At 40.5% G+C, this 115,343-nt stretch carries 116 protein-coding genes and 4 tRNA genes (2 of these 120 running past the window's edge); 46 read left to right on the plus strand and 74 right to left on the minus strand.

Features of this window, described 5'->3' with window-relative positions; translation table 11 throughout:
- From ccoO to Q4574_RS04755, 11 genes are all read left to right on the plus strand, one after another.
- Positions 1-582: the 3' portion of a cytochrome-c oxidase, cbb3-type subunit II gene (ccoO, locus tag Q4574_RS04705; RefSeq protein ID WP_303472105.1), read on the plus strand. The gene continues 24 nt to the left of window position 1, outside the view; 582 of the gene's 606 nt are visible here — the last part of the coding sequence; its start codon lies off the left edge, out of view; its stop codon occupies positions 580-582.
- Position 583: 1 nt separating this feature from the next.
- Positions 584-769: a cbb3-type cytochrome c oxidase subunit 3 gene (locus Q4574_RS04710; RefSeq protein ID WP_303472107.1), complete on the plus strand. Its 186-nt coding sequence runs from the start codon at positions 584-586 to the stop codon at positions 767-769.
- Positions 762-1,742: a cytochrome-c oxidase, cbb3-type subunit III gene (gene ccoP / locus Q4574_RS04715; RefSeq protein WP_303472109.1), complete on the plus strand. Its 981-nt coding sequence runs from the start codon at positions 762-764 to the stop codon at positions 1,740-1,742. The genes Q4574_RS04710 and ccoP overlap by 8 nt, the downstream gene beginning before the upstream one ends.
- Before the next feature lie 70 nt (positions 1,743-1,812).
- Complete coding sequence (locus Q4574_RS04720; RefSeq protein WP_303472111.1) at positions 1,813-2,304, plus strand: FixH family protein; 492 nt, start codon at positions 1,813-1,815, stop codon at positions 2,302-2,304.
- A complete protein-coding gene (locus Q4574_RS04725) occupies positions 2,304-4,691 on the plus strand; it encodes a heavy metal translocating P-type ATPase (protein ID WP_303472112.1) in 2,388 nt (795 codons plus the stop codon). The genes Q4574_RS04720 and Q4574_RS04725 overlap by 1 nt, the downstream gene beginning before the upstream one ends.
- Positions 4,692-4,703: 12 nt before the next feature.
- On the plus strand, positions 4,704-4,889 hold the full coding sequence (gene ccoS, locus Q4574_RS04730) for a cbb3-type cytochrome oxidase assembly protein CcoS (protein ID WP_303472114.1): 186 nt from the start codon (positions 4,704-4,706) through the stop codon (positions 4,887-4,889).
- A complete protein-coding gene (locus tag Q4574_RS04735) occupies positions 4,886-5,551 on the plus strand; it encodes a sulfite exporter TauE/SafE family protein (protein ID WP_303472116.1) in 666 nt (221 codons plus the stop codon). Before ccoS ends, Q4574_RS04735 begins: the two co-directional genes overlap by 4 nt.
- A gap of 25 nt (positions 5,552-5,576) precedes the next feature.
- Complete coding sequence (gene fnr / locus Q4574_RS04740; protein ID WP_303472117.1) at positions 5,577-6,314, plus strand: fumarate/nitrate reduction transcriptional regulator Fnr; 738 nt, start codon at positions 5,577-5,579, stop codon at positions 6,312-6,314.
- A 113-nt stretch (positions 6,315-6,427) separates the two neighbouring features.
- On the plus strand, positions 6,428-7,360 hold the full coding sequence (uspE, locus tag Q4574_RS04745; RefSeq protein ID WP_303472118.1) for a universal stress protein UspE: 933 nt from the start codon (positions 6,428-6,430) through the stop codon (positions 7,358-7,360).
- Positions 7,361-7,477: 117 nt separating this feature from the next.
- Complete coding sequence (gene ttcA / locus Q4574_RS04750) at positions 7,478-8,383, plus strand: tRNA 2-thiocytidine(32) synthetase TtcA (protein ID WP_303472120.1); 906 nt, start codon at positions 7,478-7,480, stop codon at positions 8,381-8,383.
- 15 nt (positions 8,384-8,398) lie between these two features.
- On the plus strand, positions 8,399-9,463 hold the full coding sequence (locus Q4574_RS04755; RefSeq protein WP_303472122.1) for a patatin-like phospholipase family protein: 1,065 nt from the start codon (positions 8,399-8,401) through the stop codon (positions 9,461-9,463).
- Between the two features lie 16 nt (positions 9,464-9,479).
- Here the strand turns inward: Q4574_RS04755 and Q4574_RS04760 are convergent, their stop codons facing one another.
- From Q4574_RS04760 to cobB, 5 genes are read right to left on the minus strand one after another with little or no spacing between them, the layout of a single operon-like run.
- Entirely contained in the window at positions 9,480-10,109 is a 630-nt protein-coding gene (locus Q4574_RS04760) for a DUF2987 domain-containing protein (RefSeq protein WP_303472124.1), read from the minus strand.
- Positions 10,106-10,912, minus strand: a complete 807-nt coding sequence (locus tag Q4574_RS04765) for a glucosaminidase domain-containing protein (RefSeq protein ID WP_303472126.1) — start codon at positions 10,910-10,912, stop codon at positions 10,106-10,108. Before Q4574_RS04765 ends, Q4574_RS04760 begins: the two co-directional genes overlap by 4 nt.
- Entirely contained in the window at positions 10,905-11,663 is a 759-nt protein-coding gene (locus Q4574_RS04770) for a hypothetical protein (RefSeq protein ID WP_303472128.1), read from the minus strand. Before Q4574_RS04770 ends, Q4574_RS04765 begins: the two co-directional genes overlap by 8 nt.
- Positions 11,664-11,680: 17 nt before the next feature.
- Positions 11,681-12,337, minus strand: a complete 657-nt coding sequence (locus tag Q4574_RS04775; protein WP_303472130.1) for a LysE family translocator — start codon at positions 12,335-12,337, stop codon at positions 11,681-11,683.
- On the minus strand, positions 12,337-13,056 hold the full coding sequence (gene cobB / locus Q4574_RS04780; protein WP_303472132.1) for a Sir2 family NAD+-dependent deacetylase: 720 nt from the start codon (positions 13,054-13,056) through the stop codon (positions 12,337-12,339). Before cobB ends, Q4574_RS04775 begins: the two co-directional genes overlap by 1 nt.
- Before the next feature lie 23 nt (positions 13,057-13,079).
- On the opposite strand from cobB, the gene Q4574_RS04785 reads away from it, so the two are divergent.
- The 6 genes from Q4574_RS04785 (at position 13,080) to Q4574_RS04810 (ending at position 20,163) form a co-directional block, all read left to right on the plus strand.
- A complete protein-coding gene (locus Q4574_RS04785) occupies positions 13,080-13,970 on the plus strand; it encodes a MurR/RpiR family transcriptional regulator (protein WP_303472134.1) in 891 nt (296 codons plus the stop codon).
- An 84-nt stretch (positions 13,971-14,054) separates the two neighbouring features.
- Positions 14,055-15,242 carry an amidase gene (locus tag Q4574_RS04790; protein ID WP_303472136.1) on the plus strand — a complete coding sequence of 396 codons (1,188 nt, stop codon included), beginning with the start codon at positions 14,055-14,057 and terminating at the stop codon, positions 15,240-15,242.
- Positions 15,239-16,834, plus strand: coding sequence for a gamma-glutamyltransferase family protein (locus Q4574_RS04795; RefSeq protein ID WP_303472139.1), 1,596 nt, complete (start codon positions 15,239-15,241; stop codon positions 16,832-16,834). Before Q4574_RS04790 ends, Q4574_RS04795 begins: the two co-directional genes overlap by 4 nt.
- Before the next feature lie 19 nt (positions 16,835-16,853).
- Positions 16,854-17,675, plus strand: a complete 822-nt coding sequence (locus Q4574_RS04800; RefSeq protein ID WP_303472140.1) for a sulfite exporter TauE/SafE family protein — start codon at positions 16,854-16,856, stop codon at positions 17,673-17,675.
- An 8-nt stretch (positions 17,676-17,683) separates the two neighbouring features.
- Positions 17,684-18,907, plus strand: a complete 1,224-nt coding sequence (locus Q4574_RS04805; RefSeq protein WP_303472142.1) for an alanine--glyoxylate aminotransferase family protein — start codon at positions 17,684-17,686, stop codon at positions 18,905-18,907.
- A gap of 2 nt (positions 18,908-18,909) precedes the next feature.
- The gene (locus Q4574_RS04810) at positions 18,910-20,163 is read left to right on the plus strand and encodes an allantoate amidohydrolase (RefSeq protein WP_303472143.1); all 1,254 of its coding nucleotides are present in this window, start codon (positions 18,910-18,912) and stop codon (positions 20,161-20,163) included.
- 32 nt (positions 20,164-20,195) lie between these two features.
- On the opposite strand, the gene Q4574_RS04815 is transcribed toward Q4574_RS04810, so the two are convergent.
- Positions 20,196-21,047, minus strand: a complete 852-nt coding sequence (locus tag Q4574_RS04815) for a sulfurtransferase (RefSeq protein WP_303472145.1) — start codon at positions 21,045-21,047, stop codon at positions 20,196-20,198.
- Positions 21,037-21,354: an antibiotic biosynthesis monooxygenase gene (locus tag Q4574_RS04820; protein WP_303472148.1), complete on the minus strand. Its 318-nt coding sequence runs from the start codon at positions 21,352-21,354 to the stop codon at positions 21,037-21,039. The genes Q4574_RS04815 and Q4574_RS04820 overlap by 11 nt, the downstream gene beginning before the upstream one ends.
- 55 nt (positions 21,355-21,409) lie before the next feature.
- On the opposite strand from Q4574_RS04820, the gene Q4574_RS04825 reads away from it, so the two are divergent.
- On the plus strand, positions 21,410-22,006 hold the full coding sequence (locus tag Q4574_RS04825; protein ID WP_303472150.1) for a cupin domain-containing protein: 597 nt from the start codon (positions 21,410-21,412) through the stop codon (positions 22,004-22,006).
- Positions 22,007-22,064: 58 nt separating this feature from the next.
- Here Q4574_RS04825 and Q4574_RS04830 read toward each other — a convergent pair whose 3' ends face one another.
- The 3 genes from Q4574_RS04830 to Q4574_RS04840 are packed head-to-tail and all read right to left on the minus strand — an operon-like array spanning position 22,065 to position 24,645.
- Entirely contained in the window at positions 22,065-23,060 is a 996-nt protein-coding gene (locus Q4574_RS04830) for an adenosine deaminase (protein WP_303472152.1), read from the minus strand.
- A 19-nt stretch (positions 23,061-23,079) separates the two neighbouring features.
- Positions 23,080-23,985 (minus strand): allantoinase PuuE, encoded by a 906-nt coding sequence (gene puuE / locus Q4574_RS04835; RefSeq protein WP_303472154.1) that lies wholly within the window; start codon positions 23,983-23,985, stop codon positions 23,080-23,082.
- Between the two features lie 15 nt (positions 23,986-24,000).
- Positions 24,001-24,645, minus strand: a complete 645-nt coding sequence (locus Q4574_RS04840; RefSeq protein ID WP_303472155.1) for a TetR family transcriptional regulator C-terminal domain-containing protein — start codon at positions 24,643-24,645, stop codon at positions 24,001-24,003.
- A 283-nt stretch (positions 24,646-24,928) separates the two neighbouring features.
- On the opposite strand from Q4574_RS04840, the gene xdhA reads away from it, so the two are divergent.
- The 7 genes from xdhA to Q4574_RS04875 are packed head-to-tail and all read left to right on the plus strand — an operon-like array spanning position 24,929 to position 32,979.
- Positions 24,929-26,368, plus strand: a complete 1,440-nt coding sequence (gene xdhA, locus Q4574_RS04845) for a xanthine dehydrogenase small subunit (RefSeq protein ID WP_303472156.1) — start codon at positions 24,929-24,931, stop codon at positions 26,366-26,368.
- Positions 26,361-28,739 carry a xanthine dehydrogenase molybdopterin binding subunit gene (xdhB, locus tag Q4574_RS04850; RefSeq protein WP_303472158.1) on the plus strand — a complete coding sequence of 793 codons (2,379 nt, stop codon included), beginning with the start codon at positions 26,361-26,363 and terminating at the stop codon, positions 28,737-28,739. Before xdhA ends, xdhB begins: the two co-directional genes overlap by 8 nt.
- The gene (xdhC, locus tag Q4574_RS04855) at positions 28,739-29,593 is read left to right on the plus strand and encodes a xanthine dehydrogenase accessory protein XdhC (protein ID WP_303472322.1); all 855 of its coding nucleotides are present in this window, start codon (positions 28,739-28,741) and stop codon (positions 29,591-29,593) included. The genes xdhB and xdhC overlap by 1 nt, the downstream gene beginning before the upstream one ends.
- On the plus strand, positions 29,590-30,096 hold the full coding sequence (uraD, locus tag Q4574_RS04860) for a 2-oxo-4-hydroxy-4-carboxy-5-ureidoimidazoline decarboxylase (RefSeq protein ID WP_303472160.1): 507 nt from the start codon (positions 29,590-29,592) through the stop codon (positions 30,094-30,096). The genes xdhC and uraD overlap by 4 nt, the downstream gene beginning before the upstream one ends.
- 15 nt (positions 30,097-30,111) lie before the next feature.
- Entirely contained in the window at positions 30,112-30,435 is a 324-nt protein-coding gene (uraH, locus tag Q4574_RS04865) for a hydroxyisourate hydrolase (protein ID WP_303472162.1), read from the plus strand.
- A 6-nt stretch (positions 30,436-30,441) separates the two neighbouring features.
- Complete coding sequence (gene guaD / locus Q4574_RS04870) at positions 30,442-31,770, plus strand: guanine deaminase (protein ID WP_303472164.1); 1,329 nt, start codon at positions 30,442-30,444, stop codon at positions 31,768-31,770.
- The gene (locus Q4574_RS04875) at positions 31,771-32,979 is read left to right on the plus strand and encodes a urate hydroxylase PuuD (protein WP_303472166.1); all 1,209 of its coding nucleotides are present in this window, start codon (positions 31,771-31,773) and stop codon (positions 32,977-32,979) included.
- A gap of 12 nt (positions 32,980-32,991) precedes the next feature.
- Here the strand turns inward: Q4574_RS04875 and hutG are convergent, their stop codons facing one another.
- Entirely contained in the window at positions 32,992-33,969 is a 978-nt protein-coding gene (gene hutG, locus Q4574_RS04880) for a formimidoylglutamase (protein ID WP_303472168.1), read from the minus strand.
- Positions 33,962-35,173, minus strand: a complete 1,212-nt coding sequence (gene hutI / locus Q4574_RS04885) for an imidazolonepropionase (RefSeq protein ID WP_303472170.1) — start codon at positions 35,171-35,173, stop codon at positions 33,962-33,964. Before hutI ends, hutG begins: the two co-directional genes overlap by 8 nt.
- A gap of 98 nt (positions 35,174-35,271) precedes the next feature.
- On the opposite strand from hutI, the gene hutC reads away from it, so the two are divergent.
- The 3 genes from hutC to hutH are packed head-to-tail and all read left to right on the plus strand — an operon-like array spanning position 35,272 to position 39,201.
- Positions 35,272-35,991 carry a histidine utilization repressor gene (gene hutC, locus Q4574_RS04890; protein ID WP_303472172.1) on the plus strand — a complete coding sequence of 240 codons (720 nt, stop codon included), beginning with the start codon at positions 35,272-35,274 and terminating at the stop codon, positions 35,989-35,991.
- 17 nt (positions 35,992-36,008) lie between these two features.
- Positions 36,009-37,688: a urocanate hydratase gene (gene hutU / locus Q4574_RS04895; protein ID WP_303472173.1), complete on the plus strand. Its 1,680-nt coding sequence runs from the start codon at positions 36,009-36,011 to the stop codon at positions 37,686-37,688.
- Positions 37,681-39,201, plus strand: coding sequence for a histidine ammonia-lyase (gene hutH, locus Q4574_RS04900; protein WP_303472174.1), 1,521 nt, complete (start codon positions 37,681-37,683; stop codon positions 39,199-39,201). The genes hutU and hutH overlap by 8 nt, the downstream gene beginning before the upstream one ends.
- 138 nt (positions 39,202-39,339) lie before the next feature.
- Here the strand turns inward: hutH and Q4574_RS04905 are convergent, their stop codons facing one another.
- The 11 genes from Q4574_RS04905 to Q4574_RS04955 all read right to left on the minus strand — a co-directional run bounded on the left by Q4574_RS04905 (position 39,340) and on the right by Q4574_RS04955 (position 50,544).
- On the minus strand, positions 39,340-40,254 hold the full coding sequence (locus tag Q4574_RS04905) for a choice-of-anchor L domain-containing protein (RefSeq protein WP_303472176.1): 915 nt from the start codon (positions 40,252-40,254) through the stop codon (positions 39,340-39,342).
- Positions 40,255-40,557: 303 nt separating this feature from the next.
- Positions 40,558-40,938, minus strand: coding sequence for a VOC family protein (locus Q4574_RS04910; protein WP_303472178.1), 381 nt, complete (start codon positions 40,936-40,938; stop codon positions 40,558-40,560).
- Between the two features lie 157 nt (positions 40,939-41,095).
- Positions 41,096-44,314, minus strand: a complete 3,219-nt coding sequence (locus tag Q4574_RS04915; RefSeq protein WP_303472180.1) for a glycoside hydrolase family 15 protein — start codon at positions 44,312-44,314, stop codon at positions 41,096-41,098.
- 460 nt (positions 44,315-44,774) lie between these two features.
- The gene (locus Q4574_RS04920) at positions 44,775-45,671 is read right to left on the minus strand and encodes a YihY/virulence factor BrkB family protein (RefSeq protein WP_303472182.1); all 897 of its coding nucleotides are present in this window, start codon (positions 45,669-45,671) and stop codon (positions 44,775-44,777) included.
- Positions 45,672-46,082: 411 nt separating this feature from the next.
- Positions 46,083-46,169: transfer RNA gene (locus Q4574_RS04925), tRNA-Leu, on the minus strand.
- Between the two features lie 66 nt (positions 46,170-46,235).
- Positions 46,236-46,309 (minus strand) — tRNA-Cys (locus Q4574_RS04930).
- Positions 46,310-46,313: 4 nt separating this feature from the next.
- Positions 46,314-46,389 (minus strand) — tRNA-Gly (locus tag Q4574_RS04935).
- A 164-nt stretch (positions 46,390-46,553) separates the two neighbouring features.
- Positions 46,554-47,135 carry a CDP-diacylglycerol--glycerol-3-phosphate 3-phosphatidyltransferase gene (pgsA, locus tag Q4574_RS04940; protein WP_303472184.1) on the minus strand — a complete coding sequence of 194 codons (582 nt, stop codon included), beginning with the start codon at positions 47,133-47,135 and terminating at the stop codon, positions 46,554-46,556.
- 78 nt (positions 47,136-47,213) lie between these two features.
- A complete protein-coding gene (gene uvrC, locus Q4574_RS04945; RefSeq protein ID WP_303472185.1) occupies positions 47,214-49,043 on the minus strand; it encodes an excinuclease ABC subunit UvrC in 1,830 nt (609 codons plus the stop codon).
- Between the two features lie 8 nt (positions 49,044-49,051).
- Entirely contained in the window at positions 49,052-49,696 is a 645-nt protein-coding gene (gene uvrY / locus Q4574_RS04950; RefSeq protein ID WP_303472187.1) for a UvrY/SirA/GacA family response regulator transcription factor, read from the minus strand.
- A gap of 756 nt (positions 49,697-50,452) precedes the next feature.
- A tRNA-Ser gene (locus Q4574_RS04955) sits at positions 50,453-50,544 on the minus strand.
- A 305-nt stretch (positions 50,545-50,849) separates the two neighbouring features.
- Between Q4574_RS04955 and Q4574_RS04960 the strand changes: the two genes are divergently transcribed.
- From Q4574_RS04960 to Q4574_RS04980, 5 genes are all read left to right on the plus strand, one after another.
- Positions 50,850-51,527, plus strand: a complete 678-nt coding sequence (locus Q4574_RS04960) for a Bax inhibitor-1/YccA family protein (protein WP_303472189.1) — start codon at positions 50,850-50,852, stop codon at positions 51,525-51,527.
- An 87-nt stretch (positions 51,528-51,614) separates the two neighbouring features.
- Positions 51,615-52,007, plus strand: a complete 393-nt coding sequence (gene tusD / locus Q4574_RS04965; RefSeq protein ID WP_303472191.1) for a sulfurtransferase complex subunit TusD — start codon at positions 51,615-51,617, stop codon at positions 52,005-52,007.
- The gene (gene tusC / locus Q4574_RS04970) at positions 52,004-52,363 is read left to right on the plus strand and encodes a sulfurtransferase complex subunit TusC (protein ID WP_303472192.1); all 360 of its coding nucleotides are present in this window, start codon (positions 52,004-52,006) and stop codon (positions 52,361-52,363) included. The genes tusD and tusC overlap by 4 nt, the downstream gene beginning before the upstream one ends.
- Positions 52,360-52,647, plus strand: coding sequence for a sulfurtransferase complex subunit TusB (tusB, locus tag Q4574_RS04975; RefSeq protein WP_303472193.1), 288 nt, complete (start codon positions 52,360-52,362; stop codon positions 52,645-52,647). The genes tusC and tusB overlap by 4 nt, the downstream gene beginning before the upstream one ends.
- Positions 52,648-52,657: 10 nt before the next feature.
- Positions 52,658-52,996, plus strand: a complete 339-nt coding sequence (locus tag Q4574_RS04980) for a TusE/DsrC/DsvC family sulfur relay protein (RefSeq protein WP_303472194.1) — start codon at positions 52,658-52,660, stop codon at positions 52,994-52,996.
- Between the two features lie 82 nt (positions 52,997-53,078).
- On the opposite strand, the gene serS is transcribed toward Q4574_RS04980, so the two are convergent.
- From serS to lrp, 6 genes are all read right to left on the minus strand, one after another.
- Positions 53,079-54,374, minus strand: coding sequence for a serine--tRNA ligase (serS, locus tag Q4574_RS04985; RefSeq protein WP_303472196.1), 1,296 nt, complete (start codon positions 54,372-54,374; stop codon positions 53,079-53,081).
- Between the two features lie 10 nt (positions 54,375-54,384).
- Positions 54,385-54,768 carry a fluoride efflux transporter CrcB gene (gene crcB / locus Q4574_RS04990; protein WP_303472198.1) on the minus strand — a complete coding sequence of 128 codons (384 nt, stop codon included), beginning with the start codon at positions 54,766-54,768 and terminating at the stop codon, positions 54,385-54,387.
- Positions 54,769-54,780: 12 nt separating this feature from the next.
- The gene (locus tag Q4574_RS04995) at positions 54,781-56,088 is read right to left on the minus strand and encodes a replication-associated recombination protein A (protein WP_303472200.1); all 1,308 of its coding nucleotides are present in this window, start codon (positions 56,086-56,088) and stop codon (positions 54,781-54,783) included.
- A 2-nt stretch (positions 56,089-56,090) separates the two neighbouring features.
- Positions 56,091-56,738 carry an outer membrane lipoprotein chaperone LolA gene (lolA, locus tag Q4574_RS05000; RefSeq protein WP_303472201.1) on the minus strand — a complete coding sequence of 216 codons (648 nt, stop codon included), beginning with the start codon at positions 56,736-56,738 and terminating at the stop codon, positions 56,091-56,093.
- 5 nt (positions 56,739-56,743) lie between these two features.
- Positions 56,744-59,206, minus strand: a complete 2,463-nt coding sequence (locus Q4574_RS05005) for a DNA translocase FtsK (protein ID WP_303472202.1) — start codon at positions 59,204-59,206, stop codon at positions 56,744-56,746.
- A 95-nt stretch (positions 59,207-59,301) separates the two neighbouring features.
- Positions 59,302-59,787 carry a leucine-responsive transcriptional regulator Lrp gene (lrp, locus tag Q4574_RS05010; protein WP_303472204.1) on the minus strand — a complete coding sequence of 162 codons (486 nt, stop codon included), beginning with the start codon at positions 59,785-59,787 and terminating at the stop codon, positions 59,302-59,304.
- 129 nt (positions 59,788-59,916) lie between these two features.
- Between lrp and ald the strand changes: the two genes are divergently transcribed.
- Positions 59,917-61,047, plus strand: coding sequence for an alanine dehydrogenase (ald, locus tag Q4574_RS05015; RefSeq protein WP_303472206.1), 1,131 nt, complete (start codon positions 59,917-59,919; stop codon positions 61,045-61,047).
- 83 nt (positions 61,048-61,130) lie between these two features.
- Here the strand turns inward: ald and pyrF are convergent, their stop codons facing one another.
- The 9 genes from pyrF to gyrA form a co-directional block, all read right to left on the minus strand.
- The gene (gene pyrF, locus Q4574_RS05020; protein WP_303472207.1) at positions 61,131-61,826 is read right to left on the minus strand and encodes an orotidine-5'-phosphate decarboxylase; all 696 of its coding nucleotides are present in this window, start codon (positions 61,824-61,826) and stop codon (positions 61,131-61,133) included.
- A gap of 7 nt (positions 61,827-61,833) precedes the next feature.
- Positions 61,834-63,003, minus strand: a complete 1,170-nt coding sequence (gene lapB / locus Q4574_RS05025; protein ID WP_303472209.1) for a lipopolysaccharide assembly protein LapB — start codon at positions 63,001-63,003, stop codon at positions 61,834-61,836.
- A gap of 5 nt (positions 63,004-63,008) precedes the next feature.
- Positions 63,009-63,269: a LapA family protein gene (locus Q4574_RS05030; protein ID WP_303472211.1), complete on the minus strand. Its 261-nt coding sequence runs from the start codon at positions 63,267-63,269 to the stop codon at positions 63,009-63,011.
- 134 nt (positions 63,270-63,403) lie between these two features.
- Positions 63,404-63,694: an integration host factor subunit beta gene (gene ihfB, locus Q4574_RS05035; protein WP_303472213.1), complete on the minus strand. Its 291-nt coding sequence runs from the start codon at positions 63,692-63,694 to the stop codon at positions 63,404-63,406.
- An 82-nt stretch (positions 63,695-63,776) separates the two neighbouring features.
- Positions 63,777-65,453 carry a 30S ribosomal protein S1 gene (gene rpsA, locus Q4574_RS05040; protein ID WP_303472214.1) on the minus strand — a complete coding sequence of 559 codons (1,677 nt, stop codon included), beginning with the start codon at positions 65,451-65,453 and terminating at the stop codon, positions 63,777-63,779.
- A gap of 103 nt (positions 65,454-65,556) precedes the next feature.
- The gene (gene cmk, locus Q4574_RS05045) at positions 65,557-66,246 is read right to left on the minus strand and encodes a (d)CMP kinase (RefSeq protein WP_303472216.1); all 690 of its coding nucleotides are present in this window, start codon (positions 66,244-66,246) and stop codon (positions 65,557-65,559) included.
- Positions 66,247-66,431: 185 nt separating this feature from the next.
- A complete protein-coding gene (gene aroA, locus Q4574_RS05050) occupies positions 66,432-67,712 on the minus strand; it encodes a 3-phosphoshikimate 1-carboxyvinyltransferase (RefSeq protein WP_303472217.1) in 1,281 nt (426 codons plus the stop codon).
- A gap of 3 nt (positions 67,713-67,715) precedes the next feature.
- On the minus strand, positions 67,716-68,801 hold the full coding sequence (serC, locus tag Q4574_RS05055; protein ID WP_303472219.1) for a 3-phosphoserine/phosphohydroxythreonine transaminase: 1,086 nt from the start codon (positions 68,799-68,801) through the stop codon (positions 67,716-67,718).
- 78 nt (positions 68,802-68,879) lie between these two features.
- Positions 68,880-71,570: a DNA topoisomerase (ATP-hydrolyzing) subunit A gene (gyrA, locus tag Q4574_RS05060; protein WP_303472220.1), complete on the minus strand. Its 2,691-nt coding sequence runs from the start codon at positions 71,568-71,570 to the stop codon at positions 68,880-68,882.
- Between the two features lie 261 nt (positions 71,571-71,831).
- On the opposite strand from gyrA, the gene ubiG reads away from it, so the two are divergent.
- The 5 genes from ubiG to yfaE all read left to right on the plus strand — a co-directional run bounded on the left by ubiG (position 71,832) and on the right by yfaE (position 77,527).
- Positions 71,832-72,545 carry a bifunctional 2-polyprenyl-6-hydroxyphenol methylase/3-demethylubiquinol 3-O-methyltransferase UbiG gene (gene ubiG / locus Q4574_RS05065; protein ID WP_303472222.1) on the plus strand — a complete coding sequence of 238 codons (714 nt, stop codon included), beginning with the start codon at positions 71,832-71,834 and terminating at the stop codon, positions 72,543-72,545.
- An 8-nt stretch (positions 72,546-72,553) separates the two neighbouring features.
- Positions 72,554-73,234 carry an HAD-IA family hydrolase gene (locus tag Q4574_RS05070; RefSeq protein WP_303472224.1) on the plus strand — a complete coding sequence of 227 codons (681 nt, stop codon included), beginning with the start codon at positions 72,554-72,556 and terminating at the stop codon, positions 73,232-73,234.
- Positions 73,235-73,736: 502 nt separating this feature from the next.
- Positions 73,737-76,058: a class 1a ribonucleoside-diphosphate reductase subunit alpha gene (gene nrdA / locus Q4574_RS05075; protein WP_303472226.1), complete on the plus strand. Its 2,322-nt coding sequence runs from the start codon at positions 73,737-73,739 to the stop codon at positions 76,056-76,058.
- 69 nt (positions 76,059-76,127) lie between these two features.
- On the plus strand, positions 76,128-77,258 hold the full coding sequence (gene nrdB / locus Q4574_RS05080; RefSeq protein WP_303472228.1) for a class Ia ribonucleoside-diphosphate reductase subunit beta: 1,131 nt from the start codon (positions 76,128-76,130) through the stop codon (positions 77,256-77,258).
- Positions 77,258-77,527, plus strand: a complete 270-nt coding sequence (gene yfaE, locus Q4574_RS05085; protein ID WP_303472230.1) for a class I ribonucleotide reductase maintenance protein YfaE — start codon at positions 77,258-77,260, stop codon at positions 77,525-77,527. Before nrdB ends, yfaE begins: the two co-directional genes overlap by 1 nt.
- A 7-nt stretch (positions 77,528-77,534) precedes the next feature.
- Here yfaE and Q4574_RS05090 read toward each other — a convergent pair whose 3' ends face one another.
- The 4 genes from Q4574_RS05090 to Q4574_RS05105 form a co-directional block, all read right to left on the minus strand.
- A complete protein-coding gene (locus Q4574_RS05090; protein WP_303472231.1) occupies positions 77,535-78,068 on the minus strand; it encodes a hypothetical protein in 534 nt (177 codons plus the stop codon).
- Positions 78,069-78,078: 10 nt separating this feature from the next.
- Positions 78,079-79,023: an AEC family transporter gene (locus Q4574_RS05095; RefSeq protein WP_303472233.1), complete on the minus strand. Its 945-nt coding sequence runs from the start codon at positions 79,021-79,023 to the stop codon at positions 78,079-78,081.
- Between the two features lie 831 nt (positions 79,024-79,854).
- A complete protein-coding gene (locus Q4574_RS05100; protein ID WP_303472324.1) occupies positions 79,855-80,757 on the minus strand; it encodes an NAD(P)-dependent oxidoreductase in 903 nt (300 codons plus the stop codon).
- 536 nt (positions 80,758-81,293) lie between these two features.
- A complete protein-coding gene (locus Q4574_RS05105; RefSeq protein ID WP_303472236.1) occupies positions 81,294-82,310 on the minus strand; it encodes an alpha/beta fold hydrolase in 1,017 nt (338 codons plus the stop codon).
- A 235-nt stretch (positions 82,311-82,545) separates the two neighbouring features.
- Between Q4574_RS05105 and Q4574_RS05110 the strand changes: the two genes are divergently transcribed.
- A complete protein-coding gene (locus Q4574_RS05110) occupies positions 82,546-87,579 on the plus strand; it encodes an EAL domain-containing protein (RefSeq protein ID WP_303472238.1) in 5,034 nt (1,677 codons plus the stop codon).
- A 32-nt stretch (positions 87,580-87,611) separates the two neighbouring features.
- On the opposite strand, the gene Q4574_RS05115 is transcribed toward Q4574_RS05110, so the two are convergent.
- The 11 genes from Q4574_RS05115 to Q4574_RS05165 all read right to left on the minus strand — a co-directional run bounded on the left by Q4574_RS05115 (position 87,612) and on the right by Q4574_RS05165 (position 96,137).
- Positions 87,612-88,454 carry a DUF6544 family protein gene (locus Q4574_RS05115; RefSeq protein ID WP_303472240.1) on the minus strand — a complete coding sequence of 281 codons (843 nt, stop codon included), beginning with the start codon at positions 88,452-88,454 and terminating at the stop codon, positions 87,612-87,614.
- A 182-nt stretch (positions 88,455-88,636) separates the two neighbouring features.
- The gene (locus Q4574_RS05120) at positions 88,637-89,131 is read right to left on the minus strand and encodes a GNAT family N-acetyltransferase (protein WP_303472242.1); all 495 of its coding nucleotides are present in this window, start codon (positions 89,129-89,131) and stop codon (positions 88,637-88,639) included.
- Positions 89,132-89,250: 119 nt separating this feature from the next.
- Positions 89,251-90,561, minus strand: coding sequence for an aminotransferase class V-fold PLP-dependent enzyme (locus Q4574_RS05125; RefSeq protein WP_303472245.1), 1,311 nt, complete (start codon positions 90,559-90,561; stop codon positions 89,251-89,253).
- A 166-nt stretch (positions 90,562-90,727) separates the two neighbouring features.
- A complete protein-coding gene (locus Q4574_RS05130; RefSeq protein WP_303472246.1) occupies positions 90,728-91,711 on the minus strand; it encodes a hypothetical protein in 984 nt (327 codons plus the stop codon).
- Between the two features lie 184 nt (positions 91,712-91,895).
- Complete coding sequence (locus Q4574_RS05135) at positions 91,896-92,297, minus strand: GFA family protein (protein WP_303472247.1); 402 nt, start codon at positions 92,295-92,297, stop codon at positions 91,896-91,898.
- 111 nt (positions 92,298-92,408) lie between these two features.
- Complete coding sequence (locus tag Q4574_RS05140; protein ID WP_303472249.1) at positions 92,409-92,855, minus strand: GNAT family N-acetyltransferase; 447 nt, start codon at positions 92,853-92,855, stop codon at positions 92,409-92,411.
- An 80-nt stretch (positions 92,856-92,935) separates the two neighbouring features.
- Positions 92,936-93,772 carry an AraC family transcriptional regulator gene (locus Q4574_RS05145; protein WP_303472251.1) on the minus strand — a complete coding sequence of 279 codons (837 nt, stop codon included), beginning with the start codon at positions 93,770-93,772 and terminating at the stop codon, positions 92,936-92,938.
- 207 nt (positions 93,773-93,979) lie between these two features.
- Entirely contained in the window at positions 93,980-94,390 is a 411-nt protein-coding gene (locus Q4574_RS05150; RefSeq protein ID WP_303472253.1) for a hypothetical protein, read from the minus strand.
- Between the two features lie 212 nt (positions 94,391-94,602).
- Positions 94,603-95,052: a GNAT family N-acetyltransferase gene (locus Q4574_RS05155; RefSeq protein WP_303472255.1), complete on the minus strand. Its 450-nt coding sequence runs from the start codon at positions 95,050-95,052 to the stop codon at positions 94,603-94,605.
- 121 nt (positions 95,053-95,173) lie between these two features.
- Positions 95,174-95,626, minus strand: coding sequence for a hypothetical protein (locus tag Q4574_RS05160; protein WP_303472257.1), 453 nt, complete (start codon positions 95,624-95,626; stop codon positions 95,174-95,176).
- A 157-nt stretch (positions 95,627-95,783) separates the two neighbouring features.
- A complete protein-coding gene (locus Q4574_RS05165; RefSeq protein WP_303472259.1) occupies positions 95,784-96,137 on the minus strand; it encodes a DUF1428 domain-containing protein in 354 nt (117 codons plus the stop codon).
- A gap of 74 nt (positions 96,138-96,211) precedes the next feature.
- On the opposite strand from Q4574_RS05165, the gene Q4574_RS05170 reads away from it, so the two are divergent.
- The 3 genes from Q4574_RS05170 to Q4574_RS05180 all read left to right on the plus strand — a co-directional run bounded on the left by Q4574_RS05170 (position 96,212) and on the right by Q4574_RS05180 (position 99,457).
- Positions 96,212-96,472 carry a hypothetical protein gene (locus tag Q4574_RS05170; protein ID WP_303472261.1) on the plus strand — a complete coding sequence of 87 codons (261 nt, stop codon included), beginning with the start codon at positions 96,212-96,214 and terminating at the stop codon, positions 96,470-96,472.
- 248 nt (positions 96,473-96,720) lie between these two features.
- Positions 96,721-98,865 carry a methyl-accepting chemotaxis protein gene (locus Q4574_RS05175; protein WP_303472262.1) on the plus strand — a complete coding sequence of 715 codons (2,145 nt, stop codon included), beginning with the start codon at positions 96,721-96,723 and terminating at the stop codon, positions 98,863-98,865.
- Between the two features lie 268 nt (positions 98,866-99,133).
- Positions 99,134-99,457, plus strand: a complete 324-nt coding sequence (locus Q4574_RS05180; protein ID WP_303472263.1) for a hypothetical protein — start codon at positions 99,134-99,136, stop codon at positions 99,455-99,457.
- 109 nt (positions 99,458-99,566) lie between these two features.
- On the opposite strand, the gene Q4574_RS05185 is transcribed toward Q4574_RS05180, so the two are convergent.
- The 5 genes from Q4574_RS05185 to Q4574_RS05205 form a co-directional block, all read right to left on the minus strand.
- Positions 99,567-100,013, minus strand: a complete 447-nt coding sequence (locus tag Q4574_RS05185) for a GyrI-like domain-containing protein (RefSeq protein WP_303472264.1) — start codon at positions 100,011-100,013, stop codon at positions 99,567-99,569.
- Between the two features lie 482 nt (positions 100,014-100,495).
- On the minus strand, positions 100,496-100,948 hold the full coding sequence (locus Q4574_RS05190; RefSeq protein WP_303472266.1) for a DUF302 domain-containing protein: 453 nt from the start codon (positions 100,946-100,948) through the stop codon (positions 100,496-100,498).
- A gap of 212 nt (positions 100,949-101,160) precedes the next feature.
- On the minus strand, positions 101,161-101,502 hold the full coding sequence (locus Q4574_RS05195) for a hypothetical protein (RefSeq protein WP_303472268.1): 342 nt from the start codon (positions 101,500-101,502) through the stop codon (positions 101,161-101,163).
- A 117-nt stretch (positions 101,503-101,619) separates the two neighbouring features.
- Positions 101,620-102,033 (minus strand): hypothetical protein, encoded by a 414-nt coding sequence (locus tag Q4574_RS05200; protein ID WP_303472270.1) that lies wholly within the window; start codon positions 102,031-102,033, stop codon positions 101,620-101,622.
- A gap of 510 nt (positions 102,034-102,543) precedes the next feature.
- Positions 102,544-103,146 (minus strand): trans-aconitate 2-methyltransferase, encoded by a 603-nt coding sequence (locus Q4574_RS05205; RefSeq protein WP_303472272.1) that lies wholly within the window; start codon positions 103,144-103,146, stop codon positions 102,544-102,546.
- Positions 103,147-103,399: 253 nt separating this feature from the next.
- Between Q4574_RS05205 and Q4574_RS05210 the strand changes: the two genes are divergently transcribed.
- The gene (locus Q4574_RS05210) at positions 103,400-103,876 is read left to right on the plus strand and encodes a hypothetical protein (RefSeq protein WP_303472274.1); all 477 of its coding nucleotides are present in this window, start codon (positions 103,400-103,402) and stop codon (positions 103,874-103,876) included.
- A gap of 150 nt (positions 103,877-104,026) precedes the next feature.
- On the opposite strand, the gene Q4574_RS05215 is transcribed toward Q4574_RS05210, so the two are convergent.
- From Q4574_RS05215 to Q4574_RS05235, 5 genes are all read right to left on the minus strand, one after another.
- The gene (locus Q4574_RS05215; RefSeq protein ID WP_303472276.1) at positions 104,027-104,509 is read right to left on the minus strand and encodes a cupin domain-containing protein; all 483 of its coding nucleotides are present in this window, start codon (positions 104,507-104,509) and stop codon (positions 104,027-104,029) included.
- Positions 104,510-105,183: 674 nt separating this feature from the next.
- Entirely contained in the window at positions 105,184-105,573 is a 390-nt protein-coding gene (locus Q4574_RS05220; RefSeq protein ID WP_303472278.1) for a RidA family protein, read from the minus strand.
- A gap of 413 nt (positions 105,574-105,986) precedes the next feature.
- Positions 105,987-106,202 carry an addiction module protein gene (locus Q4574_RS05225; RefSeq protein WP_303472279.1) on the minus strand — a complete coding sequence of 72 codons (216 nt, stop codon included), beginning with the start codon at positions 106,200-106,202 and terminating at the stop codon, positions 105,987-105,989.
- Between the two features lie 157 nt (positions 106,203-106,359).
- Positions 106,360-107,208: a CPBP family intramembrane glutamic endopeptidase gene (locus tag Q4574_RS05230; RefSeq protein ID WP_303472281.1), complete on the minus strand. Its 849-nt coding sequence runs from the start codon at positions 107,206-107,208 to the stop codon at positions 106,360-106,362.
- Between the two features lie 114 nt (positions 107,209-107,322).
- A complete protein-coding gene (locus Q4574_RS05235) occupies positions 107,323-107,691 on the minus strand; it encodes a molecular chaperone DnaJ (RefSeq protein ID WP_303472282.1) in 369 nt (122 codons plus the stop codon).
- A gap of 523 nt (positions 107,692-108,214) precedes the next feature.
- On the opposite strand from Q4574_RS05235, the gene Q4574_RS05240 reads away from it, so the two are divergent.
- Together Q4574_RS05240 and Q4574_RS05245 are read left to right on the plus strand one after the other, a co-directional pair.
- The gene (locus Q4574_RS05240) at positions 108,215-108,625 is read left to right on the plus strand and encodes an SRPBCC family protein (RefSeq protein WP_303472283.1); all 411 of its coding nucleotides are present in this window, start codon (positions 108,215-108,217) and stop codon (positions 108,623-108,625) included.
- Positions 108,626-108,940: a helix-turn-helix transcriptional regulator gene (locus Q4574_RS05245; RefSeq protein ID WP_303472286.1), complete on the plus strand. Its 315-nt coding sequence runs from the start codon at positions 108,626-108,628 to the stop codon at positions 108,938-108,940.
- A gap of 120 nt (positions 108,941-109,060) precedes the next feature.
- Here Q4574_RS05245 and Q4574_RS05250 read toward each other — a convergent pair whose 3' ends face one another.
- The 11 genes from Q4574_RS05250 to Q4574_RS05300 form a co-directional block, all read right to left on the minus strand.
- Entirely contained in the window at positions 109,061-109,198 is a 138-nt protein-coding gene (locus Q4574_RS05250; RefSeq protein WP_303472287.1) for a hypothetical protein, read from the minus strand.
- 67 nt (positions 109,199-109,265) lie between these two features.
- Positions 109,266-110,033: an EAL domain-containing protein gene (locus Q4574_RS05255; RefSeq protein WP_303472288.1), complete on the minus strand. Its 768-nt coding sequence runs from the start codon at positions 110,031-110,033 to the stop codon at positions 109,266-109,268.
- Positions 110,034-110,188: 155 nt separating this feature from the next.
- Positions 110,189-110,743: a GNAT family N-acetyltransferase gene (locus Q4574_RS05260; RefSeq protein WP_303472290.1), complete on the minus strand. Its 555-nt coding sequence runs from the start codon at positions 110,741-110,743 to the stop codon at positions 110,189-110,191.
- Positions 110,740-110,961 carry a hypothetical protein gene (locus tag Q4574_RS05265; protein WP_303472292.1) on the minus strand — a complete coding sequence of 74 codons (222 nt, stop codon included), beginning with the start codon at positions 110,959-110,961 and terminating at the stop codon, positions 110,740-110,742. Before Q4574_RS05265 ends, Q4574_RS05260 begins: the two co-directional genes overlap by 4 nt.
- Before the next feature lie 94 nt (positions 110,962-111,055).
- The gene (locus Q4574_RS05270; protein WP_303472294.1) at positions 111,056-111,250 is read right to left on the minus strand and encodes a hypothetical protein; all 195 of its coding nucleotides are present in this window, start codon (positions 111,248-111,250) and stop codon (positions 111,056-111,058) included.
- A 309-nt stretch (positions 111,251-111,559) separates the two neighbouring features.
- Positions 111,560-112,033 carry an energy transducer TonB gene (locus Q4574_RS05275; RefSeq protein WP_303472295.1) on the minus strand — a complete coding sequence of 158 codons (474 nt, stop codon included), beginning with the start codon at positions 112,031-112,033 and terminating at the stop codon, positions 111,560-111,562.
- Between the two features lie 135 nt (positions 112,034-112,168).
- Positions 112,169-112,432, minus strand: coding sequence for a hypothetical protein (locus tag Q4574_RS05280; protein WP_303472297.1), 264 nt, complete (start codon positions 112,430-112,432; stop codon positions 112,169-112,171).
- Positions 112,433-112,938: 506 nt separating this feature from the next.
- Complete coding sequence (locus tag Q4574_RS05285) at positions 112,939-113,340, minus strand: hypothetical protein (RefSeq protein WP_303472298.1); 402 nt, start codon at positions 113,338-113,340, stop codon at positions 112,939-112,941.
- A gap of 99 nt (positions 113,341-113,439) precedes the next feature.
- Positions 113,440-114,288: an SDR family oxidoreductase gene (locus Q4574_RS05290; RefSeq protein WP_303472300.1), complete on the minus strand. Its 849-nt coding sequence runs from the start codon at positions 114,286-114,288 to the stop codon at positions 113,440-113,442.
- Positions 114,289-114,841: 553 nt separating this feature from the next.
- Complete coding sequence (locus Q4574_RS05295) at positions 114,842-115,303, minus strand: hypothetical protein (protein ID WP_303472302.1); 462 nt, start codon at positions 115,301-115,303, stop codon at positions 114,842-114,844.
- 30 nt (positions 115,304-115,333) lie between these two features.
- Positions 115,334-115,343: the final stretch of a hypothetical protein gene (locus Q4574_RS05300; protein ID WP_303472304.1), read on the minus strand. The gene runs 644 nt beyond the window's last position; only the last 10 of its 654 coding nucleotides appear in the window; the start codon falls outside the window, past its right edge — the gene reads right to left on this strand; it ends in the stop codon at positions 115,334-115,336.

Here is a 115,343-nt window from a genome sequence, read left to right on the forward strand (position 1 = left end):
GAGAAGAATATTGGTTTGATGGCGATATTTATACTAATCGCCATTAGTTTCGGTGCCATGGTAGAAATCACACCGCTAATGTTCCAACAACAAACAATGGAAAAAGTAGAAGGTCTTAAACCTTACACCGCTTTACAGATGGAAGGCCGAGATATTTACATTCGCGAAGGTTGTGTTGGTTGTCATAGCCAAATGATCCGTCCTTTTAGAGCAGAAACTGAGCGCTATGGTCACTACTCTGTGGCAGGTGAATCCGTTTGGGAACATCCATTTTTATGGGGTTCAAAACGAACAGGGCCTGACCTGGCACGTGTTGGTGGTCGTTACAGCGATGATTGGCACCGCGTTCATTTGCTAAACCCGAGAAACGTAGTACCTGAGTCAAATATGCCAGGTTTCCCTTGGTTAGCTGAAAACACCCTTGACGGTGAGTTGATTGAGAAAAAGCTACGCGTATTTAAAGACTTTGGCGTACCTTACACTGAAGAAGAGATTGCTGGTGCGAAAGAAGCAGTACAAGGTAAAACTGAGATGGAGGCATTAATCGCCTATTTACAATCTCTAGGAACGGCACTGAAATAGTATGGATTACGGTGCAGCGGGTAGCATATTTACAGTTGTGGTCTTTATTTGCTTTATCGGCATAGTGATTTGGGCTTTCAGTAGCCGCGCTAAAAAAAGGTTCGATGAAGCAGAAAATTTGGTTTTTGATGATGAACCAACACAACAAACAGAAAAAAAAGAGCGGGAGTCTTCGATAAATGAGTAGCTTTTGGAGTATTTGGGTCTCAGTAATCTCATTGGGAACAATTCTAGGGTGTTACCTGATTTTACGTTGGTGTCTGTTAAACAAAACAGGCGTTGCTGAAGGTGACGATATGCATCATTCGTTTGATGGCATTATCGAAATTAATAACCCTCTACCTAAATGGTGGACAATCATGTTCTATATGACCATGATTTGGGGTATTTTATATTTATTACTTTATCCTGGATTAGGTAATTGGAAAGGTTTGTTAGGTTGGAAAAGTTCTAACCAAGATATTCAGACCCTGCAGGAATCTAAAGATGCCGTATTAGCTTCTCGAGAAGAGGCTAAAACTGCCCTCTTTGGCTTAGGTGGCGTGGGTGTTGAATATGACCGGGAACTTGAAAAAGCAGAAGAAAAATTTGCGCCTATTTTCAACCAATATGCTGAACAGCCAATTGAAGTTTTGGTGAATAACGAAGAAGCATTAAAAATTGGTCAGCGCTTGTTTATGCAAAACTGTTCTCAGTGCCATGGTTCTGATGCTAGAGGTCAAAGAGGCTTCCCTAACCTAACCGACCATGATTGGTTATACGGTGGAACCCCTGAAAAGATAGTGGAAACCTTAACCAACGGTCGTCAAGCCAATATGGCTGCATGGTTGCCTTCGTTCGGAGAGAAAGGTGTTGAAGAAGTTGTAGCTTATGCTCTTAGCTTAAGTGGCAGACAAGTAGACCCTGACTTAAAAGAAGCCGGTAAAGCCCGCTTTGCAGTTTGTTCAGCGTGTCATGGTCCTGACGGCAAAGGTAATCAAGCACTGGGTGCACCTAACTTAACCGATAATATATGGCTATATGGTGGAAGCAAAGACGTAGTTACTGAAACAGTAAATTATGGACGTGCAGGTGTAATGCCTTCTTTCAAAAATACTTTGGGAGAAAAGAAAATACACCTAGTCGCTACCTATGTTTATAGTTTATCTAAAAACAAATAAACAATAAGCTACTACTAAACAAAGCCTCGTTTATCGAGGCTTTGTTTTCTTAAATAAGAAGTAAATATTCATGAATCGCTCAGATAAAACACCTTGGTATAAACAATTTTGGCCTTGGTTTTTAATCACCATACCCGTTGTATCTATTTGCTTAAGTGTCACTATGTTAAATCTCGCATTGAACACTGATGATAGTCTAGTGATAGACGATTATTACAAAGAAGGCAAAGGAATTAACTTAGAGTTAACCAAGATACAAGAAGCGAAAGCAAAAGGAATCACCACGGTTTTAAGCATTAATGGAAGTCGTGTTCAACTAGAGTTTTTGTCGGGCAAACCTGATTCTGGAGAAGCCCTAAAACTGCACTTTTACCATGCAACTCTGCAAGATAAAGACTTTTCACTATTGCTCACACAAGATGCCAGTGGCAATTATAAAGCCACGGCAGAAAGTCCAATTACGGGTAAATGGAAACTCACTCTTTCACCTTTAGATGAGCAATGGAAAATAATGCAGGATAAAGGCTTACCTCAGAAAGAACCCTTCAATTTTAACCCTTAATGGAAAATAGTAATCCAAATAGCTGTTATCATTGTGGCCTTCCAATACAAAAAGGTGAGGTTTTCTGGGCGGAGATATTAGGCGAACCCCGAAAGATGTGCTGTCCCGGTTGCCAAGCCGTAGCTGAAGCAATTGTTGACAATGGATTAGAAGATTATTATCGATTTAGAACGGAGTTTGCTGATAAAGGTGATGAACAGCTAACCGAAACCCTTGATAGGTTAAAAGCATATGATCACGAAGAAATTCAACAAGAGTTTGTAGTCGATGACGGTAGTCAGAAACAAATACAATTGACTATTGAAGGCATAAGCTGTGCAGCCTGTGGATGGCTTATCGAAAAACAACTGTTAAAAACCCCAGGAATTAAGCGCATCGCCGTGAATGTTTCCGCCCGCAGAGCAACGATTAACTGGATAGATTCCCAATTAAAACTTAGTGAAATCATCGCACAACTTGAATCTGTAGGTTACCACGCCCTTCCCTTTCAAGCCGACGAACATGAAGCTTCTTACCAAAAAGAATCCAAAAACTATTTAAAACGCATTGGCTTAGCTGGCCTGATGAGCATGCAAGTTATGATGTTAGCCATAGGTCTGTATTTTGGGATCTTTGGTTCCATTGAAGATTCCACTAAAACCTTTTTGCATTGGGTAAGCTTTTTACTAACTACACCTGTTGTGCTTTATTCAGGGTTCACGTTTTATAAAAGTGCATTTAGTTCATTGCGAATGAAATCTGTGAACATGGACTTTTCTGTTTCAATTGCAATTATTGGTACTTTTGTAGCGAGTGCTTGGGCAACCGTAACCAATACGGGAGAAATCTATTTCGAATCTGTCTGTATGTTCATATTTTTATTATTAATAAGCCGATATTTAGAACATCGTTCACGTCACCAAGCCAGTCTAATATCAGCCAATATGTTTAAATACATTCCTTTGACCGCGATCCGAATAGATAGTGAGAATAAACAGAGCTCAGTATTAGCGAAACATCTTAAAAAAGGGCAACAAATTTTAGTTCGCCCTGGAGAAACCTTTCCTGTTGATGGCGTGATCACATCGGGTGAGGGTAGCGTTGATGAATCCATGCTCACTGGTGAGTCAGAAAAAATCAAAAAGAGCGCAGGTGATCATGTTTATGGCGGTACCATAAATCTATCAGGTGCCTTTGAAATAATCGTCGAAAATGAACTTAAATTATCCCTGGTGAATAAAATTCTACGTCTTCAGGAGTTAGCCCTGGCAGACAAGCCCAAAGCAGCCGTGTATGCAGATGTAGCCTCAAAGTATTTTATTATTATAGTCTTAGGTATCACCCTTATCAGCTATTTAGGCTGGTTAGCCTATCAACCAGAGCGTGCGTTTTGGGTCGCCATATCGATTTTAGTTGCCACTTGCCCTTGTGCTCTTAGCCTTGCCACACCAACAGCTTTAACCAGTGCGATTGCAAAGTTAAATCAATATGGATTGTTAGTGAAAAGAGCCAATATTATTGATGTAATGCCTGATGTTGATACGGTTATTTTTGATAAAACAGGTACCCTCACCAATGGTCATTTTAGTGTCAGCGAAGTTGAATTGTTTAACCAAAGTGAAGAAAGTTTTGTTCTCAATTTAGCCGCAGGAATCGAACAATTTTCTAGACATCCTATATCTCGAGCCTTCCAGTCTGAGACGCCTTTAGAAGTCAGCCAAGTCGTTTCTATTGCTGGTAAAGGATTGCAGGGTATCTATCAGTCTCAGAACGTCAAGATAGGCAACCTAAGCATTTTAGATAGCGCTTCAGATTTGCCCTTGGATGCGGATGACACCAAAGTATATTTACAACTCGGTGAACAGTTACTGGCTGCTTTTAAAATCAAAGATGTAGTCAAAAAAGACGCGAAGCAACTAGTGCATGATTTAAACAGCAAGCAACTGGTTATGTTAAGCGGTGACGCACAAGAAAATGCATTATCCGTTGCCGAGTCATTAGGCATATCCACTGTGTATTTTAGACAAACGCCTCAACAAAAGCTCACCTATATCCAAAGTTTGCAGGCCAAAGGGCATAAAGTATTGATGATCGGTGATGGTATCAATGACGCGCCAGTATTAGCTGCAGCAGATGTGTCTATTGCTGTTGGAGACGCCAGTGATATGGCAAAACGTTCAGCTGATATCATTTTATTGAATACTAAATTAAGCAATGTGAAATTTGCTGTTAGTATGGCAATTAAAGTGCGCCATAAGATTAAGCAAAATATGCTTTGGGCTATCGGTTATAATACACTTATTCTGCCCCTGGCAGTGGCTGGGTATTTAAGCCCTTGGATGGCGGTAATTGGTATGTCTTTAAGTTCAATCATTGTGGTAGCAAACTCCATTCGCTTGTTACGTTAATAGGAAACTAAATTGAGTATTATTTATGTGCTGATACCCATTGCTATTTTATTAGTTTTGTTAGCCATTGGGATCTTTTTTTGGGCGGTAAAGTCAAATCAATTTGAAGACCTTGAGCGTCAAGGTTATAACATTTTATTTGATGACGACGTCGATAAGAACGCACAAAGTAAAGTCTCTAAAACTGAAAAGAAATGAACGAAATCAGCTGGTTTTCTGCCATTTTAATCGGCCTTGCAGGGAGTGTACATTGTGCAGGAATGTGCGGTGGAATTGTTACCTCATTTACTTTTGCCTTACCAAAAAACCAATCTCAATGGCCTTTCTTAATCGCCTATAATACGGGGCGTATTTTATCTTATAGTCTTGCAGGAGCCATCGCAGGCCTATTAGGCCAAATTGTCACCACTAAGTCTTTTATCAATCCACAAGCGTTGACTCTTTTTGGCGGCGTATTTATGGTATTACTGGGTTTGTATGTTGGTCAATGGTCGAAATTACTGACTAAGGTAGAACGCGTTGGCGCAATTTTTTGGCGTAAAATCAGCCCGTTATCAAAACGATTTATCCCATTTAAACATCCAATGTATGCTGTCCCTTATGGGTTGATTTGGGGTTGGCTGCCCTGTGGACTCGTTTATTCAACATTAACCTGGAGTGTTTCAACTGGCGGTGTCGTACAAGGTGCACTAACTATGTTGTGCTTCGGTTTAGGCACCCTACCTATCATGTTAGCAATGGGTGCGAGCGCAACTCAAATAAGACATTGGTTAACTCATGCTATGGTGAAACGCAGCGTAGCAGTTTTATTATGTTTATTTGGCTTGATTTTATGTTATCAAGGGATTCATAATTGGTAACTGATGAATTACATGGAACTAACTAATGTCTGATTCGAACAAGTTTAGTATTCGCTGCCAAAATTGCAGTTTTAACCATCTGTGTATTCCCGTAGCGTTAAATCAAACAGAAATGGAAAGTTTGGACGAAATAATTGAACGCAAACGTCCTTTACATAAAAATGATCAACTCACTATACCAGGGCAGAAATTCACCTCTTTGTTTGCCGTAAGAACAGGTTCGTTTAAGTCCTACATTACCTCGCCAGATGGTGAACAACAAATCACTGGATTCCATTTCCCCGGTGATATAGTTGGATTTGACGGACTTTTTTCAGAAAAATACCAAAGTTATAATCAGGCCATGGAAACCTCGATGGTCTGTGAATTACCCTACGATAAACTTGATACCATGAGTGAGCAGCTACCTTCTTTACGCAAAGAAATGCTTAAAATCATGAGCACCGAAATAAATCAAGATCATAGTTTAATGATGCTGTTAAATAAACGCACAGCGGAAGAGCGTCTTGCACACTTTTTAGTTAATTTGTCTGATCGCTTTCACTCCCGTGGTTTTTCAGAAACAGAATTTAATTTAACCATGACGCGCAATGAAATAGGTAATCACCTCGGACTCACCGTTGAAACAGTAAGTCGTTTATTAACGCGCTTTCAAAAAGAAAATATCATAAAAGTAGATGGTAAGTTTATTCAGATATTGAATTTACCTGGCCTCAGAGAAAAACTAGGTGAGCATGTTGTGCAAAACAAAGCGTGCGGATAAGTCTTTCCAGTTACGTTGATATAGGTCAAAACAATTACTCTGTTAGTTGGCAAAATAGCTAAAGTACCCATACACTTAAGTTGTGAGTGTAAATCTATGAAGGGAGTTAACTTATGTCTGTTTTTAACAAAATTTTAGCTGTTGTCGATCCATCCAAAGAAGATCAGAAAGCTTTTAAGCGCGCCCTTTTGTTGGCTCAAAAGACCGGCGCGAGCATCACCGCCTTTCTATCTATATACGATTTTTCATATGAAATGACGACTATGCTGACGGTAGATGAACGCGAAACAATGCGGCAGGCTGTGGTAGATGACAAGACCGAATGGCTTGCTAATATTGTCGAACCCTTAGCCACCAATTCATCGACTTCAGTAGATATCAAAGTCGTTTGGCATAATCGTCCTTATGAAAGTATTTTATTCGAGGTGATTGATCACAGTTATGATTTAATCGTCAAAGGAACTCATGAGCACGACACCTTAAAGTCAGTCATATTCACCCCAACTGATTGGCATATTCTCCGTAAATCTCCGGTTCCAGTTTTACTTGTCAAAGAGCATGACTGGCCTGTCAATGGTAATATTTTAGCGGCTGTTGATGTGGGAAGCGAAGATGAAGAACACCGCAGTTTAAATAACCTCATCACCAAAAAAGCTGCGATAATGGCGGATTTATTAGAAGGTAAGATTAACTTAGTCAATTCTTATCCCGGAACGCCTGTAAACATCGCCATCGAAATTCCAGAGTTCGACCCTGTTGGTTATACTGAATCAGTGAAACAATTTCATGCAAAAGCGATGCTTGAACATGCAGAAAAATTTAATATCCCCCAAGAAAACCAGCATTTAAGCGAAGGGCTTCCAGAAGATGTGATACCTTCAGTGGCGAAAACCATTGACGCTGAACTCGTTGTTATTGGCACCGTAGGTCGCACAGGTATAACCGCAGCACTTATCGGTAATACCGCTGAGCACACCATTGACTCACTCAATTGCGATGTATTAGCAATTAAACCCGAAGGATTTGAGTGTCCACTTAAGCACTAGCAAGACAAAAACGCTATCAGACTCAGTATTGATTAAAAACATTTGAAATTAGAGTATTTATGTCCGTTAGGAGGACAGGTATAATCTGGGCTGATAGCAATGTTTTCTAGGAATAAGATGAGTAAGCTCGAGTCTCTGTCTGAGAGTAAAAAATACAGTTTCAATAAACTCCAAAAACGCTTAAGACGCAATGTAGGTAAAGCGATTGCCGATTTCAATATGATTGAAGATGGCGATAAAGTAATGGTCTGCTTGTCTGGTGGAAAAGACAGTTACACCATGCTCGATATATTAATGTTTCTTAAAAAAATTGCCCCCATTAACTTTGAGATTATCGCGGTAAATTTAGATCAGAAACAACCTGGCTTTCCAGCTGAGATACTGCCTAATTACTTAGACAATTTGCAGGTCCCCTTTGAAATAGTAACCGAAGATACCTACTCCATTGTCAAAGATAAAATTCCTGAAGGAAAAACCACTTGTTCTCTTTGTTCTAGGTTAAGAAGAGGAATATTGTATAAAACAGCGACCCGTTTAGGCGCAACCAAAATTGCCTTGGGGCACCACAGAGATGACATGTTGGAAACGTTATTTTTAAACATGTTCTATGGTGGACGCTTAAAATCCATGCCGCCAAAATTAGTCAGCGATGATGGTAAACAAATGGTAATACGGCCGTTAGCCTATTGCTCAGAAAAAGAAATCAGCCAGTATTCAGATCTCGTCGAATTTCCTATTATTCCCTGTAATTTGTGTGGTTCACAAGAAAACCTGCAACGCAAAGTGATAAAAAATATGCTGAATGATTGGAACCAGCGTTTTCCTGGTAGAATAGAAAGTATGTTCAAGGCAATGCAAAATGTGGTTCCATCTCACCTTGCCGATAAAGAACTCTTCGACTTTAAAACCCTAGAGACACAACAAACGCCGTTCGCTAACGGTGACATTGGATTTGATCAAGATGACTTCTCCCCTTCATCTATAAATACAGATGAAACAGTCAATATTATTAATATAAGTTAAGGATCATTTCAATAAATGAAAATTGGATTAGCATTAGGAAGCGGTGCCGCTAGGGGCTGGGCGCATATCGGCATTATTCAAGCTTTAGAAGAACTTGGCATCGAGGTAGATGTGGTAGCAGGTTGTTCAATAGGCGCATACGTGGGTGCGGCTTATGCGAGTAATAAGTTAGAGCCCCTAGCAGACTGGGCCAGCTCTTTATCAGAATGGCAAGTATTAGGGCTTATGGGAGTTGGTTTTCGCAAAGGCGGGCTTGCCAGCGGAATAAAAGTGTTTAAAGCGCTAGAGGAAAACTTCTGTGAACGAGAATTTGAGCAATTATCCAAACCACTAGGTGTAGTGGCAACCGACCTTTATAGCGGTAAAGAGGTTTCATTTACCCAAGGGCCTATAGGCGAAGCTGTCAGAGCTTCTTGTGCGATACCAGCACTATTTCCGCCTATTGCGTATAAAGGGCGATGGTTAGTGGACGGAGCGGTGGTGAACCCTGTGCCGGTAAATTTGTGTCGCCAGCTCGGTGCAGATTTTGTTTTTGCGGTAAATTTGAGTGCTGACTTTCGACCTGAAATACAGGCGCAGTATCAGATGGAACATGAAAACAACCAGAAGCGAACCAACGATTTTTTCAATAAAAGTCACTCATTTATGCAACGCATTTTCAGCGGTAGATTTAAAAAAGATATTGATGACGAGGAGCTCGAATCTTTAGAAGAGATCGAAGATATAGACGATTTGGCGTTGGAATCAAGCATAGAATCAGAAAATGAGGCACCAGCAGAATCCCAAGAATCAACCTTGGATAACCTAGATAAAACAGCCACACCGCATACGACTAGTAAGATGAAATTAACAGACAATACACCGAGTATGCTGGGGGTAATGTCAAACTCCTTAGACATTCTTCAAGCTAGAGTGACACGTTCACGCTTAGCTGGCGATCCTCCTGACATTCTGATTGAGCCTCAACTTAGAGATTTTGGCATCATGGAGTTCCACCGCGCTGCTGAGTTAATTGAAGAGGGGCGTCAAAGTGTGAATCGTGTTGCAGCACAAATTAAGTATCAATTGCGTCTCGATTAACCCCTCACAATTTCATTTACTTGGTTATTGCTGTAATTCTGTATGGGGCATCAGAAAAATGAACTTGCGTGCCCTGCTCTAGCCAATCTTTACTCACGACTGCGTGATGCTCGTCCACGTAAAGGGCTTCGGGAACCGAGTCTTTATCAACACTATCGAAATAAAACTGCAATCCACTAACCGAGGGCATTAAGAACGAAAGAAAACTGCCCATATCGTCGAAAAATGTCACATATTGCTGATATAAATCTTGTAATTCTTGATGGCTATATTGGGCTTTGAGATAACTTGGCTTAGTTTCAAGTTGCACCGACATATCACACTGATTACTATTTTCTAACAGTTCTAATTCAACTATGGCTTTTGCTTGCTTTAACGCTTTTTCAGTTGGCAGTAAAAAACGATATTCTGGTGTTATAGTAACGGGAAGGGTTACTTTCTGGGTCACAATATTCGCCGACTGAATTTGGCACAAATCACCGTTCCTAACATTCTTGAACCCAAAGGCAAACTGCAAAGCAGGAGTTTCTTCATTATCAATTTTTCTAAGGTGGCTATAAAAACTTGCGTATTCAACAGACAGAGAATCAGCTAAAGCAGAGCAACTTAAACTCAACAACAAAAATGTAAAACTCAAAAATTTCATGTGGGTAAAAACTTCCTATTAAAACGTATCATTTGTATTAGCTCATGAATATACTCATCACCTCGTTCAGAGTAATTTTTTAAGCCTTTAGCTAACTTCTCAGCGGTTATTTGTTGATCATTATTACGTAAATTTGCCCGAATCTCCCTTAACTGAGCATAGGCCTGGTGACGATTAATGTTTCTAAAATAAGTGCGAACTGCATGCTCTAAGTTGTTAAATTTAGCGACTTCGTGGGCGGCATCTTGATTACGGCGTTTAGGCACAAAACCACAGCCTTTTCGAAAACACCAAAGTCCAAAGAAATTGAAACCTTTGCGGGCAAATCTAGAAGTGCCCCAAGCCGACTCATTAGCAGCTTGCATCAGAACCAATTCAGCGGGGATAACATCAATTTTACCCAATAAACGACTCACAATGACTTCTTGGTCATCTTCAGGATTAACTCGATACTCTGCAATCAGGGAATCTAGCCTAGTTTGTTGTATATCACTTAAAGGTTGCTTTCCTATTACATCTTTTAATTCTTTGAGAAACGACCGCTTTTCAAGAATGACTTTATTATGGTGACGAATTGCAGGAAGTAAATAGTCAAAAAATGCTTTTTTCCGCAACAATACGGGCGTGATCTCAGCAAAGTTAGGCATTTCTTGCTCAGTATAAGGTGCAATATTTTGTTCATTAAAAGGATCTAACTTCTTCGGTGGGAACAAAAAAGGGTAACTTAACACTACGGCACCAAACACCCAGATGACGCTTAAATAAAGGATACGTCGTGGAGTTGGAAAATCGAGGTCACGCATCAAATGTACAATCTCCGTCAGCCCCTTTTTGTTGGGCCTCATCACTAAAGTTATTGCTACTGCTACCGTATCCAAAAAGTTCACAATACAACAAACCATTTATATTATAATAGAAGGGTAAGAACAGTAGCAAACCAATCCCAAATGAAAGGATTGATAGCACCAACAATATTAAGAATACGCCGTATAAAATAGTAAATGGGAATAAATAACGATTTACCATTTTAATTGACAGAATGAGTGCAGCAATGGGTGTCATTCTTTTGTCTGCCACTAATAAAACCGCAAAGCTCGTGGCAATCATTAAATATAAACCAGGCAAGATAAATAGCGTCATGCCTGCTTTAGTAATCACTAAAATAAAAGCCGTGACTAAACAGATAGGCAGAGCTTGGGGCAACTTTGAAAATAAAAATTTTATAGTAGCCAATTTTTTTAAGTGAGATCTGGCTCCTTGCAACATTAACGCTGCTGTCACTGGGGCTAAAACCAACTGAATGATCAAATCCAATGTCATCAAATGTCCTTGGCTAAATTGCTCCATGGTCTGAATTCCATTGAACTTGATGTAAAAAAGCGCAATTACCATGCTTAAACCAAAAACGACAAGCAGCATTTGTAGAAACACTAAGATACTACTCATCGTATTGTCGAAGCCTTTGGCCAATATGTCTTTTAAATTAAAGTTATATTCGCCATTAAGGTTCTGCTGAATCAGATCTGAATGACTTTTATCTGTACGTTTAAACATCAATATTTCTTTTTAAATTAAGTGGAAAAAACCAGATTTACCGCCAGTACAATTAATATCACCCCCATAAAACGATCAAATATATAACCATTTTTTTGTAAGGATGATCGAATTTTCGTGCCACTCATCAGGTAAGACAAAAAACAAAACCAAACTCCTGTGGCAAAGGCTAAATAAAGACCATAGCTTAATTTTATGAGTACTGGTGTGTGTGGAGAGACGGCCACAGCAAATACTGTCAAAAAAAACAACGTTGCTTTGGGGTTCAAACCGTTTGTCATTAAACCAATTAAAAATGACTTTTTATCAGAGGTAAGCCGCTTTTCTGTGGATTCTGTTGTGAATGATACACTATTTTCTAGTGGCGTGGCTTTACTCCGAATAGCCCCCCACCCTAAATACAATAAATATGCCGCCGCTATATAAGCAAATGCTTGAAATAACCAAGGGGTCGTTTTAATTAAGATCCCTATTCCCAGTAATGAATAGGCGACATGGATCAAGATACCCACGCCCACTCCCACACTTGTAAACATTGCCGAACGTCGTCCACTGCTAATACTTTGTTTCAAAACCACGGCAAAGTCAGGGCCGGGGCTAGCCACAGCAAAAAAATGTAAGGTTGCTATAGCCGCAAATTCGATCCAATAAGGGGAAAAATCAGGAAAGCTCATTACTTTATTAACGACGCTATGTAATTTGGAATGACATTTGTGGCTGGCCCATAATGGCTTTCACTAAATGCAGTAAAACCGTTGCTCGGTTCTAAGTTTAGCTCAACACAATGGGCCCCATGAAAACTCGCTTGCTCGACAAACCCCGCTGCTGGGTAAACGTTTCCTGAGGTTCCTACTGATATAAATATATCTGCTTTGCTTAGGGCGTCAGATATTTCATCCATATACAGAGGCATTTCCCCAAACCAAACAATATTAGGACGGATCATACTTGGTTGTTGACAACATTCGCACTGACTATTTTGATCGTACTGCTCTTTGGTTTGACTCACTTTTTGACTTCCCATACAGCGGTAGCTGAGCAACTCACCATGCATGTGTAACACTCGTTTTGAACCCGCTCTTTCATGTAAGTCATCCACATTTTGAGTGATCAAAAGAAAGTTGTCGGCCAAATATTTTTCCAGTTCAACTAAGGCTAAATGCCCCTTGTTAGGTGCGATGTCTGGGGATTGCAGTTGCGCTCTGCGCTGATTATAAAAACGATAAACTAAATCAGGGTTGCGCACAAAGGCTTCAGGTGTCGCCACATCTTCAACGCGATGTTTTTCCCATAAGCCATCATTATCCCTAAAGGTTTTTAAACCTGACTCAGCAGAGATGCCGGCACCGGTTAACACAACTACTTTGCTCGATTTTGAGAAGCCTTCAAACATGATTTGTATTTTATTCCTTAATAATGAATTGTTTAAACTTTGTAGATGGCGCGCTTTTAGTTACACTAGCTCTGGATTTACTCATTGACGTGGAAAATGGTTTGCCAAAATCTAAATTTGTAAAGCTAATCTCACAATCTTACCAGCAGCTGTCTCCTAATGGGCGGAAAATTGCCAATTACTTGCAACAAAACCCCACTGATGTGCTAACCCTATCGGTGGCAGAGATAGCACAAATCACATTGACTTCAAAAGCTACTGTTAGTCGATTTTTCCGGCAACTCGGTTACGACAACCTACAACAAGTCAAAGAGCAAATGCGCAACGCGCGCAATGCAGGTGTCCCTCTGGGCACTGCCCATAAAAATAATGATTATATTACTCAGGAATTAGATCGAATAAAACAAACTTGGGATAACGTTAAGTCTGAAGATATCAATCAGTTAGTCGAGTCAATTACCTTGGCTTCTCGAATTACATTAATTGGCTTTAGAAATAGTTACCCCGTCGCCATGCATTTTCGCCAACAACTCCTCCAAATACGCGGTAAAGTGAGACTTTTACCCTTGCCAGGTCAAACACTCGGGGAAGAAATAGAAGATATCTCTAAGGATGAATTAGTCATCATAATTGCCTTTCGTCGTCGCCCTAAAATCGTTGAAAAGCTCATCAACCTAATCCCCCAAGAGCAACTTGTATTAATGGCAGATCCCTCTGCGCAAATATACAAAGAACAGGTCAACCAATTATTTATATGCCAATTAGGACAAGAATTGCCCCTCGACAGCTATTCCGCTCCCATGAGTGTTATCTCAGTAATCTGTAATCAAATCCTAAACTCGGAAATTTACGCTAAACAAAATCGTATTGATGCGATTTCAAATTTGTTTAAACAATTAGACGAATTAGAATAAAAACTGGCATTTACTGATTTGTTTCTCTTGACTAATTGGTGAAACAGTTGTTTCATAGGGGTATGTTTAATTAAGATTGGTTTCATGAACTTCTCATTTCACTCGCCATTCGTACTACCCGTTAAATTAGATATAAACAAAACACGTTACCGCGCAAAAATACAGCCCTTAAAAGGTTGGACTCTGGCTGTAAAAGATTTGTTTGATATTGACGGTATGGTCACATCTGCTGGAAACCCAGATTGGGCAGCAACACATCCGATTCCAACCCAAACATCGGAGACTGTCACTCGCCTGCTTAATGCCGGTGCCGAATTTGTAGGTAAAACCATTACCGATGAATTGGCCTACAGTCTAAATGGTCAGAATATACACTATCCTTCACTAGTAAACTGTTTGGATGAGGAGCGTATTAGTGGTGGCTCATCAAGCGGCACCGTTGTCGCTGTTGGACGTAATTTAGCGCGAATAGGGTTAGGTACGGATACAGGTGGCTCCATTCGTGTACCAGCAAGTTATAATAATTTGGTTGGATTTAGACCCACACAGGGTCTTATTTCGTTAAAAAATGTTGTCCCCCTAGCCCCTTCATTTGATACGCCTGGATGGATCACAAACACAATTGCAGATGCTATCGAAGTCGCTAAATGTCTCATCCCCAATCAACACCTAGATGATCATAGCTTTAGCACCCCAGTTGTACTTACCGATTTGATTGAATTAACGCAATATAAATCTGAGATTGAAGATTGGCTAAAAGCAACCTTTTCTCATCAAGATGTAACAAGCCAAGCAATCACCGCCGTTGATGTTGAAATGGCATCTAACGCATTTAGAGTGTTACAAGGAAGAGAAATCTGGCAAACTCATGGTGATTGGATTACAAACTCACAACCTAAGTTTGCAGACGATATACAACAACGATTTGATTGGTGTAAAACACTCACTATAGAAGACGAGCTATTCGCCATCGAACAACAACAAAAAATAAAAAATAAGGTTGCTACACTTTTAACCCAAGACCAGTATTTACTATTACCCACTACCCCTGGTCCTGCGCCAAGAATTGATACTTCGGCATTAGAAATTGCAGACTATCGAAAAAAGCTTATGCAATTTACCTGTATTTCCGGTTTAACAGGTTGTCCACAATTACATATGCCGCTATTTAAACAACATAAAACAGCCTATGGTTTGTCGATTTTAGGACCTAGAAATAGCGATTTATCGTTATTAAGCTTAGGCCAAAAACTTATGGGAACGGCTAAATGAAACATAAAACACAAAATATAGAACATACATCTACCACAACAGGCTTTACCGCTCCCCATTATGCAGCAGCGCAAGCCGGACAACATATTCTGGATACGGGAGGCACAGCCATTGAAGCTATGGTTGCAGCAGCTGCCTCAATTGCGGTGGTGTATCCCCATATGAATGGTTTAGGGGGAGATGGTTTTTGGATAATTAGTGAACCCGGAAAAGCCCCTATTGGTATTGATGCTAGCGGTTGTGCAGCGAATCTTGCCACTTCAGAATTCTATCAAGATCTTGAAGCCATCCCATCAAGAGGCGGAAAAGCGGCGTTAACGATGGCCGGTGCAGTTTCAGGTTGGCAAAAGGCATTAGAAGTCAGCCAACAATGGCAGCAAAATAAACCGTTAAATGAACTGTTATCAACCGCAATCGGACAAGCCGAATGGGGACTGGAAGTGACGCAAAGTTTAACAGACGCCAGTTTTAAGACATTTGACGAATTACACCAAAGTCCTCCGTTCGATCAGTTTTTAATCAAAGGTAAAGCCCTCAAAAAAGGCAAAATTGTTAAATTGCCAAAATTAGCAAACACCTTATCCCAATTAGCTGAAAAGGGACTGGATGATTTCTATCGAGGTGACATTGGTAGGCAATTAGCTGCTGATTTAACTGCAGCAGGTTCACCTTTGCGGGAAAAAGACTTCATTGAGTATCAGGCTAAGTTAGTCGACCCTTTGAGTGTGGATATTTCCGTTGGTAAATTATACAACCTTGGTGCGCCAACCCAGGGAGTTGCTTCGCTGCTTATACTGGCATTGTTCGACAAAGTTAAACATTTGGCGTCTGGCGAACATGAATATCCGCATTTATTAATCGAATGTACTAAACAAGCCTTCTTAATTCGTAACCAATTTGTTACTGATGGAAGTCGATTAGAGCGTCCTTTAGAAGAGATGCTGGATGATTCAATTATTGATGCTTTGGCAACGAAAATTAGTGCAAGCAAAGCACTAGATTGGCCAAATGAAGCGAAATTGGGTGATACCGTGTGGATGGGAGCCTGTGATAACTCAGGCAGAATGGTAAGTTATATCCAAAGTCTATATTGGGAATTCGGCAGCGGTGTAGTGTCAGACTCAACAGGGATTGTATGGAACAACCGCGGCACCTCTTTTAGCTTAGATGAAAATTCAAACCAATACTTAACGCCAGGTTTAAAACCATTTCACACCTTGAATCCAGCATTCGCAGAACTTAAAGACGGAAGACGAATAAGTTACGGCACTATGGGTGGTGAAGGTCAACCACAAACTCAAGGGGCGATTTTTAGTCGCCATGTTTTCCAAAACTTATCCTTGGACGAAGCAATTGAATCTCCCAGATGGTTGTTAGGACGTACATGGGGAGATCAATCCCATAATCTAAAAATCGAAGCCGACATTGATCCACTCATTCTTGAATCATTGCAAGCTAAGGGGCACGACATTGCGATTGTTCCCCCCAATAACGAAATGATGGGCCATGCTGGCATGATAATACGCAATCCAGATGGCCAAGTCAGTGCGGCTACCGATCCCCGTAGTGACGGCAAAGCCTTTCCTTACTAAAAAAGAGAAGTAATAGTATATGGATTTAATAATCGAAAATTACCCAACAATACTCGCACTCATGGCAACAGGAGTGTTTGCAGGTATTTTAGCGGGTTTACTGGGTGTCGGTGGCGGAATTGTTATTGTTCCCGTGTTGTATTTTTTGTTCCAACACTTTGGCGTTGAGCCAAGTTCTGCCATGTTAATTGCCACAGCCACATCACTGGCAACCATAGTTCCTACCTCGGTAAGTTCAATTCGTTCCCATCGCAAAAAAGGCAATGTCGATTTCGAATTACTTAAATTTTGGTGGATATTCGTGTTACTTGGTGTCCTCATTGGCAGTTTCTTAGTCACCATCGTAAATGGTTACTGGTTAACCTTAATGTTTGCCATTATCGCCACATTGGCGGCCTTGAATATGCTGTTTAGAGCCTCTAAACCACCTATTTTCAATCAGCTTCCCAAGGGCCCAGGCCAGAGCGTTATTGCTAGTATTATTGGTATGTTGAGTTCCATGGTCGGCATCGGTGGTGGCACCCTGTCAGTGCCTATTTTAACCGCCTTTAACTACCCTGCCCATAAAGCGGTGGGAACGGCTGCCGCCATTGGATTAATTATTTCCCTGCCCGGAGCCCTAACCATGTTGGTTCTAGGCCAAACACCTGTAGATGCACCTATTTTTACCTATGGATTGGTTAACCTAGTGGGCTTTATTTGTATCGTCCCACTGACTGTTCTTTTTGCCCCAGTAGGTGCTGCTCTTGGCGCTAAACTAGATGGTAATTTATTAAAAAGAGTGTTTGCCGTTGCATTGTTAATTACCGGCGGTCGAATGCTTATTCAAGTGCTACTTTAAGGAGAATCATGTCGTTACTTAGCCCCCCACCTCGCCTTTTAATGGGTCCTGGTCCAATAAATTGTTATCCGCGGGTCCTGAATGCCATGTCTACTCAGCTGGTTGGACAATATGATCCTGTTATGACAGGTTACATGAATGAAGTCATGTCGTTGTATCGAGGTGTATTCAATACCCAAAATGATGCAACATTATTGATAGATGGTACTTCCAGAGCTGGCATTGAAGCGGTCTTGGTATCTTGTATTGAACCTGGCGATGACGTATTGGTGCCTGTGTTTGGGCGCTTTGGACATTTATTGGCTGAAATAAGTGAGCGTGCTGGAGCGAAAGTTCACACCATTGAAGTTCCTTGGGGTGAGATTTTCCAGCCAGAACAAATAGAACAAGCCATTCAAAAAATACGTCCAAAAGTGTTGGCATTAGTACAAGGTGATACGTCTACCACAATGCTACAACCTCTAGAAAATATTGGCGAAATTTGTGAAAAATACGATGTTTTATTTTACAGCGATGCCACCGCTTCAATAGGGGGTAACCCGTTTAAAGCCGATGAGTGGAAATTAGATGCAGTTTCTGTTGGCTTACAAAAGTGTCTTGGCGGCCCCTCAGGCAGTGCACCTATTACGTTGAGTGAAAAATACGTGCAACGAGTGAGGCAAAGACAACATGTTGAAGCTGGCATTCGAAATGAGCAACACGCAGATGGCTTAGGTTTGCGAATACGTTCAAATTATTTCGATATTCCAATGATCCTTGATTATTGGGGAGAAGAACGACTCAACCACCATACTGAAGCTACCTCGATGTTATATGCGGCTCGAGAATGCGCCCTGCAACTATTAGAAGAAGGGGTCGAAAACAGCATTCAACGCCACAAATTACATGGTGATGCAATGCTCGCAGGTGTTAAGGGTCTGAACCTATCGCCATTTGGGGATTTAAAACACAAAATGAATAATGTGGTTGGTGTTTATATTCCAGAAAATGTCAATGGCGAGCAAATTCGTGAACAACTTCTGCACCAATATAACATCGAAATTGGTACTTCTTTTGGTCCTCTTCACGGCAAAATATGGCGTATTGGGACCATGGGCTATAACGCCAGAAAAGATACGGTTTTACATACATTACAAGCACTTGAAAATACATTGAGGCGCGCTGGTCACCAATTACAACCTGGTTTGACTACCGACATGGCCTTTGATGTTTATGCAAACGAGGAGAACTAAAGATGTTTACTTCCTATGTTCAAACTGTCCTCCAACGATGTGACGAATTGGCGTTAATCAGTCAAAATCCAGACTACATAGATCGTCGCTATTTAACCAAAGAACATAAGCTCGCAAATCAGTTAGTCGCAAGTTGGATGGAACAAGCTAAAATGCGCACTTGGCAAGATGAGGCGGGTAATCAGTGGGGAAGTTATCAAAGTCCTTATGAAAATGCCGAAACCTTAATTATCGGTAGTCATTTAGATACCGTTCCCAATAGTGGCAAATATGATGGCATCTTGGGTGTACTGTTACCGTTGAGTTTAGTTCAATGGTTTGCAGATAACGCCATTGACTTACCATTTAACCTTGAGATTGTTGGCTTCGCTGATGAAGAAGGCACGCGTTTCGGAACCACTTTATTGGGCAGCAGAGCCGTAGCAGGAACCTGGCAAGACCGATGGGCAGGCCTGTTGGATAAAAATAATGTCACTGTTGCTGCAGCACTGCGAGAATTTGGGCTAAATATCAACAATATTCATAATGCCAGCAGAGAACAAAGCGGACTATTGGGGTTTGTTGAAGTACACATTGAGCAAGGTCCTGTTTTAGAGAGTCAACATTTACCCGTAGGAATTGTAAGCGGTATTGCCGGTGCTAAACGCTATAAAATAGATATTGAAGGTCACGCTGGTCATGCTGGAACCGTGCCTATGGCATTACGTCAAGATGCCATAGCCGGGGCTGCGGAAATGATTTTAGCCATAGAGCAGGCTGCAATTGAACATGAGGTTGTAGCCACTGTGGGGCAGATTCAATCACAAACTAATGCCGTGAACGTGATCAGCGGTAACGCAACGATTAGCTTAGATGTTCGCAGCTTAGACAATAGCAAACGTGATCAATGTATCGAACAAATCAAAAGTAAAGTGGCACATATCGCACAACTGCGCGGGCTAAAAGTAGCAGAACATCTAACCCACGAAGCCGATGCAACCCTCTGCCACCCAGAGATCATGTCACAACTCGAAGCGGCTTGTGCAATGAATAATATTAACCCCTTCGTGTTAAGTTCGGGCGCCGGACATGATGCCATGGCAATGGCTGATTTGTGCCCAACAGGCATGTTGTTTGTAAGATGCGCTAAGGGAATCAGTCACCACCCTGCTGAGTCAGTGACTTTTGAAGACGTTAAAGATACGATGTTAGTGTTAAAATCTTACGTGGAACAATTAGCAAAGCAATACGGTGAAAGTAGCGAGTTGGTAGCCTAAAGCGCACTATTTTCACCTTCAATTATTCGACGTTATTCAATAGGACATAAAGGATCAGCTCCCCACTCGCTCCAAGAACCGTCGTACACAGCCCAGTTTTCATTACCTATTTGGTAAGCTGCTAGGGCCAATATACAAGCGGTAACACCTGAACCACATGAAAATATTAGCTGGGTTTGAGTACCGTCTATCATAGGCTCAAATAGCTGTTTGATGGCGGAGGAATTGATAAACTTTCCGTCATTTAATAATTGAGCATAATGCAAATTACGCGAACGGGGAATATGGCCGCTTCTCACCCCTTTGCGTGGTTCGGCCTCGGTGCCATTGAACCTAGCCGCGCTTCGCGCATCAATTACAAGGCAATCCTGATTACTCAAATTATCCAGAATATTATTCTTATCCACCAATAATTGTTCATTAAAGGTAACCTTGTATTGGGTTTTTTCACGTTTTTTAACTAACTCATCTGCAACGTCTAATCCTGCATCGATCCAAGCTTGCAGGCCGCCGTCTAATACAAAAACCTTGTCATGACCCATAACTTTCAACATCCACCACACCCGCGGTGCGCTAAAACTGCCTTGATCATCATAAATCACTAGAGTGGAATCATTATTGATCCCCAAATTCGACATTTCTTTAGCAAAATGTTCAGGAGAAGGCAATGAATGAGGTAGACCACTGTTCTTGTCGACAAAGACATTGTCGAAGTCAAATAAAATTGAATTGGGTAAATAGCACTTTTCACTCTGTTTACTGATGTAATTAACCGGAAAATCCACATCAGTAAATAATATGTTGACCCTTTCGCGTTGCAATAAGTCTTGTAATTGGGCTGGCTGAATTAGGGCTCGATTGGTTTCTATCTGATTAGAATTCATAGTCTCTCTCTACTTTGGCTATCCTTACAGCGTAAGATGAATACCATTTCTGTTTTCCAATTTGCTGGGCGGCTAAGTGTTCTTTATGGTTTTTCCACTGCTTAATTGACTCGAGATCTCGCCAGTACGAAACCGTAATCCCTAAATCTTGCCTTGCTGACTCAACCCCTAAATAACCTGACATTTGCTGTGCTAATGCCAGCATCTGGTTTGAAGTCTCAACATAGCTATCATCGATTTCACTGGCCAATGATGTAAAGATAACGGCATAGTATGGTGGTTTAGGCGTATTCGCCATTTGCGTCATTCTTCAACTCCTTGATATAGTGACTTACCTAAATAGTTTAATAAACCCCATATTTATGAAGTTATCAATATATTATCTCACTGCAAGCTTTCTAGCGTTAAGTGCTTGTTCTAACCAAAGTCAACGAGAACTAAACATGGCAGAGCCAAAACCAAGCATTCAGCAATTGGTGGAAACCTTAGATTTAGAGCCTCACGTGGAAGGTGGGTATTTCAAACAAACATTCAAAGCTGACGCCCAACCCCTTATAAATACCCCTAAAGGTACTAGGGTAACAATGACATCCATTTATTATCTGCTAAGCGCTGATAGTCCCATAGGTCATTTCCATCGCAATACATCAGATATCATGCATTATTTTCATGCTGGGGATCCTATTACCTATTACCTCATTCATCCCGATGGTACTTTGCAAACAAAAGTATTAGGTCCAGACGTACTTGCCGGGCATGAGTATCAATTTGTCGTAAAAGGTGGCGTGTGGAAAGCTTCAAGCATTTCCCCACAGGGTCAAAATGGCTATGGATTAATTGGAGAAGCGGTGGCGCCAGGTTTTGAATACACCGACATGGAGTTAGCAAATAGACAAGTATTAAGGGAAAAGTTTCCCCAACATGCATCACTAATTACACGCTTAACCCGAGAACACTAGTATTTGAGTAATATAGGAAGCTGAGGTTAGATAGCTTAGTTTCTTTAAACTCAGTTTTCTAAACTAGGTTATCTATTTGTGCTATCCAATGGGCTTTTTGTTGTTCACTTAGAAAGCTTCCAGTAAAACCGTTTTTGACCAGCTTTACCAATTGTTGTTGATTCAAATTGAGCCCTTTGTGCAGGGCTTCAAAGTTTTCATTTAGGTAACCGCCGAAATAGCTAGGATCATCAGAATTAACGGTGACTAAAATATCCTTAGCCAGAAGATCGAGAATATTATGCTCTGCCATATCATCAAATACGCACAATTTAGTGTTTGATAGCGGACAAACGGTTAACGGCATTTGAGTTTCTGCCAGAGTCTGCAATAGTGTAGGATCATCTACACTTCTGACGCCGTGATCAATTCGATCTACCTTTAAAAGTGTAAGGGCTTGCCATATGTAATCTGCCGGCCCTTCTTCTCCTGCATGGGCGACACAGGCTAAACCAAGTGATTTAGCTTGTTCAAATACCCTAACAAATTTTTCAGGAGGGTTACCCAATTCAGAGCTATCTAAGCCTACAGCCTCAATATGCTGCAAAAAGGGTTTAGATGCTTGTAAGGTACCAATGGCGTCTTGCTCACTTAAATGACGTAGAAAGGACATAATTAACATACTAGATTGTCCCCATTGCTGAGAAGCATCGTCCATCGCCCGCACAAAACCGCCCATAAAGGTTTCAAAGGGAACTCCCCTTTCAGTATGGGTTTGAGGATCAAACATCATTTCCGTATGCACTATATTTTGCGCTTTGCACTTGCACAAATAACGCCACATCAATTGATAAAAATCTTCTTCATCAACCAATACCGAAGCCCCCAAATAATAAAGATCTAAAAAGCTCTGAAGATCTTCAAAATTATAAGCAGCATGAATCTCATCGATACTTTTATAGGGTAAATCAACATGATGTTTATGACTTAACTCAAGTAATAAATCGGGCTCTAGCGTCCCTTCTATATGCAGGTGCAATTCCGTTTTCGGTAATTGTTGAATTAAATTGTTCATATTGACTCTTTTATAATTTTTATTTTTTGAGCGGAAAATGGGTTAACCAGTGCTGAGCAATTTGCTCTCGAGTACAAAGCCAAACATGCTCAAAGCTTTGAATGTACTCAATAAATCGACGCAGGGCTGCCAAACGCGCCGGACGACCTATAATTCGACAATGTAGACCGATAGACAACATTTTAGGCGCCTCTTCCCCTTCAAGATATAAGGTATCAAATGCATCTTTTAAATACTGAAAAAACATCTCACCATTGTTGAATCCCTGAGGAGTGGCGAAACGCATATCATTGGTGTCGAGTGTATAAGGCACCATCAAAAGTGGTTTACTGTAATGCTGATCATAATAAGGTAAATCATCAGCATAGGTGTCTGCACAATACATAATGTCATCACGTTCTGCGATGAGTTTAAGTGTGTTAGGGCTGGTTCTACCGGTATACCACCCACTAGGCGCAGAGCCCGTGATTTTTTGATGTAGATGGATAGATGCATCGATTAACTTGCGTTCTTTTTCCAATGGCATATCTTGGTAATCAATCCAACGCATGGCGTGGCTGGCAATTTCCCAATTGGACGCTAGCATAGCTTCAACCGCTTCTGGATTCCGCTGTAGCGCCATGGTCACTCCAAAAACGGTTACCGGAACCTGAAGTTCGTTAAGCAATCGATAAATGCGCCAAAAACCCGCACGGCTACCATATTCATATAAGGTTTCCATACTTTGATGTCTATCCGCATAGGCTTTCGCACCAATTATTTCAGACAGGAAAATTTCCGAAAATTCGTCGCCATGCAACACACAGTTTTCACCACCTTCTTCATAATTTAGAACGAATTGAATGGCAATTTTGGCTTTATTAGGCCATTTAGGATGAGGCGGAAATTGCCCGTAACCTTTCAGATCACGAGGATAAGATTGCATAGTTATTTTCCTTCTTTATCGATATTTCTCTGGTATCTCTAAGCTACAACCTTTCAATATTAAATTGATAATTGATTTGGTCGCTTCCTCAAATTCCGCCCTGTCCATCTCTTTACCTTGTAAATGAGTAATTTGCGCAGAAAAATCAGCATAATGTTGGCAACAGGCCCAGATGTTATAGAGCAAGTAATGGGCATTTGCAGTTTGAATTTTACCTTCGTCTATCCAATGTTGGATAACCTCTACTCTGCCTTCCATCCAAGCAGCATGTTGTTCTTTGTAAAAACCATATAAATTAGGGGCCCCATTGATGATCTCTAATGCGAATATACGGGACGCTTCTGGTCTAACTAAAGAAAACTCCATTTTATCTGTTATATAACGGGCTAAAACTTCCGCAGGGTCATCATCTTTTGTGGCTTCATCAAATACCGAGTTCCATAATTCTAGAATTTGTTGTAAAACTGCTAGATAAAGATTTTCTTTACTTTTAAAGTAATATAGTACATTCGTTTTAGGCAATTGGGCTCTGTCAGCGACTTGCTGAATACGAGTGCCTTTAAAACCATGTTTTGCGAATTCATGTTCGGCTGCATTTAAAATTAATTGTTTATTTGCTGCGCCTATTCGGCCTTCTTTATTGATTTTATTATCTGTCATGGTCCATTATTTCTATTATTGAAGGGAGAAGCCTTTACAGGCGTACGTCTATCATCCTTTTAACAATGTATCATTAGTTATTGGCTTTTCTAAGTCGCCATGCAAACTATTTTAAATAAAACTATCAATTACTTTCAATATAAGTTGACCAATTGGTCAGGTTTTATATTATAGGGATAGTAACAGACAATCAAAACAAAAATTCGCAATATTAGTTTGTTCAAATATTCAAGAACATTGATATTTAAAATAATGATCAACCAATGGGTAGCCGGGAAAAACTATGGTTCAATTTTTACTTAACAATGTGAAGACTGATATTGATTCAGTGGAAACGGATCTGACCGTTCTGGACTATCTTCGTGAACATCAGGGGTTGTGTGGCACGAAAGAAGGATGTGCCTCCGGTGATTGTGGTGCTTGCACCGTGGTTTTAGCGCAATTAAATGACCAACAAGATGCCATTGAATACAAGTCAATCAATAGTTGCGTGACCTTCACTAGCGCACTGCAAGGTAAGCAGCTTATTACTGTTGAGCATATATCCGACGGGAAACAATTACATCCAGTGCAATCTGCCATGGAAACCCAGCATGCCTCACAGTGTGGTTTTTGTACTCCTGGCTTCGTCATGTCGCTTTTTGCCATGTATCATCAAAACACACAACCTACTCGACACAACGTTGAATTGGCATTGTCAGGAAACTTATGCCGTTGCACCGGTTATCGCCCTATTATCGATGCCGCCCTTTCCAGTTGTGATGGGAAAGTAGCCGATAAATTCGATGAATCAGAACGACAAACCATTGAGCTACTAAAGTCTATTGAAGCCCACAACTCAGGTTTAGACGGGCTATTTGTCCCAACTTCCCGGCAAGCTCTCGGCAAACTAGTTGAAACCTATCCTAATGCGCGTTTTGTAGCGGGCAGTACGGATCTCGCATTAGAAGTCACTCAACAACTAAAAAATCTTGATTGTTTGATCGATCTTAAATCTGTTCCTGAACTAAACCAAATGACGCTCACTGATACCCATTTAGTCATTGGTGCGGCGTTGCCATTTAACCAAATTGAACCCTTACTTTTGCAACATTTTCCTAGCTTAAACGAACTTTTATGGCGATTTGCTTCGGTTCCCATCCGCAATCAAGCAACTCTAGGTGGAAATGTAGCCAACGCCTCTCCTATTGGTGATATGCCACCGGTTTTATTGGCATTAAATGCTGAGATTTCAGTGGATGATGGTAGTTCCCAAAGGAAAATTCCAGCCAGATCATTTTTCCTTGATTATCGAAAAACTGCATTGCAAAAAGGAGAATGGATAGACTCGATTCACCTCCCTTTGTTGCAATCAAACGCAATACTGAAAGCCTACAAAGTATCGAAACGCATGGAAGATGATATATCTGCAGTCTGTGCCGTCTTCCAAGTCATATTTAAGGATGACAAAATTGAAAGCCTGTTTACTGGCTTTGGCGGTGTTGCCGCAACACCTGTGTGTGCCAGTGAATTTGAACAAGCTATGCTAGGCGCTACTTGGAGCTCATCAGAAACCTTGGCATTGGGTAAACAATTATTACTCAAAGCCTTCCAACCTATGGATGATGTTCGTGCTTCAGCCCAATACCGTACAGATTTAGTGGTTAATTTATGGCATCGCTTTTGGTTGGAAAACACCCAGCAAAACAATCTAATTGAAACACGGGTGGTAAATCATGCGTAAACTCATTGATCTGGAACTAGACAATACCCCTTCTGGAAAGATTGGCACATCAAGCAAACATGAAAGTGGCAAGCGTCACGTGACAGGCAGCGCCATTTACGTTGATGATAAAAATTTACCTGCAAATACTTTATTTGCGGCCATAGGTACCAGTAAGGTTGCTTGTGGGAGCATTCAACAAATGGATCTGTCAAAAGTATGGTCTAGCCCAGGTGTAGTAGATGTCATTACGGTAGACGATATACCCGGGCACACCGACATTGGCCCAGTTTTCAAAGGGGATCCCATACTCACTAGCGATAAAGTTAGCTTTAATGGGCAAGCCATTTTTGCTGTTTTAGCGACCTCGGTCCGTTTAGCCAGACAAGCCGTACTCAATGCCGATATCACGTACAGTCAATTACCGGCCGCTTTAAGTACCGACGATTCTCATCAAAAGCAAGATTTTGTTCGCCCAGCTCACAAGATGCAACAAACCTATTCTTCATTGAATGAACAACAAGGGCTGCATCAAATAAAGTCCTGTTTAGATGTGGGAGGACAAGAACATTTGTACCTTGAAGGACAAGTCTCTGTGGCAGTTCCTCAAGAAGAAGATCGCATGATGATCTATACCTCTAGTCAACATCCTAGCGAAGTCCAGAAATTAGTCGCCGAAGTGTTAGACGTCTCAATTAACAAAGTGACCGTTGATATGCGTCGTATGGGCGGCGGGTTTGGCGGTAAAGAGACCCAAGCGGCACAATGGGCCTGTATTGCAGCAGTTTTAGCCGCGCGTCAATCCGTACCAGTAAAAATTCGATTACCGCGAATGCTCGATATGCAAGTCACGGGCAAACGCCACCCGTTCACTAATAAATACAGGGTGAACTTTAATCAAGATGGAATCATTCAATCCAGTGAGTTTGAAATAAATGGCGATTGTGGCCATTCTCCGGATTTGTCCGACGCAATAGTTGACCGTGCCATGTTTCATGTGGACAACGGATATCATCTTGGCCAAACAGACGTTATCGGACATAGATGCAGAACCAATAAAGTCTCACACACTGCATTTAGAGGTTTTGGCGGCCCCCAAGGCATGATTGTCGCCGAAGATATGCTGGATAAAATTGCCCGGCATAGAAAACTCGACCCACTCACCGCCAGGAAACGCAATTTCTACCAAAATGTAGGGGTTAACGAAACCCATTACGGAATGCCAATCGGCCAAAACGTATTGCCTGACTTAATCGAAAAGTTGGAACAAAGCAGTGATTATTGGCAACGTAGAAAGCACATTCAGGAATTTAACCAGTCCAGTCCAATCATTAAGAAAGGACTGGCCTTAACACCAGTAAAATTCGGCATTTCATTTACTGCTAAACATCTTAATCAGGCGGGTGCACTGCTACACGTATACACTGACGGTAGTATTCAAGTAAACCATGGCGGCACTGAAATGGGCCAAGGGTTACATACCAAAGTCGCGCAAGTGGTGGCCAACGAGTTTGGTTTACCCCTTGATAAAATAGAGGTTACCGCTACCCGCACGGATAAAGTGCCCAACACCTCCCCAACTGCGGCATCCAGCGGAACCGATATGAATGGTAAAGCGGCACAAAATGCCTGTATTGAAATTAAACAACGTTTAGCGCCGTTAATGGTGAAGTTGTTTAAGCAACAATCAACAGAACAAAGCAGCAATGATAATGGGCAAACAGTAGATGTTGAAGATGTGAAATTTATCCATCAGCATGTCTGTTTACATGACTTTAAACTTCCTTTTGCGGAACTCATTCAGACCGCCTATTTTGAGCGCATATCACTTTCAACTACAGGGTTCTACCAAACCCCTAAAATTCACTATGATCGCGAAACGGGGAAAGGACGTCCGTTCTTCTATTTCGCCTATGGCGCATCATGCAGTGAAGTGCTCATTGATACTTTAACCGGTGAAATGCGAGTTGAACGTGTGGATATTCTCCATGATGTGGGAAACAGCCTTAATCCGGCCATCGATATTGGTCAAATCGAAGGAGGATTTATTCAAGGAATGGGATGGTTAACCACCGAAGAATTATTGTGGGATAAAAGCGGTAAATTAATCAGTAATAATCCAGCGACCTATAAAATACCAGCTATCGGAGACACCCCAAGAACCTTTAATGTAGATCTTTATCCCCATGCCAATACTGAAAATACAATCTACAACTCTAAAGCCGTGGGCGAGCCACCTTTAATGTTGGCTATCTCTGTTTGGTGTGCAATTAAAGACGCAATATCAAGCTTATCAGACTATACATTGGATCCGGAATTAGACACCCCTGCCACGCCTGAAAAAATTCTAATAGCCTGTCAGAATATAGCGGCTTCAAGGGATGCTGATTGATGATTAAGAATCAGTGGTTTGATGGCGTTATGCATTGCGAAAATACCGCAAAAGCCTATGTGGTATTAACCGTAATGGGCTCAGTAGGTTCAACTCCTCGCCCTCAAGGCACCAAAATGGTGGTCACTGAAGATCGGATTTTTGATACCATCGGCGGCGGGCAACTTGAACATTTGTCTATTCAAAAAGCACGGGAATTACTCGCCAGTAAAAATCAAATCCAACATGTTGAGTACTTTCCGTTAGGGGCTAAATTAGCCCAATGTTGTGGCGGTGCAACCCATGTATTATTTGAAGTTTTCTGCCAACATGTAAATCAACTGATGATTTTTGGCGCCGGTCACGTGGCACAAGCTCTTGTGCCCATTATATCGCAACTGCCTTTAAATATTATTTGGGTAGATTCTCGACAAGAGATGTTTGATCAAGTCGATAAATCACAGCTTCAACTACCCGCGAATGTCAGTACCTTCATTGCTGATGATTGCGTCGATGCACTTGATGAATACCCAGCCGATTTTGTCTTGGTCATGACCCATGATCATCAGCTAGATTATGAACTAGTACACAAAGCAATCCACATTGATCATGTGCAGTATTTAGGCTTAATCGGCTCTCAAACCAAAGCCAAACGCTTCCAAACTCGCCTTACTAATCATGGCGTTAATGAACAATTGCTGGAAAAGCTAGTTTGCCCCATTGGCATTGCCGATATCCCGGGTAAACGCCCTATAGAAGTTGCCGTGTCTGTAGCCGGTCAACTGATTAAATTACTCCATAAACAAGAATCAAAGGTAACCCAAAATAGCCAAGAGGCTTGGTTACAAACCAAGGAAATTGCGAAATTACTATGACCTTAGATGAACTCAATCGATTACCTGAACCCGAAGCTTATCAATGGTTTAAGAGTTGCTGTGAATCCACTACTTGGTCAAGATTCATGGCTCAGACTCGTCCTTACACATCCGTTGAGCAGATCAAAATAGTTGCCACCGAAAAATGGCCTAGTTTAACTGATGATGACTACTTAGAAGCCTTTAAAGCGCATCCGATGATTGGAGACATTAAAACCTTAGAAGCCAAATATGCCAATACTTCAGGCTTAGCTGAACAAGAACAAGCCAGTGCCATAGGCGCAGATCCTATGGTCTTAGAGGAGCTTCATCGTCTTAACCACTTATACCTTGAAAAGAACCATTTTATTTTCATCATATGTGCTACCGGACAAAGTGCCGAGAACATGTTGGCGGCAATTAAAGAGCGCATACACAACGATACTAAAACTGAAATTGCGTTAGCAGCCCAACAACAATTAAAAATCGCTTTATTAAGAATCGAAAAAGGCCTAAACGCCTAAACAGAGAATCAATTTATGAATAGTTTATCCAGTCATGTACTTGATACCGCAGCAGGGAAACCTGTGGCTAACTTAGCGTTACATTTAACGACCCCAGATGGTAGCGTGGTGCAGGCCAAAACAGATAGTGATGGCCGTTGCAATCAATGGAATAACATCCAATTTGTCGCCGGTCACTATCAACTACGATTTTCCGTCGAAGCCTATTTAATTGAAAAACACGGCGAAAGTTTCTACCCCTTTGTTGATGTTAACTTTACCTTACCTGAAGATGGTGGACACTATCATGTGCCTTTGTTGATCTCACCATACGGTTTTAGTAGTTACCGAGGCAGCTAAATAAATATGAGTTCAGATTTGCAAGTATTTCGCAGTAGCATTCTACACTTTCCAGAAGCCACGGACTCTCCAGAGCAGAGTTACGCGTACTTTAAAGATGGATATTTAGTTACGCGTAACGATAAAATAGCTTCAGTGGGTGATTATTCATCCCTACCCGAGGAGTTTTCTTCGTTACCGGTTAATGACTATCAAGGTAAGCTATTGTTACCGGGCTTTATTGATAGCCATTTACATTTTCCGCAAACAGAAATGATAGCCAGCTATGGCGAGCAATTACTCCAATGGTTACAAAACTTTACGTTTCCCACAGAAACAAAATTTCAAAACCATGATTACGCACACGCCATGGCAGAATTGTTTTTAAGCCAATTGTTTTGTAATGGCACCACCACGGCCATGGTCTATTCCAGTGTCCATAAACAAGCCACAGATGCACTTTTTAGCGCAGCAACAGCCCATCAAATGGCATTAATTGCTGGTAAAGTGTGTATGGATAGAAATTGTCCAGAAGACTTACAAGACTGCCCAACTTCTGCTCAGCTAGATAGTGCTGAGTTAATTGAAAAGTGGCATAACAAAAATCGTACTAAATACGCTTTAACCCCAAGGTTTGCTCCTACCAGTACAGAAGGTCAGTTAGCTGCGTTAGGTGAATTAGCGCAACAATACGACGATGTCTATATTCAAACGCACTTATCTGAGAATACCCATGAAATTGCTTGGGTCAAAGAGCTTTATCCACAACATCAACACTATTTAGATGTATACGATCACCATCATCTCGTTAGAAAAGGTAGCGTGTTTGGACATTGTATTCATTTACACCAAGCTGAGTGGGATTTACTTGCACAAACAGACGCCACTATCGCCTTTTGCCCTTCTTCAAACTTGTTTTTAGGCAGTGGATTGTTCAATCTTGACAAAGCCAGGCAATCATCGGTAAACGTTGCATTAGCCACAGATGTGGGTGCAGGCACCTCATTTAATATGCTTAGAACGATGGGAGATGCCTATAAAGTTTGCCAGCTCAACCATAGTCAACTTTCAGCATTAAATGGCCTTTATATGATGACACAAGGAACGGCTGCAGCGCTGAATTTAGACCACAATATTGGTAATTTAAATCCCGGAAGCCACGCAGATTTTGTCATTCTGGATCCTAAATTTAGCCAACTAAGTGAAATTAGAACAAATTCATTAATCTCAGAAGGGTCAATTGACCTACCTTCTGATGTTTTGTTTGCTTTAAGTATGTTAGCAGATGAACGCACAACTGAAGCCACATACATCGCTGGAAAAGCGGTGTTTAAACAACCCACTAGGAGCAATTAAATGGTTTGGATGGACTGGGTATCACTGTTTATTCGTTGGTTTCACGTCATCGCCGGGGTGGCCTGGATTGGTGCATCTTTTTATTTTATTTGGTTGGATAATAACTTACAGGCTCCGCCAGATTGGAAAAAAGACAAAGGTATAAAAGGCGATCTTTGGGCCGTCCATGGGGGAGGTTTTTATGAAGTGGCCAAATATCAATATGGTCCTGAAAAAATGCCTGAAACCTTACATTGGTTTAAATGGGAAGCTTATACCACCTGGATAAGTGGGTTTTGTTTACTCATCCTAGTGTACTATTTTGGCGCCTCAGCATTTCTAATCGACCCCAATGTGATGGAGCTCACCCAAACCCAAGCCATACTAATGGGACTAGGTTTAATATTTGGTGGAATGCTGATTTATGAAGTCGCTTGTCGAAGTCCATTAGGGAAAAATCCACTGGCGTTTGCGTTTTTCCTACTACTATTATTAACCCTTGCTGCTTGGTTGGCCACGCAATGGTTTAGCGGTCGGGGCGCGTATATCCATATTGGTGCGCTTATTGGAACCATAATGGTGGCTAATGTGTTTCTACAGATAATGCCATCTCAACGTGCCATGGTGGATGCAGTGAAGAACAAACAAGCGGTTGATCCAAGCTGGGGAGAAAAGGCCAAGTTACGTTCAGTTCACAACAACTACCTCACCCTGCCGATCTTGTTTATTATGATCAGTAATCATTACCCCATGACCTATTTGCACGAGCAAAACTGGTTAGTGTTGATTGCGCTGTGTGTAGTTTCGGCGTGGATAAGACATTTTTTCAATTTAAAACATCTGGGTGTGGTAAAACCATCGATCTTGATTAGCGGCGCTGTCGCCATGCTGGCAATTGCTATTTGGGTCTCAGCCCCAAATATGTTTGCAACAGAACACAGCAATAATCAGAAAACACAGCAAAATACAGAGCAAGTTAGTCTAAGCCAAGTTAAACAAATTTTAGATAAGCACTGCCTATCTTGTCACTCAACCAGCCCAACTGACGATATGTTCCCTTCGCCGCCGTTAGGGCTGGTTATGGATGATTGGAAAGATGTTGAAAACAAATTGAGCGTTATCTATCAACGAGTATTTGTGACGCGTGACATGCCATTTTTAAATAAAACAAAAATGACTGACGAGGAACGTCAAATAGTCGCAGACTGGTATCTACAAAACTTAAATTAACATTTGGGGTTGTTAGTTGTGATCAAAACCGCTTTCAGCCTTAGCATGAACTGATTCAAATAAGATCCGAGCCGCTAATTTAGCGGTTCGTGCATCGATATCGTATTTTGGATTCAGTTCTGCAATATCCATTAACCGCCAATTAAAATTTAGACTAGCTTGTTGTTCACATAACCAACGTATAATCGCAATAACAAAAGGTACGGAAATTCCCAAGCTACTGGGCGCGCTAACGCCAGGAGCCAATGCCGCTGGAAATGCATCTAAACAAACCGTCACATAGACCTCATCAACTCCCTGCAACATGGGAGTTAACAACCCTTTAGCTTTTACCAAATCCGTATTCCATTGACAATCTTCATCCAATAAATAGCCCACTTTAAGGCTATTCGCACAATCAAATAACACCTGGGTATTCGCCCCTTTGGCCACTCCTAAACAAATATAATGAAATGATTCACAGTCTAACTCGCAGGTTTGGGCTATTTGGTAAAAAGGTGTGCCAGAACTTGCGTGAGGTAACGGTTTTCGGAGGTCAAAATGGGCATCGAAGTTGATAATACCGATTTTTGCTTTGGGTTTTGCACGCAGGTAATTGCGCAAGCCAGCATAACTCGCCAGCGCTATCTCATGGCCGCCCCCCAAGCCAATAACAAATTTAGAAGAATTCAACGCTCCGTTAATTTGCTGTGCAAAGTGATCTTGTGTTGCTTCTAAATTGTTTTGTTGTTGCACATTTCCCAAGTCTTTAATTGAATGATTTAGATGCCATGCAAAACTACAGATGTTAGAACGAATAGCATCAGGCCCCTCTTTCGCCCCTACTCTTCCTTTATTGGCTGCCACCCCAAGATCGCAGTTAAACCCCAGTAACGCGATATCTGTTAGCCTGGTGCTTTGTTCCATCACTTGATGCCAACGATAACTATTCCGTCCGCCATCATTGTCTACTCGTCCCTGCCAATGAAAATGTGAATTTTGACTAAACAAGTTGGCCTCCAAACCATCGCATAAGCGGTTTATATTGATTGATGGTATAGACAAGTTGAGCAGGATGAGAAATATCCCATAAACACAGATCTGCTCGGCATCCGGGTGATATTTGTCCTCTATCGTTTAAGCCTAACGCTTTGGCGGCATTTATCGTAATAGCGCGCAAGGCCTCTTCAGGTGTTAATTCAAACAACACACAAGCCATATTTGCGCAGGTGAGTATAGAAGCTATGGGAGAACTGCCGGGATTCAAGTCGGTGGCGACTGCCATAGGTACTTGTAGGCGTCTTAAAGTTTCAACAGGCGGCTTTTGCTTTTCTTTTAAAAAGTAAAACGCACCGGGAAGTAACACTGCCACTGTGTTTGATTGCTTAAGGTAACTTACATCTGTAGGGGCAAGGTACTCAATATGATCCACGGATAAGGCATGATAATCACAGGCTAATTTAGCCCCTTTTAAATCACTAAGTTGTTCAACATGTGCCTTAATATTTAGTCCAAACCTTTTAGCCGTCTCGAATACCCGTTTGCATTGTGCAGGCGTAAAACCAATATTTTCACAAAAAATATCCACACTATCCGCTAAGTTTAATGCACTAATTTCAGGAATGACTTGACCACAGACGAAGTCAATATAGCCATCTGGATCATCAGTGTATTCATCAGGAATAGCATGTGCACCTAAATAGGTCGTGAGTACATTCACAGGTAATACAACGCTTAATGTTTTCGCCACCTGAAGCATTTTTATTTCGGTATTAATATCTAATCCGTAGCCAGATTTCACTTCTAATGTGGTTACACCTTCATTGATTAATGCCGTCGCTCTATCTTTTGCGGACGCTAACAATGTCTCTGCAGTGGCGCTGCGTGTGGCAGCCACGGTACTTTTAATACCGCCACCTTGTTCAGCGATTTGTTGATAGCTAAGGCCATTGAGTCGCATATCAAATTCATTGGCCCGATCACCGCCGTATACAAGGTGGGTATGGCAATCCACAAATCCAGGCAATAACCATTTTCCACCACCATCGAATGTATTTAATGCACTAGCTTCAACATTTTCCATAGCTCCAACATATTGGATCTTGCCATTGTCTATGGCAACACAGCCGTTCTCTATCGCTCCATAAGGCCCAGGGCCATCTAGCATGGTAGCAATTTGAACGTTATAAATGAGGTAATCGCATTGCTTTGACATAAGTTCACTTTAAGGCCCCTAGACGAATAATTAGTGTACTTGCCACAACTTGTATATACAAGTAAGATACATTAAATTTACAATAAATAAACATTTTGATGGCATCACATTTTATTAAAATCAAGTCCCATTTGTTAGCCCAAATCGAAGATGGCAGCATGCAACGCGGAGATAAAGTTCCCTCAGAAAACAAGTTGGCGGAACAATTCAACGTAAGCAGAATGACCGCACGGCGAGCTCTGACAGAGTTAGTTAATGAAGGGATTTTATTTCGATCCCAGGGCCTAGGTACCTTTGTAAATGACCAGCGCCCTATGAGTTCTATGCTGAAAATTATTAGTATTGATGATGAGGTGTTAACCCGAGGACATAGCTACACCAATCGCGTCATTTTCCAAAAACAAATCCTCGCCAATGCACATCAGGCCCATACACTAGGATTAGAAACAAATGATGCTATTTACCAAACACAAATCATCCATTTGGAAAATAACACGCCAATTCAACTCGAAGATCGATTAGTGAATCCCAATTATGCCGGCGGATATATTGAACAGGATTTCACTAAGATTACAGCCAACCGCTATCTTAATAAGGTAGCACCGTTAACCGAAGCAGAGCACTTTGTCGAAGCACTATTGCCACCAACTAAGGTTGCCCACGCATTATCTATTTCACCGCAACAGCCTTGTTTACTGGTTTCACGACGTACATTTTCAGCCAAAGGCATCGTTAGTTTTGCCAATCTCTATCACCCAGGAAATCGTTATCGGCTAGGTGGTCATTTGGATTTCCCCACTGCTAATTGCGAAAAATAAATAAGAGACAGTCAACGATGAATAAACGATATTCAAACCGTGTTGTAAACGCCCCTAGAGGCAGTCAAATAACTGCAAAAAGTTGGCTTACGGAAGCGCCTATGCGTATGTTAATGAACAATTTGGATCCCGAGGTAGCAGAACACCCCCATGAACTTGTGGTATATGGGGGTATCGGACGTGCGGCACGTGACTGGCCCTGTTTCGACAAAATAGTTGAAGTGCTAAAACGCTTAAATGATGACGAAACATTGCTTATCCAAAGTGGTAAACCAGTAGGTGTTTTTCCAACTCATATAAATGCCCCCAGAGTCTTAATTGCTAACTCAAACTTAGTTCCGCATTGGGCAACGTGGGAGCATTTCAATGAATTAGATAGGCAAGGCCTTATGATGTACGGACAAATGACTGCTGGGTCTTGGATCTACATAGGTTCTCAAGGCATAGTGCAAGGTACTTATGAAACCTTTGTCAGTATTGCTAAAACCCATTTCGCTGGAAACGCTAAGGGCAAATGGATTTTGACGGGAGGTTTAGGCGGTATGGGAGGTGCCCAACCATTGGCGGCAACCATGGCGGGCTTTTCCATGTTAGCGGTAGATGTCGATGAAAGTCGTATCGATTTTCGCCTAAAAACCGGTTATTTGGATATTAAGGCCAATGACCTCTCCCATGGAATAGCACTTATTCAACAAGCCAATAAAAATGGCGAAGCAATCTCTGTAGGGTTGCTGGGGAATGCTGCCGATATATTCACTGATATTGCGGACTCAAATACGATTCCTGACGTTGTTACCGATCAAACGAGTGCCCATGATCCCCTAAACGGTTATTTACCTCAGGGTTGGTCCCTTGAAAAAGCAGCCAAAATGCGTATAAAAGATGAAAAAAGAGTAGTTTTAGCCGCTAAAAAGTCAATGGCTGTTCAAGTAAGTGCAATGCTTAAGTTACAAGCGAAAGGGGCAGCAACACTGGATTATGGAAACAATATTCGTCAAATGGCTTTTGAAACAGGAGTGCAAAATGCCTTTGATTTTCCTGGGTTTGTGCCAGCCTACATTCGACCGTTATTTTGCCAAGGTATAGGTCCATTTCGCTGGGTAGCATTATCTGGTGATCCAGAAGATATTTACAAAACCGATGCCAAAGTAAAAGAGTTGATCGCGGATGATCCCCACTTACATCAATGGTTAGATATGGCCAAACAACGTATTCAGTTTCAAGGACTGCCGGCAAGAATATGTTGGGTAGGTTTAGGCCAACGTCAAAAATTGGGATTAGCCTTTAATGAAATGGTGCGCTCAGGTGCCCTTTCTGCCCCCATTGTCATTGGTAGAGATCATTTAGACTCTGGATCTGTCGCCTCGCCGAATCGCGAAACGGAAAGCATGTTAGATGGTTCAGACGCGGTATCCGATTGGCCACTGCTTAACGCAATGTTAAATACTGCTAGTGGCGCGACTTGGGTAAGTTTGCACCATGGCGGTGGTGTTGGCATGGGATTTAGCCAACATTCTGGGGTTGTAATTGTTTGTGACGGCACAAAAGAGGCTGACCAACGCATAGCAAGGGTATTGCACAATGATCCGGCTACCGGGGTAATGCGTCACGCGGATGCGGGGTATGATATTGCCGTTCAATGTGCACAACAAAAACAACTAGATTTGCCTATGTTAAAAGGTGCCAAGCATGCCTAAAATCGTCTTAAAACCGGGCCAGGTAAATCTTAAACAGCTGGCGCAAGTTCATCGAGAGCCAGTGCAGATAACATTAGATAAGTCAGCCATAGTAGAGATAAATAAAGCCGAACAAACCGTATTAAAGACGATTGCGACGGGTAAAACAGTATATGGCATTAATACTGGGTTTGGCCTACTTGCCAACACAAAAATACCGCAACATGAATTAGAAGACTTACAACGCAGTATTGTGTTATCCCATGCAGCGGGTACTGGGAATTTTATGCCTGATAACACAGTTCGTTTAATGTTGTTTTTAAAAATAAACTCATTAGCTAGGGGATTTTCTGGCATTCGATTAAGTGTTATTAACGCTTTGATCACCCTTTTTAATGCACAAGTCTACCCTGCCATTCCTGAAAAAGGATCCGTGGGTGCTTCTGGGGATTTAGCGCCACTAGCGCATATGAGCGCTTTACTTTTGGGTGAAGGCGAAGCTTTCTACCAAGGCCAAAAATATTCTGCTGATGACGCATTAAAAATTGCTAAATTATCTAAGATCTCATTGGCTCCCAAAGAGGGGCTAGCATTATTAAATGGCACACAAGCATCAACAGCCTTTGCATTGCAAGGTCTATTCTACGCCGAAAATGCACTAAACAGTGCTATTGCAATTGGTAGTTTAAGCGTAGAAGCCGCATTGGGTTCGCGAGTGCCTTTTGACAAACGGATTCATTTGGTCCGCGGTCATCAAGCACAAATCGATATTGCTGCCGCATACAGGCAGCTTTTAGGCTCATCAACCATTGGCAACTCTCATCAGGGCTGTAATAAGGTACAAGATCCCTACTCCTTGCGCTGTCAGCCTCAAGTAATGGGGGCATGTTTAGCACAAATACGGTTTGCCAGCCAAACCCTGCTGGTTGAAGCCAACGGCGTTTCAGACAATCCACTGGTTTTTGCTGACAGTGGCGATATATTATCCGGTGGAAACTTTCATGGGGAAACCGTGGCAATGACGGCAGATATGTTAGCCATTGTTTTGTGTGAAATAGGTTCCTTGGCAGAGCGCAGAATGGCATTACTTATTGATAGCAATCTCAGCGGGTTACCGCCGTTTTTGGTTGAAAATGGTGGCGTCAATTCTGGCTTTATGATCGCACAGGTTACTTGCGCAGCCCTTGCTAGTGAAAACAAGACCTACGCCCACCCAGCATCCATTGATTCATTGCCTACTTCTGCAAACCAAGAAGATCATGTCTCTATGGCCACCTTTGCTGCCCGTCGTTTACGAGATATATTCGATAACGTAGCTGGAATTTTGGCCATTGAATGGCTTGCAGCGAGCCAAGGTGTAGATTTTAGAGCACCTTTAAAATCCAGTATTCAACTGGAAAAAGTGAAACAATTGCTCCGTTCAGATGTTCCATTTTATGATAAAGATAGGTACTTTTCACCCGACATTGAGAAGGCGAAAACCTTGATTAAAAATTATCAACTGTCTGATATCACTCAATTGAACCTGATTTGATTTAAAACAATAAGGTGGGTCTGCTGCTAATTTTTAATGTAAAAATGCAGCTAAAGTTAAAGGCAAAAAAAAGACCAAGCTAACACTTGGTCTTTTCCATTTTAAGCAATTTACCCGTAATTATTAGGTCAAATAAATTCAGTTTCGGCGTCTTAATCTCATCATTAAGCCTAGTCCACTTAAAAATAAAATTGCCCCTAAGGGTTCATCAACATCGGTAGAGGGAGGGTTATTTACCCCACCGTCATTATCAGTATAAATTCCAGTTAAGTTACTCAAAAATACTCCACTATCGAAAATAGTGTCTGAAGTGTCAGCAATGGCAATTTTTAGGGTATGTTCAGTTAAAGTTTCATCAACCAGACCAATCAAATTTAAGTTTTGACTAAACCCATCATACTCAATATCGAATAGTCCCCCAGAGTTATCTAAAAAGTTACTAGCATTAGCTCCTTGCACAAAAGATACTAAACTTGAATCTGGAAAAAACGCATAGTTTACCCCATCAACAAACACCCCGAACACATCAGTTACCCCTTGATCTGGAAATTCATCACTGCCGAAAATGAAATCTAAAGAGATAGCATTAAAACCAGCCCCCAAGGTAAAATCAAACTCTATATAATTTACATCATTAGTCTCGCTTGATGGCGCTCCTGCATCAACCAATATTGCACTTAGGTCAGCATCACTTCCAGTTCCGGGGAAAAAAGGAGCAAAGGCAGTAGCCGTGTTGGTATCAGGTATATTGGCGCTACCACTGGTTAATACAGCCCCTTGACCCATACTAACAGTACTAGCACCGTCTGTAATATTAACGCCTGAAAAGATGCCAGACTGAGCCGTGTCACTATCAATACCGTCACCAATTGCTCCAACAAAGGTTTCAGTACCAGATATAACACTCACACCACCGCCAGAAACAACCAAAGAGTCGGTAATATCTGCAATTGGATCATCGCCAGTTTCAATTAAATCTAGTCCTAACAATCCAGCGTTAGCACTAAAAGAGGAGACGATGAGTAATGACAAACAAAGTTTTCTTAGTTTCATTAGATTAATCCTTATCAAATGTTAAAAGTTTTACCCTAAAAACCCATTAATACCTCTACACCATGAGATTTGTACAAAAATTAAGCACAATACAGACCAAAACGAAAATAATCGATTAAACAGAAGGTTACAAGGGTGGGAAAATTTAAGAAAATTGATGTGTAAAAAAAACTGACAATCTAAGGAAGGTAAAAATCGTGACGCTTAGAATATTTACCAAAAAAATAATGAATTAAAGAATTTAAAGTGGCAAATATATGTATGTCTGCTGTAATCAACAGACATACATTGAAATTTAATGAATTAGCCCATACGCTTCAAAGCACAGAGTTTATTTCCAGCAGGATCCTTTAAATAGGCCAGATACATGTCTCCGGAGGGAGATTGACGTATACCAGGAGGATCTTCACAATCAGTGCCGCCATTTGCTAAGCCTGCGGCATGCCAAGCATCACCTTGTTCAGTACTTTCTACCGAAAAGCCAATCGTACTGCCGTTGCCATGGCTCGCAGGTTCACCATTTATGGGTTTAGTGATGGCAAATATACCTGTATCGGTAATGTAAAAACAACGTCCTTTAGGGTCTAAAACACCGGGTTTTACGCCCAATGCAGCAAAAGTAGCATCATAAAAAGCTTTCGATTCTTCTATGCTATTTGCCCCTAACATAATGTGACTAAACATATCTTAACTCCGTTAAAATTCTCTTTGAAAGAATAGATTAACGTGAAAAACAACAATAATCTATGCCTAATCACTGACTTTTTTAGCCGCTAAGTTGTCTAAATTCCCCGCCCTTTTAACGCTTTACCTATATTTTGTGTCTGCGTCTTTTCTTAATCTAAGCCACAACTTCTTGCTCTGGTTGTTCACCGGAGCTTGGTCGAACGGATAACAACATACTTAAAGCTGACACAATAAATGCAGTAGTTTGTTGTGGTGAAATTGTATAAAAATACTCCCATGCCTGACTTTTATATTCAGTATAACTGTTTGCCCGTTCGGGATATTTATCAAGATAAGCTAAGTTAACAGCATGACCAATAGCCGCATCAACGATAATGGGTTCATCAATTTTTAAACTCGGATTTTGTTCAAAAAAGCTCGCCATAGCATTTAATGATTCAATAGTTAATTGACGATATTCAGCAGCCTGAATGTTATTCAACATGTGCTCCGTTATTAAAGCGAAAGCGGTTTCGCCAGGCGTCATATCGCTCAATACCACACCACTATCTATTCGATTCCTGCGATCCATCTTGTTACCAATCACTAATCCGGTGGTATGGTGTAAAATTCGCCAGATTTGTTTATTAAATGAGGCTGACCGTCGATCAATAATTCCTTGATGCTGTCGCCAAACTAGCCAGCCGTCTTTAGGTGTAGCGAGTTGCTCAAGTCCTAAGTTTTGCTGCCAATTTAATTTGTCTGAACTCCCTTTAGCATGCAATATTTCCATTTTTTGTGGTAAATCAGAGAGGGATCGATAATCCTCCAATACCGCTTCTAAGCGTTCTTGGATCACTGATGGTGCCATCGCCATCAAATTTTCATACGCTTCATCCGTAGCTAATTTTTCGGAACGGGCAATTTGACTAGTGAGGAGAATAATTAGGTAACTCACCCGAATCGTCATGAGCTCTCTGAATAACTCCGGACGTGCTTTGATCAGTAAACCTAAGCATAACAAAACTTCCTGAGTTAAGATTTGGTCGCGCACATCATCGCGGCAATAATGATGAATTTTTGTCATTAACTCTTCATCCGTTAACGGCCTCGAAATGAGGGATTCATCAGTATAGGAGCGTCCAACTTGAATATTTTTTTGAGCTACTAGAATAGCACTTACCACTAACCCAAGGTCACTATCGACCTTTTCTAATAAACCTGAGGCATGACGTAACACTGACCAAAGTCGTAAACGCCCAGCTTCGCTGTATACCTCTTCTAAAGCGTCTATTAAACGGTAACAGCTGTCACTGTATGTAATAGTAGAGTGTAACCCTTGAAGTTTGACCAATACTGATAAAATTTCTATTTGTTCGAACAGATTATCAGAGGCAGCTAGCTTATCTGCTAATAATTGGGTATCGGTAATAAAGGATAATTCAAGCTCTTCACTTTGATTGAGTGGAAGATTAGAATTGCTTGAAATCAGTGTGGTTCTAAATGGCGCGACACTTATGGCTATTTCTTCAGGTAATTCATAGCCATTTAAATCATCAAACCGCTCAATTGCTGCAGTGGGCGTTAGCTGGGCCATCGTCCCCAATTTCACTGGAATTCCCTCAACATAACCCGAATCAATCGTTTTAATTAGTTCGAATAAAGACGTTCTGTCAGCATCTAGCATTTGATGAGTTAACATCACTGTTACCGTTGGTCTGCCTGTCTCAGTCCAATTTCGATGCAAATAGCTCAGTTCACTTTTGAAACGTCTAACCAAAAAGTCGATGTCATAGCTTAGGAAAAAGGCTTGTTGAATAAAAGAAGGAGTTAAACACACGAAACGAGATTTACCTAGAACGTAAACCCGGCTAGTAGTCAAACTCTTAGGGATCCTAAACGATCGGCCAGTTAAGCCTAAAGATTCATTTGCACCAACCTGAGCATACATAGTTGCGATATCTTCTGGCAGACACACTTTAACCGGTGAAATATCACTGATAGTTTCGGTCATCAACCCACTACCTGCTAATTCAGACTGTAACGCTTCATCTTCTGCCAAAAACACCAGTTGCACAACGGGTTGTTTAATAGGTTTAACATGACGACGTCCGATAGGATCTAAATCACCGGGTCGCAACAAACCATCTTCTAACATGGCACCTAATAAAAACAAACTCTGCGCCCAAACCAAGGGAATATTTTCATTTGGCAAGCGGTCTTGAGAGTGTGGGTTTTCCCGTTCTTTTTCTATTGACTCAACGGGGACATAATACAATTCGGGTAGCAGCAAATGTCCATCTTGTTCTACCATAACTGAGTCTAATCGATTTCGATAATGCTCGACCTGCTCTCTATCATCCCGAAAAATAGCATCCAGATACAAATACGCATAAAACAAAGGCCACTCAGATTCGATATCTTCAAACTGTTTAAGCTCTTGCTCTTCGTAGTGTAAACGCTCTTCATCTTCCAATACCGTTTGATGACCATCGCGTAAGAAACGTTTTAAGCCATAACGGCCTTCAAGCTTTGTGATAATTTTTTTGCGTACTTTATCACCGAGCTGATTATCTGGAGCGGCAAACGCAGGAAAACCGACAACACTTAACAGAGCTGCATCAATTTCTTTGGTAATAGACTCCCTAGGTAACATGGCACTTAGGGTTATATTTGCCTGCGCGATATTATCGGGCACCACATGAATCACCGAGCTTTGTGACCCCTTAGCGCCGTATAAATTAAATCCGGAAAGCGCTTCTAAAGCCGCTTTTGCCATACCTAAGGAACTTGCATTCAATTCTACATGACCACTATTGGATTTCGCACCGCGTTCCCAAATACCAAAATCTGGCGTGCGATAGGCCCGTTCGATATAGAATACTAAATTTTGTATGAAATCGACTTCTTCATCACTCCATATTAGCTCTAAACCAGACGCAATCATTTGTGTCATCATTAACAAAAAAACCGATGTTGCATCTATTTGCAGATGCCCCCACTCGTGATCAGCGACCACATTATCACCTGTGGCAGTATCGTATTTTGCGTGAAGTGAATCTTCTGGACTGCGGCTTTTTTTGAAAGCCTCGACTTTAGCCGATTGGCTCATCATTGAACGCAGTAAACCTCGCATCAATTTCACTGTGCGCTGTTGCAGCTCAAACCCCCGGCCACCGTCATCATCTAATTGACGATACGCCAGCGCAAGTCCCCAAACAGCTAAAATACTGTATACATTGTCTCGTACCCAGGCATCTTGATAATTGCCATGGTTAGTTATTGCAGTGCTAGCCGGCAATAACCCTGAAATTGGGTGTTGTTTATCAATTATGACAGCCTTAATTTGCTGATAATAGTTATCGAGGCTTGTTCTTAAATTAATGTCTTGCATAATCGTTCCTATCACTGTGGAAAACAGATGCTGAAAATTGTGCATCTGGGAAAAAGTAAATCACATTACGTTGTTAGTATGATCGATAGATTACCACCGTGATGTTGAAGAACTGGTTGATTCTTTGTTTCAGGTGTAAGCCTAATATCAACCAGTAACATGTCACCTTGTCGTAGATTTATGACTATGAACCAGCAAGGTTCGCGCCAAACATACTTTAGCCAAGGACTTTGTTAATTAAGTTTAATCTAATTACCCCAAAAAAACTTCAAAAAACCTATGTTTACTTTAGCTTTTTAACGCCAGTCATCAATTTAATGAAATGATTTACTTAAAACAAAGTTTTACACCTAAATAAACGACAAAAAGCAGTTAGGGGCTCGTTATAAGCACAAAAAGTGTGCAATTATTCGCCCCCCAGTGCTGATCGGTTTGACGCTAAATTAATAACAGTAATGGGTTAAGACATTAAGCGTTTATCCACTCGTACAGCGGTATTGCGAGGCACTATCTCCTTCCCCCTAGCAACAAGATGAACACGGGTGAAAGCCGCACCATATAACAATATTAGCGATGAGTAATATACCCACAGCAATATAATCACCACAGAGCCGGCGGCTCCGTATGCTGATGCGGTAGCGGTATATGCAAGATATGCGGCGATACCGTAACGGCCCAACGAAAACAGTACAGCTGTGACTAAGGCTCCCACCATCACGTCTTTCCAACTGAGTTTGACATCAGGCAACACTTTAAAAATAGTAGCAAATAGGAGTGCAATCATGGCCAAAGAAACAATGAACTCAGCACTGCCCAACAACATCTCAACGAACGGCAAAAACTCGGCAGTAAAATTAAGTACAGCCCGCAATGCAACACCAAGAAGTAGAGAAACAAGTAAAACAAAACCGATGGATAGCACCACCATTAACGAAAAAAGACGTTTCTTAGCAAGTAAAAATAAACCGTTTCGATCAGGACTAGCCGTAACTCCCCAAATTGAATTGAGAGAATATTGCATCTGACCAAATACCGTAGTTGCACCGAGCATCAAAGCCCCTACTCCAAGTAAGGTTGGTAAAATACCAGACGCTTCAATTCGAGATTGACTCACAGTACGTTCAACAACCTCAGCCGCTTCTTTCCCCATAATGTCTGCGAACTGAGCAACTATTTGTCCTTGGGCAGCGTCTTCACCTAGCACTAAACCAATAACCGTCACCGCTATGATAACGATAGGTGCTAATGAAAATAGCGTGTAAAAAGCCAATGCACCAGCATAGCTAAACGCATTTTCATCTAACCACAATTTAGCGGTATCTTGTAAAATATTTTTCCAGTAGCGCACAAAGTGCATCGCGATAATTCCCCAATAATGATGGCAAGCAGAAAAAGTTGTTAACGATTGCCAGTTAGGTCTCGAATAAAGGAAAGCAGAGTAAAACACATCCCAACGCTATGCAACAAGCATCCTGTAGCACGGTCTTTAGGCCGTGAATTTGATAACAATTAATGCGGGGCTAAAGCCACCGCCTACAGGCCGTGAACATTTAATTCAACATAAAGCTGTAGCACGGTCTTTAGGCCGTGAACATTTAATTCAACATAAATGCTGTAGCACGGTCTTTAGGCCGTGAATTTGATATCAATTAACGCGGGGCTAAAGCCACCGCCTACAACTCATCCTGCACGAATTACATGATGTTTTGAATTTGAATGTTTAGGAATTTAACTTTGAGGTTATTAGTAATGGGATAGAGCCAGAGAATGGTGCCCGGGGCCGGACTTGAACCGGCACGATCTTACGATCGAGGGATTTTAAATCCCTTGTGTCTACCAATTTCACCACCCGGGCATCGGATGAACTCACATAACCTGTGAGGGGTTTTAGCAGTACCTCATGTATTATGAGGAGGCTTTATGGAGGCGGAACCCGGAGTCGAACCGAGATCCACGGATTTGCAATCCGCTGCATAGCCATTCTGCCATTCCGCCAATTTGGAGCGGGAAACGAGACTCGAACTCGCGACCCCGACCTTGGCAAGGTCGTGCTCTACCAACTGAGCTATTCCCGCATTTAACTGCTTTTAAATATCTTTTCAGTTAATTACATTTGGCTCTCGCTAAATGATGGCGTGCATTTTACATTCAAAGAGATAACTGTCAACAACAAAAATGATGATTTTGTACTGTTTGCACGAAAAATGACTTAAACGCATCAATTTCGAGCAAACCGCGTTTATTTTGTACTAGATTGATTAGAACTGGTTAAACTTTTCCATGCAGCCACTGTGTAAGAAAGCATCGACCAAGTGGATAATATAGTTGAAAGATATAATAAGACGTATCCTAATTTAACCCAATAAATGGGGTATCCCATAAAATAGTCCATTTCTGATAACAAACCGATTAAAGCAAGCATTTGCGCCATGGTCTTTGCTTTACCAATAAACGACACTGCAACAATATCTCGTTTACCCTGTTGTCCCATCCATTCTCGCAATGCTGAAACGTATACTTCCCGAGACATCAATAAAATTGCAGGTATAGTAATCCACACAGTATTGTAACTATGGGTAATCATTATTAAGGCAGCGGCAACAATTAATTTATCTGCGACAGGATCGAGAAATGCTCCAAATGCTGAAGATTGTTTTAATTTACGCGCTAAATAACCATCAAACCAATCGGTTAACGCAGCAAACCAGAATATAAATGCTCCTGCTTGCCTGGCCCACTCCCAATCAAGAAAATACACCACCACAAAAACAGGGATGAGTAACACTCGTAACATGGTGATAATATTTGGAATTGTCCACATACTTCTTTCTAACCTTTACTTTGTTTTGCAACCTTTGAATTTAGGTCGTCTTGGAATTTGGCTCATTTTTGAAATTGTTTAAGAATGCAGATGCTCATAAATAATATCTGCAAGCTCTTCACTAATTCCAGGAACTCGGGATATTTCGTCTCGGCTAGCTTTTAAGACGCCGTGGATCCCCCCCATATACTTTAATAAACTCTGGCGTCGCTTCGCGCCCACTCCCGGTACTGACTCTAAAACCGAAGTGCGTTTGGCTTTTTGACGCTGTTGTCGGTGACCGGTAATAGCAAAACGATGGGATTCATCTCGAATATGTTGAATCAAATGTAATGCTGGGGAATCGGCTGACATAGGTATAGTATCATGATTCCCAGCAAGAATAAGAGTCTCTAGACCAGGTTTTCGACTGGTTCCTTTAGCTACGCCAATTAATAAGGGTTTTTTCGCAGCTTTCCAATTTTCAAAGTGCCCTTCTGCTTGCGCTAATTGCCCTTTACCACCATCGATAAACACAATATCAGGAATTTTTGATTCATCAGTGGGTTGTTTATATCGCCGACTTAGTGCCTGTGCCATAGCCGCATAATCATCACCTGGCGTAATTCCTTCGATATTGTAACGACGGTAATCGGTTTTAAATGGTCCGTCACGATTAAACACCACACATGAAGCAACGGTTTGCTGACCAGACGTATGACTGATATCGAAACACTCCATTCGCTGAATTGGCTGTTCCAACTCCAGTACTTTTTCCAATTCTAAATATCGGGCAAATACCGATTTTTGTTGGTTTTGTTTGGCTTCTAATGCATTTTCAGCGTTGGTCATAGCCAATTGTAAATAGCGTTTTTTTTCGTCCCTTGCGCCTTTGTAGAACTTGACTTTATAGCCGGCTTCGGCGCTTAACAGTTCAGTAATCGCGTCTTCATCTTCTAACCCCATGGGCATAACGATTTGTTTCGGTATGGTTTTATTACCGGCTAAATAAAACTGTAGAACAAAGGACTGTAAAATTTCCATTTCAGTAGTTTGGCTAGGCACTTTGGGAAAGAAACTCTTACTACCTAATAATTTATTATCGCGAATAAACAAGCCCTGAATGCTAGCGATGCCATTTCGATAAACAAATCCAAGCACATCCATTTCTTGTTCATTGCCACTCACCCACTGCTGCTCTTGTACTTTATTCAAAGCACTAATTTGATCGCGATATCGTCCAGCAGACTCAAAACGTAGTTCACTGCTGGCCAGTTCCATCCTATTCACCAAACTTTCAATTACTTGTTGGTTTTTGCCTTTTAAAAATAAGGTAGCAAGTTTAATCTGTTCATTATATTCCTCATCAGACACTAAACCTTCTACACAAGGTCCTGCACACCGCTTTAGTTGATATTGCAAGCACGGACGGCTTCTGGCCCGGTAATAACTGTCTTCACACTGACGAATGGGAAAGAGTTTTTGCATGGTTCTAAGACTTTCTCGCACTGCCCATGCACTGGGATAGGGACCGAAATACGTTCCCTTAGCTTTCTTTGCCCCACGATGAAGGGCTAATCGTGGGTGTTTATGCTCAGAGAGGAAAATAAAAGGGTAAGATTTGTCATCACGTAAAACTACGTTATATCGAGGTTTGTATTTTTTGATGAAATTATTTTCAAGAATAAATGCTTCTGTTTCGCTATGCACAACAGTCACATCCATATCCGCTATTTGCCGAACTAACGACTGAGTTTTTATACTATCGACGTTAGTTCTAAAATAACTCGAAACTCGTTTTTTAAGATTTTTAGCTTTGCCTACGTAAATAACGTCGTTGTTATCGTTATACATCCGGTAAACACCGGGTTTCGAAGTGAGGTTTTTTAAAAAGCCTTTGTGATCAAAAGGGACTGCTTTGTCTGTCATACCAATTTTTACAGTTGATTCGTATCAATTAAATTATGACGAAGGGCCAAATGGGTTAATTCCACATCAGAGCCAACGTTTAATTTTTCGAACATACGATATCGATAGGTGTTAACCGTTTTGGCGCTGATATTAAGCTTATTGGCAATATCCGGTACGCGACTTCCTTTGGTTAACATAATGGTGATCTCTAACTCCCTGCGAGATAACTGATCAAACGGATTTTCGTCATTTAAATTTAATTGCCCTATGGCGATTTGTTGAGCTATTTCGGGGGCAATATAGTGTTGACCTGAAGATACTTTACGGATAGCAATAACCATTTCTTGAGGATCAGTGCCCTTAGTTATATAACCATAGGCGCCTAATTGCATCACCCTTGCTGGAATAGGATTTTCAGTGTGGACGGATACCACTATTACTTTTGAATCTTGGGCATAATGTATAATTTGCTTGGTTGCTTCTAAACCACCAATACCAGGCATGTTCATGTCCATAAGCACAATATCTGGAGGCGAATTTCGACAGAATTTAATCGCTTCTTCACCGTTTTTAACTTCCCCAACGACCTTAAAGTCAGCTACATCTTCAAGAATTCGTCGGATACCCGTTCTTACCAGTTCGTGATCATCGACTAAAAGCAGTTTTATCAAGGTTTACCCCAAAATCAATCAACAACAATATATTCATTAGACTTCGTTACAAAAAGAGTGCGAAACAAATGCTTAATTAAGCAGTTAGACGGTAACGAAATTCTGACTAAATCCTAAAATCCTTTTGAGGAAACATGTGAATAGTAATTATAGCGGGATTAAAAATATCCTGTATAGGGTTAATTTGATACTTAACTAGGAATATCTAAACAAAAAGTTATTAAAATCAACCTAACCCACCTGTAGGTCGGGCTTTAGCCCGAATAAACTCTACATAGTTTGCCTAACCTCACCTGTCGGTCGGGCTTTAGCCTGAATAAGCTCTACATAGATTGCCTAACCTCACCTGTAGGTCGGGCTTTAGCCCGAATAAACTCTACATAGATTGCCTAACCCACCTGTAGGTCGGGCTTTAGCCCGAATAAGCACTGAATAGATTGCCTAACCCACCTGTAGGTGGGGCTTTAGCCCGAATAAGCACTACATAGACAAAAGCGTCGAACCGCGGGGCTTCTCACCCTCGCTTCTTTTTCTTCGAGATTGAAAAGCAAAAACCCGCAACAGGTGCGGGTTTTTTAATATGGCGGATAGCGAGGGATTATTCCGGGCATCCTGCCCTACACCCCTTCGGGGCCGCACTACGTGCGTTCAAATTTGTTCCCGACAAATTTGTCGAACCGCGGGGCTTCTCACCCTCGCTTCCTTTTCTTCGAGCTTGAAAAGCAAAAACCCGCAACAGGTGCGGGTTTTTTAATGTGGCGGATAGCGAGGGATTCGAACCCCCGGTACGTTTGACCGTACGTCTGATTTCAAGTCAGGTGCATTAAACCAGGCTCTGCCAGCTATCCGAATTGTGTACTTCAATAATCTGCTAAAGCATGTCACTATTCAGTTAAATGTTTCAGCGCTTTCGAAGTGGGGCGAATATTAATGACCTTTTTGCTGCTTGTAAAGGGTATTACGCAATTTTTTGTTCAAGTGCTCTTTCTTTGTCCGATTTGTTCGCTATTTCAACGAAATATCGTTTGTTACAAAGAGTTAATACGATAACACTTGAAAAAGTGAACCAAACACCATACAAATACACTAATTAAACAATACTAATGCATTTTGCATAGTCACTCACTTTTATATGCCTATTGGAGGTTTTTTTATGGATCAAGATCGTTATGCTCATATAGACAGGGTCGGTTCACGCCCGTCAGTATTGGAGACCAATAAGGTTCTTCGCAATACTTACATGCTGCTAGCAATGACATTGGCATTTAGTGCTGTATGCGCTGGCGCAGCAATGGCGATGGGCCTTGGCCAAGGCGCAGCAATGATGATGAGTCTGGCTGCATTGGTTATGATATTTTTCTTAAATAAAGTTGAAAACAGTTCGAAAGGAATTCTATTTGTTTTTGCTTTTACTGGTTTGCTAGGCGGCTCCTTAGGGCCCATGCTAAATTACTACTTAGCTTTCCCGGGTGGCTCAGCACTCATTATGCAATCATTAGGTACCACTGCGTTGGTGTTTTTTGGTTTATCGGCTTATGTATTGACCACTAAAAAAGACTTTTCTTTTATGGGCGGTTTCTTAATGGTCGGCCTAATTGTTGCTGTTGTAGCCAGTCTTGCTAATTTGTTCTTAGGCATTCCAGTGCTAAGTTTAGCAATTAGCGCAGCAATCGTGTTTATTATGTCAGGTTTGATCTTGTTCGATACAAGTCGAATTGTGAACGGTGGCGAAACCAATTATATCCGTGCAACTGTTTCTATGTATTTAAACATTTATAACTTGTTCACCTCTATTTTACACTTACTTGGTGCATTTGGCGGCGACGATTAATATTTTTTGATATGCTAAAACACCTCAGCTTTGCTGGGGTGTTTTTTTATGTGGCGAGAAAAGCCACCACAACCACGGAGCAGTTTTTTGGCTAGTTTCAGCATCATAGTTACCTCTTCCCCACTTGAATCTCAAGGCTGTTACAGCGCCTACCGTTTTGTTCAAGCGGCGCTAGAAAACGGCCACAGTATAACCGGCGTTTTCTTTTATCAGTCAGGCGTGGAAGTAGCTAATGCATTTCAAACTATGTTGTCTGATGAATTAGCGCTTTATCCTAAATGGTGTAAATTAGCGGATAAATATACAATCCCGTTACAGGTATGTGTTACAGCAGCTAATCGACGTGGCATTTTAAGCCAGCAAGATGCAATACAAAATGACACACCTAACCAGTATAACCTTAATCCTCCATTTCAATCTGTGGGTATTGGAGAACTTGTTAGCATGCTTAATGAAAGTGACAGGAGTATCCAATTTTGAAGTCTCTGGCAATCATTAATCAATCTACGCCAATGGCCAATCATGCCGGTCAAGAGTCGGTGGACTTAGTTCTTGCTTCTGCTAGTTTTGGCCAAAATGTCAGTGTATTTTTTGTCGATGACGGGGTATTTCAGTTGCTCAACTCACAAAATCCAGGTGAAGTGGAACACAAACATTTTGCTAAAAGTTTCGGGGCCTTTGAATTCTACGACGTAGAGAATATATTTGTTTGCAAAGAAAGTTTACACACACGGGGGCTTAAAAAAGCTCAGTTAAATGTAAGTTGCCAGCTTTTAACCCCATCAGAGTTAAATGCTCAACTTCTAAAATCTGATAATACAATTACACTATCATGATCCTACATAAATTTTCAGCCAGCCCATTTTCGCAATCGAATCTAATAAGCGTGTTAGCCCGTGTTGAACCCCATGACGGCATATTATTAGTAGAAGATGCGGTCTATGGGTTAACTTCTAAGCTTATATTGGAGCCCATTTTACAACGTTCCTCAAAAGTTTATGCCCTGAACTCAGACTGCATTGCTAGAGGTGTAGAGTGTGCTGAAAAAATAATTACTCAAATCGATTATAGTGGTTTTGTTGCCCTAACGCTTGAGTACGATAACGTCATATCTTGGTAAAAGAATATAAATGGAACATTACATCGAATTTAATAGTAAAAAAATAGCCACCGATAAAATGGGATACTTATTATCTGTAGATGATTGGGAGCCAGAACTAGCTGAAATTATTGCTGCAGGTGAAAATATTGAGTTGGACGAAAATCGTTGGCAAGTGGTTAACTTTGTAAGGAACTTTTATTTAGAGTTTAACACCAGCCCTGCTATTCGTGCACTAGTGAAAGCCATGGCCAACGAATACGGCCCTGAAAAAGGCAATAGCCGCTATTTACAGCGTTTGTTTCCCAAAGGTCCAGCGAAGCAAGCTACCAAGATTGCAGGATTACCTAAACCAGCCAAATGTTTGTAGTTATTCAAACAGATTGCGTGGCTTAAAATAAAAAATGCAGCATAAACCATGCTGCATTTTTGTTTTAATAATGGCGATTAACTTAGTTGACTGAAATCACGTCTAAACCATTCATATAAGGTACCAATACCTTAGGGATGGTGACAGACCCATCTTGCTGCTGATAATTCTCAAGAATAGCCACTAGTGTTCGACCTACCGCCAAACCCGAACCATTCAGGGTATGCAATAATTCTGGTTTATTGGTTTCAGGGTTACGATACCTGGCTTGCATTCTGCGCGCCTGGAAGTCCAACATATTGGAACAAGAAGAAATTTCACGATAGGTATTCTGTGCCGGCAACCAAACTTCCAAATCATAAGTTTTACAGGAGCCAAAACCCATATCGCCAGTACACAACAACATTTTACGATAAGGTAGTTCAAGTAACTGCAGCACTTTTTCTGCGTGCCCCGTTAACTCTTCCAATGCATCAAAAGAATCTTCTGCTTTAACCAACTGAACCATTTCGACTTTATCGAACTGATGATTACGAATAAGTCCTTTGGTATCTCTACCATAAGAACCGGCTTCGCTGCGGAAGCAAGGCGTATGAGCGGTCAATTTAATCGGTAAATCTGCAGCGCTATATATTTCATCACGTGCGGTATTCGTTAAAGGAACCTCTGCAGTAGGAATTAACGATAACCCCTGGCCTTCTTCGGTTGCAGGCATAGTGTGGAACGCATCTTCCTTAAATTTTGGAAACTGGCCTGTACCAAACATGCTGGCTTCGTTAACCAAATAAGGAACGTACATTTCAGTGTAACCGTGCTCAGTGGTATGTAAATCTAACATAAACTGTGTAAGGGCACGGTTTAGACGAGCAATTTGCCCACGCATAACAACAAAACGAGAACCTGAAAGTTTAACTCCGGTTTCAAAGTCTAAGCCTTTTGCCAGTTTTTCTGCCACATCTACGTGATCATTTACCTCAAAGTCAAATTCCCGAGGCGTTCCCCAGCGACTCACTTCAACATTTTGGTCTTCATTCACGCCAACAGGAACCGAATCGTCAGGCAGGTTTGGGATCCCCTGAGACCAAGCAGCGATCTCGTCTAACAATTCTGCTAATTCAGATTTTGCCGCATCTAAGTCATCCCCTAATTTGCCAACCTCAGCGAGCAAAGGCGCAATATCTTCGCCAGATGCTTTTGCTTTACCAATAGACTTAGAACGTACATTACGTTCGTTTTGCAATTCCTGGGTATGCATTTGTAACGATTTACGGCGTTCTTCCAATGCATTAAATGCGTCTACATCAAGGGTGAAACCACGACGTTTTAATTTTTCCGCTGTTTCATTTATGTCATTACGTAAGTATTTTGGATCTAACATCTGTTAATTATTAACCTTTAACCAATTGCGTTCCTAACCATGCTGCCAATAAGCAACAGGTTATATTTAAAACGATATTTAGGATCCCTTTCAACCAAAGCCCTTGTTGCATCAGCAACAAAGTATCCACAGAGAACGTTGAGAAGGTAGTAAATGCACCGAGTAAACCGATACCAATTGCAGTTCGCCAAACAACTATTTCTATTAGCCCCTGTTCAATTAAAGCGTATACCAGGCCAAGTAAAAACGAACCAACTACATTGACCAGCAGTGTACCAAAAGGAAAGCCTTTACCAAACCATTGCAACATCATTTGTGAAAGAAAAAAGCGCATACACGCACCAACTGCCCCACCTGCAGCGATGTAACCATAAATAGCCATACTGTGCGTCATTTATTGCCCTTTTTACTGTTTATCATCTAAATCTTTGAGAAAGCGTAATTTAGCCTTAATTTTTGTCTCAAGTCCACGTTCAACGGGTTGATAATATTCAGTATCCAGCATTTCTTCTGGCAGATAGCTTTCACCCGCCGCATAAGCATGGGGTTCATTATGAGCATATCGATAATCTTTGCCATAGCCCAGATCAGCCATTATTTTAGTGGGCGCATTGCGTAGATGGGCTGGAACGGGATAGTCTGGTTTATCTTTAACGTCCGCCATCGCCGCTTTAAAAGCAGTGTACACAGCATTACTCTTTGCTGCGCATGCACAATAAATGGTGGCCTGAGCGATGGCTCTTTCACCTTCAGCAGCGCCTACCCTGTGGTAGATATCCCAAGCATTTAAACACACCTGCATGGCCCTAGGATCGGCATTACCAATATCTTCGGTGGAAATGGCTAAAAGACGTCTTGCAACAGCGAGTGCATCTCCACCGGCGGTTAATATTCTAGCATACCAATATAAAGCACCATCGGCAGATGATCCACGAACGGATTTGTGAAACGCTGACAACATGTCATAAAATAAATCCCCCCCCTTATCAAACTGAGAAACTTTCTCTCCCACTGCCAGGGCAACAGTGTCAATAGTCACTATACCATTTTCGGCAAAATCAACACTGAGTTCTAAATAATTAAGTAGTCGACGGGCATCACCACCGGCTAGTTCAATTAGTCGCTTCTGAGCAACTGTATCTATTTGAATAGATTGATTGCCTAACCCATTCACTTTGTCTTGCAATGCCTGCTCAATGACTTGCTGTAAGTCATCAGTACTCAGAGCTTGAAGAACGTACACTCTGGCCCGAGATAACAACGCGTTATTTAGTTCAAAGGAGGGATTTTCCGTGGTTGCGCCAATAAAAGTCACAGTGCCGTCTTCGATAAAAGGTAAAAAAGCGTCCTGCTGGGCCTTGTTGAACCGATGAACTTCATCCACAAACAATATAGTTCGTTTACTTTTTACCATGGCGTGTTGTTTGGCGACTTCGATGGCACTTCGAATGTCTTTCACACCAGAGGTTACTGCGGAAATTCGTTCGATGTGGGCATCACAATGACTGGCAATAATCTCTGCTAGTGTGGTTTTACCTGTCCCTGGCGGTCCCCACAAAATCATTGAATGGCAATTACCATTTTCTAGCGATTTTCGTAACGGCTTATTCGGCCCAATAATATGTTGTTGACCCACATATTGAGCTACGGTTTTAGGGCGCATTCTTGCTGCTAAGGGTTCAAATGATGGCGTGTCGTTAAAGTCCAATTCCATTTTTATCGTTGATCGTCCAAATCAAAGCCATCTGGGATGGTAAAAATAAATTGCTCTTCACTAATTTTAATATTTTGTTTTACATCAGAAAATGTCAATTTGCTGGTTTGCTGCTGACGATCGATAAAGCTTAATTGACTCAATTGATTATTTTCAAACTTTAGTTTTAGTTCACTAATTTGCGACTCAGGAGAGATTGCAATAATGCTGTACACATCATCAGAATAGGTAATCGTAAATTCTGACCACTGCTCGTTACTTGGATTAGTCAATAATACAATAGGGTTGTTAGATACTGAATCGGCCTGATTAATCGCGGTAACTTGCTCAACAAAAGGATCGGAATACCAGAGTGTTGTACCATCTGCCACCATTAAGTTTTCATCTGGGGAATTCACTTGCCAAATCATTAGGTTGGGTTGTTTTAATGTCATTTGACCTGAGGACTCTTGAACCAACTCTCCTTGACCGTCTGTGACCTGTTGTTCGAATCCCGCAGTAAAGGTTTTTAACGATAACAATTTTTGTTTTAGACGTTCACTGGCTTCAAGACTATTTTCTTGATTGGCCAGAGCTTGACCGGTAATAACTAACATCAGCATCAAAAATCCAATGAACAGATGTGGTATTTTGATTAATTTACTTCTCATTTTACTTAATCCTTCGGTGGCGGTGGTGCTAAGACTTCACGAGTACCATTATGACCCGCTGCACTTACGACGCCACTTTGTTCCATTTGTTCAACTAATCGTGCTGCGCGATTGTAACCAATTCTGAATTTACGTTGCACACTCGATACGGATGCGCGTCGAGATTCAGTAATAAATGCCACAGCCTCATCGTAGAACGCATCGAACTCTTGATCTGAACCTTCAGGCTGTTCTCCGGGCAGTAATACTTCAGCACTGCTTTCACCGTTAAGAATTTCATCAATATAATTGGGTTCGCCGCGTTTTTTCCAATCTGCTACAACTGCGTGCACTTCATGGTCATCCACAAACGCACCATGGACTCGCGTAGGTACGCCAGTGCCGGGGGGCAAATACAACATGTCACCCATACCTAACAGTGACTCCGCACCTTGTTGGTCTAAAATAGTACGAGAGTCAATTTTCGAGGAAACTTGGAAGGCAATCCTGGTGGGAATATTGGCTTTAATTAACCCTGTAATCACATCCACAGAAGGACGCTGAGTAGCAAGCACTAAATGGATCCCCGCTGCACGTGCTTTTTGTGCGATACGAGCAATCAATTCTTCCACTTTTTTACCAACAATCATCATCATGTCAGCAAATTCATCTACTACGACCACTATGGCGGGTAGTTTTTCAAGATCTGGCGCTATGGTTTCCATGCTTTCTTCAAAGCGCCAAAGGGGATCTTTTATGGGATTGCCGTCTTCAATGGCTTGTTTAACCTTCGCATTATAACCTTTAAGGTTTCGCACCCCCAACGCTGACATCAGTCGATAACGGCGTTCCATCTCTCCAACACACCAACGCAGGGCATTGGCCGCCTCTTTCATATCGGTAACAACTTCTGATAATAAATGCGGTATACCTTCATAAACCGAAAGTTCCAGCATTTTCGGGTCAATCATGATCATGCGCACATCTTCTGGGGAAGACTTGTATAACAGACTAAGGATCATCACATTAACCCCCACCGATTTACCTGAACCTGTTGTACCTGCGACTAACAAATGGGGCATTTTTGCTAAATCAACTATGACAGGTTTACCAGATATATCAGCGCCTAACACCATAGTCAAAGGGGACTCGTTGCCCTGAAATGCTTGGCACGAAATCACTTCACTTAACCGTACCATTTCTCTATTTTTATTAGGTAACTCAAGTCCAATTACCGATTTACCCGGGATAACCTCCACCACACGCACAGACATTGCCGACATAGCACGGGCTAAATCCTTTGACAAAGCAGTGATGCGGCTAACTTTAACACCAGGCGCGAGATCTAGCTCGAAGCGAGTAATTACCGGACCTGGAAAGACGCCCACAACTTTAGCTTCAATATTAAAATCGAGTAATTTCTCTTCGACTAAACGCGAAACCATATCCAACTCTTCTTGAGTAATCGGATTTTTAACTTTATCTGCCCGTTCCAATAAATCGAAAGATGGTAGTGGGCCTAGTGATTCGTCCCCCTCCCCTGCTGTTGCAGAATGTGTATTTCCATTTAAGTTGGCGGAATGTGAGCTCTGTGCAGGTTTAGGTTTGACTTTGCTTGGATGATCATTAGTCGCTTGTTGAGTGCCGCCCTCTTGCTCATCTCTTTGCTTATCTTTTTTACCTGTTATTTTCTTCTTAAGCTCGGACACAGACAAAATACTAGGCTTAGGCTCTGGTTCTGGTTCTGGTGAAGACTGTTCAAAAATTTCATCAGGAATGCTTATGGATGGTTCTACTGGCGTCGCGCGCTCAGCGGCTTTGAAGGTGGTAATTTCCACCTCGTTTTCTTTATCATCTTTATTGGAAGGCTTAAAAGACAATCTTGCTATCGGGCTCTGTTCGATAAGCTTAGGCGCGCGATACAAAAATATTCCAGATTTAATGCTCAGTTCACCTAATTTATCAACCACCGTAATAAGAGAAATCCCCGTTACAAGGGTTAAACCGGTTAATAAAAAACATAATAATAATAAAGTCGTGCCGACTAGACTGAAATAAGGGATCAACGAACTGCTTATGACATCACCAACCATTCCGCCTGCGGAAAAGTGGAAAATATCATCAAAGTTAATGCTCAAAATACCTGAGATACCCACTAAAAATAATATTGAACCTATAATACGTAGGCCAATGGTGAAATAGTCAATTTGCTCTATTCGTTTAACTTGCTGAAATAAAAACCACCCTGTGAAAGCAATTATAAACGGTAATATATAAGCAAAGCGCCCGAAACTGAAAAACAGCACATCAGCAAACCAGGCACCAATTGGCCCTACCCAATTATGGATATTTCCTTGAAAACCCGCTTGCGACCAACTCGGGTCTGCACTATTAAAAGATGCTAAAGCAAGCAGAATAAAAAATGCGAACGAACATGATAAAATCATGCCCACTTCCATTATTCGTTGTATTCCGGTCAGACGCGCCATAAAACTTTAATTCAATTCTAGGTATTATTTTTATACCCATACCTTACCAGTGACAGTCTCAAAATCCTAGCTAATGCATTACCAATCGGCGTGATTTACTTCAGATTGATTTTAATTTGAGCAGTATGCTTCACTTCTTCCATTACTACGTAAGTGCGAGACTCACTTACCCCTGGCAATCGCAGTAAAGTATCACCAAGTAACTTACGATAACTCGACATGTCTGCCACCCTAGCTTTAAGCAGAAAATCAAAATTGCCAGAAACCAAATGACATTCTTGAATATCATCATGTTTTTTCACTGCCGCAGAAAATTCTTCAAAAATATCTACACTGGTTTTTGTTAACGTTATCTCTACAAACACTAACATCGCAGCACCTAATTTTTGTGGATCCACTTGCGCATAGTATCCTGTGATATATCCTTGTTGTTCTAGGCGTTTTACGCGCTCTAGGCATGGGCTAGCACTAAGACCGACAGATTTAGCCAGATCAACATTCGAGAGTTTGCCATTTTTCTGCAATGCAATCAGAATGTTACGATCAATTCTATCGAGGTGTTTAGGGGTCTTAACTAACATTATATTAATCCGTGAAATGAGCTTTTTGCCATATAATACACTGCAAATTGATTAATTACAGGACAAAACTTCTTTTAATGTCGCATATACTGCGCACTAATTCTTACAATAAAAAAGGTTGGGTTAAAAATGCTAATTGGAGTTCCTAAAGAAATTAAAAATCATGAGTACCGTGTTGGTCTAACACCTGCTGCGACTAAAGAATTTGTCACACATGGGCACGAAGTACTGATAGAAAACAATGCCGGTGCTTCAATAGGATTTGATAATGAGCAGTACGTTGCGGCTGGCGGTGTGATTATTGATACCGCAGAAGAAATCTTTGCACGAGCTGAGATGATTGTGAAGGTTAAAGAGCCACAACCAAACGAATGTAAGATGCTTCGTGAAGGACAAACCCTGTACACTTATCTGCACCTTGCCCCAGATCCAGTGCAAACAGAGTTATTAGTTGCTTCTGGCGCAACCTGTATCGCGTATGAAACAGTGACAGATAATAGAAACGGATTGCCTTTGTTAGCGCCCATGAGTGAAGTAGCTGGACGAATGGCTGTGCAAGCCGGTGCCCATTATCTTGAAAAAGCACAAGGCGGCAGCGGTACACTACTTGGTGGCGTACCCGGTGTAGCGCCTGGCAAAGTCTTAGTTATTGGTGGCGGTGTAGTTGGTACCAATGCTGCGAAAATGGCCATTGGTCTGGGTGCAGATGTTACTATTCTAGATCGGTCATTACCCCGTCTACGTGAATTAGATGATATCTTTGCCAACCAAGTAAAAACCGTTTATTCAACCATTGATGCTATCGATTACTATTCGTCAAAAGCAGATTTAGTGGTTGGAGCTGTTTTAATTCCTGGAGCAGCAGCTCCGAAGCTTTTAAGCAAAGAACACATCACCAATATGAAAGAAGGTTCTGTCGTGGTTGACGTAGCAATTGATCAAGGTGGTTGTTTTGCCACGTCAAAAGCCACCACTCACCAAGATCCTGTTTATGTCGTTGATGGCGTTGTACATTATTGCGTTGCAAACATGCCAGGCGGTGTCGCTAGAACTTCGACTATGGCATTAAACAATGCAACCTTGCCCTTCGGTTTAGCCTTGGCAAATAAAGGGCCTAAGCAAGCGATGTTAGACGATGTTCACTTGTTAAATGGTTTAAACGTGCACAAAGGTAAAGTCACCTACAAAGCAGTTGTTGATGCATTAGGTGAAGAATTAAACCTAGAATATATGGATGCAAGTGCGGCATTAGAGATGTAATGCATTGCTAAAACATGTATAGGTTCTAAAGATTCAAAAAGCTGCATTTTTAATGCAGCTTTTTTGTTTCCATATACATTCAATTAAGCGATGGATAAGTTTATATCAAGCAGCGCCCTAAGTGGATCTATTGCTTGGGTAATTGGCCGACCAATTACCATGTAATTTACACCAGCTAAAATAGCCTCTGGAGGTGTCATAACTCGTTGCTGATCAGCTTTGTCGGTTCCCATCGGTCGAATACCCGGGGTAACTAACAGAAAGTCGTTATCTAATGAATTTCTCAAAATCGGCGCTTCTTGTGCAGAGCACACAACCCCATCTAATCCACACTCTTTGGTTAACTTTGCAAGACGTAAAACTTGTTGTTCTGGAGAATCTTGTATACCAATAGCACTAAGTTGGGTTTGCTCCATACTTGTCAGCACAGTTACCGCAATGAGTTTAGGTTGGTCATCACCAAGGGAAGCTAATTGAGTTTTGGCATTCTCCATCATTTTCGGACCACCAGAAGCGTGTACATTCAACATCCATACTCCCAAATCCGCTGCCGCTAAACAGGCTTTACCCACTGTGTTAGGAATATCATGGAATTTTAGATCCAAAAATACATCAAACCCTCTTTTCACCAACTCCTTAACAAATTCAGGTCCAAAATAAGTAAACATTTCTTTGCCAACTTTAAGTTTACATAAATCACTATCAAGTTGACTCACTAAATTTAACGCTTTGGCTCGATTATCAAAATCTAAAGCAACGATGACTCTTGTATCACTCATAAATCGACTATTCTCCGTCTAATCCTTTTATTGGTTTGACCACGCCCCATTTTTTACATGATGGACACAACCAATGTATTTGACGTCCCGAAAATCCGCAACTCAAACAACGATACTTTGGCCGCATGTTAATCTGTTCTTCTACTAATCCCTTAACCATGGTTAGGCTTTCGCGGGTTTTATCATCTACCTCGTCTTCAATGAAAAAGCCCATTAAGGTTTTGAAGCCTTTCATGGTAGGTGTTTTTTTCAACTGATCGAACAATACCGTTTCGGCTGTTTCAGTATTTTCCTTTTTAGCTAACAATTTGACTTTTGCAAGATAGGATGTCGCACACTGCTGCCAATATAAATCTAAAACCGCTTCTAACTGATCGTCATCATTTAGTTTAGCTGCACACTCTTCTAATTTAGGCACAGCCTCACTAAACCAACTGATATCACGAACAGGAATTTCTTTCAAATAATCAAAACCTTTTTGGTAATCCGCTTGTTGTATCGCCAGATCACCCAAAATTAACCAAGGTCGTACTCCATGCTCGTAGGCTGATATCGCTTTTTGCAGAGAATTTTCGGCTTCAGCATATTGTTCTGCTTTAATCATTTTTAAAGCTTGCTCACAATAAAAATGAGAAATACGAACGCACAACTCGTCAGTGTCACCATGGCAATCCATCATGCGCTCGCCTAGCTCTATGGCTCTATCCCATTCTTTAGTGGTTTGATAGATACTAAATAATTGTTGCTGAGCGTCTAAAAAATGTTTGTCACTGTCTAAAAGTTCTAAAAACGCATTTTCTGCACGCTCTAAAAAACCGGCCATCATGTAATCTTTGCCCAGTTCGCGAAGAGCTTGCCTATTTTGAGATTCGGAAAGTTCTTGTTTACTGACCAAATTTTGATGGACACGAATAGCTCGATCGAGCTCACCTCGATGTCTAAAGAAATTGCCCATGGCGATATGGGTTTCGACGGTATCACTGTCTAGGCTCATCATTTTCATTAAGGTATCAACGGCTTTATCCGGTTGATCTGATAATAAAAAATTTAACCCTTTAAAATAATGACGGGAAAGAATGCTGGACTGTTTTCGTTGTGCTTGTCGAACGCTATTGCGCCCCATAACATAACCATAACCGGCAGCAACAGGTAAGAGTAAAAAAAGTAATTCAAGCATCCAGATTAACTACTTGCAATGTCGGTTGTACGATTACGTTTTTGTAACCTGTTGATACGCCATTTTAATTTAAGCCAGATCAGGGTGAAAACCAACGAACTGAAAATAACGCCAGCAGCGAAAAAAGCCATTAATAAAATTGAAAGGCGCATTTCCATAGAGCTCATTAGATAATCAAACATGACTGCTTGATCATTTTTAGCACCTAAGAGTGATGCTACTAGCATGATAATAATGAAAATGATAACGATCAGGAATATTTTCAATCTTAAACCTCAAATTGTTAGGGGAAGACGCTATTTAAGTCTAGCAAGGGTTATAGTACAAAACTATTCACCTATTTGTCACCCAAACAAAAACGGCACTCTAAAAAGAGTGCCGTTTTTTTAAATAAATAAGCTTAATGTGCCAGACCTTCGTTAACGCGTTCACGTAATTCTTTACCAGGCTTGAAATGAGGAACATATTTTCCCTCAAGTTCAACAGTTTGACCGGTTTTAGGATTACGACCTATGCGGGGAGCACGAAAATGCAACGAAAAACTACCAAAGCCTCGAATCTCTATGCGTTCACCCTTTTGCAGAGTTTGCGCCATTTGCTCTAGCATTTCTTTAATTGCAGACTCAACATCCTTAGCAGGAACGTGACGAGCTTTATCGGCAAGTCTTTCAATAAGTTCAGATTTAGTCATTGGAAATCTCCGTTACTCAAAAAATACTATACCGATGAGACTGACAAACAGGCACTTTAGTTCAAGTGCCTGAGTATGAGCTTTATTCTTCGCCTTTAGCAGCTTTGAATGCTTCTGCCATCGCGTTAGCAAATCCAGCATCATCTGGCTGTTGATTTACTTTCTCGATAGCTTCTTTTTCGTCTGCTTGGTCTTTCGCTTTAACTGACAAGTTAACAACGCGGTTTTTACGATCTACGCCCATAAATTTGGCTTCAAGATCATCACCAACGTTAACAACTTCAGAAGCATCTTCTAAACGTTCTACAGTCAAATCACCAACACGAACGTAGCCATCTACTTCTTCTGCCAAGTTAACCGTAACACCTTTAGCGTCTACAGCGGTAACCTTACCAGTAACGATAGCACCTTTCTTGTTATCTGTCAGATACTTATTGAACGGATCTTCTTCAATTTGTTTAACACCTAGTGAAATACGCTCACGCTCTGGGTCAACTTGTAGTACCACAGCTGAGATTTCATCACCTTTCTTGTATTCACGAACAGCGTCTTCGCCAGTCTTGTTCCAAGAAATGTCAGACAAGTGAACTAGACCATCGATGCCACCGTCAAGACCGATGAAGATACCGAAGTCAGTGATAGATTTGATCTTACCGCTAACTTTGTCGTTCTTCTCGTGAGACTTCGCAAATTCTTCCCAAGGGTTAGCTTTACATTGCTTAAGACCAAGAGAAATACGACGACGCTCTTCATCAATTTCAAGAACCATTACTTCAACAACATCACCTAGGTTAACAACCTTAGATGGGTGGATGTTCTTGTTAGTCCAATCCATTTCAGAAACGTGAACCAATCCTTCAACACCGTCTTCGATTTCAACGAAACAACCGTAGTCAGTAAGGTTAGTAACCGCACCAGATAGTTTAGAGCCTTCAGGGTAACGGTTTGCAATTTCTTGCCAAGGATCGCTGCCCATTTGCTTCATACCAAGAGAAACACGTGATTTCTCTTTGTCGAACTTCAATACTTTAACGTTAATTTCGTCACCAACGTTAACGATTTCACTTGGGTGCTTAACGCGTTTCCAAGCCATATCTGTAATGTGAAGTAGACCGTCTACTCCGCCTAGGTCAACGAATGCACCGTAGTCAGTAAGGTTCTTAACGATACCTTTAACTTCATGGCCTTCTTCAAGGTTAGCAAGTATTTGATCGCGCTCTGCACTGCTTTCAGCTTCGATAACAGCACGACGAGAAACAACAACGTTGTTACGTTTAGCGTCTAACTTGATAACTTTAAATTCTAATTCTTTACCTTCAAGGTGAGTTGTGTCGCGTACTGGGCGAACATCAACCAATGAACCAGGCAAGAATGCACGCACTGTATTCACTTCAACAGTAAAGCCACCTTTGACTTTGCCATTAATTACACCAATGATGGTTTCTTTTTCTTCGTAAGCTTTTTCCAGTTCAACCCAAGCTTCATGACGCTTAGCTTTTTCTCTGGAAAGGATAGTCTCACCAAAACCGTCTTCAACCGCGTCTAGAGCAACATCTACTTGGTCGCCAATAGCAACTTCAAGCACGCCTTCAGCGTTTTTGAACTGCTCAACGGGAATTGCGCTTTCAGATTTAAGACCTGCATCAACAAGAACTATGTCTTTATCAATTGATACGATAGTACCTTTAACGATGGCACCAGGACGTGTTTCAAGTTCTTTTAAACTTTCTTCAAATAGATCAGCAAAATTTTCAGTCATAGATTACTTTAATAGTTACTTTTAAGTGTATCCACGAAAAATCCGATTAACGTGGGGTTGTTATTCAAAACCAGCTTCATCCTTTATCTGGCGGGTAGAGCAATCAAAGAGCACGTTGGACACTAAGTTTTGAACCAACGAATTCTTTAACCTTTTCAAGGACTTGCTCTACATTCATATGGGTAGAATCAAGTACTAATGCGTCATCAGCAGGTACTAAAGGAGCAACACTTCGGTTAGCGTCTCTATCGTCTCTGGCTTTGATATCGGTCAAAAGGCGCGCAATATTAACATCATGGCCTTTATCTTTCAACTGGTTATAGCGTCTCTGCGCCCGTTCTTCAGCACTGGCGGTAAGGAAAATCTTGGCTTCTGCATTAGGAAATACCACGGTTCCCATATCACGACCATCAGCAACTAAACCGGGTTCTTCGCGAAAAGCGCGTTGGCGTCTTAATAACGCTTCACGAATTCTCGGCAAAGAGGCGACCTGAGAAGCGATACTGCCTACTTCTTCTGTACGAATTTCATAGGTTACATCTTCGCCTTCAAGGATAATTTTACTACCTTTATCAGAAGTAGTGAAATTAACATCTAAACTACTGGCTAAAGGCAACAATGCGTCTTCATCATCGGCTTCAATTTGATGATGAATTGCCGCAATGGCTAATACTCGATAAATCGCACCGCTATCCAGAAAGTTCCAACCCAATGATTTTGCCAATAATGCACTCAATGTTCCCTTTCCTGCACCGCTAGGGCCATCGATGGTGATGACAGGTGTTACTTGCATGTGCTCTCCTGAGCTATATTAAAAAATCGGGCGGAATTATACTCGTTAACAAAACTTAAGCAATGCAAGCTATCTATTTAGCGTATAAAGCGTTGATATAAAGCACAATTTTAACGAAACAATTAGGACTTATAATAAAAAAGAGATGACCTAAGTCATCTCTGATGTATTTTAGTGTATCGATTTTAGTCACTGATGCTAGCAAATCGCTCAAAGTAATCAGGAAACGTTTTTGCGGTGCAAGCTGGATCATTGATCACCACAGCAGTGTCACTTAATGCTACCAATGAAAAACACATGGCAACCCGGTGATCATTGTAAGTATCTATTTCCGCTTCTTGTAATTGTGTTGGAGGGGTAACTTCAATAAAATCATGTCCCTCATTAACCGTAGCGCCTAATTTACGTAATTCAGTGGCCATAGCCGCGAGACGATCAGTCTCTTTTACACGCCAGTTATAAATATTCGTCATTTTGGTGGTACCAGTGGCGAACAAAGCAGTAGTGGCAATGGTCATTGCAGCATCTGGAATATGATTCATATCCATATCAATGGCTTTCAACGGTGCACCTGTCACTTCGATAAAGTCATCCCCCCAAGTCACTTTTGCGCCCATTGCCGATAATACATCCGCAAACTTGATATCACCCTGAATACTTTTCGCGCCTACCCCTGTAACTTTTACCGTACCGCCCTTAATCGCACCTGCAGCTAAAAAGTAAGACGCAGATGACGCATCCCCTTCAACTAAAAATGTGCCCGGGGATTGATAGGTTTGATTACCGGTTATTTTAAAACTTTGGTAGTCGTTATTTTCAACTTTAACACCAAATTTGGCCATGGTGTCTAGTGTAATGTCAATATAAGGTTTTGAAACCAAGTCTCCGATAATTTCAATTTCGCTATCTTCAGAAAATAACGGTGCCGCCATAAGTACTGCAGTTAAAAACTGACTAGAAACACTACCGTCCACTTGAATTTTACCACCTGATAAAGCTTTACCTTTGATGTTGAGTGGCGGATAACCATCATTTTTTAAGTAGCGTACTTCAGCGCCAGCTTGAGATAAGGCATCAACCAAAGCACCAATAGGACGTTCTTCCATACGCGGTTCGCCAGTGAGAATATATTCACCATTTGAGGCTGCTAATGCAGCGCACAGGGGGCGCATCGCTGTTCCGGCATTCCCTAAGAACATTTCGATCTTGCCGTTACTATTAAATACCCCATTGTTACCTTGCACAATACATTGGGTTTTGTCTTCGCTCAGTTGATAAGAAACCCCCAACAGACTCAATGCATCAAGCATGTGACGAATATCATCACTATCAAGTAAATTTGTCAGCGTGGTTTCGCCTTTTGCCAAAGCGGCTAATAGAAGTGCTCGATTAGATAAACTCTTTGAACCTGGTACATTTACCGTACCTTGTACTTTTGAAATAGGTTCAAGTCTTAGTTGTTGCATGTTTTATCCATTCCTTCTAGCAAAATCGTTCATAAAGTCGGTTAACGCTTTAACCCCTTCAATGGGCATAGCGTTATAAATACTGGCGCGCATGCCGCCAACTATTCTGTGCCCCTTCAGTGCCTTCAAACCCGCAGCTTCCGACTCTTCTAGAAATAAAGCATCTAATTTCGTGTCTGCTAAATGAAAAGGAACATTCATCCGCGAACGATTTTGAATTGCAACGCGATTTGAGTAAAAATCGTTGATATCAATGGCGTGATATAACAAATCAGATTTTTCTTTATTGCGCTTTTCGATCTCGGCAACACCACCTAAGTCAAGCAACCATTCAAACACTAAACCGGCTAAATACCAGGCAAATGTTGGCGGTGTGTTGTACATGGAATCGTGTTTCGCGATCAAACTATAATTTAGGATCGAAGGAGTCTCGATTCGTGCTTTGTCCAGCATGCTATTATGCACAATGACTACTGACAAACCCGACGGACCAATGTTCTTTTGTGCCCCACCGTAAATCACTGCGTAATCATTGATATCAATTTGTTTCGACAGAATATTTGAAGACATATCTGCTACTATAGGCACGCCTTGTGTATCGGGCACTTCATTTATTTCAATACCTTCCACAGTTTCATTAGGGCAATAATGGAAATATGCGGCTTTGTCGTTGAGTTTCCAAGAGCTTTGAGACTGAACTTGAGTAAGGCCATCGACTTCTTCGATGCCGCCGACAACATCTGCAGTTAAATAGTTGTTCCCTTCGTTCACAGCTCCTTTTGACCAAGAGCCCGTTACTAAGTGATCAGCATGATCTCCAACAGCTGATAGATTTAACGGCACAGCTGAAAATTGCCCTCTTCCACCGCCGTGGGTAAACAGTACTTGATAATCATCGGGAACGGCTAATAGCTTTCGCAAATTATGAGTAGCACGCTCAGCAACCTCAATATACGCTTTGCTACGATGGCTCATTTCCATCACCGAGCACCCTTGACCTTGCCAATTGATAAACTCTTGTTGTGCTTTCAACATAACATCAGTCGGTAACATCGCCGGACCTGCACTGAAATTATAAGTAACTGCCATAATTTGATTTTCTCCCGAAAAAAAACGAGCGGAATAAGCCACTCGTTTTAAGTATGATTAAAAACTAGCGTTTATGATTTATTCAGTAGGATCAGAGTCTACTTCGTCAGCGCTATCGTCCGCCACTTCAGCTTGTTCCGCTGCAACGACGTCTTCACCTTCTAGTAGTTCTAAATCTTCTGCTTCAATCTCTTCAATTTTTTGTAAACCCACAACATGCTCGTCTGCACCTGTGCGGATAAGTCTAACACCTTGGGTATTTCGACCTACTGTGGAGACTTCATCTACTCGTGTTCTAACCAATGTACCTTGGTCACTGATCAACATAATCTCTTGACCTTCGAACACTTGTACTGCACCCACTACTGCACCATTACGTTCAGAGACCTTGATTGAAACAACACCTTGTGTTGCTCGGCTCTTCGCTGGATAGTCTGCAATTGGAGTACGTTTACCGAAACCATTCTCGGTAGCGGTTAACACAGCTCCATCACCTTTAGGAACAATAAGTGACACCACTTTTTGACCGTCTTGTAAACGAATACCGCGAACACCAGTAGCGGTTCTACCCATAGGGCGTAATGCTAAAAGCTCTTCACCGGTTTCAGGATCAAGCTTCACTGCGCCGGTTTCAGAATCTCGTTGTTTTTCGTTAAAGCGAACCACTTTACCGGCATCCGAGAACAACATAATGTCGCTTTCACCGTCGGTAATATCAACACCAATTAATTCATCACCTTCGTTTAAGTTCACCGCAATAATACCGTTTGAACGAGGACGTGAGTATTGTGAAAGTGCGGTCTTTTTAACCGTCCCGTTAGCTGTGGCCATCAATACATATTTACCTTCTTCAAATTCTTGAATAGGTAATATAGCGGTAATACGTTCGCCTTCCTCTAAAGGAAGAATGTTCACGATAGGACGTCCACGGGCGTTACGACTAGCAAAAGGTAATTGATACACTTTCAACCAGTATAAACGGCCACGAGTTGAGAAACACAATATGTGATCGTGGGTATTGGCAACCAATAACTTTTCAATGAAGTCTTCATTCTTCATCTTAGTCGCAGATTTACCTTTACCACCGCGACGCTGGGCTTCGTAGTCAGAAAGTTTCTGATATTTCACGTAGCCTTCACGAGACAATGTCACTACAACATCTTCTCGCTCAATAAGATCTTCCATGTCGATGTCATGAGTTGCTGCTGTGATTTCTGTACGTCTTTCGTCACCGTATTCATCACGTATTTGTTCAAGCTCTTCCCTAATCACTTCCATCAAACGTTCAGAGCTAGATAGTATCAGCAATAATTCAGCAATAACGTCGAGTAGCTCTTTGTATTCAGCTAAGATTTTATCGTGTTCTAAACCAGTCAGTTTGTGTAAGCGCAGGTCTAGAATCGCTTGGGCTTGCTGTTCGGTTAAGAAATATTCGCCTTCTGATATACCGTACTGTGGTTCTAGCCAATCAGGACGAGCCGCATCATCACCCGCACGTGCTAGCATTTCAGCAACATCACCTAACGCCCAGCCGCGAGCCACAAGAGAAGCCTTAGCATCACTTGGACTTTCTGATGCTTTAATTAACTCGATAATTTCATCGATGTTAACTAGTGCAATCGCTAAACCTTCAAGGATATGGGCACGGTCGCGAGCTTTCTTCAGTTCATAAACTGTACGACGGGTAACCACTTCTCTGCGATGCAGTACAAAGGCTTCTAAAATATCTTTGAGGTTAAATACCCGAGGTTGGTTGTTGTCGAGGGCAACCATGTTGATACCAAACACGGTTTGTAATTGTGTTTGGGCATACAAGTGATTAAGTAGCACTTCTGCTGACTCGTTGCGTTTCACTTCAACAACAATACGCATTCCATCTTTATCAGACTCATCGCGAAGTGCTGAAACACCTTCAATTTTCTTCTCTTTAACCAGTTCAGCAATTTTTTCAATCAATCTTGCTTTGTTAACCTGGTAAGGGATCTCGTGCACAATAATGGTTTCTTTACCACTATCTTCAGTTTCAATTTCAGCCCGGGCACGCATGTAAATTTTACCGCGGCCAGTGCGGTAGGCATCGTCAATTCCTTTACGACCACTAATTAATGCAGCGGTGGGAAAATCAGGTCCCGGAATATGTTGCATGATCTCTTCGATAGTCATATCTGGATTATCGATCAGTGCAATACAGCCGTTTACCACTTCAGTTAGGTTATGAGGTGGAATATTGGTTGCCATGCCTACGGCAATCCCTGAGGAACCATTCACTAATAAATTAGGAACACGTGTGGGAAGTACATCAGGAATATGTTCCGTACCGTCATAGTTAGGTACAAAATCAACGGTTTCTTTTTCTAGATCCGCTAGAAGTTCATGGGCTATTTTAGCCATACGAACTTCGGTATAACGCATTGCAGCTGCTGAGTCTCCATCAACTGAACCAAAGTTACCTTGGCCGTCAACGAGCATATATCGCAAAGAAAATGGCTGCGCCATACGAACAATGGTGTCGTAAACCGCAGTATCGCCGTGGGGGTGATACTTACCAATTACGTCACCGACTACACGAGCAGATTTCTTGTATGGTTTATTATAATCGTTTTTTAACTCATTCATGGCGAACAATACGCGGCGGTGAACAGGTTTTAACCCATCACGCACATCCGGTAGTGCACGTCCAACAATGACACTCATTGCATAATCGAGGTAAGAGTTTTTAAGTTCTTCCTCTATATTAATGGGGAGAATTTCGTTGGCATTGTCTGTCATATACAGCCTTGTCCCTAAATTATTATCTGAATCTACTGATGAAACTGGTCAAGTCAGTTTAAAAAGTTCGACTTCACTTTTAGTTATAGTGGGTTCTAAATCGACTGTGGATTCTACCACCGAGAAAACAAAATAAATAGCCGTCATTCGCTTATATAGTGTGCAATCAGACAATTTTTTAGCATATCTTCGGGTATAAAGGTCTGGTTATCTAAATTAATGCCAGCTTATAATAGCAATAAGATAAAAAAGGAGTGCACAATGACCGAGCAAAACGTAGATGCTGCAGAAATAGATAAATTTTCAGCGTTAGCGTCTAGGTGGTGGGATTTGCAAGGAGAATTTAAACCCTTGCACGAAATCAATCCTCTTCGAGGAGACTATATTCAACAACGCACCAATGGTGTTTTTGATAAAAACATAATTGATGTTGGATGTGGTGGCGGTATCTTATCTGAATATTTAGCCAAACAAGGGGCCCAGGTCACTGGCATTGATATGGCTTCTGAATCCTTAGAAGTGGCTCGTCTTCATGGTCTAGAATCCGGCGTAAAGGTGACCTATCAACAAATAACCGCAGAGCAAATGGCTGCCCAACATAGCAATAAGTTTGACATTGTAACTTGCCTCGAGATGCTTGAGCATGTGCCAGATCCTGCTTCCATAGTGCGAGCTTGCGCGGCACTAGTTAAACCCGGTGGCCACGTATTTTTCTCTACTTTAAATCGAAATCTAAAATCCTATTTAATGGCCATTGTTGGCGCTGAAAAAATTCTAAACCTAGTGCCCAAAGGCACTCATGATTACGAAAAATTTATACAGCCTTCTGAGCTATTAGCCTGGGTTGATAAAACGGATCTTATCACCCAGCATATGACTGGCCTGCATATGAACCCTTTTTCGAAACAATTTTACCTTTCTGAACAAAATGTCGATGTCAATTACATTGTCCATTGTCAAAAACCTGAAGGATAAACAAGGCCATGGCAAAAGGTTTTTTAAATGATCAATACGCTGCTATTTTATTTGATTTAGACGGCACTTTATTAGATACAGCAGCGGATTTAGGCAATGCCCTAAATCACGTATTGCGTCACTATGACCGGCCAACTTGTAGTTACGATGCATATCGATGTGTCGCCTCAGATGGCGCCCTAGGTTTATTAAAGTTAGGGTTTGGTGATGACTATGCAAACCTTTCTGAAACGGAATTACAAACATGTCGACAAATGTTACTCGACCATTATGAACAAAATGTTTGTGTCGATACCACTTGTTTTGATGGCGTGATGGAGACCCTGGAATGGTTCAATCAAAATGCTATCCCTTGGGGAATAGTCACCAACAAACCAGGCTTTTTAACGACCCAACTGCTAACCCACTTCCCGATAATGCAAACTAGCGCAGTGGTAATCAGTGGAGATACCTATATCAAACGTAAACCCCATCCTATGCCGTTGTTAGAGGCTGCGCGAATTTTGTCCATCGCACCTGACAAAGTCCTCTATGTTGGCGATGCCAAAAGAGATATCGAAGCCGCTCAAAACGCTTATATGGGAAGCGTTGCCGCCCTCTATGGTTACATCAAAGATCCACTCGAGGTGAGAGACTGGAAAGCGGATTACGTTGTCAGTCAGTTCTCTGAGTTGCTTGATATTGGCTAGTTAATAGATTCATCGTATTTATGCACTTTTGTTTTATCATAAATAAAGATGAGTGCCCATAAAAATACCAGATATAGTGATTGTTAAGATTTTTAACACTATATATCGTGATATTCTAAAAACAGACCTGATCCTTTAAAAATAATTTAACTTTAAAATTTAATCGAAAATATGCTTGCAATCGGCTTAACTGCGTCGTGAATACCCCTTCTAAGTTAGTCGATACTAACCTACCATTTGGTTAAGTTTTTTTGGCGATAAAACCACCAGATATTGGGTTGCAAACGAGGGCAAACACCTCTATCTTGTGCTAGTCACATTTTTTCTAACTACTCAAAAAATAACCGGAAGTAAACGCTGAGAAACGCGACCTTTTTACGTCCTTAAGTGTGCACAAAGTTTAAAACGATACTTTTAAAAATTAATTTAAAAATACAATGTACTCGATAATTTTAGTTATCAGGGTATGTAACGCTAATTATTTAAACGGCAAATTAAATACATGAATAACTCTCTATATGTCACGAAACGCGATGGTGAACGTGAAGTCTTAAATTTGGACAAAATTCACAAAGTCATAACTTGGGCGGCCAAAGGCTTAAAAAATGTTTCTGTTTCTCAAGTTGAAATTAAAGCTCATATTCAGTTTTACGACGGTATCAAAACCGAAGATATTCATGAGACCTTAATTAAATCTGCGGCTGATTTAATTTCCACGGAAACACCCGATTATCAATACCTTGCTGCTCGTTTAGCGGTATTCCATTTACGTAAGAAAGCGTACGGTCAATTTGAACCTCCCGCGTTAGTTACCCATGTTAAAAGCATGGTTGCAAAGGGCAAGTATGATCAGCACATATTAGAAGACTATTCAGAGCAAGAGCTCAATGAGCTAGACGAATACATGGATCATTGGCGAGACATGAACTTCAGTTATGCTGCAGTGAAGCAACTGGAGGGTAAATATCTAGTACAAAATCGAGTGACCGGTGAAATCTACGAAAGTGCTCAGTTTTTGTATATTCTAGTCGCTGCATGTTTGTTTGCTAACTATCCAAAAGAGACACGTTTAGACTATGTAAAACGTTTTTATGACGCTGCGTCTTTATTTAAAATATCCTTACCAACGCCAATTATGTCTGGGGTCAGAACCCCTACCCGTCAATTTAGCTCTTGTGTCTTAATTGAAGCAGGTGACAGCTTAGATTCGATTAATGCCACTGCAAGTGCCATCGTTAAATACGTGAGTCAACGAGCAGGTATTGGTGTGAATGCAGGCCGAATTCGTGCCCTAGGTAGTGAAATTCGCGGCGGTGAGGCCTACCATACGGGTTGTATTCCATTTTATAAATACTTCCAAACTGCGGTGAAAAGTTGTTCACAGGGTGGTGTCAGAGGCGGTGCAGCAACCTTATTCTACCCAGCATGGCATTTAGAAGTTGAATCCTTACTAGTACTTAAAAATAACCGTGGTGTGGAAGAAAACCGAGTTCGTCACCTCGATTATGGTGTGCAGTTTAATAAACTCATGTACACCCGAATGATCAAAGATCAATACATTACCTTGTTTAGTCCTTCTGATGTGCCAGGACTATATGATGCTTTCTTTGCCGATCAAGATGAGTTTGAAGCTTTGTATGTGAAATACGAACAAGATGATTCAATTCGTAAAAAGAAAATCAAAGCGGTTGAGCTATTCAGTTTGTTTATGCAAGAACGTGCAAGTACAGGTCGTATTTATCTACAAAACGTAGACCACTGTAATACTCACAGTCCTTTCGACCCTAAAGTTGCGCCTGTTAGACAAAGTAATCTATGTTTAGAAATAGCCCTTCCCACTAAACCATTGCAGCACATTAACGATGAAAATGGCGAAATTGCTCTGTGTACCTTATCGGCATTTAACTTAGGGGCAATTGAAAGCCTTGATGAATTCGAAGAGATGGCAGACTTAGCAGTACGCGCACTAGATAGCCTGTTAGATTATCAAGACTATCCTGTTCCTGCTGCATACCGCGCTTCCATCGATAGAAGAACCTTAGGTATAGGCGTGATTAATTTCGCTTATTATTTAGCGAAAAATGGTAAGAAGTACTCCGACGGCAGTGGTAATGCCCTCATTCACAGAACTTTTGAGGCCATGCAATACTACCTACTCAAGGCGTCAAATAATTTGGCGAAAGAAAAGGGAGCTTGTCCTAAATTTAACGAAACAACCTATTCACAAGGTATCTTACCCATTGATACTTATAAAAAGGATCTCGATAAAATATGCGATGAGCCTCTGCACTACGATTGGGAAACCTTGCGTAAAGAAATTGTGGAACACGGATTACGCAACAGTACGCTGTCTGCATTGATGCCGTCAGAAACCTCGTCGCAGATATCCAATGCAACGAACGGTATTGAGCCACCTCGAGGTCATATTAGTATTAAGTCTTCAAAAGATGGCGTATTGAAACAAGTCGTACCTGAGTACGAAAGATTGAAAGAGCAATATGAATTGCTGTGGGACATCAACTCCAATGATGGTTACTTACAGTTATGTGCCATTATGCAAAAATTTATCGATCAAACAATTTCTGCAAATACCAGCTACGATCCGGGTAAATATGAAGGTGGAAAAGTGCCCATGAAATTGTTGTTAAAAGACCTATTAACCACATACAAATTGGGCATTAAAACCTTGTATTACCACAACACGCGAGATGGTGCTTCAGACACCTCTCAACTTGAATTGAAGAAGGAAGTTGCGACGCCATTGGCCCAAGAAGTTGTCATTGAAGAAGATGACGATTGTGCCGGTGGTGCATGTAAAATATAGGCAAAAAACAAGTTTGGTGGCGTAAAAATACGCCACCTGGTGTTAAACCTCACAGAGTACTGACGGTAAATGAAATACACTACTTTTAATCAAAAACCTACAAATCCTTTATTGGAACCCATGTTTTTCGGCAATCCAGTGAATGTTGCTCGCTACGACCAGCAAAAACACAGTATTTTTGAAAAGTTAATTGAAAAACAAATCAGTTTTTTCTGGCGTCCAGAAGAGGTAGATGTCAGTAAGGACCGCGTTGACTTTCAGTCTTTGAGTGACTCTGAAAAGCATATTTTTATTTCTAATTTAAAATATCAAACTTTGCTAGATTCAGTGCAGGGAAGAAGCCCAAATATTGCATTTCTACCGATTATTTCATTACCTGAGTTAGAAACATGGACAGAAACATGGTCATTTTTCGAAACCATACACTCTCGCTCTTACACCCATATTTTACGCAACCTATTTACCGATCCGAGTGCGATCTTTGATGATATTGTGGTTAACGAACAAATCAAACAACGTGCTGGCGATATTTCTAAATACTACGACGATTTGATTTTTTATACCCAGCTGTGGCAAACCCAAGGCGAAGGCGTTCACACAGTTGAAGGTGTCGCTTACACCATCACCATGCGTGAGTTAAAGAAGAAGTTGTATTTATGCATGAACTCGGTTAATGCCTTGGAAGCCATTCGTTTCTACGTTTCCTTCGCCTGTACTTTCGCATTTGCAGAGCGTGAGTTAATGGAAGGTAACTCAAAGATAATCCGTCTTATTGCTCGCGATGAAAATCTCCACCTCACCTCGACTCAACACATTATCAACCTTTGGCAAAAAGGCAAAGATGATCCAGAAATGGCTGAGATCGCAGAAGAGTGTAAAGACCAAGCAAAAGAAATATTTATGCAAGCGGTAGAACAAGAAAAACAATGGGCTGGATATTTATTTGCACAGGGCTCAATGATTGGATTGAACGAAGAGATACTCTGCCAGTATGTGGAATATATTGCGAACCATCGCATGTCCGCCATTGGCATGGGCCAACCTTTTGATATCACCAGCAATCCTTTGCCTTGGATGAATAATTACCTCAATTCTGACAATGTACAAGTTGCACCACAAGAATCTGAAATAAGCTCTTACTTAGTGGGTCAAATTGACGCCGAAGTAAACGCTGGTGACTTTGACGATTTCGATCTTTAATGTCCGAAAAGAAATCAACGGTGATCATTGTTGATGGTGATCACCCTCCTATCCTTACCGACCATTCAGACACTATTTTAGAAAGCTTGGAAAAGCAAAATATCGAGGTTCACTATCATTGTCGTGAAGGGTTTTGTGGAGCTTGCAGAAGTAAACTTATCAGTGGCGAAGTCGACTACAAAACCGACCCCCTCGCCTATATTGATGATGACGAATTCCTCCCCTGTTGCTGTATAGCCCTCGGTGATATCAAAATAAAATTGGTCTAGTCACAATTTACTGACCGAAATCACATGTCCCGTCAAACCCTAACTGATCTTTTTTCAACAGGTTTATTTTACCTTCTTCAAATTGATAGTAGTAGGTATAAGCCCAGTCTGGCACGTTTTCAGCAAACCCATCTAATTTTGGATTCATAATTAACAGATCACTGTCGGCTTGGTAACAAAGCCCCAGTCCCGAAGTCAGGGTATCCATGATTTTACCGGTTTCCACCTGAACAACCACATTAAACTGGCATCCAGTGCCACATCCTGTGCTTAAAATATAAAAGTGGCCAGCAAAATTAGCTTGTTGGCCAACAACTGACGCCTTCATCCATTGCCACTTTTGCTCCACAAAAACACCATCAGGATGACTGTTAAAATCAACTTTTTTTAATGGGCTATCTGCAACTTCAGGAACCTTGAATTGCTCGAAAGTAAGCGCCTCTTGCCCATACACAGAAAAGCTTAAGCACACACTTAGGTACACAACACAGTGTATTAAAAACCAAGATTTAATCTGACTATCACTTTTATTGTTGTCCATGCTTTTATACCTAAATCAAAGCAAATACTTTTAATAAAAATATCCCCAGTGTTGTGGTCACTAAAGATAATGTACTGGTAACTGCAATAATAGCTGCAGCTAGAAAATGATTACCCTGCATCGCTTGCACCATCGGATAACTGGCGGCCGCGGTGGGGGCTGCACACATGAGGTATAAAATACCTAACTCTTCCCCTCTGAATCCTAAAATAAAACCACCCGTGGTGAATACGAGGGGAACAAAAATCAATTTCATTGCAGACGACCAGTAAAGCACACTGGAAGAATGAAACTCTTTAATCCGAATAGAGGCTCCGGCACACAATAGCGCTAAAGGTAAGGTCATACCGGCAAAATATTCCCCTGTATGTAACGCAATCTCAGGGATTGGTATATTTAACAGTGACACCAATACACCCGCAACAATAGAGATGATCAATGGGTTTTTAATGATACTCAGCAACATTCCGCCAACACGATTCGTGCCTCTTGGTGGTAAATGCCGTGTTAATGTAATCACAGATAAAATATTAAACACTATGGTTAATACTGCTAAGTAAATAGACGCGATACCTAAGGCTTTTTCTCCATAGGCACTCACCACAAAAGCAAGGCTAATAATGCCCATATTACTTCTAAAAGCACCTTGAACAAATACCCCTTTGTCAGCCTTTTGTGCTATCAATTTGGTAGCAAAAACGTCCAACAATAGAAATATTAGCAAGGTTGCAATAAACCCATAAATCACTAAGGCCGTTGGCAAACCTTGGGTAAAATCAGTGGTCGATAACTTTGTAAATAATAAGCACGGCAAGGTAACCTTAAACACCAATGCAGAGCCCATATTAGCAAAATCATCATTCAACCAACCAATTCGTTTAAACAAAAATCCAAGACCAATAATGAAGAATATAGGAGTGGTAATTTGTAATGCAAAATTTAAATCTGAGAGCAAATTAGCTCCTTAAGTTGATCCTATAAACAAACGTTTTTGGATAATTAACGACTCTGTGCTTGTATATTACTCAACACGAGATTGAATAACTCGCCCTTGTGTATTGATATCGATAATACATTGATAGAAACCAAAGTTGAGTTTGCTGTCCATTACGATCAACCTACCTGTCCCTGTTTTTTTAACGCTAAATTGTGAAAAATGCAGCGTATTGAGTTGTTTTAGCACACTTGATTGAGTGACACCCTGACTAAAATTGCCACATAGAAATACCACCTCTTTGCGTGCTTCATTCCAGAAAAAGGCGAAAACAACAACACAAATGAGTAGCAATATTGAAAGAGAAATTTTCCATATAACGACAGAACTAACCGATTTAGCAGAAATAGTGAATACTCCTTATCAGTTATGTAACATTCACCCTAATATCCCCTAACCTCTCAAGTAACCCCAAAACGACCCGCAGTAACGAATAGCAATTAGTGATACAAACGGTTATTAGTTGCTAGAGATTAAAGGTGAGAATCTGAGTTTAACTCATTGAAACTAGGCTCAGTTTACGGTTAAGACGAGATAACTGCAATATATCAAATTAGCATTTTTCGCGTGTTCTTAGGTGTAATGCTTTTTTATTCGCTATTTAATTACGCCCACAAAAAAATCCGATAATAGTCTTTGTAAAACATGGCATGCTTAAAAATAGCTTCCATCTAACACAATTACTATTGTCGGATTCAAAGGTTGTGAACACGTTGGACAAGTTCACATCCCAAAATTTTACTTTGATAGCGAATTGCCTGCTCCGTAGAGTTGCAATTATATTAGGCTATCTTACTTTGCTAACTTAAGAAAGTAATCAAAGATTTCTGGTACGTTACCGCTACCCATGCCTTCATCGAAAGCAGCTTGAAGGTTATGAGAAGTTCCTTCCGCTATTTCAGCACGAGTACCAAGGTCTTCAACCATTTTAAGGAAGTAACCCAAGTCTTTATTTGCATTGGCAATAGAAAAGCCTAAGTCACTAACACCATCAACTGCATAGTTTTTACAAAATTGCATGAAAGGTGAATTCGAAGGTCCTGTAGACATAATGTCGAACAACTGTTGGCGGTCAACACCTGCACGGTCAGCCACAGCGAATGCTTGTGACATAGTACATACAGTAGTCATACCCATAAAGTTATTAATTAATTTAGTAGTATGGCCGGCACCTAGTGCGCCAAGGTAAAAGATATTTTCGCCTTGCTGATCCAATACTGGCTTAACTTTATCGAAAGTCGCTTTATCTCCAGAAGCCATAATATTAAGAAGACCGTCTTTAGCGTGAGCTGGAGTACGACCTAATGGTGCATCGATCATGCCCGCGCCTTTCTTAGCAAGGTCAGCACCAATCTTACGAGTTGATGCTGGAATCGATGTTCCAAAATCAATTAATACAGCGCCTTCTTTGATACCTGCAAGGATACCTTCATCGCCGTAAACAACTTTTTCAACAATTTCAGAGGTAGTTAAAGCAAGCATAATGATATCACTAGCTGCAGCTAGTTCTGCTGCAGACGATGCGGCTTTACCACCACGAGCAACAACTGCATCAACAGCATCTTTGTTCAAATCCATTACGATTGGCTCGTAGCCTTTGTTCTGCAAATTTTCTACCATATTGCCGCCCATCAGACCGAGGCCGATGAAACCGATTACTGGTTTTGTCATTTCTAACTCCTGGAGTTTTGATATGTAAAGTTGAGTATAAAGAATATACACCTGTTAAATGTTAAGCAATTGACGAACGGCTCACAAAATTGCCATTCTTTAATGACGTAATCGGTTATTAAAAATGGATCTAATCATATAGATAGCTGTAAATCTAACAATTACGAAACGCTAAATTCGTAAAATCTAGGTTAGCCTGCTGCAGCAATATCTCGACTAATGAAAGTCAATTTTGATAGTCCGACGTCAACACCAATCAGCAAAGTTAAAAAATAACAAATGCAATGTCATTACCAAATTATCATACCATTGTAGGTTAACTAAAACCATATGTCATTACCAAAGTAAAAATAATGCTAACCAATTGGTAATAATAATCACTTGTTAACAGAGTTTTAAATTTTCTAATATAAATATAGGTTAATTTGAAACGGCAAGACCTACTTTTTATTAAACTACCTACAATCGATTAAGCCCTGAATAATAACCTTTACCATTAAGTTGAAGTCTTAATGAAATCTTAAACTACATAAGCCCCTAGCTCCCCTTCCCATTGCACATTACAATGCTAAGGCTTTCTGGAAGGCTGCTATAAAAGCGGAGTAATCTTCATAATGTGGCATGTGGCCGAGCCCCTCTAATTCAAACAAAACCGAATCTTTAATCAATCTGTGGGCATTTTGTCCTAAAGCTGCATAGTCACCTAAGGTTCGAGTGACTCCGGGTTTTAACCATCCTCTTCCAGGACCGGTTTTATCCCGGGTTCCAATAATTAAAATGGTTTTATTGTCTATTTGTGGCAACTTAGCGACAATATTTTCAGAAAAGATTGGACCGTAAGTCAGGGCATTGTTCCAGGCAACACTCGCCCAGTCATCTCCAGCTAACATGCCTTTTAAAGGAAGCAGTAATTTTTCATATTGCTGTGACCATTTACCATCGTAATAATTGTTTTTTTGATAACGTATGGCACCAGCCAAGGTGGATTTAAGCTGTGTTTCGTAGAAAAAATTAGTATCTTTAAATTCAACATATTCGCTGTAGTTTTCTAGTCCTATTGGATTTACCAAAATGAGTTTATCCACTGAATCACTATAATTGGTAACAAACGTCACCGCCAACATGCCTCCCATTGAGTGACCCACAACATCAAATTTATCAATTGTTAAATGATCCATTAGTTTCTTGGTGTTTAAGGCTAATTGAGCAAAACTAAATTGATAGGCATCAGGTTTAGATGATTTACCAAACCCAATCTGATCTGGAATGATCACTCTGTAGTTTTGTTTTACAAGATCCTTCGCCACTCTTTCCCAATAATAACCCGCAAAATTTTTGCCGTGTAACAGTACGATTGTCTTGTCTGCTGATTTTTTACCTACATCCATATAGCGCATTTTCAAAGGTTGATTTTGCGAGTTCAATTCAAAGGTATTCACTGCAAATGGATATTCAAACCCATCTAGCTCTTTATTATATTTAATTTCACCATCAGCACCTTCGGCAATATCGGCGTAGCTAGGCAAACTTAATACTAGACAAGTAACGAATATTATTTTCCAAAAGTTCTCTTTCATTTAATGTGTATCCTATTTGCTATCATTTGAGGGGGTTTTCCATTAAAAAATCGCAGGAGAAAACGGTTTTTTTAATCTTTAATAACCAAATTTATGTATCAAACTTATCGGACTGTCTCAGTCTAAAGACTAATTGCGTGCTTGAGTGAAAACCGATATTTTGTTTGTTAAAGGAAATAAAATCTAAAACTTTCACATCACGCACGCAAAAATAATAAAAACGAGGCAAAAATACATGAAGTTTAAAGGAACTATTCTCTATGTAGAGAACAACGATGATACCCGTGCGCAATATGCAGTCTTTCTGCGTGAAATATTTACAACAGTCATTGAGGCTACGAATGGTCGACAAGCCTTATCTAAATTTCATACCCACAGACCTAATATAATCTTAACAGAAATTCAAATGCCTCAAATGAACGGGCCTGAGCTCATTCAAGAAGTCCGTATTACGGATAAAAAGATACCGATTATCGTTTTTAGTGCTCATATTGAAGAAGATTTTATTTTAGACGTGCTGAAAGATCAAATTAATGGTTTTATAAGTAAACCCACTGATAACAAAAAATTAAAGCACATTATCGATCAGGTTTTATCCGCAGCCAAACAACAAGAATCAATTGGAAAAGCAAAAATATTAGGCGACAAATTAAGCTTGTCTAACGACAATGAAGAGGAAATTAGTCATAACACTGATGGACTCATGGTCGTTGGCATAGGATCCAGTGCAGGTGGATTAGAAGCACTAACAACACTAATTAAAGGGCTTCCAAATAACAATAATACCGCATATATCATTGCCCAACACCTAAGTCCTAAACACAATACAATGCTTGTAGAGTTACTTTCTAGAGAAAGTAACCTAATGATTAAAGAAGCTAAACATAACGAAGTACTTGAAAGTGATACGCTGTACATAACGCCACCGAGTAAAAACGTAGAGATAAATAATGACAACCAGATTATTTTATCTGCACCAGAAAAACATTCCTTTCTCCCCAAGCCTTCGGTCAATCAACTCTTTATTTCAATCGCAAAATACAAAAAAGAAAAATCAGTCGGTATCATTTTATCGGGAACGGGATCCGATGGTTGTCAAGGTATGCGAGCCATTAATGCCGAGGGAGGCATTACTATTGTGCAAGAACCGAGTACGGCTAAATATGATGGTATGCCCATGGCTTCGATTAACGGTTCAGTGGTAGATATCTTAATCGAAGCAGAGAAAATTGGTGAAGAGTTGGTAGCACTAGCTAATTTCCCTAGAAATAAAGTATTAAAAAAGCATCAAATCACACCTGCCAATGATCATCATTCAATCATATTTGGTTTGCTTCACAAATATAAAAAAGTGGATTTCTCAGTATATAAAAAAGCCACGATTAGTCGGCGTATTGAACGTCGAATGGTTGCCTTAAAAGTTACCACCCTGAGTGAGTATGTCAGCCTGCTTCAAAAAGATGAGCACGAAGTTGAATTACTCTACAAAGACATTTTGATTGGCGTCACAAGCTTTTTCCGTGACCGCGATGCCTACGATTCCCTTGAAACTCTTCTAGATAAGTATCTCGATGAGGTCCCCGATGAAAAAGAGCTTAGAATATGGATGCCAGGCTCTTCTACGGGCGAAGAGGCTTATTCAGTCGCGATAATTTTGAACGAGTTATTAAACGACCGTCAACATCAACTAGACATAAAAATCTTTGCCACAGACATTGACGAAGATGCCTTGAAAATTGCTCGTCAAGGTATTTATAGCCAAGCTTCAATGACAGAGGTTTCAGATTCTCACGTTAAAGATTACTTCAGTATCACTAACAATGAATTCGAAGTGAAGAAAAGTTTAAGACAGAACATTGTTTTCTCTTACCATAACTTACTTTCTGACCCACCATTTAAAGATTTAGATCTGATTGTTTGCCGAAATCTTCTGATTTATTTTAATCTTGATGCACAGAAATGGATAATGCCTGCATTCCATTATGCCCTCAAACCAAACGCCTTACTGTTTCTAGGAAAATCAGAAAATGCGACTTACTTTGAGCATTTGTTTGCGCCTGTTGATAAATCTAACAAAATATTTAAAACCGTTGTTAACAGTAAGAAAAACCTTCAATCAATCACTGTAAGTCCGCCAAAATTTGTTAAGTATCAACATCAGGAACAGTCTAAAGTCCCCGCTGACACCCCCATTCAAGAGACGATTATCACAGAAGCAGCAAAGTTATTAATGCCGAATGTGATCGTTACTAACGAGCAACTGAATGTATTTTATAAAAAAGGGAACCTCGATTTTGTTGAGGTACCAGAGGGGTATGTCTCTTTTGATATATATAAAATTATCGACTCACGCCTTGCCATTGATTTACGTAAATTAGTAAGTGATGCGAAAAGAAACTCAGCAATGAATTCCAGCGGTTATATACCATTGCCTCTGAAAAATGGTAAAGCGCGACTTATTAAAATTTACATTGTGCCGGTAATGAATGGCCGTAACCAAATGTATATTTTTTATTTTCAAAGCATTTCAGAAGCTGACTTACCTTCTATTACTAGCAATGTTAACGATGCTGATATCTCTTCCTCGCAAGAGTTAGAATTTGAATTACAACGCATTAAAGAGCATATGCAAACCCTTGTTGAGGAACTTGAAACATCGAATGAAGAGTTACAATCAACAAACGAAGAGTTACAAAGTTCAAATGAAGAGTTGCAAGCAACGAATGAGGAAATGGAAACCAGTAATGAAGAACTTCAATCTACCAATGAAGAGCTTCAAACTGCTTATGCTGAACTTAAGGAAATGTTCAATGAAAATACAGCAATTAAAGAAAAGTTGGTTTCCCTTAACCGACGTTATGAATCAGTTTTAGAAAACATTCATGACGGCGTTATCATAACGAATATGCAAGGCATGATTTTAAAAACGAACCGTGCTATGCAAAAATTTACAGGTTTGAGTAGAGAGCAACTTTTAGCTAAAAACTTATTTAATATATACCCCATTAACGACAGCGGAACCTTTTTATATAGGCAAAAAGAACTAATTGAGAAAGGCACATTTGGGCCTTATATTATTGAACTAAACTCAAGCAGAAATGGAAACACAATACTCGAGATTGAAGATTATCTCAGTCAGGATGATTTAGGTAATACTCAAATCTGGTCGTTCGCATCTGATATTTCAAAAGAAAAGAACGCCCTTGCAGAGCTGTCTTTAAGCCAACAAAAATACAAGGCAACTTTTGATAATGCCAATATTGGTATAAGTCATGTTGCTTTGGATGGTTCATGGGTCACATGTAACAAAGCCTTGTCTAGTATGCTGGGTTACACGAACGAAGAGTTGCTAAAACTGACCTTTCAAGAGATCACCTTTAAAGATGATCTCAAAGAAGATTTAGATTTCATGCAACAACTCTTAAACGGTGAACGGAATTCCTACAAATTAGAAAAGCGCTATCACAAGAAAAATGGTGAAATATTCTGGGCTAATCTTTCAGTTGCCATCGTGAGAGATAAAAATGTTCCTCTATACTTTATCTCAGTCGTAGAAGATATAAATGAAAGAAAACAAGCAAACTTAGAGAATATTCAAGCGAAAATGGTATTTAACTCTACCCAAGAAAGTATTGTCATCACCGACGATGAAACACGAGTTATCAATGTAAACCCTGCTTTTGAAAATCTTACCGGATATTCCTTAGATGAGATTAAAGGTCAAAAAATTAGTATTTTGAAATCCGATAAGCATAGTTCTGAATTTTTTAGCGAAATGGAACGTTCATACAAACAAAGTGGTTTTTGGTCAGGGGAAGTAATCAACACATCGAAAAGTGGTGAATTATTTCCTGTTTTCTTAAATATCAGTGCCGTAAAAAACGAACACGGTCAAACTATTCAGTATGTTGGGGTGATAACCGATATTTCCTTGATTAAACAATCACAGAATAAAATACAGTATATGGCCAATCACGACGCCCTTACCGGCCTACCTAATCGCACGTTGTTAGCAGACCGGTTAGAGCACGCTTTAGAAGAATCGCGTCGTAACAAAAAACAATTGGCAATTCTATTTGTCGATCTAGATCGGTTTAAAATTGTGAATGATGGTTTAGGACACGATGTCGGCGATGCGGTGTTAATTGAGGTTGCAAAAAGGTTTACCGATATTTTACGTTCCGGCGATACCGTTGCGCGCGTGGGCGGGGATGAGTTTATTATAATTGTGCAGGACCTAGACACCGCCTTAAACGCCTCTAAAATCGCCACCAGTTTAATTCAATCAGTTAAAGAAGAAATCAGTGTCAATGAGCATAAAATTAATATTGGTGCCAGTATTGGGATAAGTATCTATCCAAATGACGGCCACTCTGCTGAGGAATTAGTTCGACAAGCAGACATTGCTATGTATGACGCTAAAGAGAACGGTAAAAACATGTATCGCTACATCTCTGAGGAGCTTTCTTCTTTTGCGTTTGAAAAAGCCTCAATGGAGAGTTTGATTCGAGAGGGACTAAATAAAGATGAGTTCGAGGTATTCTACCAACCTATTATTGATATAAAAACGAGAAAAGTTTCTCACCTTGAAGCGCTAATTAGATGGAATCATCCTCGCCTTGGTTTGGTCATGCCAAATAAATTTATTCCTTTAGCGGAAGAATCTGACCTCATTACAGAAATTACTAAGTATGTCATTTTCAAAGTTATGAAAACCATTAGTGACTTGAACCGTGATACTAACCAACAGTACAAAATAGCCATTAACTTCTCACTGAAAGATTTAGAGAGTGATGCATTGTTCTATACTTTTAAAAAGTACTTACAGCAATTTAAAATTAATGGCAATTTGATCTCATTGGAAATTACCGAACGAAAAGTTATTTTGTCCAATGAAAAAAATCATAAACACCTAGAACGTTATAAAAAGCTCGATGTATTTTTTTCCATGGATGATTTTGGTACAGGGTACTCAAACTTAGGTTATCTCATAAATAAACCTTTTGACATGCTCAAGATTGATCGTTCGTTTGTCTCTCAAATTGGTAAGATTAGAAAGTCGGAAGAGGTGGTCAAGGCCACTATTTCCATAGCCAAAGCCTTGGGCTTAAAAACGATTGCTGAGGGAGTGGAAACAAAAGAACAATTTGATTTTATTTCACAATATGATTGTGACTTTGTTCAAGGCTTTTTATTTCAAGCGCCTGAACCTATTCATAAATTAATTAGCTATCTCAAAGAAGACAATAAAAAAGATATGAAGGGCTAACCCAACATGCAGTATTCAAATTCATTTCTCCACTAAATAATTTTTTTGGGGGGGAAGTGGATTTGCTTTATTTTTGCTTTGTAAAAAGCGAAATAGTCATCAGTTCCAAACATATTTCCCCCCTCAACATAAAAGGGAAGATGGTAACCCTGCACCTCACGAAAATCTGACAATCTGCCTCCAAAGGGTTGTATCTGATATTTTTTATTGTCATTTGCATTACTCCAGCGCAAAAAAGATACCTCAACAAGTTGACCATAAGCATCAACCTTGATCTTAACACTTTGGGAAAGGTAGCCGTGGCAAACTGTCACTTGCGCAGAGTTTGCATCAATGGCTTCCCATGAAACGCCCGGCCCCGGCAATACTGCAGCAGGAGTCCAAAACACAGATTCGGCAATATAACGACCATAGGCAGATAACCGATGATCGAAATTATCACCTATCCGAGCCACAGGGAGCAGTCCAAAAATTCTAAAGCGTGTCCACTTCCCTGAATCAGAACCAGATATAGGTACGATCCCCCCTAGCTTCGTTTTCCACACAAAACCATAAGGTGATGCAAGGATTTGATGGGCGTGCATAGTTTGATAATTTGGCTGTTGTTTGTTACCTAAACTAAACTGCCCGCTTATGTCAATTTCAGCCACAGAAAGTAATTCGGTACCGGTGGATATAGCGTAGTTAAAAAATCGCCGCGCCGGCTCAGGCAGCTCAGCTACCATTTTAGGATCATAGGCATGAGGGCGCTCTGATTGTAGAGATTTTAGCCTAGTCCACTGTGTACGTTCTGCTTGCCAATCATAGAGTCGAATGGTTAACAGCGTGACGAGTAAAACCGCGGATAGCCCACTAAATATGGATATTATGTCCATGTTGAAAGCACATTCCAGTTCGTTCCCACCTTAATGTATATGAAATTCACTTTTTTAAACCGTTACCGTTAATCTTATCGATGCTTATTTATATCCTAGATGAGCGTTAAGTTCCCAATAACTGTCAGCGTGTAAACCTAATAACTGCCAGGTTCTTTAACGGAATCATGTTTTAAGCAATATTACCCAAACGCCGGATGATATTTAACACTGCCCTTTGGGATGTCAGTAGCAAAGGATAAAACCTGAAAATATTTCGCTGGGACTCCCTGCAAAACTAAATTGGGGTGGGCAATAAAACCAAATCTCTGGTAAAAACGTGGCTCGCCTAGTAACACGCATCCATTGGCGCTTTTTTGCTTTAATTGTAACAAACCTTCCTTTATAAGCTTTGAGCCAATACCCTGATTTTGCAAGGAAGGTAGAACACTTACCGGAGCTAAACCATACCAACCAGAAAACTGATCATTAATATGAATTTTTGAGAATGCGATATGCCCTGCTATTTCATTATCTTTAATGGCGACTAATGAAATTGACAGTGCAGCGTCTTTTCTCATGAACTCAACAATTTCTGCTTCCCGTTTATCACTCATGGGAAGGTTTTCAAACGCCAACGTTATCAATCTTGAAATTGCACTGATATCACGTTGATTCTCTCTACGTATTTCCAGCACCGCAGGTCTTCCATTTTAATAGTTTACACCGAACTACACTACCCTAAGACTAGGTGTAAAGCCTATGGTAGCGCAACACAACTTTAGATCACCAACACCACTGTATCAGAAGGTGCGATTCAGCCCATGTTACTAATTTCCGCTAAAGCGGTTTCTATTTCCTGTTCATTATTGAGTAAAGAAGGGGCAAATCGAGCATAGATTTTTCGGTAAGGCGTACTACTCATAATAATGCCTTTTTTGTGCATTCTATCCACAACGGTATCAGGCTCTATTCCGTGCACATCAAAACACACTAACCCTGATGAAAGTTCAGAACTTTCAGGTGTATATAAGGTAACGTGGGACATGTTTGCTAAGCCCCTTTTGGTTTGCTGATTTAGTTGATGGATGCGCTTTTGTACGTTTTCTTTGCCTAATTGAAGATGCAATTTAAAGGCTTCAGGTAAGGCCCAACGATGTTCAAATGAGTGAAAGCCTCCTGGTGACATGTGTTCTCCTATGGGCACCTTTTTTTGTTCCATCAACCCCATCCAAACTTCGTAGGAACCACTAAAACTAGGAATAACAACTTCGCTTTGCTCCCAGGCCTTATCATTTCCCCAGACAACCCCAGTACCTCTAGGACCAAAAATCCATTTATGGGTGCCGGCAATAAAAAAGTCACAACCAAGTTCAGCAACATCTTGGTTTTCAATACCAAAGCCATGTACCCCGTCTACACAGAATAAGATTTGTTGAGCCGACTTACGTGTTTTATTAATACCTTCAATAGTGTCAGCCATTGCTCGTATTGGTAATTTCACTCCAGTAGAAGAATGTACCCATGTAGCTGCAAATACGCGGGTATTAGGGTTTATTCCGGCTTTTAGTCGTGCCAACACCTGCTCAACACTCACTTTTGCAGGATCGTCATAAAGGGCTATGCGCTGCACCTTTACTCCACTTCGTTTCGCCCGATAGGCCAATGACATATCCGTAGAATAGTGATCGTGAACCGTTTGCAAAATTTCTTCACCAGCTTGTAATTTTAAGCCACTGTAAACCATTCCCAGTCCCATAGTTGTACTGTCGGTTAAGGCAATATTCTGTCCTTTACCCCCCATGTACTGAGCCGCACTGTTTGCGATTTCACTATCGATAGTTAAAAAGTTTTGGTGCCAGTAATCAGACGGATTTTCATCAAAAGCTCGCCGATGTTTTTCTATGGCGTCTGCGACCGGTTTTGGATGGGATGCCAATAGAAAGGTAGATAATTGTATATAGTCGCGGGTCAATGGGAACAAATTTCGAAGGGCTTTCCAATCTCCAGCTTTAACAGGAGAAATACCCTGATCAGTATGTGAAGAATGGGCCAGTGCGGCACCAGGTGCCAACACACTCATTCCAACCCCTAAACCTAAACTATTCAAAAACTCCCGTCGTTTCATATCTATCTCCTGATACTCGAATAACACTATCGACCATGATTTTAGACAAACGAAAGCAACTAGTTAGCAACGCTGATAGGAAACTAATAACGTTAAAAAATCGTACATTGTGGGTAGCTATTATAGTCTAAATTTGAAAAAAGATGATGACGAGACTTGCTTTGCCTTACAGGTTTGCTGTTCGACACTTTTCTAGGCTTGAAATAAAATCCTTAGGTGAATCTAAACCTAAATAAATAGTTTTACCTGAACTAAGTTTGATCCCAACATTAGGAGCCCCCGCTAAATTATACCGTTTCACCAGATTCGACCTGCGTATCACCTCAGCATTTAGTTGGATATTCTCCATCTCAATAAAGGGAATGACTAATGGGTTACCTACCCCGTAGCGAATAATCAGACCCTTTGATGTAATGGAAATGGGTCGAATTGCCATTGCTCTATACTCTGCAATAAAAAAGACCAAGCCAATTAAAGTTAAACCGGATATGATATTGGCCGCAAAAGGCGACCATACAAAATGCAGTAACATATGCATAATGGGTAATTCAAATAGCATTATCAAAATAAAGCCTAATTGATTGCTTTGCGTACCGTCTTTCATATGGTAGCTAAAATGATGCTCCCCCATAAAGTTTTGACGTTTAATTTGTTTTGAAAATAGTGCGTATGTCCACACTCGAGCTTCGAAGGAAAGTATCAAGCTCACAGCCCCCTTCCCCAAAATCCTTTCAATGGGTTGAGATATTGCCATGTCGGGATCACGATCTTTGCTCAGCGCCCCTTTAATAGCAAAAATAACAGTACAAAGAGTAGAAATCTCTAGCAATATAAAAGCGGCAATTGCGAGGTATCGTAATGATTCAAGATAAGGCCAGACAACCTTTGCACTTTCTGGGATCACATAACTCCCTAGCAATACAATCAAACACCCATAAACCACGGCTTTAAGGGTGGCTTGTTTTTTATCTTTAACACATAAAAAACATAAAATGGGTAATACAACTAAGCCATCAATGAGCAATAGCCATTCAGGTTTTTGCGTGCCATATTCGTTTAAGGCATTAGAAGTTTGATAGAAAAATCCCCAGAAAAAGCAGATAACAGCAAAAAATAAGATTGGTATATTTTTTTTAACGAAAACTGACACTATTTCTCCTGATTATTATCACCTTGCAAGAAAAGGTATTAAACTACTTTCCATCTACAGCAAGAAAAAATCGCCACTAACCTCGACCTTCTTGTTAGATTTAAGTGCGTTTTTATGCTTGTCCTAGAGACATTTTTTAATACTTATTTGCTTAGGGAAAATGTAACAGGTATTAAATATAAATTCACTTTGGCAGCCCTTCGTATTTTGGTAAATCATCCAATTCATTATCCCAAGGGGCTTTGCTCGCGCAAAAAATATGTGCATTGGGGAGCATCGAAATTTTGCTGTCTAGACAGCCCGCAGGAACGGCGAGCAAACCCACGACTTGTGTGCTAGGCAACGCTGAACCACACACTTTACAAAAACATTTGTTATGAACCGTGTTTGCAAGCATAAATTCATTTACTGAATTAGCTCCAGAAAGCCAATTCAACTTAGCAGACTTAGAAAAAAGATTCGCACCATGGGCTGAGCCAGTGTCTTTCTGGCAATACTGACAGTGACACAGGTAAAAACTCTCGAACTCACCCTGCACTTCAAATTTTACGGTACCACACAAGCACGAACCAAAGTATTGAGTCATAAGTTCTCCCTTATCTGCTGAGCTTAAATGGTAACTTATCATTTATTAAAATGGTGGAAATATAGGAGTTAAACATTTCCACGCTACCAATCTCAGCCACTTATTGTTTGGTTAAATCAGGTTGTTAGTATTAAATTTTAGTCGCAAAACGGCCTGCTTAGTAGGCCTATGCCACTTCTCTTCTAAGTGCACAAAGCCATATTGCGAATAGAATTTTCGGCCAATTACGTTTTTTTTAAAGACCTCAACTTCCAGTTCATTATGCATCTCTTGGGCTTTATCCATCAACGCTTTTCCAATGCCTTTACCGTGAAAGGTTGGTTGAACAAATAGTGCACCAACTTCATTATTCATGAGGGCGATAAAACCTTGTACTTTATGATCTATTTCTGCCACCCAAGTATTTGTGTTAGGCATATAAATCTCAGCAATATTTTGCCGCTCATTGGCGATGAACTCTTCTGTCATAAAGGAATGGGCTAATTTTGTGGCCACCTCCCAAATGTCGAGCACAGGAGTTAAATCTGAAGCCATATATTGTCGAATTTTTACTTTCATCGTTGTTCCTATCTTCGATTATTGAAAGAGCACACTCTAATGACTTTCAAATATTGAAGATTGAACAAAAGCGACAATGTCTAGTTAAACTCGAAATTCCCATAGATATCAATAGTTAAATCGCGACTTTTATCATATTCAGCAGGAGTACTATCAATGGCTCCCTTGAGAAAACGAATGAAATGAGGTTGATCGCTAAAATTCCACTTACTGGCAACGTCAGCCCAATTAATGTCGTTATCCCTACGTTGATACAAATAATCAAGTATAGACTCCAGGCGAATCATTGACTGACACTGTTTCATTGTTAACTGGGTCACTTTTAAAAAACTGCGTTCAAGAGTGCGTTGTGAACGATGCAGGATGTTTCCAATATCGGCTATGGGCGTATGATTGAGTAGTGGTAAAATTTGACGAACCAGGGTGCTATGTTTATCTTCGTGAGTTGTTGAGAACCAAGTCTCTAGAACCTCATCAAGGATATTTCTCACCTCATTGGATTGGTATGCGGCATCAATGCTTAGGACTTCAACACCTGACTGCTCCTCTCCTAGTAACTGCCTAATATTTGCTTCAACAACGTTATCTAAACTTGCGCTGAAATCAGATAAATTTAAAGAATAAAGAGCTCCGACCCTAAATTTTATCCCTAGAATTTTAAAATGCGACGAATGATCCATGGTAAAGGTTTTAAGATGCGGAAAAATCCAGTGATCACCTTGAACCAGATGAGAGGTAACTTCCTGGTTATATTCATGTATGTGATGATTGTCTGCAAGTATCAAATGGGCAGATGGATCTGGGTTTAACTTTGGATTTGTATGACTGCTGTCATGTGCTTCTTTTTCTAAAAACCAATAACACTCAACATATTTGAGTACAAGGTCGTTTTTAGGTACGAGTTTCCAACTTTTCATTTACTTAACAACGGTGATTTTGAGTCCAATGGCCAACACATTATGCAGAGATGTCGCAGTATAATAGTGCACAACTATTTCGGCTCTGCCACTGAACCACGTGCGGTTTTTGCCTGTTTAAAAGCGATTAAGCCCTTTAAAATTGCATTCTAACATCGAAAACAGTTTCCAGGATCCCTTACCAGAGAATCTATTATGGATGTTAAATTACAGTTTAATTTCAAATTTTAATCTTCCCCCAGAGCCCTTATATCGATTGGCTGGTTTAGCCACGACAAATAAAGGGCCCTCATAATCATTAAAACTATGCCAACCGGAAACAAACTTTGAAGAGACAGATTCTAGAGACATTGAACTTGCGTAACTAAACGCCTCACCCGCTTCCAATTTCTTAAAGTTTTCTTTATTAACCGTATAAATATGCATTGGGCCGCGGCTATAATGATCAAAAGACACTTGAGCAAGCGTGTCTTTACGATATTCCCAAACAATCCATTGATACTCATCTCCAGATAAGTCTAAGACTTTGTTATATTTCTCTATCGGTATATTGTCACAACTAAAAAGGCTCAGTGACATTAAAAGTAAACATAATTTTTTCCAGCAGAAAAATCTCATACTATATATCCCTATTTCGCGAATGATAGTTAAACTCTAGCAACCTATTGATTAAATTACGAGCAATTTGAGAGAGTAGTAATGTACCAGATAGGCGCTACAACTAATCCTAAGTCGATACCTATTACACGGCATTGGAATTTAACAACAAACTATTCAAAGGCGCGATCTTAAGTACAAAACAACCTGTTTCACTTTGCGGTAACCAACTGTTAACTATCAACTTTCCTAACGTAGTGGTCAAAGGCAGTGACTTTCAGGTAAGCATTACTCTCATATAAAGACTTTGCAGCAAAGTTATCAACTGCAGTGGCGAGCTTTAAACTACCCGCTCCTGTATTCAGCGCAAAGTCATACGCTGCATTGAGCAAGGCTGCTCCAACACCCGATTTACGGTTTGTAGAAACGACAAATAAATCGTTTAAATAAAGCATAGGTTTCATGGCGACAGATGAAAAGGCGGGGTATAGTTGAGTAAAGCCGACTGGCAAATTTTTAGCTGTCAATGCTAGTAAAATGGTAGCGTCATTTAGCGTCAGTCGTTCCCTTATAAACTCCTTAGCAGCATCAATATCAGCAGCTTGACCATAAAATTGCCGATACAAGTCAAAAAGCTCGGCAACAGCGTGAAGATTTTCGATTTTAGCTTGAATAATTTTCATGAAACTTCCTTGAAACATCTAAAGATAACGACAATCTAACCCTGTCATTACCTAACAATTTGCGTTTTATCCATTCGATTTAGAATCGCCATTGAAGTCAGGCTAAGGGTATTTATGGGATTCATAACGCTTTGTAATACACATCAATTTTGTGTTCACTGGCTTTAAATTCACTCATAATTTTAATAAAACACACTTTTCTTGTTTCTTTTTCTTCATAAGCCGTACCTGAAATATTTGCGTGAGTAACCGTAGTAGATGTTGCGCAAAAGCGGCTATCATCTTTAAGGTGAACTCTGGTGTTTTCCAATGTCGAACTAGGTGTTGCGTTGGGTTTGTTCATTTTTTTCATTGACTCGAGCATTTGTTTGCCCGTCACCCGTCGACTATCACTGCCTAAATTCGGAATATGCATAGTTTGAACAATTTCATATTGATCAGTTAGCCATTTAGAATAGTCTTCTCCGTTGTTACTCATATAGTCAGATTCAAACGATAGATAGACCTGTTTAAGTTCATCCTTTGAAAATGCACTGTAGCTAACAAAGAGCAAAACGAATAATACATACTTCACTCTTTACTCCTTTAAATCTAAAACCTAATTTGTAAACTAAAATCCATTACCAACATATTAAACAGCAAGTGGATAATAAAAGCACTACCCAAGGCAATTGATGGGTCTGAACCAAGCTCAATAATATCGAGTTTGTTCAGAATGATATTTGCCCCGCCTAAGCTTTCAATAGCGTGTTGAAGCCGCCGTAAATAAGGCGCTTGCCATCAAAGGGCATGGGGTTAATTTCAGGCGACATTCGCGGATCATCCATCACAGTTGCCCAGCCTTCGTCACGAATTTGTTTTGATGGCCACACCACCCAGGAAAATACGACAGTTTCATTTTGTTCGGCTTTTACCGCCAGAGGTAGAGACGTTAATTCACCATCTGGTACTTCGTTACCCCAGTTTTCAACGATCTCTAAGGCTCCACATTCCTTAAACACTTCTGCGGCTAACTTTGCATGTTCTAAATATTTATTTTTGTTTTCACTTGGTACTGCAGCAACAAAACAATCTACATAAGACATCACGTTTTCCTTCTTGTTGATTCAACTCACTAGAAAAATAACTCTATCCCTAACGGGCCCTAAAAAAGTCGAGTTTGACTACCTACCACTTGGTTTTGGTCGAAATTAGACCTGATTACAACTTTGCCTTTGAAACCGCTATTTTGCAAAATTTTTTACACCAAAAAATTCCCTACAATTCAGTAGTATTTGTTGTACTAACCCTGTTGTTAAATGTGAGTGACAGAGATTCCATAGAAGAAGAAGGGTTGAACAGATTGTTAACACCTCAAATAGCAATACGCACCAATAATGAGCAGCATAAACTGAGTGACCCAGCACTTGCTTCATTATAGTGCGCGTTATTATAAAGTACCTAAAACCCCCCTTAAATTATTTTATTCATTCGGTTTTGCACTTCCCTCAAATTGGCATTAAAACTCAGTATTTACCTAGTAATTCTCTAATTTTATTTGCGAAATCCATGGATATATTCTTCACAGTGAGACAACTTTTATTAACTTTATAAATTTTGTCATTTAGGCACTGATGTTGCTGTAAAACATGTTTGCTGTGTGTATTTGCATGTTTTTGGGGAGTTGCTGTGCATTTAAAAAGTAATTCAATGCAGTTGTCTGCTAAAGAGCGTCGTTGGTTACCTTGGTTTGGTATCAATGGCAAGTTATCACTAGGTTGGTCATGTTTTGTCAATCGCTCTACCTACCCCGCCGTTGAACAGACCTTTGAAGGGATTGCTGCTACCCGCGTAAAGCTGCTACAAAACTGGACAAATAATCAATGGCAACATTTAGCTTCAATCGCCAATATTATCAATATTGATGATCTAGCTGCATGTAAAATCAGACTCCAAGACGGTTTAAAAAGTGCGCAGGACTTTTCTGAACTATTTATTGTTGATACCCAAGGCAAAATTTTAACCTCTACCTATGAACAGCGGGTTAATCGCCGTCATGGTGAGCTAAAAGCAATTAAACAAGCTATTCAAGGGCCGTTTTTACATGGCCCGTATATCGATCCTGATACTTTAAAAATTGGACGCTCAAGCTCAAATTTCCACGATGAAGTAACCCTGATGTTTTATCAGCCCATTATCGATAAAGATACAATCATTGCCCTTTTGTGCGGACGGGTGCCGAATGATGTATTGGGCGATTTAATCCAACGCGAGGCTGGCCATGTTTATCGTGAATCTGGAGACAACTATTTATTTATGGTGGAATCTAGATTTAACCCTGACATAAAACCAGGTATCGCATTATCACGATCACGTTTCGAAGACAGTACCTTTAGCCATGGTGAAAACCTAAAAGCGGGGGTTCATACCGACTTCGGTGTTGTTAAGGTTGCTAAGCACACTGAGTTGGAAGTGCGGTTTACCGATCCGGCAACAGGCGAATTGCATCCGGGGGTGCGTGAAACCATTAAAAATGGCCAAAATTTATTTGTTACCTACCCTGCTTATTCGGATTACCGGCATATCCCCGTCATTGGTAAAGGCGTTACCTTTAACCTACATGGTTCGTTAGATACATGGGGCATGATGTGTGAAGGCGACCTAGAAGAAGTTTACCGACGTCGGTCTATTAGTTTTTCATTACTGAAAACCTACTTCGCATTGACCGCATCAGTGGTTGGTTTGAATATTGGTTTGCAGCAATATACCGACTTGTCGTCGATGACCAGTAGTTTGATCACCGGCGCTGGCGTGTTACTCAGCGGTGGTTTATTTGCCATATTTTCCACCAATAAACTATCAAACCGCTTGAACGAAATGACGTCGGTGATCCGCACCATAGCTGAAGGAGAAGGTAACTTAACCCAGAGGCTGGATCAAGCCGGAATTAAGCAGGATGAAACAGGTGATATGAGCCGTTGGATCAACAGCTTTATCGATAATTTAGACTCCGTCGTAGGACAAGTGATCCATGCTTCACACGATGTTCGCAAAACCAATGATGATATGCTGGATAAGAATGCAGAAGCGTATTCCAGCTCAAACCAAGTGCACGACTCTATGTTACGCATGCAAGAATTAATTGAGACACAGCGCGACGTTATTTTGCAAGCCTCCCATACCGCACAAGATATGAAACAATCTATGGCAAGCGTAGTTGAAAAAGCCAAGTCTGACTACGAAGACGCCAGAGCCGGTACACAAGCGATACGCGATATCGTTGAGAACACAGCTGCCAGTGTCCAATCTATTGACTCGCGGATGGGGGAAATTGGTAACATTATTGAGGTGATCACCGATATCACCAATCAAACCAATTTACTTGCCTTAAACGCGGCCATTGAAGCCGCTCGAGCTGGTGACCATGGCCGAGGATTTTCCGTGGTAGCCGATGAGGTGCGTGGCTTAGCGGGAAGAACAGCTGAAGCAGCTAAAAATATACAATCTATGATCCAAGGCTTGCAACAAGAAACCTTGCATGCCGTTAACTTTATGGAATCCGGGGTTAAAAATGTGGACCAAAGTTTAAAATTAACAGAAGCGGCTTCAGGCGAAAATATTGAGTTACATGCCATTGTAGAAAAAATGTTTGAGACCATTGGTGTAATAGAGCAAAACAGTGCACGAAACGGTGAAACTGCGCAACAAGTCACAGAAGTGACAGAAGCCATGGCGACCTCTATTCAACAACTGAGCATGAGTTCAGAACAGGTGAATACCACCGCTAGCCGCCTACAGCAATTAATGGGAACCTTCCAAGTGAGTGCCCATTGATCTATCTCCCCCTAAAGTTGACAACTGACACGCCATACAAAACTTAGACACCTGGTTATTTAATCAAATTGATCTAGTTAAAAATTCAGCGCTCACAGAGCGGAGAAAATAACATTAATTCTTCATATACTTGCTCATTAGCCTTTTGCAGTTATAGTTTTTAAGGAAGCATTACCCCTCTCAAGCGGTAATTAACAATGAGGGCTGACAGTGCGAAAACTGGCAGACCTCTTCAAATAACCCCAATTATGTAAATGGAGTTCCCCCCATGAACATACAACACCATCTGTTGCATGGTTCTGCCATATTAGTATTGCTTCTGAGCGCCTGCGTCCAAAAGCAAGAAAGCCCGATACCAGCCGCCGCCAAAGTGAAAATCACAGACTCAGACAAGCAGCAAGCCACTAAAGCTTTACGTACTCTGGCCGACGACGTCTGGGCCGTTTACCTAGCACAAGATACTTACTACCGGTTACAGGAAGGGTTGCCAATAGAGCGGTTCGAGGATCTGACCTTACAGGAATACCACAAGAAATTACAACAGACTCAAACATACCGTGCGCGATTGGGAGCCATCAACAGCCAAGCCTAATCGGCGTACTTAAGTGAATTTTAACGCACTAGGGCGCTAGACTGAGTCGCGGCAAATCAGACAGAGGCGAAGGGCTCTGGAATAAAAGTCCTTCCCCCTTGTTAAGTCATTATTTCACCGCAATATGAACTTCAATTTCATTACCATTTGGGTAGAATTCGAAGTCCGTCGTGAATAACCTTTGATGCTCAGCATGTCCATTGGAAAAGTATTCCCAAACTTCTGTCCAAGCATCTATTGCGATTTGAGGCATTTCTCCTTTGTGACTAAACACCAAATATTTTGCTTTTGGAATAATGATTTGTTCAATGTCAGGGTTAGACGGAATTGACTGACCATCAAAACCAGCTAGGACAGTAAACATTCCGTTATGGTCTGACTCGTAGTTGTAATAAACCCCATATACTCGCTCGCCATTTTTATAATCAACAGGAATAGTTGCATCAAATGAACTCCATAAAGCGGGAATTTTCCCATTAGGGCTCATTTCAACTGCATTATTGGTTCTGGTAGAAATCCCATTAATCATTTTTTCTGAAGCAATCCTTAGTTCCATTAAAATCCTCTTTGAGTTATATAAAGTTTCAAATAAACAGCAAAAACTTGCAGGCTAAACCTGGCGAAGAATAAACCTCAATCAACGAGTATACATCCGCGATATAGGTTTGTTATTGCCCTACTCCGCTTCACTATCGTGGTCTTGCTGCCACACACACTGTTGGCGTAAATATACGATAAAATTACTGCCTTAGACTAAACTAAGCTGCCAGAAAACTGCAAGTATTGTTCAAGGTTAGGGTGAACTGATTTGATAGAAATGGTATAGCAGAAATGTCGCAAAAATCCATCTTAGCAGTAATCTGGAATGCCCATCCGCTGCCCTTAACAACCAGCACAGACCCCAGGCAATACCGCGAGCGCGGCTAAACCAGTCTGCAGTTTAGGTCTGTTAGGATGAAATACAATAAATAGAAACATAAAAGGGGTCAGTGTCAAATTCAGGAATTTACTCTGCCCCCTTTAAAACTTTAATAATTTTTACTTGGCTATCGCTGCCTTTGACAATTTACTTAACACGCCTGAGATTTTACTAATGACTTCATCACAGCCTTTTATTTTGTGGCGCTCCATCAAATAACTTGGGTTATTGTACGATAACCAAACTTTATTATTTGCGTCCTCACTCACCATTACCTTCTGAGGTAAATCAATAGCGACATCTTGCGCACAATGCATTAAGGGCGTTCCAACTTTAGGATTACCAAAAATGATAACTTCTGTTGGTCGTAATTCGAGATCCACGCCGTTTGCATTTTTTTGATGGTCAACCCTTGCAAACAAGGTTACCCCTTTGCTTTTTGCTATATTTTCAAAGCGGTCAGCCGTTTCTTTTACCGAGTAATGACTTTCATATTTAACTAAACCATCAGAAGCAGTTGCAAAAAATGATGCCGAAAATAGGATGATACTTAATGATATTAGTTTTTTCATTTCGATACCTCTACGAGTTAACTCATTCAATTACGTATTAAGTCTATAAAGGCAACAATCTAACAGTTGTTGACCCACGAGCATAGACTGATGAGGAGATATACACTAAAACTGGGGAAGATCATTGTCTTGCATACTTGGTTTGTGACCTGTTACTTACGGGCTATTGTTTCTTTTTACCTAGATTATTGTTAAAGACAGGCAGACAAAACCTATAAACCTGTATTAAAAAACCCAAACGATGCAGATATAACAACATAGAGGCCACAAAAAACGATTATCGCCCAATTAAAATACATAATCGCCTGCCAGCCGATAGATTGAAATCTAAAATATTCTCTGTTCTTTTTTGTAAGCAATATTAAAGACGTTGGAATTACGGTAACAGCATAGATCATAAAAGCGAATACAGTTGTACCTACAACTCCCATAAAAGAAGCGGCACCTGAGTAAAGTGGCGTCTCTGGCGTTAAATCTTGTAAAAAGTATTCACCAGTAGCGATGACAACGACAGGAAATAAAAGTCCAAGAAACTGAAAGCACTTAACTAACATGCGAATCCCTCACTTTACCCTAACTGACTCAAATATACGGCGATAACGGCGAAGCCGCCGCATGTTCGTGTGCCAGTGACCCTAGGGAACGAATTTAACGCCTTATTATTCATCGGATCACTTAAGACCACAAAACTTTTTAAACAGTGCAACCGGAGTAATTTTGGGTTGAGTGCCCAAAAAGTCGATCCCAGTAAAAGCTTTGTCTTGTAGAGAACCTGATTGCGGCAAAACAACGGTGACTTTATCCCCGCTATTATCCGTGTAAATACTGGACCAATATTCGGCGTTTCTAGATATTGCCAGTTCACTATAGACACACATCAACCAACGGGATGCTTGAGCCGAGCGTTCTTGAAACTTAGGAATGTTTAAAATTGAAACGCCTTCTCTTTGTTCCACTTCCGTTACAACGTAGTCAAACGCGGTAATCCCCCTGTCCTTCGATGATACTGAAAAAACCTCTTTCGATATCGCAGTTGTTGCAGAGATTGAAAAGAATATAAGGGTGGTTAATAAAGTCTTATTCATTTAATAGTTCCTTCTAGATGTATAAAGCCCAGATTAAACTGCATAAATTTGCTGACTATACTTGGTAATGAAAAAACCACCGACCAAACGTTGGTGCCAGCAACATAGGTTTGTTATTGCTCTACTCTAGTACTCTTCACTATCGTGGCTTTGCCGCCACAAGCAAATAACACCACAACATGGGTGAAATTATTACCCAAGACTAAACCAAACCGCCAGAAAACTGCAACTATTGATCAACATTACTGTGAACTGGTTTTAATAAAACTAGTTTGGGTGAACATAATTGCAAGTTGAATAAATCGCAGACAAAATGCGGATAAAAGCAGTAGTTTATTCGGAATAAACACCAGAAAACGCCACCTTTTCACTAAACAATTATCTGATGAGGCTTATCCGCTATAACGCTCTACATAGTTGCAAAAATACCTAAACTACAATACCGAGCGAAGCGCCGAAAGCATGCGTATTTTGTCCCAGGTCCCAGGTCCCAGCGAGTTTATGCCATTGTTAGGCACCTTTTTGCGCGACCACGTATAAATGTTTGTTAGGGAAGTCATCATTTTCCAGGTGTCGACATACGCAGTTGTGACGTTCCAACAACTTCAAAATTGCAGGTATGCCAAGCGCTGCATGATATAACTCTTGACCCAGAAATGGATTGCTTCCATCCCCCTTCTCATCAACCGCACCACTGGTAAATATAATCACACCATTCACTTCCAGATGTTCAAGAAGCTTACTAATTACCTTTGTTTGGCTTTCTAACGGAACATGCCAGATACTATCCCATGCGGTTATGAATGCGTATTTATCACACGGACGCCAGTTGCAAATATCTGCATGATGGAATTTTAGGTCGGGATGTCTTATTTTAGCAAGCCTTAGCATCTCGGCTGAAAGATCTAGCCCCTCAACATCATATCCATGCTTTAACAGTAAATCGATTATACGACCGCTACTACCACAGCCTATATCAATAGCCTTTCCCGCTTTTGGGGCAAAGTTAAGCGCTCTTTGGTGCTGAGAAATACCATTTTCTCTATTAAAGCGATCGCTGTTCCAATGCTCTGCAATTTTGTCATAATTCGATGCTTGCTGTTTGGGATCCATAGTTAGTGCCTATTCATACTAATAACACCTTTAATAAACTGCTTGGCAGCGCTTTTGCACCAAATCCGTATGGTTTTAATTTTAAACCGCAACTAAGTCACCAAAGCTTTGTAAGGCTCTACATTTAAAACCGATTTACCCATAAAACAAAAGCGTTTTGCAGGCTTTTTTTTCATTAAGTAAATAATTTTGAAATAAATAACAAATAAAGCCTATCTAGTAATCTTCTAAACACAATTGAATCGAGCTAAAAATGAACCTTAATACTTTAATCACCACATTTTTTATTGGAATTTTTGCAAGTATTGCATTTATTTTAATCCAACCTTTATTTGGGATGCTTACCTTAACGTCTAGACATGCAACTGCTTATATGGAAATAGGTAATTATAGTGCAATTATTGCGATGACTTTATCCTGGCTTGTACATATAGGTGTTTCAGTATTTTATACTTTTATTTCACTCTCAATTTACAATATCAATCATTCTATTTTGGTTAGTTTTTTACAAATAATCGTTTTAGGCTGGGTAACTACACTCATCGCAACGCCAGCAAATGAGTGGGTCGTAAAATTTATAACTACCGGTCAACTCACGACAATATCCTCTTTGTCTGATTTAAACACGCAAGTTGGTCCAAAACTGTGGTTACATATTTTATTTTTTGCATTAGTGATCGTAGGAATTTCGTTTACTAGGTTTATAAACGACCGCAATAATGAAAAGTAAAACCGCTATATGCTGGTTAAATCTGATGTCTCCCCCCCAAGGAAGGGGCTAAAGTACAAAACGAAATGACGGGAGCCCTCGTGGTAGCGTTACAGCAAGCAACACGAGGTACGGGCGTCCGGCACCGACGTTGGGAACGGCTGCAATTTGTTATACTTTTTTGCCTGCATTGGGCTCGCCAATATTGTCAATATCGACAATATTCCACGGCATATTTTTCTGACGATAAATACGTTTCATTAATTTTGGATAATCCCCCACATCATGATCAAGGCGCTGTCCAACTACAATGCACTTTAATACTGAATCACCGGTATTTCTGAGGGCATGAGCTTCTCCGCCAGCTCGATAACCTAAAAAATCTCCCGCTTTCACTGAATATATTTTCGATCCTACCTGAGCTTCGGCCGCACCTTCGAGGATATAGACGCACTCATCTTCATGATAGTGCTTATGGAACTCTGTCGATTCATGACCGGGCTGAATTTCAATGATATGAAAGCCAAATCCAGTTAAACCGGTGAGATCTCCAAGGGATTTATTAATCCGCTTCGCGTTTTCGTTCAGAAAATGAGTTTTAGATATACCTTCAAATTTCTCAATTTCTTCTTTGGTGATTAGGTATTTATCCATAAATCTCTCCAGAGGCATAACGCCGTAATGTAGGTATTTGGCGGTGTTAGCCTAGCGTAAAACACAACAAAATACCGAAAAGGCGATCCAGCCCGCGGGCAGATGAGGTTGGCACCCCCTGTTATATCTTCGACTTAAGCTCACTAATAGCCACCAGTATTTGAGCCCTGTTTTTGGCAGATTTGAGCCATTTAGGCAACCTACTCGCAAGGGATGAATTACTCCAACCCCACTCTTCATGCGGCTTGCGCTCTCTCAGAGTAGCTCCAACATATGATTCGAGAAATTCGAGGTGTTTAAGATTAAATGCCCAGAGAGAATGCCCTACGCATCCAGTTTGCAGCCAAAGCTCAAAACCAAAATAACCATCGGTTGGATTTTCGCTATGCCAGTAAAAAGAGCGTTGGTTTGTAGATTTCGAAACAGTGTAACCACAGGTAAAGCAGGCACACCTAACTTGGTCTTCTCCGTGCGGGACGACTGACGACTTACTTTTACACTTCGGACAAACAACAAGCACAGGATCGTCTAGCGAAGGCTTGCTAATCGTAAAGCGGTGCTCTCTATTTTCTTTAAACCGATTTTCGCTCATGACTGATAGGGATGACAAGCAATTAAGCAGCGCTGCCTGCTCTTGGCAGTGTTCCCTTGAATTGCTTTGTTAGATGCCCACTCTAAAGATGAGCAATACATTTAATTTCAATTTTGAGTTCAGGCTGAACAAGTGCCGCTACTTGCACAACTGTTTGACTAACTTCGGGCATACCGCCATATGCTGATTCCCTTTGTCCATAAACAGTTTCAACGTTTCCCATCAATTCATCCATATTAGTAACAAAGAAGGTTTCATCAACAATATTGCTCATATCCGCCCCAAACTGTGATAAAACATCCTTCATATTTGAATAAGCGATAGCTGTTTGTTCGGCAATGTCTAATGGAACAGAACCGTTACTATCTATCCCAACTTGTCCTGCCATATAAAGAATATTTCCAACTCTAGTACCTTGTGCAATAAAATCCTTGAACGGGCCACTTCGATAAGTTTTCTTTTCAATTGCCATTTTGAATGTTCCTCTTAGTTTATGGGCAGCTAACGCCCCGTATTTACTGCACAAACTTGTAGGCTAAACTTGTCGAAGAATAAGCCTCAGCCAGTGAGTTGGTGTCCGCAACATTTGTTTGTTAGTTGGTAATCCGCTCAATCCGATAATTAGGTTATTGATGATTACATGAAACAGCTATTATTTGAATAGTCTCAGGCCTAACTTGATAGACGATTGAATAAGGAAAACGATTGAGTAAGCACCGATGAGTAAATTTACTAAGTTTCTGCCACGCCTTAGGATTGATTTTGACGCGATGCAAGGTTGATTCAAACTACTCACTCACCTTTTCCCTAACCCCAGATAGATATCCTCGTAAAATTTAAAAGCATCGTCTAATTCGAGCTCTGCAATATCTAAAATTTCAGTCTTCATTTATATTTTTTTAAGACCTCTGAAACTGGTTTTGAGTAAGCGTTATTCTTCTCGTATGCCTGTACTCGGCGATCAGATTCTTCAGACCACATTGCATTTATTTCTTCATTAGGCGCATCCAAGCTCTCTAAAAGCCTTTCAACCAAAGCGACGCGTTCGTTAGTGGATAGCGCGAGTGCATCATCAAAGACATCTTTATCAATATAGGACATATTTATCTCCTATTTCTGTTAAGACAATAGCATTGAAAAAAGGAAATTTGTATTCAGAAAACTAACAACGCCCGCCTAGCAGGCGAAAGAGGCTTGGCTAAAATTAGGAACGAAGTGACGCAAGCCAAGCTTTTTGCGCTCTTTGTTAAAGCGCATGTTATGTTCTGACAACCTTAAATTCAGCATTACCTTTTCTTAAAAAATATAAAGCCACACAAGTTGCTACAATTGCTATGACAGCTCCAAACTCATCCATATACCAAGCAGAGTTTGTGTTTGTTATTGTAATAGGTGTGAATAACTTTTGGATAAATATATTCGAACTAGCATGATAAATAACCGCAGGCCAAAGGCTATTAGTTTTGATACGAAAGTAAGCCATAATTACCCCTGTAGCCGTTATAAAAACTGAGAACACAAACAGCTGATAATATAATGGAGTTACGTCATTACCATATAACCCTAAAATAATTAGAGGCCAGTGAAATAATGCCCAAATAAATCCACTTACTACTCCAACACCAGTAAAAGACATCGTTTTAGCAAGTTCTGGTACCAGAAAGCCACGCCAACCAATCTCCTCACCTAAAATAGACGGTAATGAAACAATAAAACTAATAGTCGCGATCAATCCGCAATGAAAAAGAAATATAGCAAGATCATTCCAATGACCTAAGTTATAGCTTTCTTTTTGCTTGGACAGAAATTCAACATCATAAAATTCACCCAAGCCACACGACCATATAATTAAATAGGAAATAAGCGCAATAATAAATGGCAAAAGATAGCTTGTACGTTGATGTTTCCACTCAACCCATTGCCAACCTAAGCTCGATAAATTTCGTTTTCTTAGAAGGCAAGTAACCAATGTAGCAGCGCCAACTGACAACATTAGTGGTGTCGCTTGACCCATTCGATAAATTAACCAAAACCCTAAAAGATAAAAAGCTACAACCAAAATCAAAAAAGTCGCTAGGGTTAAAATAGTGTCTTTGGAATTTTTCAATAGAACCTCTGACTGACTAAATGAAGAACATAACGCTCTGCTAACCAGAAAAACAGTCGCTGTTGATTAATGTGCGCCGTTTGCAGATTAAATGACAACACTGTTTTTTATCCTTTATTCACTACCCATGATCTGTTTATTTAGCTTTTCGAACTCTGACATTAGCTTGTCGCAAGCAACTTTTTCTGCCTGACAAAGCGCCGTCATATGGATATAGATTTTATTGTCTCTTTCTACCACCTTTCGTTTAACCGCTGTTGGATGAGCTGGGTGAATGTCTGGAGTAAACGACCATAAAACCATGCTAGTGTCTTGTGAGTCCTCAATGATTGTCCAGCCGCCTTGCACTGAGGTTTTGGTACCGTCTTTTTGCTTCAATTGCTCAATAGCATCTGCAACGGTGTCATAACCTATACCTTCAGCTTTTAAGGTTTGGCTCAGACAACACAATGAAAGAGCGATTAAAAAGTACTTTGATTTCAAATTACATTCCTTGGTATATAGACACAATGACTCCCTTTGCTAACGCTAGCCTGCGCATTTTCGTGGATTAGTTAAAAAATCCATCGGAGCGCCGGCCGGAACCATAATTAGTTTATTCAATACTCAATCAATTTGGAGACTAACATGAACAAACATAGCATAATTTTTTTAGGATTAGATACCCACAAAGAATTTCATGAAGTGGCTTATTATGAAGATCAGCTAGGCTGAAAAAAGAAAAAAGGGGTCGGTGTACATTAATCCCGTTAATCCGGAATTATGTACTCTGACCCCATAATTCTTCTGTGATTTGTTAGGCATCCCCTTCCCCAACCCTCTAGAACCGCAGACTAACTCTATGTTCGCCAGTTAGCCAGTTAGCCAGTATCTCATGGTAGCTCTCACCACATTAATGCAACCAATTGGTTGCATTAATGTGATCGCTGTGCTCTACTCGTCACACTGATTCAAAATCTTGCCGGTTGAGGTCATTATGCAAAACATCATACAACGCGAATTAACGATGAACGCTTCGATAGAACGCACCTATGAGGCAATAGCCAATCCAGAACATGTAACAAAGTGGTTTCCTGAAACACTTGAAGGTAGCTATAACACGGGGGAACAACCGATCTTTGGGTTCGGTGAGCATGGCAAGACCCAAATCTGCATCATTGCTGCACAACCTTATAATTATTTCGCATATCGTTGGGTACCCGGTGCCAACAACTTTCTGGGAGATGTACTAACCGTTCCCAATACCTTGGTTGAGTTCCGAATCACCAAGCTGACAGATGCAACGTGCAAAGTGATCCTAACCGAATCTGGCTTTGCAGACCTCCCAACAGAACTGATGGAAGCCTCGTTTAAGCAGAACTCCGGTGGTTGGGATTTCATGCTTGGCCGATTAGAAAAGTACATTGAAGCTTCGTAAATGATTGAAGCAACGATTTACAAAGCGCTAGGCGACCCTATTCGACTGGAAATCGTGAAAAGACTTTCTGTCACATCAACCAGCACTGTTGGAGATATTTCAACAAATTTGGGGATAACGAGACAGGGGGCAAGAAAACAACTTCAGGTTCTGGTCAATGCGAATGTTGTGCATCTTGAGCAGTGTGGAAGGCAAACACAGGTATCGTTAAACACGAAAACCCTCCAAATCGCTCAGTCTTTTATTTCACAATTGGAACGCAAGTGGGATAACCGCCTTGAGGCATTGAAGAACTACGTAGAGGCTTCGGACTGATTTGCTGTGGTCTCTAGGATGCCTAACGTCCGAATTCGTTACACAAACTGACAGGCTATAATGGCGAAGCCGCCTGCCTGTTTGTGTCCCAGCGAACCTGCGAGTGACTGCGGCAGATTGTTAGGCGGCATGCAGATCTATTGGCTGCACGTTATCTAAATTAATGCTCTGCTCTGCTTGCCAAAGTTCATACTTGTCTTGCATGCTAAGCCAACTTTCTGGGCTTCGCCCTAATACTGTTGATAGCTTCAGTACCATTTCTGGTGGTACTGCTTTTTTGTCCCGCTTTAATGACTTGTTTTATTTGCTAAATTCATACACTAAATTAAAATTTACTGAAATCTACATTTGGCAGACTTTCAAAACCAGGTTTAGCAAATAAATACCCTTGCATTAATTCAATGCCAAAATCTCGCAAGCAGGTGAATTCTTCTTTAGTCTCAATACCTTCCGCTAAAGGGGTAATTTTTAAGTCACGAAATATATTTAAACAGTTTTTTACTATTGATTGGCGAGCGTGATCTTTATCAATATTGCGAATGAGTCCCATATCAAGCTTTACTATATTAGTCTGAAAGTCAGCTAACAACCCTAAACCTGCGTAACCAGAACCAAAATCATCAATTGCAGTCTTAAAACCTAATTTAATATAATATTCAACTATGCTTTTAACGAAATGACTATCTTCAATTTTTTCAACTTCTGTAAACTCAAACATTATTTTCTCAGATGGAAAATTATACTTCTTGGCCGCATCTAAGGTCGTTCGAATACAACGCTCGGGTTTGTATATGGCATTTGGTAGAAAGTTAATACTAAGTATTGATTCAAGTTTTAATTCGGATGCAAGTGCTATCGCCTTAACTCGACATCGTTGATCAAACAAATAACGATTATCATCATTTACTTTAGATATTATTGAAAATGCGGATTCATTATTTAAACCTCGAACTAAGGCTTCATACCCATAAATTTGCTCAGTTTTGCAGTTGATAATTGGCTGAAAAGCCATTGTGAAGTCGAAGTTAAGGTTGCTTTTATCAGAACAATTATCACATGAAAATCTGTCATAAATTATAGGTTCTTCTTTCATTTTTATATCCTTAAAAAATGTATCGCTAAATTAAGCGCAAACATATCGCTTCAATCTATGGCAAAAAATAGTTGATTGAAATTAGCGACGCAAGAGTAAAACCAACTGTTTTTATGGTGCAGAATTGATTTGTTATGAGTACGGTAAACCAAAACTTATAAAATCTTTGTGATCTCTGGCTTTATAAACAAACCTAGGATGCTTCCGAAAAGATTTTTATACATATACTCTATTTCTTTTTTAGTAATACCTGAACCATAAATTAACATTTCAAGATTTTCGCCTGGTTCTTTAACTATAAAACCAGAAGGTAAAAAACCATTGTTTTCATAAAATTCTTTACGTTTAACTCTTTGTTGATAATTATTTGCTTGTTTATCTATGACCTCAATATTTAAAACTATCCTTTTACCTAAATGTTCATTTTTGAAGGATTCGAGTACTTGACTACCAAAGCCTTTTGAACGGCAAGATTCTAATATTGCAATTGATTGGATAAATACAATATCCTCATATTCCGTTATATAAATAAGACCAATCCACTTATCTTCAGCATACAAAGCACTAAAACCGACCTTACCATTTCTCAACGTATACTTAAGAAACCATTTAGGCACTTTCCTCGCTTCAGGGAATGCTTCTTTATAAAGGTCTATTACCTCAATATAATTAGCGCTACCACTACTTATAGGTGAGAACGTGATGCTCATAGGGAGTACTCATAACTCTTACAATAACGGGAAAAACCGAGTGTTTTGGCACGAAGTGTCAGCGAGTCCTTTTCCCAATGAGCGAAGAGAATGTTGTTTTTTGTAAAGTTTAGCGTGTTAGTTCTTTGAAAGGCCATTGCTTCTATAAGAATCACGGTTGCCATAGCGACTTTGATTAATATTCTAGAACGCTGGGCTTTTATCGCTTCGTCTTCCATTGAGAATAACTCCTAAAAGTACGTATAATGCTTTGCATAAGCAGTTTGTGGCGCTCTTCCACAAAACCGGTTAATGGTTTTGTTATTCACAAATTTACTCATAACTGACAGTTTGTTTGAGTTGGTTTAACAAACTCTTGTTGTCTGTTCGTTGAAGCCACATTGACGATGTTTCGACTGATAAACCGTTTGAGTGTGTTATCAATGATGCTTTTACATCACTCTTCAAAGCGTATTCAGTATCACCCGAAGAAGAATAATCTAGCAACAATATGAGCTCGAACTGCATTGTATCGGCTCCACAATCTCGTAACATTGTTCTACCGAGAGAAGTAGACCAAACAATATTTTTAGTTTGAAATTTACAAGTGAACCCGCTTTCATCGTCGCCTGTATCAGCGTCGTAAAGAAAAACGCCCTTCCAATCTGCAGCATTTACTCCAAATGTGAGAATAACTAAAAAAACTGCGAGTAACCTGATAATTCTCCTTCGTGGATAACGTCCGAATTTGCTGCACAAACTTGTGGCCTACACTTAGTGTAGGCACCAACAATGGCCGCGAGTTTGGGTCAGCAACATACGTTTGTTATAAATACATTACCCACCGACCTTAACGCGCATGCCTGTAGAATAAATGATGTCTTCACTTGGGCATGAATAATTGGGTGTAATAGATGAACAAGGTTGATTCGGCTTGTCGAAACAGAAATCAAATCGGGTTTGCGTTTTTACAGGCTGAGTTAGAATACTTTTAGGTAATTCTGACCATTTCCAGTTTTTAATCACGTCTACAGCAGCTTTAGAAAACTGCTTATTTGTTGAAGCTATTACAGTTATATCTTTAACTTCATTTTGAGGTGTTATTACATATTCAACGGTAGCGCACCCTTCGATAGACTTAATCGCTGCTTGTTCCGGATACCTCGGAGGAAAGCGATTAAGTTGGCTCCATTTAGAAGATTGAATTTCGTTCTGAGTTACCGATAAACCCGGATACTCTTTTTCCATTTTAGTTGATGCACAACCACCAACTATAAGAGTCGTGATTAAAATGACAATACTATTTTTCATAATCGAAGTTTCCTTGTATTTATAGCGTTTCAAATAAGCGGCGCAATCTTGCTGGCTATACTTACAGAAGAATGGGCCCCAGCCAGCGAGTATGCGTCCCAGTGAGCTTGCGAATGAATATAATGTGTTTGTTAGCTACAGCACCTTGAGTTTGTACCACGATTTTTTTTGGTAACAAATGAAACCCATTGCAATACCTAAAGTAAACACAAAATACTGTTCTGTCATTATTCCCCAAACTAGAGGAATGGCTCCTATAGTGAGCGCAATAGATAATCGGTGTTTTTCTGAGTAGTTGACCTCAACTAGCATACCTTTCTTAATTGCAATCTTTTGAGCAAGTAATAAAACAATGATTAAAGCCAGGATAATCAATTGTACAAAGTTAATAAATTCCATTTACGTATCCTTAGGTAGCTAACGATTCAAATAAGCTCGCAGGCTTGCTGGCTATACTTGGCGAAGAATGAGCCACAGCCAGCGAGTTGGGGTCCGCAGCATTTGTTTGTTATTGCACCACCCCACTTCACTATCGCGGCTTTGCCGCCACAAACTGTTAGTACAGCAACTTGATTAAAATTATTACCCTAGACTAAACCAAACAGCCAGAAAACTGCAACTATTGATAATCGTTATTATGAACAAGTTTCTATAAAATCGATCTGAGTTGGAAGTATTTTGAATTGAATAAACCGCCGGGGAATTGCCGAAAAAAGCAGTAGTTAAATCGGAGAAATACGGAAGAGTTCTGCCTTTGCGCTAAACATTAACCTGAAAGGCTTATGCGCTATAACGTTTCAAATAAGCGGCGCAGGCTTGCTGGCTATACTTGGCGAAGAATGAGCCCCAGCCGGCGAGAAGGCGTCCCAGTAAGCTTGCGAACGATTTAATGGGTTTGTTATATTTTAATTTACTTTAGTTGCTTTAATAACGATAGAACTACAGTCACCAATTACATAAGGGCCTAGGATAAATTTTGATGATGAGAAATGATACTCTAAATCACAATATTCATATGTCGATTCCAGTTGAGAGTTTCTTGTATCAAACCGCGCAACAATAAGATCTTTGCTTTGTTGAAGAATTAAAATTGAATTAGATGATATAGATCGTTTAACTTCTTCTTTTGACGTCCCAACCTTAGGTTTTGGTGCGTTAACGAAAATAGCAACTAAAGCATCTTTTACCTTTAAGGGATTACTTTTTTCAGGTTGAATTACTTCTTTGAGTCCTGTCTTTTCAATCGATGAACATGCACTGATTAAAAATATTAATATCGTAGAAAAACCAACTCTACGTTTATTCACCGAACTATCCTTAAAATACAACGCCGTTTTAAGCGGAAAAATGCGAGCGCGAGCCAGTAGTTTTTCCGATGCAGCAACTTGTTAGCTTTTTTATTCTATTTACAATAAAGTCTTAATAACTCTTTCCTGAAGTAATTTTCCTGTGGGATCTGCCTGAGTTTTTAAACTACAAAATTCTTCAGCCCATGTTGACGTGCGAATGCGAACAGGTGGAGTTGGATTTTGTATGCATTCAATGACAACTTCAGCTACTTGATCTGATGTTTGATATACACCATCTGAGCGACTTTGTGCACCTCCAATATATTTTTCTAGAATGGGTCGATATTCATCATCCTTCATCCCACCTGTGCTTTGAAATTGCTTTAGTGCACTATTTGCAAATTCCGAACTAATACCACCAGGCTCTACTATCGTAAAATTAATGTTAAAAGAAGGCTGAATATAGCTTGCCATAGACTCCGTATAGCCTTCTACAGCAAATTTAGCAGCACAATATATTTCATTAAACGGTTGTCCAACTAGCCCACCTACAGAAGAGATATTAATAACATGTCCACTTCGTTGTTTTCTCATATGAGGCATAACAGCTTTTGTACAACGCACTACTCCCATGAAGTTCACATCCATAACCCACTGAATCTCACTCTCAGAAGCCTGCTCAGTCGTTCTGACAAATCCTGCACCAGCATTATTGATAAGAATATCAATGCGACCTTCTCTTTCAATTATGTAACTAAAACACCGTTCTACACTTGAGGCATCTTGCACATCTAATTGCTTAACCTCTAATGAAACGCCTGCCTTTTCTGCAGCCTCTATAAGGGTAGATTGTTTTTCAAGGTTCCTCATAGTGGCATAGACCTTATATCCTTTTTCAGCCAACAAGATAGAAATACTAGCTCCAAGACCTGTTGATGCCCCAGTTATAATTGCAATTTTGTTCATGATCTTATTTTCCTATTGATAGTTTGCATTTGAAACCAAGAAGCTAACGCTTTGCCCCCGCGAGCGAAGCAAGTGTTAATACATTTGTTATATGCGTTACTTACTGCAAGGTGAATACCCCATATATTTGTTACTACTATATCTAGCCTTGACTGAAGATATCGAGTGCAAAACATTTGGCAGAGGCTTCTCGCTGATTGCAAAAATTGCAGTTAACTGCACATACTGATTTGCACAATTTGATAAATCAACTCCCTTACTATTTAACGTGTCAACAAACAAACCACGGGACGTATCCATGAGCGTCGCATCAGTTTGGTAGGGGTATAGAGAATAAACTTGACCATTCCTTTGCAAATATCCAATAACGCTTACTTTCTGTGTATCCGTCGGGGTATTTTTACTCAGAAGTTCAAATATTGAGACTCGATTTGGTGTTGAGTTTCCGTAACATAAGAAACTAACAAATAGTGTAATTATTGAAAAGTACCTCATAAATTCCCTCGTGAGCATATAACGCCGCCGTCACGCGCTTGTCGCGTGCACGGCCTTTTTAAAGCCATTCCTTTTCATAACTGATTATAAGATCCCACAGTTCTTTCAAGAGCGCAGCACTTGCTGGATAAAGCACCTTTGAAAACTCGATATACTCTTCGTCCAATGGCGCATTATGGCCGATAGCAAAATGCGGCCCACCCTTTAGAAGTTCTGGGCTTCTATGAGGAATATCACTGTGCGCGATCAACTTATCTCTATACTCGATCGTCTGCTCATGGACTTCACAAAATTCATTTGGAACATATATCTTATCAAGACGCCACTTCCCTTTATTTCTATATCGGGATTCATTTCCTGAGAATGGGCGCGCGTAGGACACGATTGATGCCTTTACAAGCACCACACGCATCCGGTCGCTAACTGCATCACTAAGCATCTCAAGAGACTTAACACACTCCTGGATGTCTCCAGCGCAAAGCCTATAAAATACGTATCTTTCTTCCGCCAATGAGTCCATAAGCTTTAACGCCTCCTTCAGCTGCGCAGTTTACTGCGTC

It is taken from the genome of Aliiglaciecola sp. 3_MG-2023, from assembly GCF_030548205.1.
Lineage (GTDB): Bacteria > Pseudomonadota > Gammaproteobacteria > Enterobacterales > Alteromonadaceae > Aliiglaciecola.

What these genes read in the sequence shown, in the direction of transcription:
- cmk (WP_303472216.1), bottom strand. Translation starts at nt 66,246, where the DNA reads ATGCAAGTAACACCTGTCATCACCATCGATGGCCCTAGCGGTGCAGGA.
- ald (WP_303472206.1), top strand. Translation starts at nt 59,917, where the DNA reads ATGCTAATTGGAGTTCCTAAAGAAATTAAAAATCATGAGTACCGTGTT.
- Q4574_RS04795 (WP_303472139.1), top strand. Translation starts at nt 15,239, where the DNA reads ATGAAACATAAAACACAAAATATAGAACATACATCTACCACAACAGGC.
- Q4574_RS05205 (WP_303472272.1), bottom strand. Translation starts at nt 103,146, where the DNA reads ATGGATCCCAAACAGCAAGCATCGAATTATGACAAAATTGCAGAGCAT.
- Q4574_RS05280 (WP_303472297.1), bottom strand. Translation starts at nt 112,432, where the DNA reads ATGGAATTTATTAACTTTGTACAATTGATTATCCTGGCTTTAATCATT.
- Q4574_RS05185 (WP_303472264.1), bottom strand. Translation starts at nt 100,013, where the DNA reads ATGGAACTAAGGATTGCTTCAGAAAAAATGATTAATGGGATTTCTACC.
- Q4574_RS05090 (WP_303472231.1), bottom strand. Translation starts at nt 78,068, where the DNA reads ATGGACAACAATAAAAGTGATAGTCAGATTAAATCTTGGTTTTTAATA.
- Q4574_RS04775 (WP_303472130.1), bottom strand. Translation starts at nt 12,337, where the DNA reads ATGAGCTTTCCTGATTTTTCCCCTTATTGGATCGAATTTGCGGCTATA.
- Q4574_RS05270 (WP_303472294.1), bottom strand. Translation starts at nt 111,250, where the DNA reads ATGCAGTTCGAGCTCATATTGTTGCTAGATTATTCTTCTTCGGGTGAT.
- puuE (WP_303472154.1), bottom strand. Translation starts at nt 23,985, where the DNA reads ATGCAATCTTATCCTCGTGATCTGAAAGGTTACGGGCAATTTCCGCCT.
- tusB (WP_303472193.1), top strand. Translation starts at nt 52,360, where the DNA reads ATGATCCTACATAAATTTTCAGCCAGCCCATTTTCGCAATCGAATCTA.
- Q4574_RS04800 (WP_303472140.1), top strand. Translation starts at nt 16,854, where the DNA reads ATGGATTTAATAATCGAAAATTACCCAACAATACTCGCACTCATGGCA.
- Q4574_RS04770 (WP_303472128.1), bottom strand. Translation starts at nt 11,663, where the DNA reads ATGTTTAAACGTACAGATAAAAGTCATTCAGATCTGATTCAGCAGAAC.
- pgsA (WP_303472184.1), bottom strand. Translation starts at nt 47,135, where the DNA reads ATGTGGACAATTCCAAATATTATCACCATGTTACGAGTGTTACTCATC.
- Q4574_RS04995 (WP_303472200.1), bottom strand. Translation starts at nt 56,088, where the DNA reads ATGGAATTGGACTTTAACGACACGCCATCATTTGAACCCTTAGCAGCA.
- Q4574_RS04810 (WP_303472143.1), top strand. Translation starts at nt 18,910, where the DNA reads ATGTTTACTTCCTATGTTCAAACTGTCCTCCAACGATGTGACGAATTG.
- Q4574_RS05195 (WP_303472268.1), bottom strand. Translation starts at nt 101,502, where the DNA reads ATGTTAGTTAAGTGCTTTCAGTTTCTTGGACTTTTATTTCCTGTCGTT.
- Q4574_RS05070 (WP_303472224.1), top strand. Translation starts at nt 72,554, where the DNA reads ATGGCAAAAGGTTTTTTAAATGATCAATACGCTGCTATTTTATTTGAT.
- lapB (WP_303472209.1), bottom strand. Translation starts at nt 63,003, where the DNA reads ATGCTTGAATTACTTTTTTTACTCTTACCTGTTGCTGCCGGTTATGGT.
- pyrF (WP_303472207.1), bottom strand. Translation starts at nt 61,826, where the DNA reads ATGAGTGATACAAGAGTCATCGTTGCTTTAGATTTTGATAATCGAGCC.
- Q4574_RS05265 (WP_303472292.1), bottom strand. Translation starts at nt 110,961, where the DNA reads ATGGAAGACGAAGCGATAAAAGCCCAGCGTTCTAGAATATTAATCAAA.
- cobB (WP_303472132.1), bottom strand. Translation starts at nt 13,056, where the DNA reads ATGTTTGAAGGCTTCTCAAAATCGAGCAAAGTAGTTGTGTTAACCGGT.
- nrdB (WP_303472228.1), top strand. Translation starts at nt 76,128, where the DNA reads ATGAAATACACTACTTTTAATCAAAAACCTACAAATCCTTTATTGGAA.
- Q4574_RS05155 (WP_303472255.1), bottom strand. Translation starts at nt 95,052, where the DNA reads ATGAAAATTATTCAAGCTAAAATCGAAAATCTTCACGCTGTTGCCGAG.
- Q4574_RS05240 (WP_303472283.1), top strand. Translation starts at nt 108,215, where the DNA reads ATGAACGCTTCGATAGAACGCACCTATGAGGCAATAGCCAATCCAGAA.
- Q4574_RS05215 (WP_303472276.1), bottom strand. Translation starts at nt 104,509, where the DNA reads ATGGATAAATACCTAATCACCAAAGAAGAAATTGAGAAATTTGAAGGT.
- Q4574_RS04755 (WP_303472122.1), top strand. Translation starts at nt 8,399, where the DNA reads ATGAAAATTGGATTAGCATTAGGAAGCGGTGCCGCTAGGGGCTGGGCG.
- Q4574_RS05210 (WP_303472274.1), top strand. Translation starts at nt 103,400, where the DNA reads ATGAACCTTAATACTTTAATCACCACATTTTTTATTGGAATTTTTGCA.
- Q4574_RS04760 (WP_303472124.1), bottom strand. Translation starts at nt 10,109, where the DNA reads ATGAAATTTTTGAGTTTTACATTTTTGTTGTTGAGTTTAAGTTGCTCT.
- ubiG (WP_303472222.1), top strand. Translation starts at nt 71,832, where the DNA reads ATGACCGAGCAAAACGTAGATGCTGCAGAAATAGATAAATTTTCAGCG.
- Q4574_RS05190 (WP_303472266.1), bottom strand. Translation starts at nt 100,948, where the DNA reads ATGAAAAAACTAATATCATTAAGTATCATCCTATTTTCGGCATCATTT.
- Q4574_RS04875 (WP_303472166.1), top strand. Translation starts at nt 31,771, where the DNA reads ATGGTTTGGATGGACTGGGTATCACTGTTTATTCGTTGGTTTCACGTC.
- serS (WP_303472196.1), bottom strand. Translation starts at nt 54,374, where the DNA reads ATGTTAGATCCAAAATACTTACGTAATGACATAAATGAAACAGCGGAA.
- xdhB (WP_303472158.1), top strand. Translation starts at nt 26,361, where the DNA reads ATGCGTAAACTCATTGATCTGGAACTAGACAATACCCCTTCTGGAAAG.
- Q4574_RS05150 (WP_303472253.1), bottom strand. Translation starts at nt 94,390, where the DNA reads ATGAGATTTTTCTGCTGGAAAAAATTATGTTTACTTTTAATGTCACTG.
- Q4574_RS05255 (WP_303472288.1), bottom strand. Translation starts at nt 110,033, where the DNA reads ATGAAAGAAGAACCTATAATTTATGACAGATTTTCATGTGATAATTGT.
- Q4574_RS04825 (WP_303472150.1), top strand. Translation starts at nt 21,410, where the DNA reads ATGAAGTTATCAATATATTATCTCACTGCAAGCTTTCTAGCGTTAAGT.
- Q4574_RS04820 (WP_303472148.1), bottom strand. Translation starts at nt 21,354, where the DNA reads ATGACGCAAATGGCGAATACGCCTAAACCACCATACTATGCCGTTATC.
- Q4574_RS04910 (WP_303472178.1), bottom strand. Translation starts at nt 40,938, where the DNA reads ATGTTTAGTCACATTATGTTAGGGGCAAATAGCATAGAAGAATCGAAA.
- Q4574_RS05250 (WP_303472287.1), bottom strand. Translation starts at nt 109,198, where the DNA reads ATGGTACTGAAGCTATCAACAGTATTAGGGCGAAGCCCAGAAAGTTGG.
- crcB (WP_303472198.1), bottom strand. Translation starts at nt 54,768, where the DNA reads ATGACGCACAGTATGGCTATTTATGGTTACATCGCTGCAGGTGGGGCA.
- Q4574_RS04720 (WP_303472111.1), top strand. Translation starts at nt 1,813, where the DNA reads ATGAATCGCTCAGATAAAACACCTTGGTATAAACAATTTTGGCCTTGG.
- Q4574_RS05220 (WP_303472278.1), bottom strand. Translation starts at nt 105,573, where the DNA reads ATGGCAATTGAAAAGAAAACTTATCGAAGTGGCCCGTTCAAGGATTTT.
- Q4574_RS04785 (WP_303472134.1), top strand. Translation starts at nt 13,080, where the DNA reads ATGAATTGTTTAAACTTTGTAGATGGCGCGCTTTTAGTTACACTAGCT.
- Q4574_RS04915 (WP_303472180.1), bottom strand. Translation starts at nt 44,314, where the DNA reads ATGCAAGACATTAATTTAAGAACAAGCCTCGATAACTATTATCAGCAA.
- hutC (WP_303472172.1), top strand. Translation starts at nt 35,272, where the DNA reads ATGGCATCACATTTTATTAAAATCAAGTCCCATTTGTTAGCCCAAATC.
- nrdA (WP_303472226.1), top strand. Translation starts at nt 73,737, where the DNA reads ATGAATAACTCTCTATATGTCACGAAACGCGATGGTGAACGTGAAGTC.
- Q4574_RS04735 (WP_303472116.1), top strand. Translation starts at nt 4,886, where the DNA reads ATGAACGAAATCAGCTGGTTTTCTGCCATTTTAATCGGCCTTGCAGGG.
- hutI (WP_303472170.1), bottom strand. Translation starts at nt 35,173, where the DNA reads ATGTCAAAGCAATGCGATTACCTCATTTATAACGTTCAAATTGCTACC.
- serC (WP_303472219.1), bottom strand. Translation starts at nt 68,801, where the DNA reads ATGGCAGTTACTTATAATTTCAGTGCAGGTCCGGCGATGTTACCGACT.
- Q4574_RS05260 (WP_303472290.1), bottom strand. Translation starts at nt 110,743, where the DNA reads ATGAGCATCACGTTCTCACCTATAAGTAGTGGTAGCGCTAATTATATT.
- Q4574_RS04805 (WP_303472142.1), top strand. Translation starts at nt 17,684, where the DNA reads ATGTCGTTACTTAGCCCCCCACCTCGCCTTTTAATGGGTCCTGGTCCA.
- ihfB (WP_303472213.1), bottom strand. Translation starts at nt 63,694, where the DNA reads ATGACTAAATCTGAACTTATTGAAAGACTTGCCGATAAAGCTCGTCAC.
- Q4574_RS04765 (WP_303472126.1), bottom strand. Translation starts at nt 10,912, where the DNA reads ATGCGTGACCTCGATTTTCCAACTCCACGACGTATCCTTTATTTAAGC.
- Q4574_RS04710 (WP_303472107.1), top strand. Translation starts at nt 584, where the DNA reads ATGGATTACGGTGCAGCGGGTAGCATATTTACAGTTGTGGTCTTTATT.
- Q4574_RS05180 (WP_303472263.1), top strand. Translation starts at nt 99,134, where the DNA reads ATGAACATACAACACCATCTGTTGCATGGTTCTGCCATATTAGTATTG.
- hutH (WP_303472174.1), top strand. Translation starts at nt 37,681, where the DNA reads ATGCCTAAAATCGTCTTAAAACCGGGCCAGGTAAATCTTAAACAGCTG.
- Q4574_RS05145 (WP_303472251.1), bottom strand. Translation starts at nt 93,772, where the DNA reads ATGAAAAGTTGGAAACTCGTACCTAAAAACGACCTTGTACTCAAATAT.
- ttcA (WP_303472120.1), top strand. Translation starts at nt 7,478, where the DNA reads ATGAGTAAGCTCGAGTCTCTGTCTGAGAGTAAAAAATACAGTTTCAAT.
- hutU (WP_303472173.1), top strand. Translation starts at nt 36,009, where the DNA reads ATGAATAAACGATATTCAAACCGTGTTGTAAACGCCCCTAGAGGCAGT.
- aroA (WP_303472217.1), bottom strand. Translation starts at nt 67,712, where the DNA reads ATGCAACAACTAAGACTTGAACCTATTTCAAAAGTACAAGGTACGGTA.
- Q4574_RS05135 (WP_303472247.1), bottom strand. Translation starts at nt 92,297, where the DNA reads ATGACTCAATACTTTGGTTCGTGCTTGTGTGGTACCGTAAAATTTGAA.
- Q4574_RS04790 (WP_303472136.1), top strand. Translation starts at nt 14,055, where the DNA reads ATGAACTTCTCATTTCACTCGCCATTCGTACTACCCGTTAAATTAGAT.
- Q4574_RS05165 (WP_303472259.1), bottom strand. Translation starts at nt 96,137, where the DNA reads ATGTCTTATGTAGATTGTTTTGTTGCTGCAGTACCAAGTGAAAACAAA.
- uraH (WP_303472162.1), top strand. Translation starts at nt 30,112, where the DNA reads ATGAATAGTTTATCCAGTCATGTACTTGATACCGCAGCAGGGAAACCT.
- Q4574_RS04830 (WP_303472152.1), bottom strand. Translation starts at nt 23,060, where the DNA reads ATGAACAATTTAATTCAACAATTACCGAAAACGGAATTGCACCTGCAT.
- Q4574_RS05275 (WP_303472295.1), bottom strand. Translation starts at nt 112,033, where the DNA reads ATGAAAAATAGTATTGTCATTTTAATCACGACTCTTATAGTTGGTGGT.
- Q4574_RS05110 (WP_303472238.1), top strand. Translation starts at nt 82,546, where the DNA reads ATGAAGTTTAAAGGAACTATTCTCTATGTAGAGAACAACGATGATACC.
- Q4574_RS04905 (WP_303472176.1), bottom strand. Translation starts at nt 40,254, where the DNA reads ATGAAACTAAGAAAACTTTGTTTGTCATTACTCATCGTCTCCTCTTTT.
- ccoP (WP_303472109.1), top strand. Translation starts at nt 762, where the DNA reads ATGAGTAGCTTTTGGAGTATTTGGGTCTCAGTAATCTCATTGGGAACA.
- Q4574_RS05200 (WP_303472270.1), bottom strand. Translation starts at nt 102,033, where the DNA reads ATGAATAAGACTTTATTAACCACCCTTATATTCTTTTCAATCTCTGCA.
- Q4574_RS05125 (WP_303472245.1), bottom strand. Translation starts at nt 90,561, where the DNA reads ATGAAACGACGGGAGTTTTTGAATAGTTTAGGTTTAGGGGTTGGAATG.
- xdhA (WP_303472156.1), top strand. Translation starts at nt 24,929, where the DNA reads ATGGTTCAATTTTTACTTAACAATGTGAAGACTGATATTGATTCAGTG.
- Q4574_RS04920 (WP_303472182.1), bottom strand. Translation starts at nt 45,671, where the DNA reads ATGCACTTTGTGCGCTACTGGAAAAATATTTTACAAGATACCGCTAAA.
- Q4574_RS05295 (WP_303472302.1), bottom strand. Translation starts at nt 115,303, where the DNA reads ATGGACTCATTGGCGGAAGAAAGATACGTATTTTATAGGCTTTGCGCT.
- lolA (WP_303472201.1), bottom strand. Translation starts at nt 56,738, where the DNA reads ATGAGAAGTAAATTAATCAAAATACCACATCTGTTCATTGGATTTTTG.
- Q4574_RS04840 (WP_303472155.1), bottom strand. Translation starts at nt 24,645, where the DNA reads ATGACAGATAATAAAATCAATAAAGAAGGCCGAATAGGCGCAGCAAAT.
- xdhC (WP_303472322.1), top strand. Translation starts at nt 28,739, where the DNA reads ATGATTAAGAATCAGTGGTTTGATGGCGTTATGCATTGCGAAAATACC.
- uvrC (WP_303472185.1), bottom strand. Translation starts at nt 49,043, where the DNA reads ATGACAGACAAAGCAGTCCCTTTTGATCACAAAGGCTTTTTAAAAAAC.
- Q4574_RS04725 (WP_303472112.1), top strand. Translation starts at nt 2,304, where the DNA reads ATGGAAAATAGTAATCCAAATAGCTGTTATCATTGTGGCCTTCCAATA.
- rpsA (WP_303472214.1), bottom strand. Translation starts at nt 65,453, where the DNA reads ATGACTGAAAATTTTGCTGATCTATTTGAAGAAAGTTTAAAAGAACTT.
- Q4574_RS05105 (WP_303472236.1), bottom strand. Translation starts at nt 82,310, where the DNA reads ATGAAAGAGAACTTTTGGAAAATAATATTCGTTACTTGTCTAGTATTA.
- Q4574_RS05140 (WP_303472249.1), bottom strand. Translation starts at nt 92,855, where the DNA reads ATGAAAGTAAAAATTCGACAATATATGGCTTCAGATTTAACTCCTGTG.
- Q4574_RS04815 (WP_303472145.1), bottom strand. Translation starts at nt 21,047, where the DNA reads ATGAATTCTAATCAGATAGAAACCAATCGAGCCCTAATTCAGCCAGCC.
- Q4574_RS05290 (WP_303472300.1), bottom strand. Translation starts at nt 114,288, where the DNA reads ATGAACAAAATTGCAATTATAACTGGGGCATCAACAGGTCTTGGAGCT.
- lrp (WP_303472204.1), bottom strand. Translation starts at nt 59,787, where the DNA reads ATGTTAGTTAAGACCCCTAAACACCTCGATAGAATTGATCGTAACATT.
- Q4574_RS05115 (WP_303472240.1), bottom strand. Translation starts at nt 88,454, where the DNA reads ATGGACATAATATCCATATTTAGTGGGCTATCCGCGGTTTTACTCGTC.
- yfaE (WP_303472230.1), top strand. Translation starts at nt 77,258, where the DNA reads ATGTCCGAAAAGAAATCAACGGTGATCATTGTTGATGGTGATCACCCT.
- Q4574_RS04960 (WP_303472189.1), top strand. Translation starts at nt 50,850, where the DNA reads ATGGATCAAGATCGTTATGCTCATATAGACAGGGTCGGTTCACGCCCG.
- guaD (WP_303472164.1), top strand. Translation starts at nt 30,442, where the DNA reads ATGAGTTCAGATTTGCAAGTATTTCGCAGTAGCATTCTACACTTTCCA.
- Q4574_RS05225 (WP_303472279.1), bottom strand. Translation starts at nt 106,202, where the DNA reads ATGTCCTATATTGATAAAGATGTCTTTGATGATGCACTCGCGCTATCC.
- Q4574_RS05005 (WP_303472202.1), bottom strand. Translation starts at nt 59,206, where the DNA reads ATGGCGCGTCTGACCGGAATACAACGAATAATGGAAGTGGGCATGATT.
- Q4574_RS04980 (WP_303472194.1), top strand. Translation starts at nt 52,658, where the DNA reads ATGGAACATTACATCGAATTTAATAGTAAAAAAATAGCCACCGATAAA.
- Q4574_RS05245 (WP_303472286.1), top strand. Translation starts at nt 108,626, where the DNA reads ATGATTGAAGCAACGATTTACAAAGCGCTAGGCGACCCTATTCGACTG.
- gyrA (WP_303472220.1), bottom strand. Translation starts at nt 71,570, where the DNA reads ATGACAGACAATGCCAACGAAATTCTCCCCATTAATATAGAGGAAGAA.
- uraD (WP_303472160.1), top strand. Translation starts at nt 29,590, where the DNA reads ATGACCTTAGATGAACTCAATCGATTACCTGAACCCGAAGCTTATCAA.
- uspE (WP_303472118.1), top strand. Translation starts at nt 6,428, where the DNA reads ATGTCTGTTTTTAACAAAATTTTAGCTGTTGTCGATCCATCCAAAGAA.
- fnr (WP_303472117.1), top strand. Translation starts at nt 5,577, where the DNA reads ATGTCTGATTCGAACAAGTTTAGTATTCGCTGCCAAAATTGCAGTTTT.